The organism is Variovorax guangxiensis (genome assembly GCF_003952165.1).
In the GTDB taxonomy this organism is placed as follows: Bacteria; Pseudomonadota; Gammaproteobacteria; order Burkholderiales; family Burkholderiaceae_C; genus Variovorax; species Variovorax guangxiensis.
The window spans coordinates 221,743-333,660 of record NZ_RXFT01000002.1 but is presented as its reverse complement, the minus strand read 5'-3'; the positions used below and the strand labels follow the sequence as shown (position 1 = coordinate 333,660).

Below are 111,918 nucleotides of genomic sequence, written 5' to 3'. Positions count from 1 at the left end.
CCGTCACCGAGAGGTAACGATGCGCGAGCCGCGCCGTCTCACCCTGGGCGCCGAGCGCGTGCAGCGCCGGATGCAGGAAGAACGCGGTGCCCGTGCCGGCCACCACGGCCAGCGCCGTCATCAGCACGAGGCTCGAGGTGCCGATGCGGCGCGCATCCTCGGCGCGCCCCGCGCCCACGGTGCGCGACACCACCGCCGCGATGCCGATGGTCAGGCCGATGCACAGCGACGCATGGAAGAAGCCCACCACGCCCGCGAAGCCGATCGCCGCGGCGATCTCCTTCTCGCCCAGCAGCGAGATGTAGAACAGGTTGATGAGGTCGACCGCGAACACCGCGATCAGCCCGATGGCGCCCGTGCCGGCCATCACGCAGACATGGCGCATCAGCGAGCCAGAAACGAAGCGCGCGCGTCCGACACCACCCGCCGTTGCGGTTATTGGCATGTGAAATTCCCGATGTGGCCTAATTGCAGGTTCGAACATTCACTTTTACCCGAGCTTTTCATGCCCAAGACATTCCGTACCGAAGCCGAACGCGTTGCCACCCCGAAGCCGACGCCGCTGCCCGGCTACACCGTGCCGCGCTCCGGTGGCGGCCAGAAGGTCAGCCTCGAACGCGGCACCGCCACGCGCAGCAAGAAGAACCCCGGCAAGCGCGCCAAGAAGGGCGGCTGATCCGGCCTTCGGCCAGCCGGCTCCCCGAAGGAGCCACGACGAACGCGCCCCAGGGCGCGTTTTGTCATTGGGGCGCGCCGCCCCGAGCCTTCCCCCGAGACCCGCGATGTCCGACGACAACCAGATCCTCATCCCGCCCTCGTTCTTCGCGGTCTACACCGATGCGCGCCAGCGCCTGAGCGAGCCCATCGGCGTGGTGCGCGAGCGCTACGAGATCTGCGAGGACCTCGCCAGCCACCTCGTGGGCCATGCGCAGATCCAGCACCACACCGAGGTGCCGGTCGAAGGCGAGATCCTGCGGCGCATCCACGCCGGCCTGTTGGCACCCGAATCGGGCGTGTCGGCGGCCGAGGCCGCCTGGGTCGTGCGGCGGCTGGCGGAGTTGCTGGGCTGGGAAGACCCCGAGCTGCCCGAACCGAAATCCGACGCCAGCTGAAACCGCAGGAGCGACCACCGTGCTGCTGAAGGTCGGAGAACTCGCCCGGCACACCGGCCTCACGGTGCGCACGCTGCACCACTACGACGCCATCGGCCTGCTGGCGCCCTCCGCGCGCTCCGAGGCCGGCTACCGGCTCTACAACGCGGCCGACATCGCCCGCCTGCATGCCATCCAGGCGCTGCGGCTGCTGGGCCTGCCGCTGGCGGAAATCGGCGCGGTGCTCGGCACGGAAAGCGATGTGCTGCCATCCATACTCCAGCGCCAGATGGCTTCGCTCGACCAGCAGATCGCGCAGGCCACCGCCCTGCGCGAACGGCTCGGCCTGCTCGAGCAGCGCCTGGCCGAAGGCGCCCAGCCCGACATGAAGGACTGGCTCGCCACGCTGGAGCAGATGACCACCTACGGCCGCTACTTCAGCCCTGCCGAGATACGGTCGCTCATGGCCAACTGGAAGCTCGTGGCCGAGCGCTGGCCGCCGCTGGTGGCCGAGGTGGCTGCGCTGATGGCGCGGGGCGTGCCTGCCGACTCGCTGGAAGTGCAGCCGCTGGCCGCGCGCTGGATGACGCTGATGGGCCAGTGGATGGACGGCAACTACGACCTCGTCACGCGCTGGGGCGAGATGTACCGCCGCGAACCCGTGGCGCGCCGCGAAGACGGGCCGTCCACGGAACTGGTCGACTACATCGGCGAGGCCATCGGCATCCGCATGGCCGCGCTGCTGCGCCACATGCGCACCGACGACTTCGCGCGGCTGGGCCCGCCGCCCGAGGACGAATGGCGGCGGCTCGCGGCCGAACTCGCTGCCCTGCAGGCGCGCGACGTTCCGCCCGAGGACGAAGCCGTGCAGGCCATCGCGCGCGAATGGGCGCGCCTGTTCGACGCCTTCACCGACCACGACCCCGGCATCGGCGCCCGGCTGATGCAGGCGATGGCGGCCGAACCGGTGCTGCAGGCCACCGCCGTCACCACGCCTGCGGTGCGCGACTACCTGCTGCGCGCGATGAATCCCGCGACGGCCCCGCGCAGCGCTTGACCCTGACGTTGCGTGAGGCCCGACAGTGGCCGCATGAACAACGCACACACCACCCAGGCCCCCCAGCGGCTGCACGCGCTCGACAACCTCCGCGCCCTCATGATGTGGCTCGGCATCGTGCTGCACGTCGCGATCAACCATCTCACCATCGACTCGCCGCTGCCGTGGCGCGATCCGAAGACGTCGCCGGTGGCCGACCTGCTGCTGCTGTTCATCCACAGCTTCCGCATGCCGGTGTTCTTCGTGCTGGCCGGCTTCTTCGTGGCGCTGCTGGCCGAGCGGCGCGGCGCGAACGGCATGCTGAAGAACCGCTGCCTGCGGCTCGCGCTGCCCTTCGCGATCTTCTGGCCGCCGCTTTTCGTGGCAACCACGGTGCTGGCGATGGTCTACATCCACCTGACGGTGCGCGGCGTGCCGGGCATCGACGTCGCGCTGACACCCGCGCGGCAGGCCGGCGGCTCGCCCTTCAACACCATGCACCTGTGGTTCCTGTACCAGCTGTTCTGGCTCAGCGTGCTGGCGTGGGCCGGCATGCGGGTCCGGCGCTTCGTGCCGGCGCGGCTACGCGAAGCGCTGGCCTCCGGCTTCACCGGGCTGATGGCGCGACGCTGGGGTTTCGCGGTGCTGGCGCTGCCGCTGGCCTTTGTAGGCATGCTCTATCCGTCGGGCATAGTCACGGAAAGCGGCTCGTTCCTGCCGCCGCTGGCCGAATGGATGCAGAGCGGCCTCTTCTTCGTGGCCGGCTGGTACGTGCATGGCCAACAGGAGCGGCTGCTGGCGCTGTTCGCGGCGCGGCGCAAGGGCTGCGCGGCGGCGGGCCTCGCCTTCCTCGTTGCAACCGTGCTGCTGCTGGGCGCCTCGCGCGGCGGCAGCCTGCATCGCGTGCCGCACCCGGAGTTCTGGATCGCCTTCGCCTACAACGCCACCGCGTGGCTCTGGAGCATGGCGCTGATCGGCGGCTTCGTGCGCTACCTGCCGCGCCAGAACGCGGTGCTGGCCTACCTGTCGCAAAGCTCGTACTGGGTGTACCTGGTGCACATGCTGGGCACCGTGGGCTTCGGCGTCCTGCTGTTCCATGCGCCGCTCGGCGCGGTCGCGAAGATGGGGCTGAACATCGCGGCCACCTCGCTGGCGGCGCTCGCGAGCTACCAGCTGCTGGTGCGCCGCACGCCCATCGGCAGGCTGCTGAACGGTCAGCGCCCCGAGAGCCGCTCGACCAGGAAATCGACGAAGGCGCGCGTCTTCGCCGCGAGGTGACGCGAGGGGTATACGGCATAGATCGGCGTGCGGTCGGCCTCCCAGTCTTCGAGCACCGCCTCGAGCCGTCCCGAGGCCAGCTCGCCCTCGACATAGATGCGCGGGACGAGGCTCAGGCCGAAGCCCGCGAGCAGGGCGTCGCGCACGGCGATGCTGGAGCCGACCTTGTAGCGCCCGTCGATGTGCACCGACACGCTGCGGCCGGCGCGCGCGAAGGTCCATTTGTTGGCGTGGCCCGAGAGCGTGAACTGCACGCACTCGTGGTGCTTCAGGTCGCCGGGCTGTCCGGGCCGGCCGGCGGTGGCGAAGTAGGCGGGGGCGCCGCACAGCACGTGGTCCATGGCCATGAGCTCGCGCGCGACGAGGCTCGAATCCTCGAGCCGGTCGCTGCCCCTTATGGCGAGGTCGTAGCCCTCGCCGATGATGTCGACGCGGGCATCCTGCAGGTTCAGCTCCAGCCGCAGGTTCGGGTGGCGGGCCATGAACTCGGGAACGGCCGGCGACAGCAGGGTGAGCGCGAAGGTCAGCGGCGCGCTCACGCGCAGCACGCCGCCGGGGCTGCTGCCCATGGGCGCCAGCGCGGCGTCGGCCTCGGCAAGTTCGTCGAGGATGCGCGACAGCCGCTCGTGGTACGCCGCGCCGGCCTCCGTCAGGCTCATCTGCCGGGTGGTGCGGTTGATGAGCCGCACCTTCAGATGCGCCTCCAGCTCCGCGATGTTCTTGCTGACGGCCGCCGCCGAAAGCCCCATCTGCCGCGCGGCGCCGGCGAAGCTGCCGCTGGAGGCGGCCGTGCGGAAGACTTTGAGGGCGGTGAGGTGGTCCATGCCTTATTGACGACTGTCGGTAAAGAATCAATTCATTATTCGGACATTCACAACCGCCGGTCAACTCACTAGATTCGAGGCATGACCAGCCGCACCACCGACATCCTCCTCACCGCCACGGCGCCCGCCATCTGGGGCAGCACCTACATCGTCACTACCGAGTTGCTGCCCGCCAACTACCCGCTGACGGTGGCGCTGCTTCGCGCGCTGCCTGCCGGCCTGCTGCTGCTCGCGATCGTGCGGCAGCTGCCCGAACGCGCATGGTGGGGCCGCATCCTGCTGCTGGGCGCGCTGAATTTCTCGGTGCTGTGGGCGATGCTGTTCCTCGCGGCCTACCGGCTGCCGGGCGGGGTAGCGGCCACCATCACCTCGGTGCAGCCGCTGATGGTGGTGTTCCTGGCCAGCTTCTTCCTCGGTTCGCAGGTGCGCGCGCTGTCGGTGGTGGCGGCGGTGGTCGGCATCGGCGGGGTGGCTCTGCTGGTGCTGACGCCGAACGCGGCGCTCGACGCGCTCGGCATCGCGGCCGCGATCGCCGCGGCGGTGTCGATGGCCTTCGGCACGGTGCTGAGCCGGCGCTGGCAGCCGCCGGTGTCGGCGCTGACCTTCACGGCCTGGCAGCTCACCGCCGGCGGCCTTCTGCTCCTGCCGGTGGCGCTGCTGCTGGAGCCGCCGCTGCCCGCGCTCACGCTGCACAACTGGATCGGCTTCGGCTGGCTCGGCCTGGTGGGCGCCGCGCTGACCTACATCGTGTGGTTCCGCGGCGTGGCGCGGCTGGAGCCATCGACCGTCGCGCCGCTGGCCTTCCTGAGCCCGGTGACGGCGGTGATCCTCGGCTGGGCGCTGCTCGGCCAGGCGCTCTCGACGTGGCAGGTGCTGGGCATCTTCATCGTGATCGCGAGCATCTGGCTGAGCCAGCATGCGCAGCGCGGCGCGCAGCCGCCGACGGTGCGCACCGCGCCGGCGGGCGTGCGCTGAAAAAAGGCCAGGCTGCGGCCGTGGCCCGGGCAGCTGCCCGGGGTGCCGGGGCAGCGAACGAAGTCCTTCGGCCTGCTTTTTTCTCTTTTGCTAGTTGTCGATGATCTTGCGCGCGAAGACTTCGAGGTAGTCCATCAGCCGGTTGGCGCCAGCCGTGGCGGCCGCTTCGTCGCCCGTCGCGATGCCGCGCGCCAGCTGCAGGTGCGCGTTCGCGCCCTCGACGATCTCGCCCTCGTGCTGGTAGGCGTACCAGAAGCGCCGGCACTGCACGATGGGCGGGATCACCGCGCGCACCGCCGAGTCGTTGTGGCTCGCCTGGTGGTTGACGAGATCCAGCGCGCGGTCGGCCTGCATGTAGTCGTTGAGGTCGCCACGGCCCGCGGCCTCGACCATCGCCTCGGCGCAGCGCACGATCTCCTGGCGCTGCCGCGCGGTGGCGCGGCGCGCCGAGCAGGCGGCGATCAGCAGTTCGAGCACCCGCCGCGTCTGGATCACGTCCAGGTGGTCGGCCAGGTCGATGGCCGACACCAGCAGCCCGCGCCGGGGCTGCTGCACGATGAGGCCGATGGACACCATGCGCATCAGCGCCTCTCGCACCGGCGTGCGGCCCAGGCCGGTGCGCTCGGCGAGTTCGGCCTCGACGATCTGGCTGCCGGGCTGCAGCTGCATGGTGGACAACAGCGTCTCGATGGCGTCGTAGGCCTCGTCGGCGGCGCGGCGCTTCGGCTGGGGACGGGGTGCGACGGTGTTCTTCGGGGAGGCCATGGTCTTGTTCTGCGGATGCGGCGGCGTCATTGTCGGACGTCCGCGCCTTCGCCCGCGAGGCCAGCGAGCGTGGCGATGCGCACCGGCGACAGCGGCGGGCGCGGCGCTGGCGGTGTCCATCCGAAAAGGAACTGCGCCGCGTCACCGCATACGCGCCCCTGACAGGCGCCCATGCCGCAGCGGCGGTGCAGCTTGGCGTCGGTCCAGCCGCTGCAGTCCTGCAGCGCGGAGAAAGGCACGTCCTCGCAGCGGCACACGAGCGTGTCGGGCTGGGGCAAGGTGCGGATGTCGGCATGCAGCGCGAAGCTGCGGTGCAGCTGCGCGGCGAAGGCATCCCAGCGGACGCGTTCGCCTTCGTGGGCGGCGGCGGCACGCTCGTTGCCCACCGCCGCATGGCCGGCGATGCTGCCCTGCGCCAGCGCACGCTCGCTGCCGCCGAAGCCGGTGCACTCGCCCGCCGCGAAGATGCCGGGCACGCTGGTGGCCTGCCGCGCATCGACCTGCAAACCCCGCGCGCTGAAGCCGTCGGAAGCCAGCGCGCAGCCGAGCATGCGGCCGAGCTGCGTGTTGGGCACCAGGCCGAAGCCGCAGGCGATGCGGTCGCAGGCGATCTCCATCTCCTTGCCGTTACCTCGGCGCAGGCGCACCGACTCGACCTGCAAGGCGCCACCCGCCGAGACCACGTGCGACGAAGTGCGATAGCAAGGGTCGGCCAGCGTGACGGCCTGTGCCGCCTTGCCGGGCCAGCGCGCGAGGCTGGCGCCGAAGCGCGCGACCGAGGCGAACGAAGCCTGCTCGGCGATGCGCAGCACCCTCGCGCCCGCCGCGCGCGCGGTGGCTGCGGCGGCCAGCAGCAGAGGGCCGCTGCCCGCGATGACGATGCGCTCGCCCTCGACCGGCAGGCCGGCCTTGATGAGCGCCTGCAGGCCGCCAGCCCCGGTCACGCCGGGCAGCGTCCAGCCGGGAAAGGGCAGCAGCAGTTCGCGCGCGCCGGTGCAGAGGACGAGCTTGCCCCATCGCATGCGTACGGCGCCGTCGGCGTCTTCGAGCAGCAACTCGCCGGGCGAGGGCGCCGCGACCACGCGCGTGCCGCTGCGCAAGCGGATGTTGGCGTGGCGTTCGAGCGCATCGCGCCATTTGCGCGCAGCGGGCGGCAGCCTGGCACCGGGGCCGTCGCGCCAGATCTGTCCGCCGGGCGCGGGGTTGTCGTCGATCACGGCGATCGATGCGCCGCTCGGTGCGGCCGCAACAGCCGCCGCCATGCCGGCCGGACCGGCGCCGATGACGAGCACGTCACAGCGCTCGGGCACGACGCCGTTCATTCCGATGTCTCCACGCGCATGCCCTCGGCGCACACCGTCTGGCAGGCCAGCCTGCGCCGGCCATCGACGAGCACGCGGCACTCCTGGCACACGCCCATGCCGCAGAAGGGCGCGCGCGGCTGGCCCGTGACCGACGTGCGCGCGACGCCCATGCCGCCGGCCACGCGCAGCGCGGCGGCGACCGAGCTGCCTGCCTGCACGCGGACCGGATGGCCGTCGATGTTCAGCAGGGTGTGGCCGTTGTTCATGCGGCCTCCCGCAGGCCGCGCGGCGCATAGGGTGCGGCGTCGAAACCGGGTGCCGCGCCGGTCATCAGCGCGGCGAGCAAATGCGCACTGCCGGGCGCGGTGGTCACGCCCAGGCCTTCGTGGCCGACGGCGAGCCAGAGCTTCTCGCGCCATGGGTGCTTGCCCAGCAACGGCAGGCCATCGGGCGAGGCCGCGCGCATGCCGGTCCACGAACGCAGCGCGTTGAGGTTGGCGAGCCCCGGCAGGTAGTCCAGGGCGCGCTGGAGCATGCGCGCCAGCATCGGCGCTTCCACGGCCGCGTCGGTGGTGTCGAACTGGCGCGAGGAGCCGATCAGCAGCTGCCCCGTGGGACGCGGCTGCACGTTGAAGGCGACCGAGTCGCCCTCGCTGTGGTGCGCGCTGGTGACGTAACCGAGCTCGACGAGCTGGTGATGCACCGTGCCCGGATAGCGGTCGGTGATGAGCAGGTGGCCCTTCTTCGGACGGATCGGCAGTTCGGGGCAGAGCGTGGTCGCCTGGATGCCGTTGGCGAGCACGACCTGCGACGCGGCGCGGCGGCTGCCGTCGGCGAGGCGCAGGGTGCCGTCTTCCTCGATCGCGTCGACCTTCGCCTGCTCGATGCGGACCGATGCCGCCTGCTGCGCGAGCAGCCAGCGCGCCGCGTTGGGTGCGTAGAGGATGCCGTCGCCCGGCACTTCGAGCGCACCGGCGAGGCCCTTGCGCAGCGCGGGCTCGGCGGCCGCGAGCTGGTGCGCGTCGAGCAGGCGGCTATCGATGCCGTGCGCTCGAAGCCGATGCTGCTTGCGTTCGGCCTCGGCCATCTCCTCGTCGTTGGCGGCGATCCACAGCGTGCCGCAGGGGCTGTATGCGCAGTCTTCGCTCATGCGCGGCGCGAGCTCGCGCCATTGCGCGATCGAACGGCGGCTCAGCTCGAGCTCGGCCGGGTTGTCGTCCATCACCACGAGGTGGCCCATGCCCGCGCCGGTGGCGCCGCCGATGCCCGCGTCGAGCACCAGCACCTTCGCGCCGGCTTGAGCGAGCGCATGCGCGCACGCGGCGCCGACGATGCCGGCGCCGATGACGATGACGTCCGCGTCCATTCCGCCCGCTGCGCCCGATGTCAGAGCCGGATGCCCCAGCCGAAGGGGTCGGCGTCGTCGATCAGCAGCGTCGCCTCGGCGCTGATGTGCGCGCGGCCGCGCAGCGTGGGAATGACGCGGCCTTCGCCGTCGAGCGCATAGCTGGCCTCGAAGACGCTGCCGATCACGCTGGCCTGCTTCCACACCTCGCCCGGCGCGAGCTTGCCGTCGGCCGCGAGGCAGGCGATCTTGGCGCTGGTGCCGGTGCCGCAGGGCGAGCGGTCGTAGGCGTTGCCGGGGCACAGCACGAAGTTGCGGCTGTCGGCGCCCTCGCTGTCGTCGGCGAAGAGTTCGATGTGGTCGATCTCGGCGCCGTCGGCACCGGTGATGCCCTGCGCCGCCAGGGCCTTGCGCAGGGCGGCGGTGTAGTCGGTGAGCGCGGCGAGGTTGTCGCTCGCCACGCGCTGGCCGTGCTCGCTCACGAGGAAGAACCAGTTGCCGCCCCAGGCCACGTCGCCGCGCACGGTGCCGTGGCCCGGCAGCTCGACCGCCGCCTGCCGCAGGTGCCGGTAGGCGGGCACGTTGCGCACGCTCACCGAGCCGTCATCGTGCAGCGTGGTGGTCACGGTGCCCACGGGCGTCTCGATGCGGTGCTCGCCGACGCCGATGCGCCCCATGTGCGCGAGGCTGGCCACCAGCCCGATGGTGCCGTGGCCGCACATGCCCAGGTAGCCGGCGTTGTTGAAGAAGACGACGCCCGCAGCCGCATCGGCCGAGACGGGCTCGCACAGCAGCGCGCCCACCACCACGTCGCTGCCGCGCGGCTCCAGCACGGCGGCGGCGCGCCACTTGTCGTGCCGCTCGGCCAGCAGCGCGCGGCGCTCGGCCATGCTGCCCTTGCCCAGGTCGGGAAATCCCCCGATCACCAGGCGCGTGGGCTCGCCGCCCGTGTGTGAGTCGATGACCTGGATGCGCTGCATGTGGCGTGGTCCGTTCTTTCTGCTTCAGTAGCTGGCGATGGGCACCGGCGCCGCGTTCTTGAAGGTGAACACGGTGATCGGCGCCTGCTTCATGTTGCCCTTGTCGTCGTAGGCGTAGGTGGCGGCCACGCCCTTGTAGGTGGCCTTGTAGAGCTCCGCGCCGACCTTGTCGGGGTCGATGGAGTTGGCCTTCTTCATCGACTCGCCGATGAAGAGCACCTGGTCGTAGTACGAGGCGGCGTACGCGTCGGGATCGACGTTGAAGCGCTTCTTGAACTTCTCCTTGAAGGCCGGGCCGCTCTGCGCCTTCTCGAGGATCGAGCCGCCCTGCGCGCAGAACACCAGGTCGTTGACCGCGTCGCCGCCGAGCTTGCCGGTGGCGGGGCTGCAGACGGTGTCGCCGCCCAGGAGCTTGCCGGGCACCGCGAGCTGCTTCATCTGGCGCGCCATGGGCGCGGCCTGCGGCGCGTAGCCGCCGAAGAAGATGGCCTCGGGCGCCTTGGCCTTCATGTTGGTGAGGATGGCGGTGAAGTCCACGGCCTTGTCGGTGGTGAACTCCTGGCCGACCACGGTGAGGCCCTGCTTCTTCGCCTCCTTGGTGAATTCCTCGGCGAGGCCCTGGCCGAAGGCGGTGCGGTCGTCGATCACGCCGACCTTCTTCAGCTTCATCTCCTTGGCCGCATACACGGCCATGGCGCCGCCGATCTGGTTGTCGCTCGCGATGATGCGGTAGAGGTTCTTGTAGCCGCCCTGGGTGACCTTCGGGTTGGTGCCCACGGTCGAGACCATGGTGCCACCGTCGCTGTAGACGCGCGAAGCCGGGATGGCCACGCCCGAGCAGTACGGGCCCATGACGAACTTGACGCCGTCGTCCACGAACTTCTGCGCCACGCTCACGCCGGTCTTGGCGTCGCACTGGTCGTCTTCCGAGACCAGCTCGAACTTCAGCGTCTTGCCGCCGACCACGAGCTTTTTCGCGTTGAGCTCCTCTATGGCGAGGCGCACGCCGTTTTCATTGTCCTTGCCCGCGAAGGCGTTGGGGCCCGAGAGAGGACCGCTGTGGCCGATCTTGACCACCTGCTCCTGCGCATGCGCCTGGCCGGCGAGGGCCAGGGCTGCGAGACCGAGAAACGAAACCATGCCTGCTTTTGTCTTCATGCTTCTTCCTGCTGGGTTGGGGACGATGAAAAACACGCGGCCGGCAGCCGACCGGTAAGCCGGTGCCGGCGCGCCGTCGGTTTATTACATGACCGACTGGTATTGAACAGGCCTCGTCGCGAGCGCCTTCTTCACGATGCCTTCGATGAACTCGCGCTCGGCGCCGATGAGCGGCAGGCGCGGGCGGCGCATGTGCTCGGTGCCCACGCCCACGAGCACGTCGATGAGCTTGAGGTTCTGCACCAGCTTGGTCGACACGTCGAGGTGCAGCATGGGCGTCATCCACTGGTAGAGCTTGAGCGCTTCGGCGAACTTGCCGGCCTTCATCAGGTCGTAGAGCGCCACGGTCTCGCGCGGGAAGGCACAGCCCACGCCGGCCAGCAGGCCGTCGCAGCCCAGCGCCAGGCCCTCGTAGGCGAGGTCGTCCACGCCGAGGAAGAGCTGGTAGCGGTCGCCCACGGTGTTGCGCAGGTCGGTGATGCGGCGGATGTCGTCGGTGCTTTCCTTGATGGCGGCGATCCATTCGCAGTCGGCCAGCTCGGCCATGTGCGCAGGCTTCAGGTCGACGCGGTAGGCCACCGGGTTGTTGTAGACCATGATGGGTTTCTGCGCCGCGTTGGCGATGGTGCGCACGTTGAGCATTGCCTCGCGCGCGTCGGCCACGTAGATCACCGAGGGCATCACCATGAAGCCGGCCACGCCGAGCCTGTTGGCGCCGTCGACGTAGCGCAGCGCCTCGCGGGTGCTGGTTTCCGACACGTTGGCCAGCACGGGGATGCGGCCGTCGGCGGCCTCCAAGGCGATCTTCGCGACCTGCAGCTTCTCCTCCAGCGTCAGCGTGCTGGCCTCGCCGAGCGAGCCGCAGGTGACGAGGCCGTGGATGCCGTTGCGGATCTGGAAGTCGATGTGCCGGGCCGTGCCCTCGGCGTCGATGCTCTCGTCGGCGTTGAACTTGGTGGTGACGGCGGGAAAGACGCCCTGCCAGCGGGGATTGCTCACTTGATCGCTCCTTCGGATGTGCGGTGGAAAACGCCGCACTCTAAATATATTAAGGATATACGGTCAAGATACTTTTGGGGCAAGCGCTCTTTTGCGCCGTGTTCTTCTGTGATACGGAGGCGGCGGCGCAGGGCGCGCGGCCCTGGCCCCGCAGGAGGCCCGCCGGCCTACTTGTGGCCGTCGGCCGGGCGCAGCACGCCGCGCTGCAGCGTGACCGGCTTGCCGATCGGCGGCGCGGTCTTCGTCTCGACCGTGCGCAGCCGGCCGTCGTCCATGCGCACGCCCACCTCGTAGACGGTGACGGTGCGCACGTGCTTCTCGATGGCGTTACCCGCGAAGCCGCCGCCCACGGCGCCCAGCACCGTGGTGGCGACGCGGCCGTTGCCGTGGCCGAACTGGTTGCCGACGAGGCCGCCGACCACGCCGCCAGTGACCGCGCCCACGCCAGTGGTCTTCTGCTGGCGCTGCACCGGACGGACCGACTCGACGCGGCCGCAGACCGCGCAAGCGGGCGCGGCCGGCATGGCGGGCGCAGGCTCGGCAGCCGCAACTGTCGTCGAGTTCGCGGGAGCGGGCGCCGCCTGCGGCACGGCGGCCATCGACCGCGGGGCCGTGCCGGCTGCACCAGCGTAGCCACCGACGGCAGGCGGCGGCATGGCGGGCGCGGGCGGCATGGCTTCGGGCTTGAAGTCGTCGGGCGCCGGGGCGGTCGCCGCGGCGGCCACGGGCGTGGATGCAGGCGCGGCCGTTTCCTGCCCTTGCCTGTGCAGCAGCACCCCGCCCAGCGCCGCGACCGCGATGGCCAGCACGCCGATCACGGCCCAGAGCACCTTGGGCGATCCGCTCGCGCGCATGGCCGCAGGCTGTTCGAGGGGCGACGTCGAATTCATGGAAAGTCCTTTCCGCCCCCGCGCACGGTGCGCCGGAGGCACCGCCAGAGCATGGCTTTGGAGGACGCGGAGTTCAATCCGCCGGCGTCCTACAGGCGCATAGGGCGGGGCGCCGAAGCAGCAGCGGATCAGCCCGCCCGCGCCATGCCCGCGATCGGCTCCAGCGCGAGCAGGGTCAGTTGCCCGTAGCCCACGTGCAGCCAGCCTTCGGCCTGCATGTGCTGCAGCGCGAGGTTGCAGCGCTGGCGCGAGACGCCGGCGATGGCGGCGAGCTCGTCCTGCGCGATGGGCAGGTGGATCAGCCCGAGCGGGTTGTTCAGCGGATGGGCCAGCCCGCACAGCGCGTTCGCCACGCGCGCGGGGCCGCGCATCAGCCGCACGTCGCCCACGTGGTCCATGAAGTAGTGCAGGCGCTCGTTGATCTGGCCGTAGATGAAGTCCTTGAAGGGCGGGTGCTCCTGCAGCAGGCGGGCGAAGTCGTCCTGCGGCAGCAGCGCCACGCGGCTGTCGCGCAGCGCCACGTAGTCGGCATGGCGAGGCTTGCCGCGCAGCAGCGCGCCCTCGCCGAACCAGCAGCCCGGCAGGATGCCGCCGAGCGTGGAACTGCGGCCGTCGGCGGAGAGCACCGAGGTCTTCAGCAGCCCCTCCATCAGCCCGAACCAGGCCGACGGGATCTCGCCGCGCCGCGCCAGCAGCTGGCCGCGCGACACCCGGTGCTCGCGCATGCGCTCCATCACCCGCTTGCGCAGCGGCGCGGGAAAGGGCGCGCTCCACGACGACAGGCGAAGCAGCTCGTCGATGCCGAAGCCCGCGGGTCCATCCGCCTTCGGGCGTCGGGAAGGCGGCGGCTGCGATGCGCTCTGGCGAAGCGCGTCCGGCAGTTCGTCTGGCTTCTTTTCCAACGGGCAAACCCTTAAGTCAAATGTCTCATTTTCAACAGTATCGCTTCCGCATCGCCCGAACAATCCGGCCCGAACCGCCCGTCGGGCGGCCCTCCGGATTCCAGCCGCACGATGCACGATTCGCCCCCTTCCGACGCCCACGGCCAGCTGCTGTGGACCCCCTCGGCCGAACAGGTCCGCGCCAGCGGCCTGCATGCCTACCAGCAGTGGCTGGCCGAACGCCATGGCGTGCCGGCGGGCGGCTACGAGGAGCTCTGGCAGTGGTCCGTCGACTCGCTGGAACTCTTCTGGCAGTCGATCCGGGAGTATTTCGGCGTGGTGGGCGAGGGCGATGCGCAACCGGTGCTCGGGCAGCGCGAGATGCCCGGTGCGCAGTGGTTTCCCGGCACGCGGCTGAACTACGCCGAGAACGTGTTCCGCAGAGTGGGCAATGACCCGGCAAGCCTGGCGATCATCTCGCGCCGGGAAGACGCGCCGCTGCGCGCCATGTCGTGGGCCGAGCTGGAGCGCGACACCGCCGCGCTGGCCGGCCGGATGCGCGCATGGGGCATCGGCCCCGGCGACCGGGTTGCGGGCTACCTGCCCAACTGGGCGGAGACCGTCGTCGCCTTCCTGGCCTGCGCCAGCATCGGCGCCATCTGGTCGAGCTGCGCGCCGGACATGGGCCCCGGCGTGGTCCTCGACCGGCTGCGCCAGATCGAGCCCTGCCTGCTGCTGGCGACCGACGGCTACCGCTACAACGGCAAGCACCACGACCGCAGCGCCCAGGTGAAGGAGCTGCTGGCCGAGCTGCCCAGCGTGAAGCGCGTGGTCCACGTGCCGGGCCCGGCCGACGAGCCCCCGGCACCCGACTGGCGCGACCGCGTCGACTGGGCCGACGCGCTGCGCGAGGACGCGCCGCCGCGCTACGAGCGCCTGCCTTTCGACCACCCGCTGTGGATCGTCTATTCGTCGGGCACCACCGGCCTGCCCAAGGCGATGGTGCACGGCCACGGCGGCATCGTGCTCACGCACCTGAAGACCATGGCGCTGCAGCACGACCTGCGCGCAGGCGACCGGCTGCTGTTCCTCGGCAGCACCGGCTGGATCGTGTGGAACCTGCAGGTGGGCGCGCTTTTGACCGGCGCGAGCATCGTGCTGTTCGACGGCAATCCCGCCTGGCCCGACGCCGGCGCGCTGTGGCGCTTCATCGGCGAACAGGGCGTCACGCTGTTCGGCTGCGGCGCGGCCTACCTGGCCAACTGCATGAAAGACGGCCTGCGTCCGCGCGACACCGCGAACCTGGACCGCCTGCGCGCCATCAACGCGACCGGCTCCCCGCTGCCGGTGGAGGCCTATCTGTGGGTCTACGACGCCGTCAAGCCCGACCTCTGGCTGGCCTCGATCAGCGGCGGCACCGACATCGCCTCGGGCTTCGTGGCGTGCGCGCCCAGTCTGCCGGTGCACGCCGGCGAGATCCAGTGCCCCGAGCTCGGCGTGGCGGCGTACGCATTCGACGACGCCGGCCGGCCGGTGGTCGACGAAGTGGGCGAGCTGGTCATCACCAGGCCCATGCCATCGATGCCGCTGTACTTCTGGAATGACCCCGAGAACCGGCGCTACCGCGAGAGCTACTTCGAGATCTTTCCCGGCGTCTGGCGCCACGGCGACTGGATCCGCTTCACCCCGCGGCGCAGCGCGGTGATCTACGGGCGCTCCGACAGCACCATCAACCGCTTCGGCATCCGCATGGGCACCGCCGAGATCTACCGCGTGGTCGAGCAGCTGCCCGAGGTGCGCGACAGCGTCGTGGTCGACCTCGAATACCTGGGCCGGCCTTCGTTCATGCCGCTGTTCGTGGTGCTGCAGCCGGGCATGGCGCTCGACGCGGCCCTCATCGAGCGCATCCGCACCGCCATCCGCACCAAGGCGTCGGCGCGCCACGTGCCCGACGACGTCGTGCAGGTGGACGAGATCCCGCGCACGCTGAGCGGCAAGAAGATGGAAGTGCCCCTGCGCAAGCTGCTGCTGGGCACGCCGGCCGACAAGGTGGCGAGCCCCGACAGCATGCAGAACCCGCGCAGCCTTGCGTTCTTCATCGACTACGCCCGCCGGCGCGCGGCGGCCTGATTCCGCGGCAGCCTCCCGGGCCGCCTTCCGTTTTCCCCAGCCCTTTCGCAAACACACAAACTCAAGGAGACACAGCACATGCAACGACGCCACTTCCTCAACGCCATGGCAGGCGCCGCCGCCACCGGCGCACTGACGCCCTTCGCCGCCATCGCGCAGGCGCTGGAGCAGGTGAAGGTCATCTACGGCTTTCCCGCCGGCAGCGCCGGCGACAGCGTGGCGCGCCGCGTGGCCGAGAAGCTCGGTGGCACGGCCTACAGCAAGAACCCGGGCTTCGTGGAGAACAAGCCCGGCGCGGGCGGGCGCATCGCACTGGAGACGCTCAAGGCCGCGCCGGCCGATGGCTCGGTGCTGGCGCTGGCACCTGTCTCGGCGCTCTCGGTGTATCCGTACATCTATCCGAAGCTCTCGTACAAGCCCGAGGACGTGACGGCCGTTTCCATCGGCGCGGTGATGTTCCACGGCCTGGCCGTGGGTCCCTCGGTCCCGGCCGAGGTCAAGACGCTGAAGGACTTCCTGGCCTGGGCCAAGGCCAACCCCGAGAAGGCCAGCTACGGCTCGCCGGGCGCCGGCTCCATGCCGCACCTGCTGGGCGCGCTGCTGGGCATGCGCGCGGGCGTCGATCTCAAGCACGTGCCCTACCGCGGCACCGTGCCCAGCATCACCGACCTGGTGGGCGGCCAGATCGCGGCGGCCATGAACCCCAGCGGCGACTACCTGCAGTACGTGAAGGCCGGCCGCATCCGCGTGCTGGCCACCTCCGGCAAGAAGCGCTCGCCTTTCCTGCCCGACGTGCCGACCTTCGCGGAGCTGGGCTACCCCGACGTGACCTCCGAGGAGTGGTTCGGCTTCTACGCGCCCGCCAGGACGCCCGCCGCCACCATCGCCACCGCCAACGCGGCCATCACCCGGGCGCTGAAGGACAAGGCCGTGATCGACGCGCTGGCCCTGGTCGGCCTGGTCGCGAACGGCGGCACGCCGCAGGACATGGCCGCCGACCAGAAGGCCGAGTACGAGCGCTGGGGGCCGCTGGTGAAGCAGATCGGGTTCACTTCGGAGTCCTGAGCGCGGAGTCCTGAGCAGCCTCCCGCGAGGCGATGTCGGCGCCCGCCAGGAATCGCTTCGCCTCGCCTCGCATGCCCTGCGAGATGGCCTCCCAGGTGCGCGCGGGAAAGTCCGGCGGCAGCAGAGCCTCGACCTCGCCCAGCGCGGCGTCCACAGATGCCACCAGGTCGAGCATCGCGTTCCACACGCCGATGCCGCCGCTCTTCATCGCCAGGCCATGCCAGTGGCGAGCCTGGATGGTCTGGAACACGTAGTGCACGTTCCTCGAGCGGATCGCCATCGCCAGGCCCGCCCTGCGCGGCTGGAACTGATTGGCGCCATCGCCGAAATACGGCCACATCGAGATGACGTCGTACAGCGGCGTCATCTCGTAGGCGTCGCCGCGCTGGAGGTGGATCGAGAAGTTCTTGGCATGCCCGTCGGTGGCCGCGAGCAGGAAGAAAGCCAGCTGCGCGAGCAGGAAGCGCGCGCCGTCTTCCGCGCTCCTGCTGCCTTGCAGCAGCTGCAGGCACTTCGACATGCCGGGCCCGCCGTGCTGCTCGTACTTCCTTTCTGACGGCAGGCCCAGGGCCTGGCAGAAATCTTCCTGCGGCAGGCGTGCGATCCAGGTCCCGCCGTCCATCGACTCGCGGTCGAAGCGCTCCACGACCAGCACCGTCTGCCCGCCGAAGGTGGCCATGGAAGTCGGAGCCACCGGCAGGCCGAGGGCCAGCACGATCTGCGCGCACAGCCATTCGTTCTGCACGGAATCGGAGGCGTCGACGCGCCTGGAGCCGCCGATCAGCCCGAGCGGCAGCTTCACGATGTGCGTGGTGGGCGTGGCGCCATGCGGCCGGCACCATGCGCCATTCCAGCGGGTCAGCGCCGTCTTTTCCTGCGCGCCGGCCAGCGAGATGCGAAACAGGTCTTCGTCGCGCATGCCTTGCGGCACGTCTTCGGACGGCACGGCATGCAGCAGCTCGGCGATCTGCGCCTCGTCCAGCGGCTCGCAGTCGATGGCGTTCCAGCCTTGCGGCACGGCGCCTTCGGGCACGAGTTGAACGGCACCGACACAGTCGCGGCCGATGGCTTCGAGCAGGCCGAAGGCCGTGGCGTCCTTGAGCCGGAAGCGGTTGCGCAGCCGCGCGCGAATCCTGTCGTTGTCGGGCAGCAGGTTGTCGAAGTAGTTGCGGACCACCTCGCCGCGAACCTCGAGTGCGCTGTTGAGCGGGATCGACAGCGACAGCGACCGCCGCCGCGGCGATTCGAACCACGCCGGGTCATAGCGGAAGGAATGGGCGCCGCGCTCGACGATCCAGGTGCCTACGCGCTCTCCGTTCATCCAGGCGTCGAGGGCCTGCGTCACCACGACTCCCTCTTGGGCCGGACGACGAAGTTCCGGCGCGAGGTGGGCTTGACGTCCTTGCCGGGGTTCAGCGCCTGGAGCGCACGAAGCGATTCGCCCGGCGCACCCGGCGATTCGGCCTCCAGGCGCACCAGCACCGACTGGTCGCTCATCGGCGTGGCGGTCCATGGGCCGGGCGGAAGCTTCACGGCGTCGTACTGGGCGGGTTCTTCCGCGGCAATGGGAACGGTGTTCGGCGCAGCCTCGTCGCGAAGGCAGAAGGAGGCTCCCAGCGCCGACAGCAGCTTCATCAGCTGCTCGAAGCTGACCGCGCCGGGGTTCGCCTCGATCTCCGCGATGCGGGCCTGGCTGACGCCGACGAGGGCGCCGGCCTGCGCCTGCGTCAGGCCGCGCTGCTTGCGCAGGGCCTTGAGGTGCGGCCGCAGCTGATCGACGAAGCGCAGGGGATAGTCCATTGCGGCTGCAGAATATCGGCCCTGGCTTGTTTTGTCAAAATATCGGCTTTGCCTTATTTTTATTGAATATAGGGTCAGGCTTGTAATTTCACGCCGTCAGTCGACCTTGGCCCCCGACGCCTTCACCACCGCGCCCATCGCATCCCAGTCCGCGCGCAGCAGCTTCTGGAACTCCTCCGCGCTCTGGCTGCGCGGCTCCACGCCCAGGCGCTTGAAGCGTTCCTGGATCGCCGGGTCGGCCAGCACCTTGTTGGCTGCGGCGTTCAGGCGCTCGACCTCGGCCTTGGGCGTGCCGGCGGGGGCGAGCAGGCCGATCCACGAGTCGAAGGCGTAGCCCGGCAGCCCGCTCTCGGCCACGGTCGGCAGCTTGGGCAGGAAGGGGCTGCGCGACTGGCCGGTGGAGGCCAGCAGCTTCATGCGGGCGTCGTCCTGGAAGCCGATCACGCCGATGCTCGAGGAGATCACCGCCTGCACGCGGCCAGCGAGCACCTCGTTGACGGCCTCGCCGGTCGACTTGGTGGGGATGTGCGTCATCTGCAGGCCGGCCTTCGCGAGGAAGGAGGCCATCGCCAGGTGCGTGGCGCTGCCGTTGCCGGCGGAGGCGTAGTTGTACTTGCCGGGGTTGGCCTTGACCTCCTTGATGAAGTCGGCCGTGCTCGACACGCCCATGCCGCTGGCCACCGCCAGCACGTAGCCCGCGTTGCCGACATTGGCGACGCCGACGAAGTCCTTCAGCGGGTCGTAGCTGAGCTTGCTGTAGAGGAAGCCCGCGATGTTGTGGCTCGCGGCCGCGAGGATCAGCGTGTTGCCGTCGGCCGGCGCGCGCGCCACGATAGCCGCGCCCACGGTGCCGCCCGCGCCCGCGCGGTTCTCGACGATGGCGCTGGCGTTCAGCGCGGCGCCCAGCTCGTTGTTGAAGGCGCGCGCCACCGTGTCCTGCACCGCGCCGGTGCCGAAGGGCACGACGATGTGGATCACGCGTTGCTGCGCATGCGCCGGAACGCCGATCGCCAAAGCAGCGGCGCCGGCCGCGAAAAAGGCTGCGAGAGAACGTCGGGTGAACGGGGTCGTGCTCATCTGGGTGGCCGCTTTCATCATCAACAGGAAAAGGGAATGCCGATCAGCCGCGCGCCGGCAGCCAGCGCTGCACCAGCTTCACGAAGTAGCTCGCGCCGATCGGGATGATCTCGTCGTTGAAGTCGAACGAGGTGTTGTGGATGATGCAAGGCCCGGGCCCGTGGCCGTCGAGCCGGTGATCGCCGTCGCCATTGCCCAGGAAGGCGTAGCAGCCGGGCCGCGCGAGCAGCATGTGGGCGAAGTCCTCGGCGCCCATCACGGCGGGGAAGTCGTCGGTGACCATGTCGTCGCCCACCACCTCGCGCATCACACCGGCCGCGAAGCGCGCCTCGGCCGGGTGGTTCACGGTCGGCGGCGACGAGCGCTTGAAGAACACCTCGGCGGTGCAGCCGTGCGCCGCCGCCACGCCAGCCGCCACTTCGCGCAGGCGGGCCTCGAGCTTGTCGATGGCGTCGATGGAGAAGGTGCGGATGGTGCCGCCCACGGTGGCGACGTCGGGAATCACGTTCGGTGCATCGGAGCCCTGCAGCTGCGTGACGGCGAGCAGCGCGCGCTCGGTGCTCGGGATGGTGCGCGCCACGATGGTCTGCAGCTGCTGCGCGAGCGTGACCACCGCCGCCACCGGGTCGATGCCGGTGTGCGGCATCGAGGCGTGCGTGCCGCGTCCGCGCACGGTGATCAAGTAGGTGTTGCTCGAGGCCATCAGCGCGCCTTCGTTGAGCGCGAAGCGGCCCACGTCGCCGACCGGGAAGTTGTGCAGGCCGAAGACGGCGTCGCACGGAAAGCGCTCGAACAGGCCCTCGTCGATCATCTTCTTCGCGCCGGCCTTGCCCATCTCCTCGGCGGGCTGGAAGATGAAATTCACCGTGCCGTCGAAGTCGTCGGGCCCTTGTTGCGACAGGTGCCAGGCGGCGGCCAGCAGCATGGTGGTGTGGCCGTCGTGGCCGCAGGCGTGCATGCGGCCGGGGTTGGTCGACTTGTGGGCGAACTCGTTGGCCTCGTGCAGCGGCAGCGCGTCCATGTCGGCGCGCAGGCCGATGGTGCGGCTGCCCGTGCCCTTGCGCAGCACGCCGACGAGCCCCGTGCCCGCGATGCCGCGGTGCACCTCGATGCCCCATTCGGCGAGCAGTTTCGCGACCTTGTCGGAGGTGCGGTGCTCCTCGAAGCCGAGCTCGGGGTGCGCGTGGATGTCGCGCCGGATCTCGACGAAGCGGGCGGCGTTGGTGACGAAGGAATCGGCGATGTTCATGGCGGGGCTGAGGCTGGCTGCAAAACCAGTCGGATCGTTCGATGAAGGGATGAAGCGAACGATTCTGGCGCAGCCGCCCGCCCGGCGCATGCCGGGTTACTTACTACCCGGGGGCTAGGCGAGCCGCCCTTCCTGCCGCAGCTTCGCGCCGATGCGCCGGATCTCGGCCTCGCCCTGCTCGAGCGCGGCCTTGCTGGTGTGCACCGAGTAGTAGCCCATCACCAGTTCGTGCGGATGCTTCACTGCCGAGCCCAGCACGAAGGAGGTGTCGCCATGGGCCACGAAGTCGATGGCCGCGCCCGATTCCTCGAACACCGCGAGCTCGCCGGCGGCGATGGGGCCGCCGGTGTCGTCGCCCGCTTCGAGCCTGCCCGCGCTGAGCGCGACCCAGCCCACGGTGTGGCCGGCCGGCGGCACATAGCTCCAGCGCTCGCCGTCCTTCAGCTTCACGGCCAGGTAGTTCATCGGCGAGGGCGCCGCGACGGGGCTCTGCGCCGCGCCGTATCGGCCGAGCAGCACGCGCGCCGGGCCTTCCTGCGGCACCTGCGAGGGCGCGAGGTACATGCTCTGCGCGGGCGCGTTTTCTTCAGAAGGCGGCAGCGCCACCCACAGCTGGAAGCCGCTCACGCGCTCCACGCCGGGCGCGGGCGCGGGCGCGCCGGTGTGCCACACGCCGTTGCCGGCGCGCATCCACTCGACGCCGCCGCCATGCAGCGTGCCCTGCTCGCCGGTGGTGTCCTCGTACTGCGTGTCGCCTTCCATCAGCCAGGTCAGCGTGGCGATGCCCGAGTGCGGATGCAGGCCGAAGCCCTTGTGGCCGCCCGTGACCTCGAAGCCGAAGAGGTCCAGGAACACGAAGGGCTTGAGGAACTCGCCCAGGTCGCCTGGGCTCATCAGCCGCGTGATGCCGCCGTGGCGCGAACCGCGCGTACGGTAGACGATGGCGCGGGCCCGCGTTGCGACTGCGGCGGTCATACGGCCTCCCTTGCGGTCTTCAGTGCCTTCGTCCACCAGGCGATGTCGTCGAGCAGCGCCGTGGCCGACTGCGCGAGGTGCGGGAAGTCGCCGAAGCTCTTGCCCTGCTGCCAGATGCCGAGGAACTCGACCATGCCGATGTGCACCGCGTGGCGCACCGGCGCCATCTGCATCTCGACGGCCACCAGCCGCAGCTGCTCGACCGCGCGCGCAGCACCCACGCCGCCGTAGCCCACGAAGCCGATCGGCTTGCGGATGAATTCCTTGTAGGCCCAGTCGATGGCGTTCTTCAGCACCGCACTGGGGCCGTGGTTGTACTCGGGCGTGACGACGATCAGGCCGTCGAAGCTGGCCAGCTTCGCCTGCCAGCGTTGGGCGGCCTCGTTCTTCACCGGGCCCCAGGCCGGCGCGCCGGCTTCGTCGAAAAGGGGCAGCGGGTGGTCGCGCAGGTCGACCAGCTCGAAGGCAAGGTCGGTGCGCTGCTTCGCGATCTCGTGGATCCACTGCGCGGGCTTCTCGCCGAAGCGGCCTTCGCGGGTGGAGCCGAGGATGATGCCGATGCGGGGTTGTTGTGCGGTCATGAGGTACTCCGTGGGGTCTGGAAGAAGAAGAAGAAGAAGAAGAAGAATGAAGGGAAGCTCAGGCGGCCGTGGCCGGTTGCGGCACGGGCCACAGCCGCCAGGCGACGAAGCCCGACAGCGCAGCCAGCACCACGGCCGGCGCCGGGTTGCCGCCGATCAGCGCGAGGTGCGTGGCCACGGCACAGACCATGGTCGCGAACAGCAGCAGGCCGCCGAGGAAGCCGGTCGCGGGCACCAGCAGCAGCACGGCGCCGCCGACCTCGACCAGGCCCGTCACGTAGCGGAACCACTGGCCGAAGCCGATGGCGTCGAACACCTGGACCATCTGCGGCGCGCCGGCCAGCTTGGCGGCTCCGGCAGCGCCGAAAGCCAGGGCCAGCAGGATGCGCACGCCCCAGACGATGCGGCGTTGCGTGGGGGAAGCGAGCGATGTGGAAGTCATGGGCAGAAGGTTAGGCGCGCACCTATTGATCGACTAGACGGTAGAGTCGGATTGCACTCGTCCATGAATTGAAGGAATCAGCCGCCATGTTCGACCTCAACGACGTCGCCGTCTTCGTCCAGGTGGTGCGCCACGGCAGCTTTGCCGAGGCCGCCCGGCGGCTGGGCCTGCCGCCCAACACCGTGAGCCGGCGCATCCAGCAGCTCGAATCGCAGCTGGGCACCCGACTGATGCAGCGCTCCACCCGCAAGCTCACGCTCACCAGCGCCGGGCAGGATTTCCACGACCGGTGCGCCGGCCTGATCGACGGGCTGGCCGCCGCCGGGCAGGCGCTGGCGGCCGGCGGCCAGGAGCCCAGCGGCCTCGTGCGGGTGGCCGCGCCGGCGGACTTCTTCGATTTCTTCCCCATGGAATGGGTGGCCGACTTCCTGGCCGAGCATCCGCTGGTCAAGCTCGACTTCGTGCTCAGCGACGCGGCCGCCGACCTGATCGCCGAGCGGATCGACGTGGCCTTCCGCGGCGGCGTGCTGCGCGACTCTGGCTACGTCGGCCGGCGGCTGGCCACCCGCAGTGCAGGCCTGCTCGCGAGCCCCGCCTACATCGCGCGGCGCGGCGAACCGAAGAGCCTGCAGGATCTGGCCGGACACGACTGCGTGACACCCTCGACGCCCACCGGCCACACCACCTGGCGCCTCACCGGCCCCGACGGCGTGGAGGAAGAAGTGCAGGTCACCGGCCGCTTCACCGGCAACACCGCCCAGGCGCTGCGCAGGGCCGCGCTCGCGGGGCTGGGCATCGCGCAGCTGCCGCCCGCCATGGCCACGCGCGACGAGCAGGCCGGCCAGCTGGTGCGCGTGCTGCCTCAGTACGAGTACACCGGCCGGGGTCTCAACGTCGTGTACCCGAGCCGCAAGCACCTGCCGCTGGCGGTGTCGGCCTTCATCGGGCTGGTGATGGGCAAGCTCGTCACGGCCTCACCGACTGTCCTTTAGGCAACCAGGATGTACGTCGACTTTGCCGAACCATCTGACTCAGTTTGAAGTCGGCCTTCTTCAGGGTTGTTACCCGATACAAAGCGAGACAACCTACCGTACAAAGACTTATTGAATCGGGGTTTCAAAACCCGCTATATCCGGCACAAGCGCATATTAAATCGATAATGAATTAATTTCAGTTAAGACATAAAAGCAAAAAACAAATGCCAGATTTCACAGTACCCATTTCGCTGCTCCGCAAGCCATTTGAAAATTTATATCTGACTGCATCCGGGAAGTTGCAGGAAAAAATTGGCCAAATTAAGACAGCCTCGAAAATTCGAGAGCTCCACAAACGCCTTTGGGAAAGTCAGCGAATAAAGACAATCTGGCACACCGATCGGCCTCTGAGCTTGAGCAGTTTTTTCTATCCTGTATCGGTCAATTACACGACCAGTTCTGGCAACAATAAAACGCAGCTTGCCTCTTTAGACGATCTGCCTGACTTACACAACCTCCTTTTCGGAACTGCCGGCCAAGGAAAATCAATCCTTCTGCGCTACCTATTGGGCAAAGAAATACGATCTGGCACGCGTGTACCGTTACTCTGCGAGCTCCGGAATGTAGGAAACAATACTTTGGAGACGCATCTAATTACCAGGCTTGGCGCCCTTTTAGATATCAATGCGGACGCTGAATTATTTAAATTCTTTGCTGTTCAAGGAAAAATAACCTTCCTACTTGATGGTTTCGATGAGGTGGAGCCTCAATTTATTTCCGCACTCATGAGTCAGCTTGAGGATTTGAGCAATAAATACAGCACATGCAGAATAGTAATTACCTCTCGACCCGACTCGGAGTGCAAACATCTCACGAACTTCCACTCCCTCGACGTCGCACCACTTTCCCTTGACGATCTTCGCCCCTTTTATAAAAAAGTAACTCGAGGCGATTCGGCATTTGCAGACAAATTAGTTGCCGCAATCAATGCCTCCCCTCTACAAATCAAACAACTGGTTGTTACACCTTTGCTGGCGACATTGCTTGCAATATCTTATCGAGCGGCGCAAAAAATCCCCTTGGAATTCTCAGAATTCTATGAGGAGCTGTTTCAAATTCTCCTCATTCGGCATGATGGTTCGAAATTAGGATGGAGACGGTCAAGAAAGACAAAACTCACCGATCGAGAAATTCAACAGGCTTTCGAAGCCCTATGCTTCTCTACCCGAAAGCGCCAGCTCGCAACGATTGAAAATGAACTACTTCATACTCTCGCAGCAGCAAGTCTATCAGCCACAAAATCTTCTGCTAACGCAGATGATTTTTTATATGACATCAGAAAAATAACGTGCTTGCTTGTGGAGGAAGGGAAGAAGACTACATTTGTTCATTCAAGTGTTGCTGAATTCTTCGCCGCCCGCTACATAAAATCCAGACCTGAAGATGTCGCAAAGAGTTTTTACGAAAAACTCGTTGCTGACCGTTGGAGCTACTGGCAGCAAGAATTGCTTTTTCTGCAGCAAATAGACACTCATCGCGCAACGAAATACTTCCTAATACCCGACCTTCATTCCAGCCTCTCGAGCATACTCTCAGATATCTCGGAAGTTGGCATTTTGGATGTTCACAGGTATTTAGAAGGACTTGGAGTTAAAAAGAGCTTTGTTGAGCGGGATGGCACCAAACAGCCAGCATATTACACTCAGCGAAATCGGCCATCGTTAACCTACCATCAGCAAGCTCTTGACAGTAGAGCTTTTCGTCTTCTTTTTCAAAATGCAGCCACTCCTTGGAATATTGGCTTCCTGAATGACCCAACATCTACACAAAGAAGCTATCTGCAAATTTCTAGAGATAGAGGGGAGAAATTTGCAAATGAATTTGACCAACATCTGCTAACCGCAATCAAACTGCAAATCAACATGCTACAAGAGTGGCGACAATCCATTGCAGCAGAGGAACAACTCATAGGATTCGCTAACATTGACGACATCTAATGATTTAATCCAACACTTTGGATTCAAGAAACTGTTGCAATGAAAATCGAAAAAGACACCGTCGTCACCATCAAGTACAAAGTCTCCGACGCCCAGGGCAAGCTCATCGAGGCGAGCCCCGAGCCGATGGCCTACCTGCATGGCGGCTACCAGAACACGCTGCCCAAGATCGAGGAAGCGCTGGACGGCAAGGAAAAGGGCTACCAGACCGTTCTGAACCTCGCCCCCGAAGACGCCTTCGGCCAGCGCGACGAGTCACTGGTGCGCAGCATCCCCAAGACCGACTTCCCGCCAGGCGTGAAGGTCGGCGGCCAGCTGCAGGGCCGCCTCGACGACGGCCGCGAGCACGTCTTCACCGTGATGAAGATCAAGGGCCCGGTCGTGCTGCTCGACGGCAACCATCCCTGGGCCGGCAAGGCGCTGAAGTTCAGCCTGCAGGTGACGGACGTGCGCGCGGCGCAGCCGGTGGAGATCGAGCACCGGCATGTTCATGGGGCGCACGGGCACCATCACTGAACGGGCCGTGTCCATCCACGGCTAGCTTTTCTTCCAGAACCTCGCCGCATCCTCGATCTTCGCGAGCGCCTTGCGGCAGGCCTTCGCCCCGGCCGCGTGCCGCGCGGTGAACCATCCCACCGCGAACCATGCGCGCGCGTCGCGCGCGGTGGCCTCGCGGTACAGGGCGAGCGCGACGGCCTCGTCGTTGAATTCGCCGAGCGCGTCCTGCGCGGGGCGCAGGGCCTTCAGGTAGCGGCCGGCGGCGCCGCCTTCTTCCTTCTCGTCGAAAAGTGGCGCCACGAACTCCGCGAGGTAGCGCAGGCGCTTGAGGCGCTTGCGCACGCGGTGCTGGCTTTCGGTGTCCAGCGATTCGAAGCGCTCGCCGTCGCGCAGCACCTGCCTGTGGAGCCGCCGCAGGCGCTTTCGCAGAAGGCGGCGGGCGTCGTTGGCGCCTACCGGTGCTGATGGCGGATCGCCTTCAGCGGCAGTCTCGGGCGCCGGTTCGGCCGGCTTCGCCGCGGTGAAGCCGATCAGCGAGACGAGCACGTTCTGGAAGGCCGGGGCGCGCACGATGTCGCCGGGCGAGGGCGCATCGGCTGCGGCGGCATCGTCGGCGGCCAGCGGGTCGAAGTCGGGCGCGCCGGCTTCGCGCAGGCGCGGCTGGGCCAGCTTCACGACCTGCTCGCGGTCGCGCAGTGCACCGAGGGCGCGGAAGGCGTCGACCAGCGGAGGCTCCCATTCGGCGGCTTCGGCGAGGCCCGAGGCGGGGTCGAGCGACGCGAGTTCGCGCAGGGCGGTGCGCAGGCGGCGGATGCCGATGCGCAGCTGGTGGATCTGCTCCTCGTCGGTGCTGCCCGCGGCGATCTCGCTCGCGTTCGGCAGCATCTGCGCGAGGCACGAGGCGACCACGGCCTGACGGATGGCCAGGCCGTCGGGGTGCTGGTCGGCGAAGCGCGGCGGCTCGGCCTTCACGGCTTCCACGGTCTCCTGCGCCGCAAGCAGCCGCGCGCCGCGTTCGGCCTTCGAGACGGTGCTGAACCACAGCCCGTGCTGCTGCGACCAGCGCCGCGCGAGCGAGACCAGACCCTGCACGTCGCCGCGCTTGAGCTCCAGTTCGAGCTCGCACACCGGCGATTCGCGCTGCTCGGGCGTGCCGGCGTGGGCGACGACCTTGCCGACGTCCAGCGCCATCTCGACCACCGCGCCGCCGGGCCCGGTGACGCGCACGTCGCGCGTGAGCCGCACGATGTCGGTCGATTGCCGTTCGACCAATTGCGTGCCATCCGCCAGCAATTTCGCAAGCCGCTCGCCCACAGGCGTGCCCTGGTGGCGCTGGGGATCGATCTGCGGCGCCGGGCCCGTCGTGCCCAGATCGACGTTGTGCTCCAGCCGGTGCAGGGCGTTGTCACCGGTGGCCTTGACGGTCTGAACCCAGCGCCGCCCCTCCTTGCGCAGCCGCAGCACCATGCCGTCGGCGGCCAGCCGCTGGTCGGCGGTGTCGAAATAGCGGGCCTGCAGGCGGGTGCGCTCGACGGTGCCGCGCCTGAGGGCGGTTTCGACGGCCTTCAGGCGGCCGGAGGGGATGCAGAACTTGAACTCGATTTCCATGATGGTGGCCATGATGCCCGGTCCGTTTCTCCCCTTGCAATCGCGGTCGCATCGACCGGATCACGGGCTTCGAAAAAAGATGTGGACGCCGTCCATTTGATTTGATATCGTTTGTGGACGGCGTACACAAAACGCCGGAAAACACCTCCACAACCCACTTCTTTTCTTCATCGACAGGACGACACCATGGCCACCAAGCAGATATTCGTGAATCTCCCCGTCAAGAACCTCGACAAGACCAAGGCGTTCTTCGCCGCGCTGGGCTACACCTTCAACGAGCAGTTCACCGACGCCAATGCCGCGTGCATGGTCGTCCAGAAGGACAGCATCCACGTGATGCTGTTGGTCGAGGAGTTCTTCAAGACCTTCACCACCAAGAGCATCGCCGACACCGCCAAGAGCACCGAGGTGCTGCTGTGCCTCTCGTGCGAGAGCCGCGCCGAGGTCGACGAGCTGGTGGCCAAGGCCAAGGCGGCCGGCGGCACCACGCCGACCGAGCCGAAGGACTACGGCTTCATGTACGGCCACGGCTTCCAGGACCTCGACGGCCACCTGTGGGAGCTGGTCTACATGGACCCGAACGCCGCCGTGACTCACCAGAACCCCTGAGGCAGCGCCGCAGCCGCCGAGGACCCGGACGATGCCGATCGTTCCATACGCGCTCTTCACTGTTGCACGGAAGGCCCCTGGCGAAAGGCGCCGGCGGCCCGATATTCCACCCACCGGCACGGCATCATCGGCCGCGCGCCCCAAGGAAAGGAATATCCGCATGTCCGACAACAACAACGACAACAGGAGCCCCGTCGTCCAGGTCAAGCCGCTCGGCTTCCCGTGGCAAACGATCGACCCGTTCCTCTTCTGCGTCTACCACGACGACGCCTACCCGAAGGCCAACGGCCGCATGGGCCCCGAGGCCTCGCTGGCCGGCCGCCAGATCGGCCAGGACTTCAGCCGCAAGGACGGCTGGAGCATGTACCACGGCGAGACGGTGCCGGGCTTTCCCTCGCACCCGCACCGCGGCTTCGAGACCGTGACCATCGTTCGCAAGGGCCTGGTCGACCACTCCGACTCGCTGGGCGCCACCGCGCGCTTCGGCGGCGGCGACGTGCAGTGGCTCACGGCCGGCAAGGGCATCGTGCATTCCGAGATGTTCCCGCTGCTCGAGGCCGACGCCGCCAATCCGCTGGAGCTGTTCCAGATCTGGCTCAACCTGCCGGCGAAGAGCAAGATGGCCGAGCCGCACTTCACGATGTTCTGGTCGGAGGCCATCCCGCGCTTCGTGTCCGACGACGCGAAGGGCGGCCGCACCGAGGTCGCGGTGATCGCGGGCCGGCTCGGCGACGACCCGTCCAACGGCCGGGCCCCGATCCAGCCGCTGGCGCCCCCGCCAGATTCGTGGGCCGCGCAGGCAGATGCCGACGTGGCGATCTGGACGCTGAAGATGACGCCCGGCGCCCAATGGACGCTGCCCGCCGCCAGCGGCGAGGGCACGCGGCGCATGCTGTACTTCTTCAAGGGGTCGGCCGCGCGGGTCGGTGGCGAGCAGGTGCGGGGCCCGGTGGCCATCGAGCTGCGCGCGGACGTGGACGTCGAGATCGCCAACGGCGACGCCGAGGCCGCGGAGTTCCTGGTGCTGCAGGGCCGCCCGATCGCCGAGCCGGTGGTCCAGTACGGGCCCTTCGTGATGAACACGCAGGCCGAGATCAGCCAGACCATGGCCGACTACCGCCGCACGCAGTTCGGCGGCTGGCCCTGGGAAGACTCGGCGCCGGTGCACGGCCACGACGCGCCGCGCTTCGCCCGGCACCCCGGCGGGCGCGAGGAGCTGCCGGTGGATGCGGCCGCGGCGCGCTAGAAGTTCTTGAGGATCTCGACGCCCGGCGCCGTCATGCGCGGCAGGAACTCGATGACTTCGGTGCGCGCCACCCCGCCCTGCACGAAGGGGTCGCGCGCCAGCACCGCCTCCAGGCCCTCGCGGTCGCCCGAGCGCGCGAGGATCACGCCACCATGGCGCGGCACCTGCCGGCCCGAGGCCACGAAAAGACCGCTTTCGTAGTGCTTCTTGAGCCAGACCATGTGCGCATCCATCAGCGCGTCTACTTCCTCGAGCGGACGGATGTAGGTGAGGGTGACGATGAACATGGGCGGGTGGCGGTGATTTCGGAAGCCCTGATCCTATGGCCTCGGCGCCCATGCCGCTGAATGCAGGTGTGCGCGTGCGTAACCGGCTGCACGCCGCCGTCCGCCATCCGGCGCGGCGCTATTCGATCGCCACCCCGCCTTCCTTCACCAGCTTCGCGAACTTCGCCGTCTCCTCGCGGATCTGCCGCGCCATCTCTTCCTGCGTGCCGCCCAGCGGCTCGGCGCCGATGGCCTGCATGCGCTGCGCGAAATCGGGCGAATGGATGATCTTCACCATCTCGGCGTTCAGGCGCGCCACGATCTCCTTCGGCGTGGCCGCGGGCGCCAGCACGCCGAACCAGGTGCCGATGTCGAAGCCCTTGAGCCCGGCCTCATCCAGCGTCGGCACGTCTGGCAACACCGACGAGCGCCGCGCGGTGGTCACCGCCAGCGCACGCAGCTTGCCGCCCTTGATGTGCTGCAGCACCGGCGTGATGGTGTCGAAGGACATCGCCACCTGCCCGCCGAGCAGGTCGGTGGTCAGCGGCCCGCTTCCCTTGTAGGGCACATGCAGCAGCTTCGCGCCGGTGCTGGCCTGGAACTGCGTACCGATCAGGTGCTGCGCCGTGCCGTTGCCGTTGGAGCCGTAGGCCAGCTTCTCGGGCGCGACCTTGGCGAGCGCCACCAGTTCGGCCACGGTCTTCGCGGGCGTGTTCACGGCGTTGACGACCAGCACGTTCGGAACCATCGCCACCACGGTGATGGGCGCCAGGTCCTTCTGGAAGTCGTAGGGCAGCTTCCTGTAGACGCTGGTGGCGATGGTGTGGTGCACCGCGCCCATCAGCAGCGTGTAGCCGTCGGGCTTTGCCTTCGCCACGTAGTCGGCGCCCAGCGTGGCGCCGGCGCCGGGCTTGCTCTCGACCACCACCGGCTGGCCCAGCGACTGCGAGAGCCTGTCGGCCAGCGCGCGGGCCAGCACGTCGGTGGTGCCGCCGGCGGGAAAGGGCACGACGAGGCTGATCGGCCGCGTGGGCCAACCGGGGGTGGCCTGAGCCTGCTGCGCGAGGGCGAGGGCGGTGGTGCCCAGTCCCATTGCGATGGCTGCGGCCTGCAGCAAGGTGCGCCGATACGGACGCGCGTTCAAGGAAGCGTTCATGGTCTTGTCTCCGGCTCGTTGTTCTGCGGCGCGCGCTTCGAGGCGCGCGGATACCGTGGAATCTTGGGGGCCGATCAGGCCGCCAGCCGCAGCGGTTCTGCAGCTATGTGCGCGCACACCGCACGCGTCACCTCGTCGGTGGTCGCGTTGCCGCCCAGGTCGCGCGTGTGCAGCGCGGGGTTGGCCGTGACGTGCTCCACCGCTGCCATCACGCGGCGCGCGGCCTCCGTCTCGCCGAGGTGCTCCAGCAGCATCACCACCGACCAGAAGGTGCCCACCGGGTTGGCGAGCCCCTTGCCCATGATGTCGAAGGCCGAGCCGTGGATGGGCTCGAACATCGACGGGTAGCGCCGCTCCGGGTCGATGTTGCCGGTGGGCGCGATGCCCAGGCTGCCCGCGAGCGCGGCCGCAAGGTCGCTGAGGATGTCGGCGTGCAGGTTGGTGGCGACGATGGTGTCGAGCGTGGCGGGCCTGTTGACCATGCGCGCGGTCATCGCGTCCACGAGTTCCTTGTCCCAGCTCACGTCGGGGAACTCCTTCGAGACCTGCAGCGCGATCTCGTCCCACATCACCATCGCGTGGCGCTGCGCGTTGCTCTTGGTGACCACCGTGAGCAGCTTGCGCGGCCGCGAGCGTGCCAGCCCGAAGGCGAAGCGCATGACGCGCTCCACGCCCGCACGGGTCATCATGCTCACGTCGGTGGCGGCCTCGATCGGATGGCCCTGGTGCACGCGGCCGCCGACGCCGGCGTACTCGCCCTCGGAGTTCTCGCGCACGATCACCCAGTTCAGGTCTTCCGCCCTGCAGCGCTTCAGCGGCGCGTCGATGCCCGGCAGGATGCGCGTGGGCCGCACGTTGGCGTACTGGTCGAAGCCCTGGCAGATCTTCAGGCGCAGGCCCCACAGCGTGATGTGGTCGGGAATGTGCGGATCGCCCGCGGAGCCGAAAAGAATCGCGTCCTTGCCGCGAAGCGCGTCGAGGCCGTCGGCCGGCATCATCTCGCCGTGCGCGCGGTACCAGTCGCCGCCCCAGCCGAAGTCCTCGAAGCTGAACTTCAGCGCGCCGCCGGAGGCCTCGGCCAGCGCCTCCATCACCTGGCGGCCTGCGGGTATCACTTCCTTGCCGATGCCGTCGCCGGGAATGGTGGCGATGCTGTAGCTGCTCATCGTCGATGTCCTTCTTCGTGTGTAGGTGCTCTGTCGGGCTCCCACTGTAGGATCGGCCGCGTCGAACGATTCACGCCGGAAGTGAATCCATCGTTAACCTGAATTCAACAATCGGATCGACCATGGCAGCCCCGGTACATCCCGCCGACCTCGGTTTCTTCTCCACGCTCGCGGCCAGCGGCAGCCTGAGCGCCGGAGCGCGCGAGCTCGGCATCAGCACGCCTGCGGTGAGCAAGCGGCTCGCGCAGATGGAATCGCGCCTGGGCGTCACGCTGGTGAACCGCACCACGCGGCGCATGAGCCTCACGCCCGAAGGCGAGCTCTACGTGGCGCACGCGCGCCGCATCCTCGGCGAGATCGACGACATGGCGCAGCTGCTGGGCGGCGCCAAGGGCGAGCCGCAAGGCCTGCTGCGCGTGAACGCCACGCTGGGCTTCGGGCGCAGCCACGTGGCGCCGCTGATCTCGAAGTTCGCGAAGAAGCATCCGCAGGTCGAAGTACAGCTGCAGCTCTCGGTGAACCCGCCGCCGCTGACCGAAGACGCCTTCGACGTCTGCATCCGCTTCGGCGCGCCGCCCGAGGCCCGCGTGATCGCGCGGCGCATCGCGTCGAACCGGCGCCTGCTGTGCGCCTCGCCGGCCTACCTCGCGCGCGCCGGACAGCCCAAGGTGCCCAACGACCTCACGCGCCATCGCTGCATCGGCATCCGACAGGGCGACGAGGGCTACGGCATCTGGCGGCTGAGCACCGGGCGCGGCAGCGCGCAGCGCACCGAGGCGGTGAAGACGCGCGGCATGCTCAGCACCAACGACGGCGAGATCGCGGTCAACTGGGCGCTCGACGGCCACGGCATCCTGATGCGCGCCGAGTGGGACATCGCGCGCTACCTGCGCAGCGGCAGGCTGGTGCAGGTGCTGGCCAGCTACCGCACGCCCGATGCCGACATCTACGCCGTCTATCCGCAGCGCCACCAGCTGTCGGCGCGCGTGCGAACTTTCGTCGACTTCATGGCCGCTGCGCTGGGCAAAGACGACATGCCGCCCAGGGCTTGAGGCTCGATCCGACAGAGGTGAGCCTGTGTTTCTGCTACGGTGTTCCGGAACCGTCGACACCCGTGAAAGACACTTGGAGAAAGGCCTGCCATGCCCTCGCGCGAACCGCAGATCCTGCCCCCCGCCTTCGTGCCGCCGTACCTGCTGAGCCGGCTCGCCGAAAGCGCCAGCCCGCCGCTGAGCGACTGCGCAGCCAACACGCTGACCATCGACCGCGAACATCGCGCGCTGCGCGGCCTGGTGCCGCCGGCGGTGGTCTCGAACATCACCGGCACGCCGGTGCGCCCAGCGCGGCCCGACTCGCCCGAGCGCGCCATCCACGATGCGGGCCACACGACCGAGCTGCCCGGCAGGCTGGTGCGCACCGAAGGCAAGCCCGCCACCGGCGACATCGCGGCCGACGAGGCCTACGAGCACCTCGGCGCCACATGGCGGCTGTACCACGACGTGTACGGGCGCGACTCCATCGACGGCGCGGGCATGCCGCTGACCGGCAGCGTGCACTACGGCAGGAACTACGACAACGCCTTCTGGAACGGCGCGCAGATGGTGTTCGGCGATGGCGACGGCCAGGTCATGAACCGCTTCACCATCGCGGTGGACATCATCGGCCACGAGCTCACCCACGGCGTGATCGACCACGAGGCCGCGCTCGTCTACCAGGGGCAGCCCGGCGCGCTCAACGAATCGATCTGCGACGTGTTCGGCGTGCTGGTGAAGCAGCACACGCTGAAGCAGACCGCGCGGCAGGCCGACTGGCTGATCGGCGCCGGGCTCTTCATGTCGAGCGTGAAGGCGAAGGCCCTGCGCTCGATGGCCGAGCCCGGCACCGCCTACGACGACCCGGTGATCGGCAAGGACCCGCAGCCCGCGCACATGAAGGACTTCGTCTCCACCACGCAGGACAACGGCGGCGTGCACATCAACTCGGGCATTCCGAACCGCGCCTTCTACCTGGCTGCCGTTGCCGTGGAAGGACCGGCGTGGGAGGGCGTGGGCCGCGTCTGGTACGACACGCTGCGCGACAGGCGCCTGCGCGCGGACGCCGACTTCGCGGCCTTCGCCACGCTCAGCATCGAGATGGCGTCGCGTCGCTTCGGCGCGGGCAGCGCGGTGCACAAGGCCGTGGCCGATGCATGGCTGGCCACCGGAGTGACCGAGCCATGATCCGCCTGCCGCGGCTCGATGAAGCCACCGTCGTGCGCGTGACGCGCGAAGGCGGGCTGGCCTACCTGCCGGGCCTGTCGCGGCCGCGCAGCTTCCAGCTCGGCGACTGCACCGACGCGCTGCGCCGCCAGATCGGCGACGCGCTGCAAAGCGCCGTGCCCCATGCCGGCCAGCCCGGCGCGACGGTGAGCGGCGGCGACCAGCGCTTCTATCGGGTCGAGGTGCTGGTGCAGGGCACCGAGGAAATCTCCGTGAGCTTCGAAGTGCCGGAAGCCGAGGCGCCCGAAGCGCTGGTGCACCTGTGGAAGGACGCGGGCACGCCCTGAAGCCGGCTCAATTGCCCGTGGCCACGGAGGCGATGAGCCACACGTTGGCCGCGCCGATCACGCCGAACAGCAGCCACGCGAGCGACTTCACCACCGGCCCGTTGGCGAAGCCGCCCATCAGCGCGCGGCTGCTCGTGAAGCGGATCAGCGGCCACATCGCGAACGGCAGCTGGAAGCTCAGCACCACCTGGCTGAGCACCAGCATCTTGCCCACGCCGCCGTCGCCGAACCACCACACGCCCAGCCATGCCGGGCCCAGCGCCAGCGCACGCGTGATGAGCCTGCGCTGCCAGCACGGGATCTTCAGGTCGAGGAAGCCTTCCATGATGATCTGGCCCGCGATGGTGCCGGTGAAGGTCGAGCTCTGGCCCGAAGCCAGCAGCGCGATGCCGAACAGCGTGGCCGCGACGGCGCTGCCGACGATGGGCTCCAGCAGCCGGTAGGCGTCGTCGATCTCCGTCACCTCGCGGTGGCCGGTGGCGTGGAAGGCACTGGCCGCCAGCACCATGATCGCCGCGTTGACCAGCAGCGCGAGCGAGAGCGACACCACCGCGTCGAGCGTGCAGAAGCGCACCGCCTCGCGTCGAGCGGGCTCGGTGTCGGCGATCAGGCGCGTCTGCACGATGGAGGAATGCAGGTACAGGTTGTGGGGCATCACCGTCGCGCCGACGATGCCGATGGCCAGGTACAGCGCGCCCGGCTGGTGCAGCCGCTCCAGGCTCGGGCCGAAGCCCATCGCCACGCCGAACCAGTTGGGCGGCGACATCGCGAGCTCGACGACGAAGCAGGCCGCGATGGTGCCGACGAGCCCCAGCACGATGGCCTCCACGCGCCGGAAGCCCGCGCCCTGCAGGCCCAGCACCAGCAGCGTGTCGAAAGCCGTGATGCCGATGCCCACCGGAATCGACACGCCGAACAGCAGGTGCAGCGCGAGCGCGCTGCCCAGCACCTCGGCGAGGTCGCAGGCCACGATGGCCAGCTCGGCGCCCAGCCACAGGAAACGGTTGACGCGCGGCGAGTAATGCTCGCGGCAGGCGCGCGCCAGGTCCTTGCGCGCGACGATGCCCAGCCGCACGCACAGCGTCTGCAGCAGCATGGCAGACAGGCTCGCCAGCAGCACCACGAACAGCAGCCCGTAGCCGAAGCGCGAGCCGGCCTCGATGTCGGTGGCCCAGTTGCCCGGGTCCATGTAGCCGACCGACACCAGCAGGCCCGGGCCCGCGTAGCGCATCAGCTTCTTGAAGAAAGGCAGTTCCTGCGGGACGGCCACGCTGCCCTTGACTTCGGAAGGGCAGAAGGGCGCGGTGGCCGTGCGAGGGAGCGGGAAGAACATGCAGGCGATGATAGGGACAAGGCCGCGGCGTTGTCGCGGACCTGACCGGCAGTGCCGCGCCGAATCTCTTAGATTCGACCGTCGTCATTCACCACTCATCCAACCGGAGACTTTTCAATGATCCACGTCGTCGCCGTCATCACCGCCAAGCCGGGCCAGCGCGCCAGGCTGCTCGAAGCCTTCGCCGAGAACCGCGCGGCCGTGCTGGCCGAGGCAGGCTGCATCGAGTACGGCGCCACGGTCGATGCGCAGGGCATCCCCGCGTCGAAGGCCAGCTTCGGCCCCGACACCTTCGTCGTGATCGAGAAGTGGGAAACGCTGGCGCACCTGCAGGCGCACGCGGTCGCGCCGCACATGAAGGCGCACAGCGAGAAGACGAAGGAGCTCACCGCGGGCAAGCTGATCCACGTGCTCGAGCCGGTCTGAGGCCCGTCTTAGTCCGTTCGTCCTTTCCGCTCCCGTCGCGCACCTTCCGGTTTCGCGGCATCACGCATTCGCGCGCCGCGCGATGCGTGCTACCGTCGCGCCGGGAGCACGCGCCACCGATGCACGATGCATGCATCGCGGGCCTCGTGAAGATGCAGAGAGGGGACCGAACGGATGGCGATCTTTAGTTCGCAGCAGGGCTGGCGTTTGCGCAGCCTGCTCTTGCCCGGCGCGCTGGCAGCCGCCGTTCTGGCCACCGGCTGCGCGCCATTGCTGGCGCCGCCCTACGCGGCCGACTACGAGACCCTCGACAAGCTGGAGGCAACGCGGCCCGGCCCGGTGGCCCTCGCGAAGGCGCAGCCCACCGATGCGGACGACAAGGTCAACACCGTGCGCCTGCGCAGTGCCCGGCTGCTGTCGCCCAGCGGCAGCTTCGCGCAGTACCTGCAGGACGCGATGATGCGCGACCTCAGCGAGATCTCCGTCTACGACCCGAAGGCGCCCACGCGCATCGCGGCGCGCGTGCTGGCCAACGAGATCGACCTGGGCGTGATCAACGGCACCGGCCGCATGGACGTGGAGATCACCGTCGCGCGCGACGCCACGCAGCGCCTGCGCAAGACCTACCGCGCCGAGACCGCCTTCGATTCGAGCTACGCGAGCATCGTCGCCGTGCCTGCCGGACAGGCCGCGTATCCGCGCCTCGTGCGTGCGCTGCTGCGGCAGGTGTACGCCGACCCGCAGTTCGTGGCCGCCATCGGCCGTTGATCCCAGAGGTCAGGAGGCGCTTCGATGCAGTTCCCCTTTTCTTCTTCTCTTCCGGTGGCCATGGCGCTGTCGGCACTGCTGCTGCTCGCCGGCTGCGTGCACCCGATCACCATGATCACCGAGACCGCACCGGCTCGCTCGCAGGCGCACCTCATCCCGAAGAAGGTCGCCTACGTGATGACCGATGCGGATCGAGACCTGGAAGTGATCACCCCAGGCGGCAGCGGCGACCGCGTGAGCTACTACCCGTACCGCGACCTGGAGAAGTCGATACGCGACGCGTTGCGCGCCGTCTACCGCGACGTGGTCGTTCTGCGCACCGCTGGCGACGCGAAGGCCAACGAGGCGGCGGGCGTGTCGCTGGTGTTCTCGCCGCGCATCAAGACCGATTCGAGCTCGTCCTCATGGATCAGCTGGCCGCCGACCTCGTTCACGGCCGAGGTCTCGTGCGTGGTGACCGATGCGGCAGGCGCCGAGGTCACGCGCGTGCGCGCCGTGGGCAACGGCACGGCCGAGTTCGGGGAGTTCAAGGGCGACTTCGGGTTGGCGGCGCGACGGGCTGCGACGCGGTTGACTTCGCAGCTGAGCAGCGAGGTCCGCAGGAACGAGAAGCTGCGCTAGCGGCGAGCAGGAGCCCAAATAAAAAACGCGCCCGAGGGCGCGTTTTTCGTCGAGGCCGTGAAGTCTTACTTCGAGACGACCTTCACCATTTCGAGGCACTTGTTCGAGTAGCCCCATTCGTTGTCGTACCAGCTCACGAGCTTCACGAAGGTGCCGTCGAGCGCGATGCCGGCTTCGGCGTCGAAGATCGAGGTGCGCGGGTCGCCGCGGAAGTCGGTGGCCACCACCTTGTCTTCGGTGTAGCCCAGCACGCCCTTGAGCGCGCCTTCGCTCTGCGCCTTCATCTCGGCGCAGATTTCCTTGTACGTGGCTTCCTTCACCAGCTCGACCGTCAGGTCGACCACCGACACGTCGGAAGTCGGCACGCGGAAGCTCATGCCGGTGAGCTTCTTGTTGAGCTCGGGAATCACCACGCCCACGGCCTTGGCCGCGCCCGTCGACGACGGGATGATGTTTTCCAGGATGCCGCGGCCGCCGCGCCAGTCCTTGTTGCTCGGGCCGTCCACGGTCTTCTGCGTGGCGGTGGCGGCGTGCACGGTGGTCATCAGGCCGCGCTTGATGCCCCACTTGTCGTTCAGCACCTTGGCCAGCGGGGCCAGGCAGTTGGTGGTGCAGCTGGCGTTGCTGATGATGGCTTCGCCGGCGTACTTCTTGTCGTTCACGCCGTAGACGAACATGGGGGTGTCGTCCTTCGACGGTGCCGACAGGATCACCTTCCTGGCGCCCGCGTCGATGTGCTTCTGCGCGGTTTCCTTCGTCAGGAAGAGACCGGTCGACTCGAGCACGATGTCGGCGCCGACTTCGTTCCACTTCAGTTGCGCGGGGTCGCGCTCCTGCGTCAGGCGGATCTTCTTGCCGTTCACGATCAGCGTGCTGCCTTCGACCGTCACTTCACCCTTGAAGCGGCCATGCACCGAGTCGTACTGGAGCATGTAGGCCAGGTAGTCGGGCTCGAGCAGGTCGTTGATGGCGACGATTTCGATGTCGTTCTTGAAGTTCTGCACGGCTGCGCGCAGCACGTTGCGACCGATGCGGCCGAAGCCGTTGATACCGAGTTTGATAGCCATGGGTTCTCCTAGAGTTTAAAAACTATTCTGCTACCCGCACCTTGCGCGCGAACAGGAAGAGGGCGGCACTGGCAAGCAACACCAGGCCCGATTGAAGGAAGCGATCTTTGGCGGACTGCCAACTTTCTGCCGTGGCCTCTGCAAGCGACCAGATCATCCTGTCGCCCTGTTGCAACTGCATCACCGTGGCGAAATCGCTTTTCTCGACCCACAACTTGACGCGCGTAGGCGTTGTCGCGTCCATGGTAATCCTCTGCAGTCGCTCCAGTACCTGCGGCTCGCTGGGAAAGCCGAAGGTGATCTCTCTCTTTTGATCGTCGAGACCGGCGAGCATGTAGCGCATGTCCGTGGAGTATCCGGTTCTCTTGTTGTGTACGAACTCCCGCAACACTTTGGTGGGCTGGATCTCATGGACCGCCAGCCTTTCGAGAGAGGGGGGCATCTTTCCGATGCCTGCCATTGCGATCAAGATTGCGAAAAGCACAAGCAACCCGCTGAACCAGTAGAGCGAGTCGCGTGCGTTAAGCGAGATCTTCATCGTGACTTGCCGATCGGTCGCTGCCTCTGCCGGTGTTCAGAGATCGAGCGCCGCCTGGACCGTGGCGGCCACGTTCTCCGCCGTGAATCCGAAGTGCTTGAACAGCACCGGCGCGGGCGCCGATTCGCCGTACGTGTCGATGCCGACGACGGCCGCGCAGCCGTACTTCCACCAGCCGCCGGTGCAGCCCATTTCCACGGCGATGCGCGGCAGCTTCTTGGGCAGCACGGCCTTCTTGTAGGCCAGGTCCTGGCGGTCGAAGGTGGTGGTCGAGGGCATCGACACCACGCGCACGGCGATCTTCTTCTCGGCCAGCAGCTTCTGGGCTGCCAGCGCGAGCGGCACTTCGGAGCCGGTGGCGATGATGACGGCCGCCGTCTTCTTGTTCTTGAGGCCGACGTTCTCCGGCTCGGAGAGCACGTAGGCGCCGCGGCTGATGTCGCCGAGCTCGCTCTTGGGCGAGTAGGCGATGTTCTGGCGGCTCAGCAGCAACGCGGTCGGGCGCGACTGGTTCTGCAGCGCCACGGCCCAGGCCACGGCCGTCTCGGCGGTGTCCGAAGGGCGCCAGACGTCGAGGTTCGGGATCAGGCGCAGCGAGGCAGCGTGCTCGATCGACTGGTGCGTGGGGCCGTCTTCGCCCAGGCCGATGGAGTCGTGCGTGAACACGTGGATCACGCGGCGCTTCATCAGCGCGGCCATGCGGATGGCGTTGCGGCTGTAGTCGCTGAAGGTGAGGAAGGTGCCGCCGTAGGGGATGTAGCCACCGTGCAGCGCCACGCCGTTCATGATGGCGGCCATGCCGAACTCGCGCACGCCGTAGTTGATGTGGCGGCCGATGGTGCCATGCGGCGCTTCGGCCGGGGCTTCGGGCTTGGCTTCGTCTTCAGCGCCCTGCTTGGCAGGAAGGGCCGGCACGTTCATGACCACCGAGCCGGTCTTCGGATCGAAGCGCAGGGCGGCCGTGCTCTTGGTGTTGGTGAGGTTCGAGCCGGTCAGGTCGGCGCTGCCGCCGAGCATCTCGGGCAGCGCGGCGGTGAAGGCTTCGAGCGCGAGCTGGCTGGCCTTGCGGCTGGCGACGGTCTCGCCCTTGGTGTGGGCGGCAACCACGGTGTCGAACGCGACCTGGTGGAAGTCCTTGGGCAGCTCGCCCTTCATGCGGCGGGTGAACTCCGCGGCCAGCTCGGGGTAGGCGGCGGCGTAGGCGGCGAACCTGTCGTTCCACTCGGCTTCTGTCTTGGCGCCGGCTTCCTTGTGGTCCCAGTCGGCGTACACCTCGGCCGGGATCTCGAAGGCGGGATAGGGCCAGCCGATGGCTTCGCGGGTGAGCACGATTTCTTCCGCGCCCAGCGCCTCGCCGTGCGCCTTGGCGGTGCCGGCACGGTTCGGGCTGCCCTTGCCGATGACGGTCTTGCAGACGATCAGCGTGGGCTTCGACTCTTCCTTCCTGGCCTTGGCGATGGCCTTGGACACCGCAGCGGCGTCGTTGCCGTCGATCGGGCCGATGACGTTCCAGCCGTAGGCCTTGAAGCGCTCTTCGGTGTTGTCGATGAACCAGGGCTTGACCTGGCCGTCGATGCTGATGCCGTTGTCGTCGTACAGCGCGATCAGCTTGTTCAGGTGCCAGGCGCCGGCCAGCGCGCAGGCTTCGTGGCTGATGCCTTCCATCATGCAGCCGTCGCCCAGGAAGACGTAGGTGTGATGGTCGACCACCGTGTGGTCCTTGCGGTTGAACTCGGCCGACAGCAGCTTCTCCGCGAGCGCGAAGCCCACCGCGTTGGTGATGCCCTGGCCCAGCGGGCCGGTGGTGGTCTCGACGCCCGGGGTCACGTCGACTTCGGGGTGGCCGGCGGTCTTGCTGTGCAGCTGGCGGAAGTTCTTGAGTTCGCCGATGGGCAGGTCGTAGCCGGTCAGGTGCAGCACCGAGTACAGCAGCATCGAGGCGTGGCCGTTCGACAGCACGAAGCGGTCGCGGTCGAACCAGTGCGGGTTGGCGGGGTTGTAGCGCAGGTGATCGCCCCAGAGTGCGACGGCCATGTCGGCCATGCCCATCGGTGCGCCCGGATGTCCGGAATTTGCTTGTTGGACGGCATCCATGGCCAGTGCGCGGATTGCGTTGGCCATCAGGGCGTGGTTTGCCATGTGCGGTGGACTTTCGGAGGGAAAAGAGGGGTTGGGGTGGGGAGAACCCGCGATTTTACCGGGCGAGCCCCGGACGCTCCCGATACGGCCTGAACACCCTTCCGATGTTCTTGTGCGTCAGGCGGACTGCTAGAGTTGCCACCCATGCACGGGCTGCACCTCACCGCCGACCTCCACGACTGCCAATGCGGCCCCCAGTGGCTCACCGACCGCGACGCGCTGGGGGCCGTCTGCCTCAAGGCGGTGGCGGCCGCCGGGCTGCAGGCGGTGGGCAAGCTGATCCACGGCTTCCCGGCCACGCCGCAAGGGCCGGGCGGCGTCACGGCCACGGTGCTGCTGGCCGAATCGCACCTGTGCATCCACACCTGGCCCGAGCAGCGCGGCGTGACGCTGGATGTGTACGTCTGCAACTTCAGCGGCGACCACTCGGCCAAGGCGCATGCGCTGATGGAGTGCCTGGTGTCGCTGTTCCAGCCCCGGCACAGCGAGCGCAACGAACTGCAGCGCGGACGGGTCGCGGCGTGAGCGGCAACGCGGTGCGCGCCATGATCCTGGCCGCCGGGCGCGGCGAGCGCATGCGGCCGCTGACCGACTCCTGCCCCAAGCCCCTGCTGGAGGTGCGTGGCAGGCCCCTGATGCAATGGCCGATGGAGGCGCTGGCCGCCGGCGGCTTCGCCGAGCTGGTCGTCAATACCGACTGGCTGGGCAAGCAGATTTCGGACCGGTTCGGCGCAAAGCCTTTGCTGGACGGGCATTCCGCGCTATCGATTTCATACTCCGACGAGGGCCGTGACTTCGGCGGCGCCCTGGAGACGGCCGGCGGCATCGTGCGCGCGCTGCCCCTGCTGGGCGACGTGTTCTGGGTCGCGGCCGGCGACGTGTTCGCGCCCGGATTCGCCTTCACGCAGGCCTCGGTCGAGCGTTTCGTCGCCAGCGGCAGGCTCGCGCATCTCTGGCTGGTGCCAAACCCCGCGCACAACCCGAAGGGCGATTTCGGCCTCTCGCCGGAGGGCCTCGCGCTCAACACCGCCGCCGAGAAGTACACCTTCTCGACCATCGGCCTGTACCGCGCCGCACTCTTCGCGCCGCCCTACTGCGACATCCCGAGCGGCAACCCGGCCGGCCGCAAAGCCCCATTGGCGCCGATCCTGCGCGCCGCGATGGACAATGAACTCGTGAGCGCCGAGCTCTACACCGGCCCCTGGACCGACGTGGGAACCCCCGAACGGCTCGCCCAACTGAACACGCCAACAAGATGACCGCAGCAGACATCGCCACCACGATCTACGCCGAGCGCCGCGCGCGCCTCGCCTCGCAACTCGGCAAGGACGGCATCGCCATCATCCCGACCGCGCCCGAGCGGCCGCGCAACCGCGACACCGACTTCCTCTACCGCCACGACAGCTACTTCTATTACCTGACCGGCTTCACCGAGCCCAACGCCTGGCTGGTGCTGGCGGGCGACGGCCGCGCCACGCTCTTCTGCGCGCCCAAGGACATCGAGCGCGAGATCTGGGACGGCTACCGCCTGGGGCCCGACGCGGCGCCCGCGGTGCTCGGCGTCGACGAGGCCTTCCCCGTCACCGAGCTCGACGCGAAGCTGCCCAAGCTGCTGGAGAACCGCGCCACCGTGTGGTTTCCCTTCGCCATCCACAAGGGCCTGGAAAGCCGCGTCGACGGCTGGCTGCAGTCGGTACGCGCGCGCGTGCGTTATGGCGCGCTGTGCCCCGACGAGCAGCGCGACCTGTGCGGCCCGCTCGACGAGATGCGGCTGGTCAAGGACGCGCACGAGCAGGACATCATGCGCCGCGCTGCGCAGATCAGCGCCCGCGCGCACGTGCGTGCGATGCAGCTGTCGGCCCGCATGCTGCGCGAGGGCAAGGATGCGCGCGAGTACCACCTCGACGCCGAGCTGCTGCATGAATTCCGCCTCGGCGGCTCGCAATACCCGGCGTACTACTCCATCGTCGCGGCCGGCGCCAACGCCTGCGTGCTGCACTACCGCGCCGACGCCGCACCCGTGCGCAAGGGCGAGCTGGTGCTGATCGACGCCGGCTGCGAGCTCGACGGCTACGCCAGCGACATCACCCGCACCTTCCCGGCCGACGGCAAGTTCAGCGGCCCGCAGCGCGCGCTGTACGACCTGGTGCTGGCCAGCCAGGACGCGGCGGCTGCCGCCACCAGGGCCGGCAACCGCTTCAACGATCCGCACGACGCCGCGGTGCGGGTGCTCGCGCAGGGCATGCTCGACTTCGGCCTGCTCGATGCCAACAGGGTCGGCAGCGTCGACGACGTGATCGACAAGCGCGCCTACTTCCAGTTCTACATGCACCGCACCGGCCACTGGCTCGGCATGGACGTGCACGACTGCGGCAGTTATGTCGAGCCCACGCAGGTGGGCGAGGTGAGCGAGCGCAAGGACCCGCTGTCGAACGAAGTCATCAAGAACCGCCCCAGCCGCATCCTGCACCCCGGCATGGTGCTCACGCTGGAGCCCGGCATCTACGTGCGCCCCGCCGAGGGCGTGCCGGAGCAGTTCCACAACATCGGCATCCGCATCGAGGACGACGCGATCGTCACCGCCACCGGCTGCGAACTCATTTCGCGCGGCGTGCCGGTGAAGGCGGACGAGATCGAGGCGCTGATGCGGGCTTGACCGCCCGCTGCGACACCGGCGGCGGCGCGTGCCGCGCCTGCAGGAAGTCGATGAACACCCGCAGCTTGCGCGGCATCTGCGCGCGGCTCGGGTAGTAGAGATAGAAGCCCGGAAAGGTCGGCCACCATGGTTCGAGCAGCGGCACGAGACGGCCGCTGGCGAAGTCTTCGCGCACCGCGCCTTCGAACGATGTGGCAATGCCCGCGCCCGAGCGCGCGGCCGCGAGCAGCAGGTCTGCGTCGTTGCTGACGAGCGGGCCTGCGAGCTCCACGTCGAGCACGCGATCGTCCTGCGCGTACTCCCAGCGATAGAGGCCACCCGTGGTGAGGCGGTAGTTCAGGCAGCGGTGCTCGCGCAGGTCCTCGGGCGTGCGCGGTGGCTTGCGCCCCTTCAGGTAGCTGGGCGCCGCGTACGTCACCATGCGCAGCGGCCCGCCGACCGGCACGGCCACCACATCCTGCGCCAGGCTTTCGCCCAGGCGGATGCCGGCGTCGAAGCCGCCTTCCACCAAGTCGACCATGCGGTTGTTGCAGACGAACTCGAGCGTGATGTCCGGGTAGGCATCGGCGAAGGCGCCGAAGTGCGGAAAGAAGAGCAGCTCGGCCGCCACGCGCGAGACGTTCAGGCGCAGCAGGCCGGCAGGCCTGTCGCGCGCCTCGTCGATGCCTTCGACCGCCTGCGCGAGCGCGGCCAGGCCCTGCTGCGCACCCGCGAGGAACTGTTGGCCCAGTTCAGTCACGCCGACGCGGCGCGTGGTGCGGTCGAGCAGGCGCACGCCGAGCTTCTGTTCGAGCGTGCGCACGGTCTGCGAAAGGGCCGATGGCGACAGGCCCAGCTCCTGCGCGGCGCGTGTGAAGCTGGCGTGGTGCGCCACGCGGGCGAAGGCGGCGATAGCGGGGAGCAGGTCGGGCGACATGGCGGCCATTATGAAGACTGACTTCATAAAGCATTCGCTCCAACAGGCTTTTTCCAAAGCAATCGCGCAAATACCTTCCAGGTCATGGCGATGCGGCCCTCGCGTCGCCGCTTCAACCTCGCAACGCAAGCACGAAAGGAATCTGCATCATGAAGCTGGACGACTACATCACCCTCGGCCGCTCGGGCCTGCGCGTCAGCCCCATGTCGCTGGGCACCATGACCTTCGGCCAGGAATGGGGCTGGGGCGCCGACGCGGGCGAGTCGCGCCGCATGTTCGACCTCTACGTGGAGCGCGGCGGCAACTTCATCGACACCGCCAACTTCTATACCGACGGCAGTTCGGAGCGGCTGCTGGGGCAGTTCATCGCCGACAGGCGCGAATCGGTGGTGGTGGCCACCAAGTACTCGCTGAACATGCAGCCGGGCAACCCGAACGCGGGCGGCAACCACCGCCGCAACATGGTCCGTTCGGTGGAGGCCAGCCTGAAGCGGCTGGGCACCGACTACATCGACCTGCTGTACCTGCACATCTGGGACGGGCTCACGCCCTTCGAGGAAGTGATGCGCGCCTTCGACGACCTCGTGCGCTCGGGCAAGGTGCTGTACGCGGGCATCTCCGACACGCCGGCCTGGCAGATCGCGCGCATGCAGACGCTGGCCGAGCTGCGCGGCTGGGCGCCGCTGGTCGCGCTGCAGATCGAGTACAGCCTGATCGAGCGCACGGTTGAGCGCGAGCTGCTGCCGATGGCGCAGGAACTCGGCCTGGGCGTGCTGGCGTGGTCGCCGCTGGGCAGCGGCGTGCTCTCGGGCAAGTACACGCGCGCCGACCTCGACCATCGCAACGCCCCGGCCTCGGGCGTGAAGGGTTCGCGCAAGGACGTGGCCGTGGGCAACGGCGCGCTCAGCGCCCGCTCGCTGGAGATCGCCGAAGCGGTGGGGCAGGTCGCGAAGGAGCAGGGCCGCTCGAGCGCGCAGATCGCGCTGGCGTGGCTGCTGCAGCGCCGCGCGCCGACGGTGATGCCGATCATCGGCGCGCGCACCTTCGCGCAGTTCGAGGACAACCTCGGCGCGCTCGAGGTTCAGCTCGACGCCGATGCGCTGCAGCGCCTGGAAGCGGCCAGCGCCGTGTCGATGGGCTTCCCGCACGACTTCATGGCGCTGCCGATGACGCAGGGTGTGCTCTCGGGCGGCAGCTCGGTGCGGCGGCCCGCATGAAGCCGCGCGGCTTTATGTTTAGGCGGCGGAAGGCGCGATGAGCGGGCAGGCGCTGCCCACCGCCTCCGTCACGGCGTGAGCGGCGCGGACGACGGCGGCAAGAGGCTCGCCAGCAGGCTGCACAGCGCGACGGCCGTGGCCGCGAACGCGATCCAGTGAAAGCGGCGCGGCGCATAGCTGAGCAGCCCCACGGTCGACCACGCAGCCGCCGTGAGCGCACCCAGCCAGAGCACCCAGCCGATCGCGCTGCCCGCCGCGCGCAGGCTGGCGCCCAGCGACAGGCACAGCAGCAGCGCTCCGCCGAGCTGCAGCCAGCGTCGCCACGGGCCCGGCGTGCTGCCTCGCCCATAGACGTCCTCGCTGTGGCGGTCCATCGCGAGGCTCAGCGCGCAGAAGCCCGCGAGTGATGCGGCGAACACGAGGGAGAGGAGGGACGAATCCATCACCGTCACGAACCCTGGCCCGACGGGGCGAGCGTCGACGACTGCTGCGGCTGTTGTGGCGATGGCGGCAGTTTCTTCTCTGCCTGCTGCCTTGCAGCCATCGACTTGCGCCGCTTGCGCTCGACGATCCACACCGCGCCCGCGAGCCCCAGGCCCAGCGCGATCGCGACGAGGTCGAAGCCCGCCACCGCGCTCGGTCCGGCGCGCAGGCTGACGGTCAGCGGTGCAGGGCCGGTGAACGCATTGAGCACCGGCAGCAGCACAAAGAGCAACGCGCCAGCCGCGAGCTGTGCCTGCCACATGCGCAGCGTGGGCCGCAGCAGGCCGAGCACTGCGGCCGCGCCCCAGACGATGAAGAACCAGCGGATCTCCGCCTCGCCGCGCTCGGCCATGCCCACCGGCAACAGGCGGTTGGCCCAGAAGAAGGCGGCCATCGCGACGGGCAGGCCGGCGATGGCGCCGAGATTCAGGCCGTCGACCAGCCGCAGCCCGATGCTCACGCGCCCACCCTGCTTGAGCGTCTTCGCGAACTTCTGGCGCTCCTTCACGGCCCACAGCAGGAGCCCCGTCGCCACCATCAGGCAGCCCGCGAGCCCCGAGAGGAAGAAAAGCGCGCGCAGCAGCGGATCACCGAAGCGCGCGATGTGCAGGCCATAGAGCACGCCGCGCGTTTCGGCCGCGGGCTTGGGCACGTCGCCGTAGGCGCCGATCAGCGCGCCAGTGGTGCCGTTGAAAAGCATCGATGGCTTGTCGTAGGAGAGCTGCGGCCCCTCGGCGCGGGTGAGTGCGACGACCGCGTTGGCGTCGTTGGGCTGGTGCACGGTGACGCGACCGACGGGAGCGCCGTTCCAGTGCGCGGAGGCCTGCGCCATCATCGGCGCGATGGGCGCGAGCGGGACCCTGTTGCCCGAGGCCTTGACCTGGTCGCGGCCGCCGCCGGGAAAGACCTCGGAGAAGAAGGCCTGCTCGCCGCCGCGATCCTTGTAGGCCGCCTGCGGCGCCCAGGGCATGTACATGAACATCAGCGTGACCAGGCCCGTGTACGTGATCATCAGGTGGTAGGGCAGCGCGAGCACCGCCGTCACGTTGTGCGCGTCGAGCCAGGAGCGCTGGCCCTTCCTCGGGCGGAAGGTGAAGAAGTCCTTGAAGATGCGCTTGTGCGTGACGATGCCGCTGAAGATCGCCACCAGCATGAACATCGCGCAGAAGCCGACGATCCATCGCGCCCACAGCGCGGGCATGTAGTGCAGGTCGAAATGCAGGCGGTAGAAGAACTCGCCGCCGCGCGTGGCGCGAGCGGCGGTGAGCGCCTCGCCGGTGGCGGGGTCGAGCGAGACACGGTCGAAGCGGCGGCGCGGCTTGTCACCGGGGGCGGCAGTCGAGGCGGGCGTGGCGAGAAACAGCACGTCGGTCAACGGCTGGCGCTCGGTCGGCAGGTTGATGAACCAGCGCGGGCTGCCGACACCGTGCTTCTGCAGATAGGCCACCGCGCCCTCGGCCGCCTGCAGCGGTGGCACCGGGGACTGGGCGACCGCATGCAACTCGGGCTTCATCCAGAAGGTGATCTCGTCCTTGAAATACGAGGCCGTGCCGGCCGCGAACACCATGAACAGCACCCAGCCGACCAGCAGGCCCGACCAGGTGTGAAGCCATGCCATCGACTGACGGAAGCCCTCCTTCACGCGGCGCCTCCGGTGGCATGCATGAGCCACGCGAGCAGGCCCAGCACGGCCGCGGCAGCGGCGAGGCCCGACCACGCACGCGATGCCGTACGCGCCGCGAAGACCCACATCACCGCGAACGCGAAGACGGCAAAGGAAGCGAGCAGGCCGGTCATCGTGGCCTCGCTGCGGGCCATGCCGAAGATGGCGGGCAGGCTCAGCGCGAGCACGACGGAAGACAGCGCCGCGACGCCGTAGCCGCCGGCGATGGCAGCCACGGCGCGCGAAGCCACGCCGAGGCGATGGCGGACGCCGACAGTCACGACGCGCGCCGGACGGCGTGCGAGGTCGTTCGGAGATTCATGGAAAAAGGGAGGAGAGATCCGAGAAGATGAGAATGATACTCATCTGGAAAGAACTTTTCTCTACCACCCCGCCAGCGATCCGGGACATTGCCGCCCGGACGCGTCCGCGCCGCCTACTTCGCCTGCAGCAGCGCCCCCGCCTCCAGCAGCACCAACTCGTTGTCGTCCGCCTTGTTCGGCTCGCGGCTGCTCGAGAACGGCAGGTTGTTGTCGTTGCCGACCACGATGTGGGTGGCGTCGACCACGTCGACGTTCTCGATGGTGAAGAAGGGGAACTTCAGCACGCCGTCGTTCAGGGGCTTGCGTGCGAGCTTGTCCGGGTCGGCGATGTTCAGCAGGTCGATGTAGCCGATCTTGCGCACCGGGCCGCCCACGTTGGCATCGCTGAGCTCGACCTTGTAGACGCGCTTGAACCTGGCGATGTCGTGGAAGCAGTCGGTGCGCTTCTGGCCTTCGGGGCAGGCCTTGTCGCTGGTGCCTTCGCCGTTGTCGCGCTCGATGATGAGGCCCGTGCTGCCGTCGATCATGTTGAAGTCGCCGATGGCGTTGCCGTTGGCTTCGAGCACGTATTTCCAATGCCGGCCGGTCCACTTCTCGGTGGCGATGTCGAATTCCAGAACGCGCAAGGCCTCCTTGCCCTCGACCTTCTCGTAGTCCTTGGCCTCGGCGTTCCACACCGGGCCTTCGAGCAGCGCATACAGCTTGCTGCCGTCCTTCGACGAGGCCATGCCCTCGAAGCCCTTGGAGCGCTTGATCTGGAAGTCGACCGCGCCGCCCGGAGCGCCGGGCGTGGTCACGGCCGGATGGTCGGGCGAGCGCACGGCCTTGCCGTCGACCAGCGTGTCGTACACGGCGAGCACCTTGCCCTTGAGGTCGGCCTTGATGAGGAAGGGGCCGAACTCCTCGCCGATCCACAGTGCGCCGCCGGCGAACTGGAAGCTCTCGGGGTCGAAGTCCGAGCCCGTCAGGTAGCGCTGCTTCGTGCCTTCATGGACGATGCGGAAGGGCACCTTCTTGTCGGGGTCGTGCAGGAAGACAGTCTCGATGCGGTTGAACTTGCCGCTCCTGAAGTCCACCTTGTAGTGGTTCAGGTAGAGCATGAAGTCGGGCGAGTTGGCCTTGGCGCCGGCGCCGTTGTCGGTGAGGATCCAGAAGCTGCCGTCGTCCATCTTCTTGATGCCGGAGTGGCCCTGCAGCGGCTGGCCCTTGAAGGGCAGCGACACGCCGGTGCCGCGGCCGCCCGAGAGGCCTTCGACCGTGCCCACGGCCTCGACGCGCTTGCCGGTGGTGAACTTGCCGCTGACCTGCAGGTCGGCCGGCGCATCCTTGGGCGCCGCGACGAAGCTCTGCGCTGGCAGCACCGCGTGGCCGGCGAGCGTGGCGGGAAAGGCGGTCTGCGCCTGGACTGCGGTGCATGCGAGGGCGGCAGCAAGGGCGGCGAAGGACAGGGGAGCGAAACGCGTCATGAGCGGGAAAGGTTCCAAGTCGAAAACGCGTGACCATGCCGGCAAGGAGTGACGCGGCCATGACATGCCCCGCGCGACTTCAGGGCGCGATGTCGACCGTCACCTCGCGCGACTCGGCGCGCCCCTGGTCATCGACCGCGCGCAGCAGGTAGCGCCGCCCGGATGACGCGAGATCGGGCATCCATGTGATGCCTTCGCCCGGCGCGGCGCGGCCGATGAGCGCGTCGTCCGCGAACCAGTAGATCGCCTGCGTGCCGGCCCCGGCCTCGGCGCGCAGCACCAGCGGCTCGGGCTTCTTCGCGCGCAGCGTGTGGCGCACGCCGCGCAGCGGCGAGGTGATGAGGGGAGCACTTTCCGTTGCGTCACCGTCCGTTTTCTCGCAGCCGTCCGCGGGCGCACTCGCGCGCGGCAGCCCGGCCTGCCGGAACAGCCGGCGCATGTCGCTGCCCCATTGCTCCACCACCTGCTGCCGCGCGTTGGGCTGCGGGCCGCAGACGACCTTGCCCGTGGTCTCGTCGACCCACACCGCGCGATGCAGGTTGCTGACCTGGATCGGCGACTTGCCCGCGATGAACCAGGTCATGGTGCGCACCGGGCACAGCGCATCGGGCAGGCCGCCCGTCGCCGCGCAAACCTCCACCTGGCGCAGGTCGGGCGGCCGGCGCGATGCCATCTCGCCCGGGTCCAGCCGCTCGGCGCGCAGCGCGTCGACCATGCGAAGGAAGAGCGGCGCCGCGGCATCCACGCCCACCAGCGCCGGATTGCTGCTGCCGTCGAAATTGCCGACCCACACCACCAGCACGTGGCGGCCGAACACGCCGGCCGTCCATGCATCGCGGAAGCCCCAGGAGGTGCCCGTCTTCCATGCGATGGCCGGGCGCGCGGGCAGCGTGGTGTCGGGGCGCGGCGTGTGGCGCAGCATGTCGAGCGTGATGAACGAGGCCTCTTCGCTCAGCAGGCGCAGCGGCTGCACGGGCTTCTCGTCGGGCTGGGGCTGCGTGTAGCGGATGGGCTGCGAGATGCCGCCGTTGGCCAGCGTCGCGTACATGCCGGCCAGCTCCTCGGGCGTGACCTCGCCGCCGCCCAGCACCAGCGCGAGGCCGTAGTGCTGCTCGCTCTGCAGCTTCTGCACGCCCGCCAGCCGCATGAAGTCGTAGAGGCCGGGCTTCGAGAGCTTCGCGGCCACGGCCACCGCGGGCACGTTGCGGCTGCGGATCAGCGCCTCCTGCGCCGGCAGCGGTCCGGCGAAACGGTGGTCGAAGTTCTCGGGCGTGTAGGGGCCGAAGGAGGTGGGCGCGTCCTTCAGCATCGTCTTCTGGTGCAGCAGCCCCTGGTCGAGCGCCAGCGCGTAGATGAAGGGCTTGAGCGTGGAGCCCGGCGAGCGCTTGGCCAGCACGCCGTTGACCTGGCCCGAGATGGCGTCGTTGCGGAAGTCGGCCGAGCCGATCATCGCGCGCACCTGCATCGTCGACGCATCGAGCAGCAGCGCGCTCGCGTTGTTCATGCCCACGTCGGCGTGCGCGCGCAGGTATTGCGCCATCACGCGCTCGAGCGTGACCTGCATGCGCAGGTCGATGGTGGTGCGCACCTCCTGCACGCCGCGCTCCTGCGCGAGCAGCATGTCGGTGGCGTGAGGCGCGAGAAAGGGCAGGCTGCCGCGCGACTGGGCCGACAGCGCGAGCTGCGCGTCGGGCGCATGCTGCTTCGCCGCGGGATCGCGCTCCGCCCACAGCGCCGACAGGCGCTCGCGCGCGGCCTGCAACTCCGCGTTGCGCCCACGCTCGGCGATGCGCTTGACGGGGTTCTGCGGAATCACCGCGAGCGTCAGCGCCTCTGGAAGGCTGAGCTTCGCAGCGTCCTTGCGGAAGTAGATGAGGCTGGCGGCCTGCACGCCCTCGATGTTGCCGCCGTAGGGCGCGGTGTTGAGATACGCCTCCAGGATGTCGTGCTTGCTGAAGCGGGCCTCCAGCCACAGCGCCGCGAAGATCTGCGCGACCTTGCCGGTGGGCGTGCGGCTGTCGATGCCGTACACGCGGCGCGCGAGCTGCATCGTGAGCGTGGAGCCGCCCTGCCTGCGCTCGCCGCTGGCGATGCGCCATGCGCTGCGCACCAGCGCGGCAGGATTGACGCCGGGGTGCGCGTAGAAGCTCCGGTCTTCGTACAGCAGCACCGCGTCGACCAGCGTGGGCGAGATGCGCTCCAGCGGCACCCAGAGCCGGTATTGCTCGTCGGCGGCGAGCGTGAGGCGCATCAGCTCGCCGCCTTGCGCGTAGACGGCGCGCGAGCTGCCGACGGTTTCGCTCAGCGGAGCGTGAGGCCACAGGCGCAGCAGCGCGAGCAGGAAGACTACGGCTGCGAAAGCGATGACTGCTCTCTTCCTCCCTCTCCCCCTGGGAGAGGGCTGGGGTGAGGGCATCGGCGACGGATCGAGCGCGGGGGTCATGGGGAGCGCCGCACCCTCACCCTCACCCTAGCCCTCTCCCGCACGCGGGAGAGGGGACAAGGCGCGGGCGCGTCATGATCAATTCGCCACCACCTGGAAGCGCGCACCCGCCGAGCGCGAGAACACGCGACGGTCGTACATCGCCTCGCCGTACGCCGCCGGCACCACGTAGTCGCCCACGTTGGTGGCGCGGGCCTTGTAGGTCACCTCGAGCAGGTCCTTGCCGACGCCGCCATAGAACACGACGCGGTCTTCGCGGATATCGGCGTACTGCACCTTCCACGATCCGCCGCCGCCCAGGCGCTTCTTCCAGATCGGTGCGTCGGCATTGGCATCGTCGTCGTCGCCCACTGCCTGCAGCACAGGCTCCAGGCCGCCGGGCAGCACGTCGACCAGCGCCACGTCGTTGATCTGCGCGCGCTCCAGGCTGCGTACGCGCACCCGCACCGTGACCTCTTCGCCGAGCTTGGCCTTGGTGACGGGATTGCCCTTGGCGTCGAGCACCTCGTGGAAGATCTCCAGGCCCTTGTTCACCGGCGTTGCGGGCAGGTTGCGCTCGAAGCCCTGCTCGGCCCAGCTGTAGTAGAGGTTGAAGTCGCTGTCGTTCGACAGCTTCAGCTTCGCGGTGCCGGCCGGCACCGAGGCACGCGTGATCGGATTCACCGCACCCAGCACGAGCGCAGCGGCCTGGCCTTGCGCATTGACGGTGCTCGCCGAGAGCTTGCCTTCCACGTTCTGCCCCACGGCCTCGAAGTAGGAGTCGACCGCCAGCAGCATCGACGCCGACGACAGGCTGTTGTACCAACCCTCCCGCACCATCTGGGCCATGCCCTCCCACACCGCGGGCTTCAGCGTCTTCAGGCGCGAGGGGAAGTGGCGGCCCACCAGGTGCAGCGTCATGCTGTCGTGCACCAGCGGGTCGTAGTAGGCGCCCCAGGCGTTGCGGCGCTGCTTCTTCTCGGTGCGCGCGAGCAGATCGGACCACACCGGGTCGAGCAGCTCGTTGGCCACCTGCTCCTGCTTCACGAGCTGGTAGCTCGCGGCGAGGTACACGGCGCCGAGGTCGTCGCCCCAGCCCACGCCCTGCCGCGACATCTGGTTGCGGCGGGCCTCGCGCAGGTTGGCGAGCGCGGCCGGCGCGACGATGCCCTGGCGCGTCAGCAGGTAGGCGGCCTGCGTGCGCTGGCGCCAGCCGTCGAGCGTGTTGTCGCCGCTGCCGAGCCAGCCCTGCAGGTAGGTATCGGCCTTCTGCAACAGGTCCTGCGGCACAGGCAGCTTGTGGTCCTTGGCCTCGACGAGCAGTTGCACCGCGTAGAGCGTCGCGAAGGGGTCGGTGCCGGCGCCGGGCCACAGCGAGAAACCGCCGTCGGCCGTCTGCCGTGCGCGCAGCTGCACCAGGTAGCGCTCGAAGGTCTTGCGCGCCTCGGGCAGCGGGCCCTGTTCGGCGGTACGGCCGCGCGACATTTCCTTCACGAGCTCGGGTCGGCCCGAAAGCAGCACCGCCGGGAAGGTCTGGCTGGTGATCTGCTCGGTGCAGCCGTGCGGATAGGCCTCCAGGTACTGCATCAGACCGGTCGCGAAGGCCCAGGGCGCGGCCGAGACGGCCACGTCGCTCTGGCGGAAGTTCGGGTACAGGTCGGCCTGGCTCGAGAGTTCTCCCGCGCGCTGGAAACTGCCGGCCTGCACCAGCGTGACGAAGGGCGACGCGGGCCGCACGCTCACCTCGGTGGACAGGCGCGCGCTGTAGTTCTTGTGCGTCGATGTGAACACCAGTGCCGAGGAACCCAGCACCGCCTGCTCGCCCGGCTTGGCGCGCACGTTGAACTTGGTGCTGGCTTCGCCGCGCTCGTTGACCTTGAGCGTCTGCGTGGCGTCGCCCACCACCTCGAGCCCGCCCGAGGCGGTGAGCGTGAGCGCGATGGGCGCCTCCTTGCCCGAGCCGACGATGTTGTTGGCCAGGCCCACGCCCACCTCGACGGTGTCGCCGGGCGCCATCGCGAGCGGTGCGTTGGGCAATATCACCATGTCGCCGCGCACCACGGTGCGGGTGCTCTTGGCAGCGGTGGTCTCGTCGTTCACCGCCACGGCCATCACGCGCAGGCTGCCGTTGAAGCTCTCGGGCACGGTGTAGCTGAACTCGCGGCTGCCGCTCACGTCGACCAGGCCCGACCAGTAGGCCACCGGCTTGTCGCGCTTGCGCTTGAACGGGTTCAGGTGCTTGCCGAGCTCGCCTTCGCCGTCGCCGCCGGGCGCGGCCCCTTGCATGAGCTTCTTGAACTCCGGCAGGATCAGGTCGAGCGTCTGCAGCGTGCCCACTTCGAGCGCACGCTTCTGGAAGAAGTGCTTCAGCGGGTCGGGCGTCTTGTAGCGCGCCACCTGCAGGATGCCCTCGTCCACCGCGAACACCACGGCGCGCGTGGGCTTGTCGCTGGTGAGCTTCATCTTCACGGTCTGCCCCGGCTTCACCAGCTCGCTGCTGGTGAGCTGCAGGTTGGCGGTGCGCCTGGTCAGCGCGGTGGCGAAGGGCACCACGCCGTACGACAGCGGGCTCATGTAGACCTCGTCGGAGGCCGGGTCGCGCACGAAGTGCACGTTGATGTAGCCGGTGCCCTCGAAGTCCTTGGGCACGGTGATCTTCTGCACCGAGGCGGTCTTGTCGGTCTTGAACCACGCATGGGCGTAGACCTTGTCGCGCTCGATGGTGATGAGGCCCGCGCCCACGTACGGCGCGCGAATGCTCACCGAGATCTCCTGGCCCGGCTCGTAGTCCTTGCGGTCGAGCGTGAGCTGCAGCTCGGCGTTGCGGTCGAGCGAGCGCGACACGTTGGCGTTGCCGGCCACGCTGTATTCCACGCGGTTGAGCTCAAGCCCCTGCGCGTTGCGCACCACGTAGGCGAAGTTGCCGGGCGCGGCGGTGTCCAGCGCCACGTTGTTGCCCGCGGCCGCGATGGCGAAGGGCTTCTCGTCGAGCACGATCTCCTTGCGGCGCGACTCGTAGCGGTACAGGCCGTTGTCCTGCTTGATGAGCACCGACAGCACCTTGCGCTCCACGCGCTCGATCTTCAGTTCGGCCACGGCCGTCTTCTTCGCGCGCGGGTCGATGGCGATCACCGTGGCGTTGCGCGCGGCGCCCTTGCTCACGTAGCTGGTGTCGCCGTCGACCTTCACGCCGACGAGGTAGGGCAGGTCGCTCACCAGCGTCTGCGCCTCGGCCGACACGCTGCGTCCACCCTCTGGCTCGAAGGCCTTGGCGAGCACGTGCACCTGGTAGGTGGCGGCGTCGAAGCGCGACAGGCGCAGGTCGAACTCGGCCTTGCCGCCTGCGCTGGTCTGCACGCTGCCCAGGTCGTCCACCTGCTTCTCGGTGGCGCGCTGCGGGTCGAAGAAGGCGTAGTCGGTGAAGGCGCGGAATACCGGGAAGCCGGGGCTCAGCGTGAGCGTGCCTTCCACCTTGCGGTCGGGCGCGGGCGTGCCGAAGAGGTTCTGCACGTCGATCTGCGCCTTCAGGTCCTTGGGGCTCACCCAGCCTTCGGCAACTTCGCTGCTGAGCTTCGCCGTGACCTTGGTGCGGTCGGGCAGGAACTCCTGCACCTTCACCGTCGTGCTGCCGATCAGCAGGCTCTCCACCTCGGGCGCGCCCGGCGACGACTGCCGCGGCAGGTAGAGGTTGACGGCGTAGTTGCCGGTGGGCGAGGTGTCCTGCGTGGTGTGGGCGATCTCGGCCGCGCCGCCGGGGCCGAGCCTGAGCTTCTCGCGCCGCACGCTGAGGCCGCGTGCGTCGATGATCTCGGCCTCCAGCGGCAGGTCGCGCAGCGAGGTTCCCCAGTTGCCGGCCTTCACCATCATCGCGATGTGCATGGTGTCGCCGGGGCGGTAGATGCCGCGGTCGCTGAAGAGGTAGGCCGTCATCTGGTTCGGCACGCCGGCCGCGCGCAGGCCGCCGACGTCGAAGCGCGAGATGTCCAGCGTGCGGTCGCTGCGGTTGAAGGGCAGGAAGCTCAGGTCGCCGTCCTTGCGCACCACCAGCACCACGGGCGCCTTCTCGCGCTGGTAGCCGGCCAGGTTGGGCAGTTTGGCCGCGCCGGTGGCGTCGGTGGACTGCGACGCGACGATCATCCCGTTGCGGCCCCACACCTCGACCAGCGCGCCCGCCACCGGCTGGCCGCTGGCGATGCTCTGCACGAACACGTCGCGCGTGCCGTCGAGCGACTTCTTGGCGACGATGCCCAGGTCGGTGACCAGCACCAGGCGCTGGTCGATCTGCTGCTCGGGGCTGCCGCCTTCGCCGTTGTTGCCGCTACCTTCCTCTTCGGAAGACTGCTCTTCCTGCTGCTGTGCCTCCTCGGGTCGAGCCTCGCCTTCGGGCTTCTTCTTCGCCTTCGGGTCGTAGCCTTGCACCTTGAGCAGGAACACGCCGCGGCGGTCGGTCGCGTCGCTGCGCAGGTACTCGGCGAAGTCGACGGTCTCGTAGTGCGCCTTGCCGGCGGGGATGCTCAGCGGAATCTCCTTCTGGAAGCGGTCGACGAGGTTGTCCGACTGCAGGCCGCCGTAGAACTGCGGATGCGCGAAGTCGCCGCTGGTCTGCGTCACCAGGTGCTGCAGTTGCTGCGGCAGCAGGCGGCCGATTTCCAGGCGGATGCCGGGCAGGTCGCGCACCAGGATCGGCAGCTTGCGCTCGCCGGAGAGCGCGAGCAGCGAGCCCTGGCTCATGATGCTGAGCTCGGGCGCGAAGGTCTTGAGCAGGCGCACGTCCTGGAACGCGGCGCCCAGCTGGTAGCCGCCGGGCGTTTTCAGGCCCTTGGCCACGCGCACCAGCAGGTAGCGGCCGCCTTCGGCCTGCGGCATGCGGAAGCTGACCATCTCGGTCACCTCGCGCTCGCTGGCGATGGGCTGCAGGTTGAGCTTCTTCGCGCGTCGCAGCACGGCGTCGGTCACCTTCGCCGGATCGGCGGACCAGTCGAACTTCTCCTCGGGATCGCCCTTGGCTTCCTCCGTGGCGGGCAGCAGCCAGGCCTGCACCACGCGCGCCATCTCGCGCTCGTGCACCGGCATGGACGCGCTGACCTGCATCACGTGCTCGGGCTCGCCGTTCTCGCCGGTGACGATGGTGGGCTCGATGCCGGAGATGGAAAGGCTGTAGAGGCCGGGGATGTCGACTGCGCGAGACAGGTCGTTGCGCAGTGCCGGCCCGCCCTTCTGGGCGACCGCGCCGGCCGTGAGGCTGAGGATCGCGGGCCGGTTCTTCTCTGGAATCGGCAGCGGCTCCGACTGCAGCGTGGCGATGAGGCGCAGCTTGTCGTAGCTGACGGTGAACTTCTCGCTCGCGCACTTGCCCACGCTGAAGAAGGAGCTGCTGCAGGGCTGGTCGTAGGTCAGCACCAGGCGCTTCTCGAACTCTGCCGTGTTGACGGGGTGAGAGAAGCGCACCTGGAAGAGCGCTCGGCGCACGTTGGCCTGGACCGGGTCCTGGTAGAACTCGGCGCCGATGAACTGCGCGGTGAACTCGGGAGAAGTGAACTCGTACTTGCGCTGCGCCAGTTCGATGTGCGGCGCAAGGGCGCTGTCGGCGATCTGCACCTTGTACGGCTGGCCGATGGGCCAGTCCTGCGCGGGCAGGAATTCGAGGCGGTTCTGCTTTGTCCACGTCCAGCGCCCGGCAATGGCGGGCTCGATGCTGACGCCGATGGCTTCCTGGCCGATGCGCGCGATGGGCGCGACCGAGGCCGAGAAGTTGATGACGAAGGGATTCGGCCCCCTGTCGAGCTCGATCTGCGTGCGCTGCGGCGAGTCGGACTTCGCGGTGGCGACCACGGGCTCGACGCGGTCGGGCGTGAGGCCGTGCCACCACTTCATGACATGAGGATGGGCAACCCAGCCGGCCAGTGCAAGCAGCACGAGCAGCACCAGCCACGCAAGCCGCTGCTGCAGCCACTGCAGCCCGAGAAGAAGGAAGGCGCCCAGGATGCGCAGCCAGCCCGGTGGTCGCCAGGAACCGATGAGTCCGCGGGCCAGCGGACGCAGGAAGCCGAGCGCGCGGCCCAGCCCGGTGAAGAACACGTCGCTGATCGACGCGAGTTTTCTGTTGGCGACTTGAAGCATGGAGGCTCCCACTGTGTTTTTGTTGGCGCCCGCGAGTCTGCGAGCCATCTGTGAAGCAATCGCGCTGTGTGTGAAGTCTTGGTGAAAACCGCACAGGCCCGCGCCGGGCCGCATTCAACGATTCATAACTGGGGCTTGTTCACCATCAGGTAGAACACGACCACCATGGCCGCGAAGGCCGGGTAGCCCAGCAACTCCCACCAGCGCTGGTAGCGCGCATAGAGCGGCGGCAGCGGCGCCGCATCGCGATGCGCCTGCGCCGCGATCGCCGCCATGCGGATCTGCAGCCACACCACCGGCAGCCAGCAGGCCCCCGCGAAGACGAACAGCGCCAGCGAGACCGCGAGCCACGGCGTGGACAACGGCCAGCCCGCCATGTGCGCCAGCGCGAAGCCGGTGGCCGGCTGGAGGATGACGGTGGGCGTGGTGAACCACCAGTCGGCGCGCACCACCAGCCGGCTGACCACCGCCTGCGCGGGCACGATGCCGCTGCGGTTGGCGAAGAACATGTAGAAGGCCGAGCCCAGCCCCGTGCCGACCATCAGCACGCTGGAGACGATGTGCAGCCACTTGAGGACGAGGTAGGTGTTCATGTCATGGTGCGGCGCGCCGGTACAGGTGCCAGAGCAGGGCGGCAATGGGGATGTTCTTGAGCAGCGGGCCGAGCGGATGCAGCCACAGGCCCGGCTGCAGCACGGTCGCCACCAGGGTCATGACGAGCATCAGGCCCAGCGCCGCCGCATAGCTGGTGCGGCCGGGCCATCGCCACAGCGCGATGCCGACCGCGAGATCGGCCAGCGCGCCGCCGGCGATCAGCCCCTGCACCAGCCATTGCGGCGACGCGATACCCGCAGCGGCCAGTACCGCACGGCTCTGGCCATTCAGTTCGAAGAGGCTGGCCACGGCGGTGAGCAGCCACACGGCGACAAGGCTGTAGCGCAGCAGGCTGTCGGTCTCGTCGGCAGAACGGTTCATCTGGTGACGGGGCTTTCGCTTCTTTCTTCGTCGACCACGTCGGTCACCATGCCCCAGCGTGCGAACTCTGGCCCGAATTCGGACAGGCCGAGCAACCCCGTGCAGGCATGCGCACCCACTGGCAGCGTCGGATCGCCATTCGCGAGCCGGCGCGCCAGCAGGATGGCGGCCATGCAGGGAATCTCAGGCCCATGGTTGTCGTCGGCCGCGATGTGCCACGCGCGCCGCGCCGGCCGGCCCTGCGCATCGGTGCCTTCCACGCGCACGACCATCCCCCCCAGCGCCGTGCCCAGGGCGTCGAAAACGCCGCCGGTGGCATGCAGCAGCGGCGCGAGCTTCTGCGGCGCCGGCAGCAGGCCCGCGCGATGCATGAAGGCCAGGAAGGCGAAGGCGCGCTGCGTCAACCCGACCTCGAGCGCGGCGCGGAACATCACCGACTGCACGCCCGCGTAGCGCGCCGGAAGGAGCTCCAGGTCGGGAATGTCGCAGAGCGCACCACGGCGCGGCTTCATGCGCGCGAACTCCACCTTCACCGGATCGGCCCAGCCAGGCAGCTCGATCCAGCGGCCGCCCTGCCAGACGCGGATCGGCTCACCGCAGTACGCGAGCACGCCAGCCAGAGTGGCCTCGCCGCGCGGCGCACCCTGCGCGGGAGCGATGCAGATGTCGATGCTCCGGATGCCCTGCCAGCCGTCCGCGAGATGGTCGATCACGGCGGACGACAGTGCGGGCACGGTGCTGGCGCCGCTCACCGCGGTGCGGCCGGCGGTGCGGAAGTCCGCGTCCAAAGCGGCAGGAAAGTCGCACACGAAGCGGCGTCCGTCGGCCAGGTCGATGTAGTGCGCGCCCGCGGCAACGACGGCCTGCGGCACGCAGTAGTCCTGGTTCTGGAAGGGCCCGGCGGTGTGGATCACCAGTTCCACGCCGAGGCCGCGCAGGGTGCGGGCGAGATCGGCCGCCTGCACGTCGATGCGCACGCCGCTCGCGGTGCCGCCCAGCGAGGACGCGAAGGCCGACGCGCGCTGCGCATCGCGCCCCGCCACGATCAACTCGATGCCGGGGCTGCCGGCCAGCGCGCGGCAGATGCGCGCGCCGAAGTTGCCGTAGCCGCCGAGCACCAGCGTCTTCATGCTGCTGCCGCCGCCGCGTCCGTTCCGGCAACGTGCCCGCGCGTGAACGCCTCTTCGAAGATCGAATAGCCCGACCAGTCCGCGTGCGCGAACGACAGCCGGCCCGCCACCACGCTGCCGCGATGCCCGGCGTCGGGCGCGCTGCGCTGCGGGCCTATCTGCGCCAGCAGGCCGGGCCTGGGGATGGACATGGCGTGCCCGTAGCGGGTGATTTCGATGCGCGAAACCAGCGAAGGCAGGTCGGGGTGCGGCACCGACAGTTCGGCGAGCAAGTCGTCGCGCCAGCCCGTCCAGGGGCGCTCCAGCAGCAGCTTGCGGCCGTCGTCGGCGTCGTAGGCGCTCGGGCCCAGCGGGCGGTACCAGCTCAGCACGGTACCGCGCGGCGTGGGGTCCAGCGCCTGGTGGCGCGCGTCAACGTAGCCCAGGCCCCTGGTGCCGTAGATCACGTTGTCCCAGCTCGGCGCGGCGCCGGGCCGGTCGGCCAGCGGGCCGCGCAGGTGGATGTTGGCCACCAGCCAGGGGGCGTAGCGCACGTGCGCGGCGGCGTTCTTCAGCACCTCGGGCGGGTTCTCGACCACGCGTGCGGCGATGAACACGGGCAGCGCGACGATGCAGTGTTCGGCCTGCCAGCGCACCATGGATTTCGATGCGGCATCCCACGCATCGACCTCGACGCCGTCGCGCACTTCGGCGATGCGCGTGACGACGCTGCCAGTGCGCAGCCGCTCGCCGAGCGGCCTGGCGAGCTGCTTCGTGAGCCAGCCGTTGCCCTCGGGCCAGGTCAGGATGCCGTCGCGCTCGGGGCTCGAATCGTTGACGCTGCCCGTCGGATCGCCGGGCGCGTGGAAGCCGTGCCGGCTCGCGAAGTAATGGATGCCGGCCCAGGCCGACACCTGCCCGATGCCGGCGCCGTAGTCGTCGCGGCAGCAGTAGTCGAGGTACCAGCGCAGCTGCGCATCGCTGAAGCCTTCGCTGTCGAGCCAGCTCTGGAAGCTGATGGCATCGAGCGCCAGCAGCTCGGGCGTGATGGCGACCTTGAGCGTCGGAATCGCGAAGTGCGCGGCATGCTGCAGCGCGTCGATGCGTTGGGCGAACTTGCGGTACTGCGCGAGCGTCGCGTCGTTCACGCCGTGCATGGGCAGCAGGCCGTCCTGCCACTCGCCGTGAAGGAACAGGCGCTCCTGCGGGCTGTGGCAGAGCGTGACTTCGTCGTACTCCCAGCGACCCGCCACGCGGCGGCGCAGGCCGAGCTCCTCCAGCAGATCCTGCACCTCGCGCGCATCGTCACCCGGCACCGGCAGGTAATGCGCACCCAGCGGGCAGGCGATGCCGCTGACGATGCCGCCGCGCGCGTTGCCGCCGGCGGTGTCTTCCAGCTCGAGCAGCGCGAAGTCGTCGATGCCCGCAAGCCGCAGCGCGCGGGCCGCCGCAAGACCCGCCACGCCGCCGCCGGCGATGACCACGCGCGTGCGCTTCACCGTGGCAGGCGCGACGCGCTTCAGGGCGCCGTCGCGCATCGCATGGCCGCGCATGACATCGATGCCGGTGAAGCCCCCTTCGATGGGCGGAGGAGGCGCCTCGCAGCCTGCGAGCGCCAGAGCACCCGCCGCGCCCGCCGCCACGCCGAGGAATTCGCGCCTTTGCATGACGGGGCTAGTGAGCCATGACCTTGCCCCACTCTTGCTCGTAAGTGGTGACCAGGATCTGGTTCGACAGCCGGTTCACTTCCGCCGGCACACGCGCCATGTCGAGCGGAAAGTCGAACATCAGCGGCAGGGTGGTCGGCGAAAGAAAGCGCAGACCTGGCGGCAGCGCATCGGGCATGCGGTACGGCCTGCGGCTGGCGATGATGTAGCCCCATTCGCCGAAGCTGGGCACATGCGCGTGATACGGCGTGGCGCGCAGGCCCACCGATTCGATGGTGGTCGCCACGGTCCAGTAGCTCTTGCGCGCCACCAGCGGCGAGGTGGTCTGGATCACCGCGTAACCGCTGGCCGACAGGCGCTTCTCGAGCAGCGCGTAGAAGCTGTTGGTGTAGAGCTTGCCGATGGCGAAGTTCGTGGGATCGGGAAAGTCCACCACGATCACGTCGAACATGTCGCCCGGCTGCTGCAGCCACTGGAAGGCATCGGTGTTGACGATCTTCACCTTCGGCGAAGACAGCGAATGCCCGTTGAGCGCGGCCAGCGTCTCGTGCTCGGTGAAGAGCCTGGTCATGTTCGGATCGAGCTCGACCAGCGTGACCGACTCGACCGAGGGGTACTTGAGGATCTCGCGCACCGCCATGCCGTCGCCGCCGCCGAGCACCGCGACCTTCTTCGGCGCGCCCTGGGCGGCCATCACCGGATGCACCAGCGCCTCGTGGTAGCGGTATTCGTCGCGCTCGGCGAACTGCAGGTTGCCGTTGAGAAAGAGCCGGTGCCCCAGCAGCCCGCGCGTGACCACGATGCGCTGGTAGGGCGAGGTGGCGCTGAAGACGATGCGGTCCTGGTAGAACTTGTCCTCGGCCAGCGTGGTGATGTGGTTGGCGCCGGCGAATGCGCCCACCAGCGCGGCCAGCGCGAGAAAGCAGGCGACGGCGTGCGCGCCAACCCGGCGCAGTTCATGGCGGAACAGCCACAGCGCCCACACCGCCACCGCCGCGTTCATGAAGCCGAACAGCAGGCCGGTGCGGATCATTCCGAGCTGCGGCACCAGGATCAGCGGGAAGGCCACCGACACCGCCAGCGCACCGAGGTAGTCGAAGGTGAGAACCTGCGACACCAGGTTCTTGAGCACGATGTTGCGCTTGAGGATGCGCATCACCAGGGGGATCTCGAGCCCCACCAGCGTGCCCACCACCATCACCAGGCCGTACAGCAGCAGCCTGAAGGCGCCGGGCACGTAGGCGTTGGCCAGGAACAGGATCGCCGGCAGCGCGCCGCCGATCAGCGCCACCAGCAGTTCGATGCGCAGGAAGTGCGCCGGCAGCTGCCGCTCGAAGTAGCGCGAGAGCCACGAGCCCACGCCCATCGCGAACAGGTAGGTGCCGATAATGGTGCTGAACTGCAGCACCGAGTCGCCCAGCAGGTAGGAGCTGAGCGCGGCCGCGGTGAGCTCGTAGACCAGCCCGCAGGCGGCGACCACGAACACGCTGGCGAGCAGCGCGATCTCCACGGGCTGCGGCCCCCGCGCTTCCGGGCCGTGCGCGGGCAGGGCCGCGTCGTTCAATGTATTGCTGCTGCGACGATGATGCTGATGCCGAGGCTCATCGCGGCAACCACCAGCCCGAGCGCCACGTTCTGCTTCTCGACGATCTCGCCCCACAGGTCGTAGGGCGTGATCTTGTCGATGATCAGGAAGCACAGCCAGAAGATCACGACGCCGATCAGCGCGTACACGAGCGATCCGAGGACCACGCCCGGTTTCAGCCATTCAAATCCCATGGGGACCTCCAGTCGTAGTAATGATGAGAGACATCGCGTGCATCTTCGCCGTCATTTGTGGCCGCCGCCACTCGAATAGCCGCCGTAGGAGCCGCCCGAGCTGCGGTAGCCCGAGCCGCCGCTGCTGGAGCAGGTGCTCAGGATGATCAGCAGGATGATGATCACGACGATGATGAGGATGATGGTGCCGCAGCCCAGCCCCGAGGCGGCGCTCACGGGCAGCGCGTCGGCCCGCTTGAACATGTCCTTGCGCGCGTCGAGCTTGAAGGCAGTGGCGACCGCGCCGCTGTCGATCTTGCTGCCCGAGGACCACGTCAGCTCATTGGTCGAGCGCTCCATCGACAGCAGCGCGCCGCCGTTGGCGAAGTCGCGGTTGAAGGTCTTCTGGCCGCGCTCGACCTGCCAGTAGAACTCGCCCGCGACGTAGGTGGTCTCGGCGTTGTAGGCGTACTGCTGCTGGTAGCGCTTGCCGAGATAGGTGGCGCTGCTGCCGTTCTCGGCCATCACCGGCGCGCCGGTGGTCGGCTTGACCATGCTCCAGCCGTCCTCGGCGTCCACCAGGAAGCTGAATCCGCGCTTCTTGTTGTAGAGCAGGTACTCGTCCCAGCCGAAGTGCTCGTCGTCGCCGGGCTCGCTGCCCATGCGGTGCTGGAAGCCAACCACCTGCCACTGCGCGCCCTGCAGCTGGCCCATGCTGCCCAGCGCGATGAGCGGGCGCACGGGCTCGTCCTGCGTGGCGTGCTTGAGCTCGCCGCCGATGCCTTGCGACAGGTCGATGATGCTGTTGCACGAGCCGCAGGTGATGCTCTTGCTGTCCGCCAGGTTGACGGTGACGGGCGAGCCGCAGTTGGGGCAGTTGAAGCTGCGGCCTTTTTCGTCCTTGGCGGATTCGGCGCGCAGGCCGGTGAGCTGCAGGTCCTCGAGCTGCACCGAGCGGCCGAGGTAGGCGCTGGGCCTGGCCGTGCCGTAGTCGATGCTGAGCACCAGCCCGCGGTCGTTGCGCAACTCGACCATCGCGAACGGTCGGCCGAGCTCGGGCAGGTGCGGCAGTTCGCCCTGCGCCGAGGTCAGCGCCACCTGCTCGTTCGAGGTGACGGTGTAGCTCTGGCCCGCGAAGGCGCTGGTGGCGCCAACGCGCAGGTCGACCGGCGCAGGCGCGGTGCGCTGCAGATCGAAGGGCAGCGCGAAGACGTAGGCCCCGTTGTCCTCGCTGAGGATGCCGGTGCGGTCGCCGTCGAGCGCCGCGATCCATTCGGTCCAGCGCCCGCCGGGGTAGGTGTACTGCAGCCGGCCGATCAGCGTGAAGGGCTTGTCCTGGATGCGGCCGGCGGCGAACAGCTGCAGCGGGCTGAAGTCGTCGAACAGCTCCGCCATCTTGCCGGTGCGCGCGAGCGTGTCGCCCTGGCGCACGACGGTGCTCTGGCAGTAGGGGCAGACCGCGTGCGTCGATTGCGCCGAGCGGAATTCGACCGGCGCGCCGCACCCGGGGCAGGGCGCTCGGTAGTAGCGTTGGTTGCCGGTTTCCTCAGCCATGGCGGCTCAGGAGATCGACGGCTGTAACCACGGATGCAGTTGCGGGAAACACCACGGAACCGGCTTTGCCGGGCCGTCGGTGTTGCCCCCTGCAAGGGGGGAGGAGAAGCGACACGAAGTGCGCGAAGCCTGGGGGTTAGACCAGCTTCTTCAGCAGTTCGGCTTTCTTGGCGTCGAACTCTTCCTGGGTCAGGATGCCCTTCGTCTTCAGCTCGCCGAGTTTTTCCAGCGTCGTCATCACGTCGGCGGCGCTCACCACGGCCACCGCCGGTTGCTGCTGCTGGGCTGCCGCGGCTGCCGCCGCGTTGGGGCTCAGGCCCTGCGCGAGGTTCTGCGCCAGCACCTGACCGAGCGCCACGCCGGCGCCCAGGCCCATCGCGTCGCCGGCGACGCCACCGCCGCCGGCAGCGCCCTCGGCGAACTTGGGAATGGCCTGCGCCGTCTGGTACTGCATGAACTTGCCCATGTCGTTGCCGACCATGCCCATGCCGATCTTCTGGTCGAGGATCTTCTGGAGCTCTTCGGGCAGCGAGACGTTCTGGACGGTGATGTTCTCGAGCTTGATGCCGATCTTCTCGAACTCGGGCACCAGCTGGGCGGCGAGCGCCTGTGCGAACTGGATCTGGTTGGCCGCGAGGTCGAGGAAGGGCACGCCGCTGGAGGCGATGGCATTGCTGATGTTCTGCAGCACCAGGCCGCGCAGCTGGCCGTCGAGGTCGGCCACGGTGTAGGTGTCGCGCGTGCCGGAGATCTCGGTGTGGAAGGCCTTGGCGTCGCCGATGCGGAACGAGTAGTTGCCGAAGGCGCGCAGGCGCACGGCGCCGAAGTCCTTGTCGCGGATGGTGATCGGCTGGGGCGTGCCCCACTTCTGGTCGACCTGCTGGCGGGTGCTGAAGAAGTAGACGTCGCTCTTGAAGGGCGACTCGAAGAGCTTGTCCCAGTTCTTCAGGTACGTGAGCACGGGCAGCGTCTGCGTCGTGAGCTTGTACATGCCGGGGCCGAACACGTCGGCCACCTTGCCCTCGTTGACGAAGACGGCAACCTGCGACTCGCGAACGGTGAGCGAGGCGCCGTTCTGGATTTCCATCTCCGCCATCGGGAAGCGCCAGGCCAGCGTGCCGTCGCCGGTCTCGGTCCACTGGATGATGTCGATGAACTGCTTCTTGATGAAATCCATCAGGGCCATGGTCGCTCCTCGTCAGGTTTTTTCAGGTTTTGTCCGAACTATGCATATTGCCACAGCGATCTGAAGAAACACCCGTGCTATTGGTCATGGGAGCCCCTGGCCATGCGGCCTAGGGCGTCATGCGCGAGGTCTACAATCGGCGCCCCCAGAAGAAGCGCCACCAGGAGCTACGGCACATGTCAGATTCGACCCCCTCGACCTCATCGACTCCCACGCCCGAAGACAAACGCGCAGAACTGCGCCGTGCCGCCCTCGAGTACCACGAGTTTCCCGTTCCCGGCAAGATCGCCATCGCGGCGACGAAGCAGATGGTCAACCAGCGCGACCTGTCACTGGCTTACTCGCCCGGCGTGGCGGCTCCCTGCGAGGAGATCGTCAAGGACCCGGCCAACGCATTCAAGTACACCTCCCGGGGCAACCTCGTGGCCGTCATCAGCAACGGCACCGCCGTGCTGGGCCTGGGCGACATCGGCCCGCTGGCTTCCAAGCCGGTGATGGAAGGCAAGGGCGTCCTCTTCAAGAAATTCGCGGGCGTCGACGTGTTCGACATCGAGATCGACGAGAAGGACCCGGCCAAGCTGGTGGACATCATCGCCTCGCTGGAGCCCACCTTCGGCGCGGTCAACCTGGAAGACATCAAGGCGCCCGACTGCTTCTACGTCGAGCGCGAGCTGCGCAAGCGCATGAAGATTCCGGTCTTCCACGACGACCAGCACGGCACGGCCATCACCGTGGCGGCGGCCATGGTCAACGGCCTGAAGGTGGCGGGCAAGAAGATCGAAGAGGTCAAGCTGGTGGCCTCGGGCGCGGGCGCCGCGGCGCTGGCCTGCCTGAACCTGCTGCTCAAGGTGGGCCTGAAGCGCGAGAACGTGTTCGTCACCGACCTGGCCGGCGTGGTCTACGAGGGCCGCACCGAGCTGATGGACGACGACAAGCGCCAGTTCATGCAGAAGACCGACGCGCGCACGCTCGGCGAGGTGATCGAGGGCGCGGACGTGTTCCTGGGCCTGTCGGCCGGCGGCGTGCTCAAGCCCGCCATGGTGGCCAAGATGGCCAGGCGCCCGGTGATCTTCGCCCTGGCCAACCCCAACCCCGAGATCTCGCCCGAGGACGCCCACGCGGTGCGCGACGACGTGATCATGGCCACCGGCCGCACCGACTACCCGAACCAGGTCAACAACGTCCTGTGCTTCCCGTACATCTTCCGCGGCGCGCTGGACTGCGGCGCGACGACGATCACCGACGAGATGGAGATCGCCGCGGTGCACGCCATAGCCGACCTGGCGCAGGCCGAGCAGAGCGAGCGCGTGGCCGCCGCCTACGTCGGTGAAAAGCTGAGCTTCGGCCCCGAATACCTGATTCCGAAGCCCTTCGACCCGCGCCTGATGATGAAGATCGCGCCGGCCGTCGCCAAGGCGGCCGAGGAAAGCGGCGTGGCGCAGCGCCCCATCAAGGACATGGACGCCTACCGCGACAAGCTGCAGAGCTTCGTCTACGCCTCGGGCACCACGATGAAGCCCATCTTCGACGCCGCCCGTCGCGCGAGCAAGAAGCGCGTGGCCTACTCGGAAGGCGAGGAAGAGCGCGTGCTGCGCGCAGCCCAGATCGTGGTGGACGAAGGCGTCGCGCGCCCGACGCTGATCGGCCGGCCGGCCATCATCGCCCAGCGCATCGAGAAATTCGGCCTGCGCCTGAAGGAAGAGCTGGACTACGACGTGGTCAACGTCGAGCAGGACCACCGCTACCGCGAGTTCTGGCAGACCTACCACCGCATGACCGAGCGCAAGGGCGTGACCGTGCAGGTCGCCAAGATCGAGATGCGCCGGCGCCTGACGCTGATCGGCTCGATGCTCCTGCACAAGGGCGAGGTCGACGGCCTGATCTGCGGCACCTGGGGCACCACCGCCAACCACCTGCACTACATCGACCAGGTGATCGGCAAGCGCCCCGGCGGCTGCGAAAGCACCCCGCAGGACGTGCCGGTGTACGCCTGCATGAACGGCCTGCTGCTGCCCGACCGCCAGGTGTTCCTGGTCGACACGCACGTCAACTACGACCCCTCGCCCGAGGAACTTGCCGAGATCACCACCATGGCGGCCGAGGAAATGATGCGCTTCGGCCTGAAGCCGAAGGCTGCGCTGCTGTCGCACTCCAACTTCGGCACCAGCAACGGCCCCAGCGCCATCAAGATGCGCAAGACGCTCGACCTGCTGCGCGTGCAGGCGCCCTGGCTCGAGGTGGACGGCGAAATGCACGGCGACGTGGCGCTCGACAGCAAGCAGCGCGCGGTCGTCATGCCGCACAGCGCACTCGCGGGCGACGCCAACCTGCTGGTTTTCCCGAACATCGACGCGGCCAACATTTCCTACAACCTGCTCAAGACGGCGGCAGGCGGCAACATCGCGATCGGTCCGGTTCTGCTCGGGGCGGCCAAACCTGTGCACATTCTCACGGCGAGCGCGACTGTTCGGCGCATCGTGAACATGACAGCCTTGACAGTGGCAGACGCAAACGCCGAGAGATAAGCTCTCTGGCGAGAGTGGCCGCCAACTTGAAAAGCCATTCGATACCCTCGCGACTGCTCAAACTTTGGGCAGTCGCTTGCTATTTTCGCCAGCGTGGTGCACACTCGCGGGCTTGAATTTGCGGGTTAACCCCGACGTTGATCGCCGATTCGACCCCCCGCTCTTTTCTTGTGGTGCCCCATGGCGGCTTACGCCTCGATCACGTCCTCTGTCACAAAGTTTGCGCTCACCAGTCTGATGCTGGTGGCGTTGACGACGGGGGCCGAGGCCCGCGGATGGTTCGGCGCCGGAAAGGCCTCCGCCGAGGAAACCATCGCACTGGCCGACCTGCCGGCGCAGGGCCAGCGGACCTACCAGGCCATCCTCAATGGCGGTCCCTTCCGGTATGACAAGGACGGCACGGTGTTCGGCAATCGCGAACGTCTGTTGCCGCCCGCCCGCCGAGGCCACTACCGTGAATACACGGTCACGACGCCCGGTTCGCGCGACCGCGGAGCACGGCGGATCGTCTGCGGCGGCGAACAGCGCACCGCGCCCGAGGCCTGCTGGTACACCGCGGACCACTACGCGAGTTTCAGACGGATTGCGCCATGAGCGATGAAAACGACCTGAGCGGCGCCTCGAAGCGCCCCGACGAAATGATGATGACTATGGAAAGACCAGCGGAGATGACCTTATCCCTTCGTGCCGTACGCCCGAACATCGTGCAATCGATCCGCGCGTTCCGCGTGAACGACCTGCAGGACGCAGCCAATGCGGCCGGCCAGCACTTCCTGTACGCCAACCTGGGCAACGCCCAGACCAAGCAGGACGTGCTCGACCTGATCGCCCAGCAGTTCACCTTCCCGGCCCACTTCGGGAAGAACTTCGACGCGCTGTACGACTGCATGACCGACCCGTTGCATAAATCGGGCCCGCAGCCGGGTTTCGTCATCGTGCTGGAACAGATCCCGGCCAACGCCAAGTTCGACAAGGAAGCCCGCGAGCAGCTGCTCGACATCTTCCGCGACGCCTCGGACTACTGGGGCGACCGCAAGGTCCCGTTCCGGTGCTTCTATTCTTTTCTGTAGCCCGTTCTGCATCCACCAGCCAAGCAGAACGGGCGAACGAGGCTCAACCGAATGTTGAAACCCTCGATGGCATCGAAGTGAACACCGCGGCGGCAGCAGCAGCCGCCACCGAACCGGCCGGCGAAAAGATGCCGACCGACAAGCTGGTCGACGTGTCGCCGCTGGCGCTGCGCATGAGCAGCCCCTTCAACGCGGGTTACTGGCTCGCCGCCGCCTGATCGGAAAAAGTCGGCCGAGCATGCCGGCTGACGAAAGACGATCGAGCAAGTGAAAAGAAAGCGCGCCATCGGCGCGCTTTTTTCATTGGGGCACTGCCTGGGCCAGCGCCACGTAATCGGCCACCGGCACTTCCTCGGCCCGCCGCTGGGTGTCGAAGTCGCCGGAAAAGCCATGCTCCTGGAGCCATTTGCCCAAGGTATGGCGCAGCAGCTTGCGGCGCTGGCTGAAGGCGACCTGCACGATCTCGCCCAGGCGCCTCTCGTCGACGGCCGGCGGCGTCGCCAGCGGCACCATCCGCACCACGGCGCTGTCCACGCGCGGCGGCGGATCGAAGCTCTCGGGCGGCACGAACAGCACGTTTTCCATCTCGTAGCGCCATTGCAGCATCACGCTCAGGCGGCTGTAGTCGGAGGTGGCGGGGCTGGCCACCATGCGGTCGATCACTTCCTTCTGCAGCATGAAGTGCTGGTCGGCGACCAGATGGGCATGACCCAGCAGATGGAACAGGATGGGCGTGGAGATGTTGTAGGGCAGGTTGCCCACCACACGCAGCGGCTTGCCGGCAGGGAACCTCGCGGCGAGCTCGGCGAAGTCGACCTTGAGCACGTCCGACTCGATCACGTCCAGTTGCGGATGCTCTCGCAGCCGCTTCGCCAGGTCGCGGTCGAGCTCGATCACTGTGAGCCGGCCCAGCCGCTCCACCAGCGGCTGCGTCAGCGCGGCGAGCCCCGGACCGATCTCGACCATGGCATCGCCGGGCTGCGGCGCGATCTCGCGCACGATCGAATCGATGATCCCGCCGTCGGACAGGAAGTGCTGCCCGAACCGCTTCCTCGCGATGTGCTGCGCCATCAGCTCAGGACTGGGGCGGGTCGCGGTATTCGACGTAGGCGCGCGCGCGCACTTCCTGCACCCAGGTGGTGAAGGCTTCTTCGACGCGCTGTTCGCGCAGCGCGGCGCGCGCGGCTTCGCGCTGCTCCGACTGGCTGAGCTTGGAATCGCGGCGGGCCACCACCTGGATCAGGTGCACGCCGAAGCGCGAGACCACCGGGTCGCTGATCTGGCCGGGCGAGAGCCGGTCCATGGCTTCCTCGAATTCGGGCACGAACTGGCCGGGACGCGACCAGCCGAGGTCGCCACCCTGCTTGGCGCTGCCGTCCTGCGAGTTGTCGCGGGCCAGGCCCGCGAAGTCGGCCGAGCCGGCCTGGATGCGGCGCTTGAATTCGGCCAGCTGCGCAACCGCCTGCGCCGTGGTGCGCTTGGGATCGTTGAGCAGCAGGATGTGGCGCACCTGCGTCTGCGTGACGGTGGCGTCGCCGGAGCCGATCTGGGCCTTGGCCAGCACCTTGAGCACGTGGAAACCGGCGCTGGAGCGCACGGGGCCGGCGATACCGTTCACGGCGGTGGATTGCGTGGCCTCGACGAACAGCGACGGGTAGCGGTCGGCGCTGCGCATGCCGATGGCGCCGCCGTTGGCGCGGTCGGGCGAATCGGAGTTCTCGCGCACCAGCTTGGCAAAGTCTTCGCCGGCGCGGGCGCGCTGGGCGATGTCCTGCGCCTTCTTCTGGGCGGCGGCGATCTGCGCGTCGGTGGCGTTCTCGGGAACGGCCACCAGCACCTGCGCGAGGTTGAGGTTCTCCAGCGCCACGTTCTTCACGGACTGGTTGCGCTGGTCGCGCAGGTACTCGTCGGCCTCGGCGTCGCTGACCTTGACCTTCGACTCGACCTCGCGGTCGCGCAGGCGCGTGAGCAGCAGCTGGTCGCGCAGGTCGTTGCGGAAATCCTGCTGCGCGATGCCTTCGGCGGCCACGCGGCGGCGCAGCTCGACCAGGCTGATCTCGTTCTGGCGAGCCACGGTCTGCTCGGCCTGGTCGATGGCCACTTCGTCGACCTTGATGCCGTTTTCCTTCGCGAGCTGCAGCTGCGCACGCTCCGTGATCAGGCGCTCCAGCACGAGGCGCGTGAGCTCGCCGCGGGGCACGCGCTCGGCGTCGGGGTTCTCCTTGATGAGCCGCGTCACGCGCGACTGCACGTCGGTGTTGGTGATCGGCTCCGAGTTGACCAGCGCGACGATGAATTCGGCCGAACGCTGCACCGGCGCCGCCGGGGGCGTGGTGGACGGACGCGCCGCCGGCGGGCCCAGGCGCGGGCCGGCGCGCATGATGTCCGTGATGCCGGTACCGGGGCGATAGCCCTGCGCGCCCGCCGTGGCGGCGATTGCCGCGAGGCAGCCCAGGGTGATGATGGAACGGATGTTTTTCATGGCGTCGCTCGCTCGCTCAGTCAGAGTCAGTCGTCTCAGTCGTAGTTGGTGAAGCGGCTCGGCGCTTCGCCCGGTTGGCGCAGGGGTTCGTAGCGCTGGATGTTCTGCCGCAGGGTCTGCATGGGGCTCGAGCCGATGCTGGAGAAGCCCACGAATTCGAGCTGGAACATGATGCGGGTGTTCGCCGTCACCTGGCCGGTGGTGATGCGCTGCATCACCACGCGGCCGATCCAGCAGCAGCCGTCGTATTCGAAGCCGAGCACGCCGTCGGTGAGCTTCTTGTCCTGCAGGCTGTAGTTGAGCCGGCCGACCGCATACCAGCGTCCGCCGCCCTGGCCCTTGCCGGGGCCGAGGTTCTTGCCCTTGTCGCCCCACAGGTCGTTCAGCGGCCACTGCCAGCCCACGTCGATCGACTTGTTGCCGTCGGTCGCGGTCGGGGTGGTGGGCGCCTGGTAGCGGAAGGCCGCGCTCAGGTTGTGGTACGGCTCGGGGTTGTAGCGGGCGCTGATGGCCGAGCGCTCCGACCTGCGGGTGTCGGGGTTGTACTGGACCAGCGTGTCCAGGCTCCACTTGGGCGTCCAATTGATGGTGGCGCCCAGCAGCAGGTCGCTCGCGCGGTCGGTCACCGGCGTGCCGCCCGGCAGCGTGACCTTCTGGTCGCTGAAACGCAGGCGCTGCGCGATGCCGAAGCGCGCGGCCTCGGCGCCGGTGTCGGGGTCGATCAGGCGGGAGGTCACGCCCAGCGTGAGCGCGTTGGTGTCGGAGATGCGGTCGCCGCCCGAGAACGCGTTCTCGGTGTAGATGGTCGCGAAGCTGAAGTCGTTGGCCGCCGAGTCGTAGTTCGGCAGCATGCTCTGGTTGCGGTACGGCGTGTAGACGTAGTAGGCGCGCGGCTCCAGCGTCTGGCGGAAGGCGCGGCCGAAGTAGCTGGCGTCGCGCTCGAAGGTCAGGCCGCTGTCGAGGCTGAAGGTCGGCACCACGCGGTTGCTGGACGTCGGGAAGAAATACAGCGAGCTGGGGTTGTAGACCTGGCCGTTGACGTACTGGACGCCGTTGACCGTGAGCTTCGGGATGTCCGCCTGCGGCAGGTAGTAGTTGTACGAGGCCGCGTTCAGGATCAGCTTCGGAATGACGTACGTGCTCGGCGTGATGAACGGCCGGCTGATCGTGGCCACGGCCATGGCGCGGTCGCCGTCGGGCTGCGACTGCTGGTTGACGTCGTAGCCGAGCTGGGTCGAGGAGAGCCTGTTCACGCGGAAGCGCGTGTAGTCCAGGTTCAGCGCGACGTCGAAGCCGTGCCAGTCGTACTTGTTGTAGTTGGCCGTGATCTGCGGCATCCGGTCGTACGCGGGCACGATCGGCGACAGGTTGTACTGCAGGTTCTGGTACTTGAGCGTGCGGATCATGCCGCTCCAGTCGCCCTTGCTCCAGTTCAGCGAGGCGTCGTTCGGCAGCTGGCGCTGCGCGAGCGAGGGCGTGCGGGTGAAGTCGCGCCAGTAGTCGTCGTCGCTCACCCGGTTGATGGTGACGTTGGCCGAGAGCGAATCCAGGCCCAGCGCCTTGGCGTCGAAGTCCTGGTGGTGCGTGAGCCACAGGCCCCAGCGCCGGGTGTTCTTGGGCGGGTTGGTCAGGCTGCTGGCGGTGATCTGCCCGTTGGCCAGCTGCTGGAGCTGGCTGGCGCGCAGTTCGTTGTAGCGGTCGCCCACGAGCCGGTCGCTGCCCATCAGGTCGAAGCGGATCTCGCCCTTGTATTGCTTCTCGAGGTAGCGGAACTCGTTGCTGAAGTTGACGCCGCGCTTGCTCATGATCGTCGGCGTGAACGTGGCGTCGCGGTTGGGCGCGATGTTCCAGTAGTACGGCTGTGCGATCTCCAGGCCGTTGGTGTTGTCCAGGCCGATGGTGGGCGGCAGCAGGCCGCTCTTGCGTTCGTTCGACAGCGGGAAGCTCACGCTCGGGATGGGCGGCGTGGTGATGCCCATGAAGCTCAGGCGCGCGTTCTTGGCCACGCCCTCGTTTTCCTCGGTGTCGGTGGTGATCGAGGCCGCGGTCAGCAGCCAGGCGGGCATCCAGCCAGGGAAGTCCTCGCGGCGGCAGGTGGTGTAGGTGGCCTCGCGGGCGATCGATACGTTGGCGTCGACGAAGTCGATGCGCTTGGCCTCGCCGTGCGCCTCGTTCGCGAGGAACTTGTAGCGCACGTTGTTGAAGAAGCCCTCGAAGGTCTCGAGCTTGAGCTGCAGCTCGGGGCCTTCGTAGACGTTGCCGGCCTGGTTGACCCGCACGTTGCCGGTGGCCTTTGCGCGGTCGTCGGGCTGGTAGTACTCGAGTCGGTCGGCGGTGATGGACACCGCGCCGCGGCGCAGCGTGGCATTGCCCTCGACCACGGTCTCGAGGTCGGGCCGGCCGGAGATGCGGTCGCCGGTGACCAGGCTGGGCATCTGGCTGCGGTCGGCGGGCGTCAGGATTTCGGTGAGCTGGGGCGTGCGCTTCAGCGTGAGCGGGGCGTCGAAGCCGCCAGCCGTCTGGGCCGAGGCGCCGTGCGCATGGATCAGCGCCAGCGACAGGACGGCCAGTGGCAGCGGCGGCGGGCCCGGGCGCCGCGGACGCGGGGCGGCGGCACGACGTCGGCTCATCAGGCCTCCCGCCCGGCCGTTCCGAGGAAAGCCGGCGACTCTCCCGTGGAGAGCAGCGAGCGCACAAGGTGCCAAGCGTGAGGGCTTTGGGTCGTAGGCATCGGTTCGGAACGAAATGTCGTCGGGGAAGGCGCGGCAGGCCGGCAGGTTGCAGGGGCCTGTGGCGATCCGCATCGGCCGGAGGCCGGCCAAGGGGGATTGCCGCGCCAGGCGGATTTGTAGAATCGATTATCCATGACAGCACCCCCGCCCCCGGCCGCATTGGCCCCAAGCCGCCCCGCCGAACCCCTTGCCTGGACGGATCCGCAGCGGGCCGAAGCGTTCCGCAGCTGGCTGGCCGCCGTCGCGCCCCGGCACCGGCTGCTGCCCGAAACCGTGAGGCTCGCCTCGGCCGACGCGAGCTTCCGCCGCTACTTCCGGCTCGACACCGCCGACGCCGCCGCCCCCTCGCGCATCGTCATGGACGCCCCGCCCGACAAGGAGAACAGCGCCCCCTTCGTGCAGGTGGCCGGGCTGATGGCCGCGGCCGGCGTGCTGGCCCCCACGGTCCTCGAATGGGACGAGCCCAACGGCTTCCTGCTGCTGGACGACCTGGGCCGCCAGACCATGCTGGACGTGATCGACCCGGCGCGCCCCGAGGCCGCCCGCCCGCTCTACGACCAGGCCATCGACGCGCTGGTGCGCTGGCAGCTCTCTTCCAGGCCCGGCGTGCTGCCGCCCTACGACCGCGCGCTGCTCGAGCGAGAACTGGCCCTCTTCCCCGAGTGGTACATCGGCCGCCACCGCGGCATCGCCGTCGAGGGCAAGCTGAAGGAGCGGCTGGAGCGCAGCTTCAAGCTGATCGTCGAGAGCAACCTCGCGTCGCCCGGCGTCTACGTGCACCGCGACTTCATGCCGCGCAACCTGATGGTGGGAGAGACTCCCACGCTCGGCGTGCTCGACTTCCAGGACGCGGTGTACGGCCCCATCACCTACGACATCGCCAGCCTGATGCGCGACGCCTTCCTGAGCTGGGACGAGGAGTTCGTGCTCGACGTCACCATCCGCTACTGGCAGGCGGCGCGCAAGGCCGGGCTGCCGGTCGACGAGGACTTCGGCGCCTTCTACCGCGCGGTCGAGTGGATGGGCCTGCAGCGCCATCTCAAGGTGGCCGGCATCTTCGCGCGCCTCACGCTGCGCGACGGCAAGCCGCGCTACCTGGCCGATACGCCGCGCTTCATCGCCTACATCCGCGCCACCGCCAGCCGCTACTCCGAGCTGACGCCGCTGTCGCGCGTGATCGACGAGATCGAGGGCACTTCGGCCATCACGGGCTACGCCTACGGCCGTGTCTGAAGACAAACTGAAAAAGCACCAGCCTGCGGCGCCCGCGCAACGGCCGTTCGCAGCCATCGACTCCAGAGCATGCCGCGTTTCCACTGTTCCGTGCCGCTGAGCGCCGGCGCCAGCCTGGCGCTGCCGGCCGGTGCCGCGCGCCATGTGCAGGTGCTGCGGATGCAGCCCGGCGACGCGCTCACGCTGTTCGACGGCGCGGGCGGCGAATACGCGGCCACGGTCGAGCGCATGGGCCGCAGCGACGTTTCGGTAACGGTCGGCGCGCATCTTCCGGTGGAGCGCGAGGCGCCCCGGGCGGTGCATCTCGCGGTCGGCATGCCGGCCAACGAGCGCATGGACTGGCTGGTCGAGAAGGCCACCGAGCTCGGCGTGGCGAGCATCCAGCCGCTGGCCACGGCCCACGGCGTGCTGCGCCTGGCGGGCGAGCGCGCCGAGAAGAAGCGGGCGCACTGGGAAGCCATCGCGGTCGCGGCCTGCGAGCAGTGCGGGCGCAACCGCGTGCCGGTGATCCACCCGGTGCAGCCCTTCGCCGGCTGGCTCGAGACCCAGGACGGCCCCGCCGTGCGCCTTGTGCTGAGCCTCGCCGAGGGCACGCGCAGCCTCGCCGACATGGCAACGGGCGAGCAGCAACAGGGCGTGACCGTGCTGAGCGGCCCCGAAGGCGGGCTGAGCGCCGGCGAAGAGCAGCAGGCCATCGCCCGGGGCTTCGCGCCCGTCACCCTCGGCACGCGCGTGCTGCGCGCCGAAACGGCGGCGCTGGCCGCGCTGGTTTCGCTGGCAGGCGTCTAGATAGGCAAGGCTCCGGCCCCAGGCCCGACGCCATCAGGTGGGTGTTTTCCGCGACGCGCGCGTGGAAAGCCTGCGAAACAATCGTTACTTCTTTAAGACAAAAGAAGGACTTTTGCGCCCATGTCCAAGCTGCCCGGTCCGCTGCGCCTCGCCCCTTTGGTCCTCGCCGCACTGTTTTGCACTACCCAGGGCGCGCTTGCCCAACCCCAGGCCGTCGCCCCGACACCCGCGCAGGTCGGCCCCGAGGTTGACCGGGCATTCACCCAGCTGATGGCATCGCCCGCCGTCCAGAAGCTGCTGGACGCGCTCAGGGCCGACCACGAGCGCTCGGTCGAGGAGCTGAAGGCGCTCACGGAGATCGAGGCCCCGCCCTTCAAGGAGCACAAGCGCGCCGAGGCTTTTCTCGCCCGCATGAAGGCTTTCGGGCTGACGAACGCGAAGATCGACGCCGAAGGCAACGTGATCGGGCTGCGCAAGGGCACGGGCAATGGGCCGAAGCTGCTGATCTCGGCCCACCTCGACACGGTGTTTCCGGCCGGCACCGACGTGAAGGTGAAGGAGCGCGACGGCCGGCTGCACGCGCCGGGCATCGCGGACGACACGCGCGGCCTGGCGGTGCTGCTGTCGTGGCTCAAGGTGCTGAACGACAACAAGGTGCAGACGGTGGGCGACCTGATGTTCGTCGCCAATGTGGGCGAGGAAGAGCTCGGCAACCTGCGCGGCATGAAGGCGATCTTCCGCGACCACCTCGACATCGACGGCATGGTGGGGCTGGAGCCTTCGGCACCGGGCTCGGTGCTGGTGCTGGGCACCGCGAGCCATCGCTACGAGGTCAGCTTCCAGGGACCGGGCGGGCACAGCTTCGGCGCATTCGGCCAAGTGCCGAGCGCGATCCACGGCATGGGCCGCGCGATCGCGAAGATCGCCGACATCCGCACGCCGAGCTTTCCGAAGACGACGTTCACCGTCGGCACCGTGGGCGGCGGCACTTCGGTCAACACCATCGCGCCCGATGCGCGCATGGCCATCGACATCCGCTCGGACGACATGGCCTCGCTGCTGGAAACCGAGAAGAAGATCCTGGCGGCCATCGACGAAGCCGTGGTCGAGGAGAACAGGCGCTGGAACGTCAGCACCCTGAGCGTGAGCACCCGGCTCATCGGCGAGCGGCCCGGCGGGCGCACGCCGCCCGACTCGGTGATCGTGGAGGCCGCGATCCGCTCGAACGCCGCCTTCGGCAACCGGACGCTGCTGCGCGGCGGCAGCACCGATGCCAACGTGCCGATCTCGATGGGCATCCCGGCCATCGTCGTGGGCGGCGGCGGCAAGGCCTCCGGATTCCATTCGCTGAGCGAGTCCATCGACATGACAGATGCGTGGAAAGGCGCGCAGAATTCGCTCGTCACCGTGCTCGGGCTGGTGGGCGTTCAGGGGGTCTCTCCCGCGCTGCTCCCCAAACGGGCGGCACGTATCAAGTAATTTGTCACGTTGCCAATTCGAAAGTGGGCATGCCACTTTCGGCTTAAGGTCCGCGGCATTTAACAATGTTGGCGGTTCTGTCACACACCAAGGAAACAGTCATGGGATTGCTCGATTCGGTACTCGGTCAGGTGCTCGGAGGCGCTGCGCAACAGCAGCAACCGCAAGGCGGAGGCCTTGGCGGGCTGGGCGATCTGGGAGGCCTGGCCGGCGCGCTGGGCGGCCTGCTCGCCAACAACGGCAGCGTGGGTGGCCTGGGCGGCCTGGTCTCGAAGTTCGAGCAGGCCGGCATGGGCGACGTCATCGGCTCGTGGATCGGCAAGGGCGAAAACCAGCCCGTCTCGGGCGACCAGCTGCAGAACGCGCTGGGCAGCGACACCATCGCGAGCATCGCGTCCAAGCTCGGCATCAACGCGCAGACGCTGCTGCCCATGCTGGCCACCATGCTGCCGGCGCTCATCGACCAGCTCACGCCGCACGGCAAGATCCCCGACCAGGGGCTGGGCAACCACGACGACCTGCTGGGCTCGCTCAGCGGTCTGCTGCAAGGCAAGCAGTCCTGAACCGGACTGCCTTCTCCAGTGTTCGAGCGCCCGCGAGGGCGCTTTTTTTTGGTCCGCGCGTGTTGGCCGACAATCCCTGCGGCATCAATGGAGAGCAATGGCATGGCGGGCAATCGCAAGTCGAAGGGGGAAACAGAGAAGAACGAGGAGAAGAAGGAGGGCGGCCTCGACGCGCGCCCCGACGGCAAGGTGCGGTGGTCCAAGAACATGCGCGAGGCGCTCGCGAAGTTCAACGACCGGCCCTGCGGCCGGTGCGGCGGTTCGCTCTCGGAGGAGCGCAGCCTGGCCGACAGCCTCGACTTCTTCCGCCGCCATCGCTCCAGCTTCTATCCGCCGCGCGCAGCGCGGCTGCGCATGCTCGAGATGCACGGCTCCGCGGCGGCCGAACTGCTCTTCGAGCCCTCGCCGCACAAGGAAGCCGTCACCGACCTGCTGGCCATCCATGACGCGGAAGTGGTGCGCTTCTTCGTCGCGCAGGTCAAGCAGATCGACTGCAAGAACGCGCTGGTGAAGCAGGCGGCGCGCTGGCCGCTCTTCGTGCTGCGCGAGCTGCTCTCGGCGAACCCGGCGCGGCACCAGGCCGGCGCGGCGCTCGTCCTGGAGCTGCTCGCGGCGAATCCCGAGTGGCAGGAGCCGCTCGAAGCCTCGTGCGACGAAGCCCAGCGCAAGACGCTCGCGCGCCTGCAGGAAGACGGCTCCGCCGGCGTGGCCGACGCCCCCGCCGCCGACTGGCCCGCGCTGCTGCGCCGCCCACCGTGGAAGAACCGGCAGGCGCTGCCCGTCATCCCGGTACTGGCGCTGCAGCCGTTGCCGCCGACGGCCCGGCTCCATTGGGCCGACCTGAAGCCGCCGCAGTACCTGCAGGCCACGGGCGACCTGTCCGACTGGCTGGCGCGCGAGGTCCGGGTTTCTCGCGATCGCTCGAACCAGTGGATGACCGAGTTCACGCGCCACCAGCCCGATGCGCCGGACGCCATCCGCGAAGGCGGCAACCTGCACAAGGCGCTGTGGATGCTGGGCCTGCGCCCCGAACTCATCGACGACGTCATCGCCGGCCGCCACGAGATCACCAGCCCCGAGGACTTCGGCCAACTGCCCGGCTCGCGCTGGGGCGTCGCCGAATACATCTGGCAACTGCCCCCGCCGCTGGCCGTGGCGGCGTTCACGCACGGGCCGGCCGTCGATCACTTCATGGGCGACGTTGCGCGCGTGCGGCCCATCCTCCACGCCCTCGGCACGGATGCGCTGCCGGGACTGCCGCGCTTCCTCAAGCAGGGCTCGCGGGCGATGTTCGAGCTGGCCTCGGTCATCGAATGGGACCCGCTCGCCGGCTGGATCGCCAAGGGCTTCCACACCAACCGCTGGGTGCGGCGCGAGGCGGCCGCATGGCTGGAGCGCTACCCCGACACGGCCGCGCGCGGCCTCGTCCCCGTCGCGCTGGGCGAGCCCGGCCCCGCGCACGAATCGGCGCAGGCCACGCTGCGCTGGCTGCACGACAACGGCCATGCCGATGCGGTGCGCGCCCAGGCACAGGCCTACGGTGCCGAAGCCGCCGACGCGGTGGCGCAACTGCTGTCCATCGCTCCCGAAGACGTTCTGCCCGACAGCCTGCCCGTGGTGCCGAAGACGCTGCCCCTGCCGTCGCTGCCCCGCCTGATCCTCAAGGAAGGCGGCCTTGCGCTGCCGCAGGCCGTGGTGCCCGACGTGCTGATGGCGATGATGCTCGGCAAGCCCGACGCGCCATACCCGGGGCTCGCCCCGCTGCTGGACGCGCTCGCGCCCGACTCCCTCGCGCGCTTCGGCCGCGCGCTGCTGGCCTGGTGGATCGGCAACGGCCGGCCGGCCAGGGAGCGCTGGATGTTCGCGCTGCAGGGCCGCCTCGGCGACGGCGAAACCGCACGCCAGCTCTACAGCCTGCTGCGCCAGTGGCGCGCCGGGCTCGACCGCGTGCGCGCCTACGACGCCATGGCCATGCTCGGCGAGATCGGCAGCGACGCCGCGCTGATGCACCTGGCCGAACTCGCGCGCCAGACCCGCTACGACGACCTGCGCACCCGCGCCGACCGCATGCTCGGCGAGGTGGCCGAGCAGCGCGGCCTGAGCCTCGACCAGCTGGCCGACCGCACCGTGCCCGACCTCGGCCTGGACGCCCGCGCGCGCCTCACGCTGGACTTCGGCCCACGCAGCTTCGAGGTGCGCATGGACGACAGCTTCCAGCCCGTGGTGCACGATGCCCGCGGCAAGGCACTCAAGACACTGCCCAAGGCCGGCGCGAACGATGACGCCGGCAAGGCCGCCGCCGCGGCCACGCAGCTCAAGGAACTGCGCAAGCTCGCGAAGACAGTCGCCACCACGCAGATCCGGCGGCTGGAGGCCGCGATGTGCGCGCAGCGCCGCTGGGGCCCCGACGAGTTCATGCCCTTCTTCGCGAACCACCCGGTGCTGCGGGTGTTCAGCCGGCCGCTGGTCTGGGGCCTGTTCGATGCCGACGACAAGCTGCAGGGCACCTTCCGCGTCACCGCCGAAGGCGAGCTGGCCGACCTGCACGACGACCCGGTGAAGCTGCCGGAGAACGCGCGCATCGGCCTGCCGCATCCGCTGGACTTCGCGGCGCTCGATGCGTCGCTCGTCACCGCATGGGCGCCGGTGCTCGCCGACTACGAGATCCTGCAGCCCTTCGAGCAGCTGGCGCGCCAGTCCTTCGTGCTCGATCCGGCGCTGCGCGCGGGCCGCGAGTTGCCGCAGTGGGCCGGCCGCGCGGTGTCGAACGCCGCGCTCATGGGCCTGGAAACGCGCGGCTGGGTGCGCGAGGTGGGCGACGGCGGCATGGTCAACAGCTTCAACAAGGGCGTGCCCGGCGAGGGCCAGGTCTGCCTGCGGCTGGAAGAGGGCTGGTTCGTGCAGGACAGCCCCGACGGCAAGGTGCTGCAGACGGTGCACGGCGTGGCGCTCACCGGCACCGAGCGCACGCTGGGCGACCTGCCCGCCATCGCATTCAGCGAGATCGAGCGCGACCTGCAGCGCGCGGTAAGGGAGACAAGCGCATGAACCGCAACCTGTGGCTGCTGGCCATCTGCCAGGGCCTGCTGCTGACGAACAACGTGACCTTCATCGCCATCAACGGGCTGGTGGGCCTGGCCATCGCGCCGCGCGGCTGGATGGCGACGCTGCCGGTGATGAGCTACGTGATCGGCGGCGCGCTCTCCACCGGGCTGGTGGCGCGCACGCAGCAGCGCTTCGGCCGGCGCGGCTCGTTCCAGACCGGGCTGGCGGTGGCGCTGGTCTCGGCACTGCTGTGCTGCTTCGCGGCGGTCACGAAGAACTTCTGGCTGCTGTGCTTCGCCACCGTCATCGCGGGCTACTACAACGCCAACGCCGGCCTCTACCGCTTCGCGGCGGCCGAGCTGGCGGCGCCGCAGTGGCGCGAGAAGGCGGTGTCGATGGTGATGGCCGGCGGACTGATCGGTGCCGTGGCCGGGCCCAACCTCGCCAAGGCCACGCGCGAAGCCTTCGCCGTGCCCTTCGCCGGTGCCTACATCGCGCTGGCGGCGGTGGCGCTGCTGTCGATGGCGGTGATGCACTTCATCCAGTTCCCGCCCGCGCCCGCGCGCAAGGAAGCGGCGGGCGGACGGCCGCTTTCGGAGATCGCGCGCCAGCCGGTGTTCATCGTCGCGGCGGCAGCCGGCGCGCTGGGCTACGGCGTGATGAACCTGCTGATGGCCGCGACGCCCATCGCTATGCAGATCTGCAGCCTGCCGTTCTCCGACGCCGCGCTGGTGCTCGAGTGGCACGTGATCGGCATGTTCGCGCCGGGCTTCTTCACCGGCCACCTGATCCGCCGCTTCGGCGCGCTGCCGGTGATGGGCGCGGGGCTGCTGCTGAACCTCGGCTGCATCGCCATCGCGCTCTCGGGCGTGGAGCTGCATCACTTCATCGTGGCGCTGTTCCTGCTGGGCGTGGGCTGGAATTTCCTTTTCACCGGAAGCACCACGCTGTCGCTAACCGCCTACACGCCCGAGGAGCGCGACCGCGCGCAGGGCGCGCTCAACTTCTGCGTGTTCGCCACGCTGGCGCTGACGTCGTTCGCCTCGGGCGTGCTGGTGACCACCCAGGGCTGGCGGCTGCTGAACTTCGGCTCGCTGGTGCCGGTGGTGCTGACGGGCGCGGCGCTGCTCTGGCTGGCGCGCAAGCGCGCCGTCAGGCCCGCTGCGGAAAGCGCCGGTTGAGCCAGCGCTGAAGGGCTTCGAAGACCGGATCGGCTTCGAGCTCGTTGAAGATCTCGTGGTACAGCGTGTCGAAGCATTGCGCCTCGACCTTGCCGCTTGGCGCGGCGGCTGCGGCAAAAGCGCGGCTGGCCGCGGGCCGCACGAGACGGTCGTCGCCCGCGTAGAGCAGCAGCGTGGGCACCGGCCAGTTCGCGGCGCGCTGCTGCACGGCTTCTCCTTCGTAGGCCAGGAAGCGCGCGAGCCGGCCGCCGATGCGGTCGTGCGTGAGCGGATCGTCGCGATAGGCCTGCACCACCGCCGGGTCGTGCGAGAGGTAGTTGTCGTCGAGGCCGTTGCCCACGCGAAGGTCGGGCGCGATGCGCGGCAGCACCGCGAGCAGCAGCTTCTGGAAACCGTTCAGGCCGGGATCGAGCCCCGGCGAGGACAGCACTGCGGCGTTGACGTGCCGCACGCCGCGCGCAATCAGGCTCGCCACGACAAGCCCGCCGAGGCTGTGGCCCAGCAGCACCACCGGCAGGCCGGGGTTCTCGCGGCGCGCGTCGTCGATCACCAGCGCGAGATCGTCCACCAGCCGCAGCTCGCTCGGCAGGCCGCCGCGCGGGCCGCTGGATTCGCCGTGCCCGTAGTGGTCGTGCGCCCACACCGCGAAGCCCCATTCGTGCAGGCACTCGGCCAGCCCGTGGTAGCGGCCGGCGTGCTCGCCCAGCCCGTGGACCACGACGACTACGGCACGCGCCCGGCCCGGCGCCGGCAGCCGGCGCAGTGCGAGCGTCTCGCCGCCGGGCGTGGACAGCGAAACGCGCTGCGGCAGAGGCAGCGCCTCGCTCAAGCGGCCACCGGCTCCGATGCTGCTGCGCGATGCGCGGCCGGCAATGCGGCGATCACCTCGGCCACGGCCGCGGTGAGCTTCTTGGCGTAGGGCACGTGCAGAAACTCGTTGGGGCCGTGCGCGTTGCTCTTGGGGCCGAGCACGCCGCAGACCATCATCTGCGCCTTCGGGAAGCCGGCGCTGAGCATGTTCATCAGCGGGATGGTTCCGCCCTGGCCGATATAGCCGCAGGAAGCGCCGAAGTGCGCCTGCGAGGCCTTGTTGAGCGCGTCCTCGAACCACGGCGTGATGGCGGGCGCGTTCCATCCGGTGGCTCCGCCGTTGCTCTCGAAGGTCACGCGGGCCTGGTAGGGCGCGTTGTCCTCCAGCAGCGTCTTGAGGTTCTGCACCGCCTCGGCCGCGTCGACCAGCGGGGGCAGGCGCAGCGACAGCTTGAAGGCGGTGTAGGGGCGCAGCACGTTGCCCGCGTCCTTCAGCGCCGGGAAGCCTTCGGCACCGGTTACCGACAGCGTGGGTTTCCAGGTGCGGTTGAGCAGGGCCTCGACCGGGTCGGTGGTGGTGGGCAGAGCGAACACGGTCGAGCCGCCGCAGTCGTAGTGCGCCCACGGGAAGCGCTTGTAGACCTCGTCGCCGAGGATGGCGGCGGTGGCCTTGGCCTGCGCGAGGCGGTCGGCCGGCACTTCGCAGTGGAAGCTCGCAGGCAGCAGGCGGCCGGTGGCGCTGTCTTCGAGCCGGTCGAGCACCTGCCGCATGATGCGGAAGCTCGAGGGCACGAGGCCCGAGGCATCGCCCGAGTGGATGCCCTCGGTCAGCACCTCGACCTTGAGCGTGCCGCTGGCCATGCCGCGCAGCGAGGTGGTGAGCCACAGCTGATCGTAGTTGCCGGCGCCGGAGTCGAGGCAGATCACCAGCTCGACGTTGCCCAGGCGCGGGCGCAGTGCGTCGACATACGGCAGCAGGTCGTAGGAGCCGCTTTCCTCGCAGGTCTCGATCAGGCCCACGATGCGCGGGTGCGCCGCGCCCTGGTTCTTGAGCGCCTGCAGCGCGGCGATGCTGGCGTACACCGCATAGCCGTCGTCGGCGCCGCCGCGGCCGTAGAGCAGGCCGTTCTCGTACTTGGGCGTCCAGGGGCCGAGGTCGTTGCGCCAGCCGGTGAACTCGGGCTGCTTGTCGAGGTGTCCGTACATCAGCACGGTCTCGCCCATGTCGGTGCCGGTGGCCGGCACTTCGAAGAACAGCACCGGGGTGCGCCCTTCGAGCCGCACGATCTCCAGCTTCAGGCCCTCGACCTTCTGCGCCTCGACCCAGGCGGCGGCGTTGCGCAGCACGGTCTCGAGATAGCCGTTGGCCGACCAGTCCTTGTCGAAGCCGGGCGACTTGGCCGGGATGCCGATGTAGTCGGTGAGTTGCTTGAGGATGTCGCCGTCCCATTGGGCGGTGACGTCGGACAGGGCGCGCTCGGCGTCGAGCGTGCCGGCGGGCATTTCGCGGTGCAGGGGGGCGTTCATCGGTGGGTTCTCCGCGGGTGACGAAAGAAAGGACGCATTTTGCGCCCAGCAGCGTCCGCGCGTAGAGTGCGGGCGATCTCAACCCGGAGGGCCACGTGAGCAAGGCAAACATCAAGGTGGGCATCGGCGGCTGGACCTACGAGCCCTGGCGCGACAACTTCTATCCCAAGGGGCTCGCGCACGCGAAGGAACTCAACTACGCGAGCCGCAAGGTCAGCGCCATCGAGATCAACGGCACCTACTACAGCACCTTCAAGCCCGAGACCTTCCGCAAGTGGCACGACGACACGCCCGACGACTTCATCTTCTCGATGAAGGCCTCGCGCTTCGCGACCAACCGCAAGCTGCTGTCGGGCGCGGGAGACTCCATCAAGCGCTTCATCGACAGCGGCGTGGCCGAGCTCGGCGACAAGCTCGGGCCCATCGTGTGGCAGTTCATGCCGACCAAGCAGTTCGATGCGGAGGACTTCGAGGCCTTCCTGGCTCTGCTGCCGAAGAAGGAGGGCAGCCGCGTCCTGCGGCACGTGATGGACGTGCGGCACGAGAGCTTCATCGTGCCCGCCTACAAGGCGCTCGCGAAGAAGTACAAGGTGTCGACGGTGTTCACCGACGCCGACAAGTTCCCGTCCTTCGAGGAGCCCGAGGGCGACATCGCCTACGCGCGGCTGATGATGGCCGACGGCAAGCTGAAGGCGGGCTATGCGCCCAAGGCCCTCGACACATGGGCCGAGCGCGCGCAGGGGTGGGGCGCGTCGCCGAAGAAGCGTGACGTGTTCGTCTACTTCATCAACGGCGCCAAGGAAAAGGCACCGGCGGCTGCCGGTGCCTTGCTGGAGCGTCTTGGCTGGACCGCACCTACCGCGTGAAAGACGCCTGCAGGCGCCGCCGGGCCGCTCCCAAGGCGGCCCGCGCCCCCCTCGGGGGTGGAGTTACACGCAGCGAAGCGGAGTGAAAAGCCGGGGGGCCTGTTTCAGGCAGCGGCCTGAAGCGAGGGCTTGGCGGCGCCGAAGCTGATCTCGCCGGAGATCTGGCCGCCTTCCTCGATCACGATCTTGCCGTAGCGGATCTTGCCGGTGACCTTGCCGGTCGAGTGGATGACGAGCTTCTCGCGCACGGTGAGGCTGCCGTCGAACACGCCGCGGATCTCGGCGATGTCGATCTCGGCCGAGCCCTTGAACGCGCCCTGCTCGGCGATCTGCATCAGGCGCGAGTCCATGGTGGCTTCGACCAGGCCTTCGACCACGAGCGTGTCGCAGTCGGTGATCTCCACGCCCTTGAGCTTGATGTTGGGGCCGACGGTGAGCTTGCTGCCGCCTTCCTTGGCCACGGGCGCGGCCGCTGCGGCGTTCAGGCCGCCTTGCTGTGCGGTGAGCGAGGAGGGATTGACGGGGGTTCCGGAGAGGTTGGTGCCCGAACCGACGAGCGGCGCGGGGCGCGATGTCAACGAATCGGTGTCACGATCACGCTTGCCGAAGAAGGGGGACTGTGTAGCCAAAGGGGAGCTCCTCAAGAAAGGGGACTATCGTAAGAACGCACTCACGGCCTGCGGCACTTCATTGCGCAAGAAGCGTAACTGAATAAGTCGATCGGGCGCATGACAATGTGGCGCCATGAGCTCTCCAAACGTCGAACGGAACACCACATCGCGCGCGATGTCGTCCAGCACCGACTCGCGCTTCGACAAGCCCGCGCACGGCTGGCGGCGCACTCTCTTCACCGTGATCTTCGAGGCCGACACGCGCGCGGGCCTGATGTTCGACCTCGCGCTGATCGCGGTGATCGTGGCCAGCGTGCTAGTGGTGATCCTCGACAGCGTGCAGTCCATCCGCGAACAGTGGCGCCCGGTGTTCAACGTCCTCGAGTGGATGTTCACCATCCTCTTCACGCTGGAGTACATCGCTCGGCTGAGCTGCGTGAACAAGCCGCTGCGCTACGCGACGAGCTTCTACGGCGTGATCGACCTGCTGGCGCTGCTGCCGACCTTCCTCGTGGTCTTCGCGCCGCAGATGGGCCTGGGCTACCTGATCGACGTGCGCATCCTGCGCCTGCTGCGCGTGTTCAGGATCTTCAAACTATCGCGTTACTCCGTGGAGTACCGAGCGCTGGTCTCGGCGGTGGCGGCGAGCCGGCGCAAGATCACCGTGTTCGTGGGCTTCGTGATGCTGGTGGTGCTGGTGATGGGAACGCTGATGTACGTGGTCGAAGGGCCGCAGCACGGCTTCACCAGCATCCCGGTGGCGGTCTACTGGGCGATCTCGACGATGGCCACCGTGGGCTTCGGCGACCTCGTGCCCAAGACCGACCTCGGCCGCGCGATCGCGTCGGTGATGATGCTGGTGGGCTGGGGCGTGCTCGCGGTGCCGACCGGCATCGTGACCGCCGAGATGGCGCGCCGCGGCGGCGACGACGAATCGGTCGCGGTGCCGGTGGCGCAGCGCGGCGTTCTCGCGATGGTCGAACCGGCACCGGCGGTCCCGGCCAAGAGGCTCACTCCCGCTGCCAGACGACGCGCCCTTGCGCAGCATCGCCGAGGCGCACGATGAAGGCATCGGCCTCGGGCTCCGGCAGCGAGAAGGCGAAAGCCACGTCGTCGCCGTGCTGCACGCCTTCGAGCACCGCGCCGGCTGCAGCGAGCTCGCGCCGCACCAGCCCTTCGAGCGCATACGGCACCGAGCAGCGCAGGCTTCGCTGGCGCAGCAGCGGCACCAGCGTGGCGCCGAGCAGGGCCTGCGCGATCGCATCGGTGTAGGCCCGCACGAGGCCGCCCGCGCCCAGCTTCACGCCGCCGAAATAGCGCACCACGGTCGCGAGCGCGCCCTCGACCTGCTGGTGGCGCAGCACTTCCAGCATCGGACGTCCTGCGGTGCCGCCGGGCTCGCCGTCGTCGTTCGCGGCCGACTGCCCGCCCGCCATGAGGGCCCAGCACACGTGCGCCGCCGCGGGATGCTCGGCACGCAGCGAGGCGACCACCGCCAGTGCCGCCGCCCGATCGGCCACCGGCTGCACGCAGCCGATGAAGCGGCTCTTCTTGATGACGAGTTCGCTGTGGACCGGCTGTGCGAGCGTGAAGCTCATTGCGCCGTCAGCCGCCGCCGCGCTCGAACTTGAACACCGCCGTGCTGGCGCGCGCATTGGGCAGCCAGCGCACGTCGCGGCCGTCCTGCAGGCCGAAGGCGTCGAGGATGCGCAGGTTGTTCTTGCCGGCCAGCACCTCGAAGTCCTTGAAGGTGCCGACGCGGATGTTGGGCGTGTCGTACCACTGGTAGGGCAGGCGGCGCGTGACGGGCATGCGCCCGCGCGCCACGCTCAGGCGGTTGGGCCAGTGCGCGAAGTTGGGAAAGGCGACGATGCCGATGCGGCCCACGCGCGCGGTCTCGCGCAGCATGACTTCGGCATTGCGCAGGTGCTGCAGCGTGTCGATCTGCAGCACCACGTCGAAGGAGGCGTCGTCGAACATCGCGAGGCCTTCGTCGAGGTTGAGCTGGATCACGTCGACGCCGCGGCGGATGCACTGCAGCACGTTGCCGTCGGCGATCTCCACGCCGTAGCCGGTGCAGCCGCGCTCGCGCTGAAGCAGGTCGAGCAGGGCGCCGTCGCCGCAGCCGAGGTCGAGCACGCGCGAGCCTTGCGGCACGAGTTCGGCGATGAGTCTTTGGTGTTCGAGGTCGCTCATTGCTGGAACTCCTTGGCAACGCGCTCGAAGTAGGACCGCACCACGCTCATGTAGCGCACGTCATCGAGCAGGAAGGCGTCGTGGCCGTGGGGTGCGTCGATCTCGGCGTAGCTCACGTTGCGGCTGTTGTCGAGCAGCGCCTTCACGATCTCGCGGCTGCGCGTGGGCGAGAAGCGCCAGTCGGTCTTGAAGCTCACGAGCAGGAACTTGGCGCGCGCCTGTGCGAGCGCGGCACTGAGCTTGCCGCCGTGGTTGCGTGCGGGGTCGAAGTAGTCGAGCGCGCGGGTGATCAGCAGGTAGGTGTTGGCGTCGAAGTACTCGCTGAACTTGTCGCCCTGGTAGCGCAGGTAGCTCTCGATCTGGAACTCGACGTCCTGGGTGGAATAGCGGTAGTCGGTGCCCGCCGCCTCGCCATTGTTCTCACCCTCCACGGCGCTGCGCAGGATGCGGCCGAACTTGGCGTTCATCACGTCGTCGCTGAGATAGGTGATGTGGCCGATCATCCGCGCGATGCGCAGGCCGCGCTTGGGCACCACGCCGTGCTCGTAGAAGTGGCCGCCGTGGAAGTCGGGGTCGGTCACGATGGCGCGGCGCGCCACCTCGTTGAAGGCGATGTTCTCGGCCGTGAGGTTGGGTGCACTGGCCACCACCACCGCGTGGCGCACGCGCTCGGGGTACTGCAGCGTCCAGGAGAGGGCCTGCATGCCGCCGAGGCTGCCGCCCATCACGGCGGCGAGCGTCTCGATGCCGAGCGCGTCGAGCAGCGCGGCCTGGGCGTCGACCCAGTCTTCGACCGTCACCACCGGGAAGTCGGCGCCATAGACGCGGCCGGTGGCGGGGTTGACGTGCATCGGGCCGGTCGAGCCGAAGCAGGAGCCGAGGTTGTTGACGCCGATCACGAAGAAGCGGTCGGTGTCGAGCGGCTTGCCCGGACCGACCATGTTGTCCCACCAGCCCTCGGAACGGGCCTGGCCCTGGTAGACGCCCGCGACGTGGTGCGAGGCGTTGAGCGCATGGCAGACAAGCACGGCGTTGCTGCGCTCGGCGTTCAGGGTGCCGTAGGTTTCGTAGGCGAGCGTGTAGTCGCTTATCGATGCGCCGCTGCGCAGGGCCAGCGGGCCTGCGAACTGCATCGACTGCGGAGTGACGACCAGAGGTGGTGACGACGACATGAATGAAAAAACCCGGCCTCGCCAAAAACGAGCCGGGTCTGCCGCGCCTGTCTTTAGCTGAATTTATAAAGCGCCCGCAAGCTGAAGCAAATCGGCGCAAGGCAAAGTATATCCCCCAGGCTGCGCGCACTGCGTGTCGCTTCGCCAACCCCCTTGGGAAGGGGGCAACACCTGCGGCCCGGCAAAGCCGGTTCCGCGGTGTTCCTGGAAAGGGAGATGGGGTCTCGCTTTTTTATATGCCGACGATCATCAGGACGCCGAGCACCAGGAAGATCGCTGCCGAGATGCCGTGCACGAGCTTGATCGGCACGCGGCGTACGATCTTCTCGCCGAGCCACACCACGGGCGCGTTGGCCAGCATCATGCCCAGCGTGGTGCCCATGACCACCCAGAAGTAGTCGTGCGTGAAGCGGGCGGCGAGCATGACGGTGGCGATCTGGGTCTTGTCGCCCATCTCGGCGAGGAAGAAGGCGACGACCGTGGTGCCGAAGACGCCGAACTTCGATGTGCCGGGAGCATCGTCGTCGTCGAGCTTGTCGGGAATGAGCATCCAGACGGCCATGGCGATGAAGGAACCGCCCAGTATCCACCGCAGCACCTCGGGCCCGAGCCAGCGCGTGAGGTAGTTGCCGACCGCGCCCGCGAGCGCATGGTTGATGACGGTGGCGGCGAAGATGCCGAGGACGATGGGCCAGGGTTTCCTGAAACGCGCGGCCAGGAGAAGGGCCAGGAGCTGGGTCTTGTCGCCCATTTCCGCGAGCGCGACGACGCCCGTTGCTACGAGAAAAGCTTCCATGATGACGTGGGGTTCCTTGGGCCGAAGGACGCAATTGACCGTGCAACACCTTCGGCCATATTCCCGAAGTTGCACGGTCAAAGGTCTCGCCAGGTGTGTTCACTGCACGCGCCATATCCTGGTGGGACAGGACAAGTCTGTTGACGCGGGCCCTTCTCGCAGATCGGAAGGCGGCTACTCCCCAATGACGGGCGGAATTCTACATGCACGCACGGATGTAGGGCGAAGGACCTCGCTCAATCATGCAAGTAGGCGCTAGCTTTCGAATAGTTTTGACAGGTGCTACCTCAAGAAGCAAATTCCCGCTTGCAATTCGGATATTTCACCCATAATGCACGAGCCTCCCTCTTCACTTTGGTCGGGGGGCAGTTCGGTGATCGGTCAGTTTCGCGCGACTCGACGCTCTCGTTTGAGTGATGCTTTCGGGACTCCATCGCTTTTCTTGATGTGTTTATAGGAGTCCCTTGATGGGCAACAAACTGTACGTCGGCAACCTGCCTTACTCGGTGCGCGACGGAGATCTCGAACAGGCCTTCGGGCAGTTCGGCGCCGTGACCAGCGCCAAGGTCATGATGGAACGCGACACCGGCCGCTCGAAGGGCTTCGGCTTCGTCGAGATGGGCAGTGACGCGGAAGCACAGGCCGCAATCAACGGTATGAACGGCCAGCCCCTGGGCGGCCGCAGCGTCGTCGTCAACGAGGCACGTCCGATGGAAGCGCGTCCCCCGCGCAGCGGCGGCTATGGCGGCGGCGGTGGTGGTTATGGCGGCGGTGGTGGCGGTGGCTACGGCGGCGGCGGTGGTGGCGGCTACGGTGGTGGCGGTCGCTCTGGCGGCGGTGGTGGCGGCTACGGCGGCGGTGGCCGCAGTGGCGGCGGCGGTGGTGGTGGCGACGGCGGTTTCCGCAGCCCCTACGGCGCTGGTCCCCGTGGCGGCGGCCGCTCGGGCGGTGGCGGCGGTGGTTACGGCGGCGGCAACAGCGGCTACTGAACCCTGCGACTCTCCGAACGAATCACACTCAGACAGACAAAGGCTCCCTTGGGAGCCTTTTTCTTTGGGCGGTCGGCGAAGCTGGCCCGATCAGGCTTCGCCGCTGCGCTTCTTCCGTTCGCGCCCCTGCACCGCCCGGTCGAGCACGGCGTTCGGCAGCATGCGCATGATCTTGGCGACCACGCCCATCTGCCAGGGAATCACGCGATAGCTGGTGCCCGCCTCGATGGCGCGCAGCGCCTGGTTGGCGAAGTCTTCCGCCTTCATGAGGAAGGGCATGCCATAGCGGTTGCCCTGCGTGAGGGGCGTGTCGATGTAGCCCGGGCACAAGGTGACGACCTTCACGCCGCTGTTATGCAGCTCGCCGCGCAGGCTCTCGCAGTACGCCACCACGCCGGCCTTGCTCGCGCAGTACGCGCCGTGCCCCGGCAGCCCGCGGATGGAGGCCACGCTGCCGATGCCCACGAGCCGCCCGCTGCCGCGCCGGACCATCGCCCGCACGAAGGGATGGAAAGTGGCCATCAGGCCCACGTTGTTGGTGGCGAATGTGCGCGCCATCACGTCGATGTCCTCGCGCTCCCCTGTGTCGATGCCGACGCTGATGCCCGCGTTCGCGATCACCACGTCGGGCAGTCCCTGCTGCTCGATGCAGGCATTGCCGGCGGCGACGATGCTGTCGGTCTGCGCCACGTCGGCGCCGTAGACCCGGTAGCGGTCGGCGCCCAGCTGGCGGGCGCTCGCCCACGATTCGATTTCCCCCGTGCGCCGCGCGACCAGCGCCAGCCGGTAGCCGGCGTCGTAGAAGCTCGCGGCCAGCGCCTGGCCGATGCCGCTGGAAGCGCCGGTGATGAAGACAAGCGGGGAGGTCGTCATGCGGGAGATGCCTTCCTCAGCGCTTCCTGGCGGGAGCAGGAGCTGCCGCCGCCGACGGAATCAGCACGCCGCGCACCCGGCCGTTGAGATTGGCCACGCCGCTCAGGTTGTCGTAGTCGAGCGTGTCGCCGGTGAACTGGTCGGTGCCACGGATGAGCGTGACCGGCTTGTTCGAGGTGACGCGCTCCGTGTCGACGTAGGCATGCAGGAAGTCGCCGCGGAACTCCAGGCGCGGCGTGGGCTTGCCGTTCGGTCCCACCGACGGGTCGCGGATGACGATCGCGTTGCCGAAGAGCTGGATTTCGCTGCCGTCGGAATTCGACAGCCCCCGGTCGGCGCTGCCGCGCGTCACGAGCCCCTCGGGGGACACCGAGCGCATGCGCACCTTGTCGATCTCGATGGTGTCGGTGTCGGGGTAGTGCCGGCCTTCGACGCCGTGCAGTTCGCTGCGCAGGTCGCCATTGGGCAGGAAGTTCTTGATGACGAAGTCGCGCATGAAGTAGTCGGGCTCGTGCGTGGGCGCGACCTTGGGAGCAGGCTCCAGCAGCTTGGGCGCGTTGCGCACCAGCCAGTAGGTGCCGAGCGCGACTGCCGCCGTCAGGATGATCGGCAGGTAGATCGTCGCGCGGTCGAGGACATCGCGCGCCATGCCCCATGCGCGTTTCACGCCGCTCATGCGCCAGGCCCCCGCGCCGCGTCGAGCATGACGCGGTACTGGCCGCAGGCGGTGAGCAGCAGGTCGCACAACTCGCGCGCAGCGCCCTCGCCGCCGCGCGCCCTGGTCACGTAGCGCGCGATGCCGCGCACTTCCGCATGGGCATTGGCCGGCGCCGCCGGGAAGCCGACGCGCGAGAGCACCGGCAGGTCGGGCCAGTCGTCGCCGATGGCCGCGGCCTGTGCCCAGCCGAAGCCGAGCTGGTCGAGCATGGCCTGGGCGGCCGGCAGCTTGTCCTCGGTGCCATAGCGCACGTGCTCGATGCCCAGCGCCTCCAGGCGCACGCGCAGCGGCTTGGAGTCGCGCCCGGTGATCACGGCCGGCACGATGCCCGCCTTGCGCAGCAGCTTCAGGCCGTAGCCGTCGAGGATGCTGAAGCGCTTGAGCGTCTCGCCATGCTCGGTGAAATACACGCCGCCGTCGGTCAGGACGCCGTCGATGTCGAAGAAGACGATGCGCACGTCCTGTGCGGCGAGAAGCGTCTCGGCCTGGAACTCGAGGGGCATCAGATGACCTTCGCGCGCATCAGGTCGTTGGTGTTGATCGCGCCGACGACCACGCCTTCGCCGTCGATCACGAACAGCCGGGTGATGCCGCACTGTTCCATGAGCTCGGCGGCTTCCACCGCCAGCGCGTCGACGCGGATGGTGCGCGGGTTGCGGTGCATGACGTCGACCGCCTTGGGGCTGCGCAGGTCGGCACCGGCCTCGATCAGCCGGCGCAGGTCGCCGTCGGTGAAGATGCCCGAGGCGCGGCCGTCGGGCTCCACCACCGCGGCGGCGCCGAAGCCCTTGTTGCTCATGGCACGCATCAGCTCGCTGATGCTGGCGTCGGGCGCCACGCGAGGAACGTCGTCGCCCGAGCGCATGACGTCGCTCACGTGGGTGAGCAGCTTGCGCCCGAGCGCGCCGCCCGGGTGAGAGCGAGCGAAGTCTTCCGAGCCGAAGCCGCGCGCATCGAGCAGCGCCACGGCCAGCGCGTCGCCCATCGCCATCTGGGCGGTGGTGCTGGCGGTGGGGGCGAGGTTGAGCGGGCAGGCCTCCTTCGACACGCCCGCGTCGATCACGATGTCGGCATGGCGGGCGAGGGTGGATTCGGTGCGGCCGGTCATGGCGATCAGGGGCACGCCCTGGCGCTTGACGACCGGCAGGATGACGGTGAGCTCGTCGACCTCGCCGCTGTTGGAGATGGCGAGCACCAGGTCGACCGCCTTGATCATGCCGAGGTCGCCGTGGCTGGCCTCGGCCGGGTGCACGAACATCGCGGGCGTGCCGGTGGAGGCGAGAGTGGCGGCGATCTTGCGGCCGACGTGGCCGCTCTTGCCCATGCCCATCACGACCACGCGGCCGCGCACTTCGAGGATCTTGCGCACGGCCTCGACGAAGCTGGGGCCGACGCGGTTCTTCAGGCCGGAGACGGCTTCGGCTTCGATGTCGAAGGTCAGGCGTGCCCGGGCCAGGATGGCTTCGGGGTCGACCACGGGGGCCGGGGCGGGACGGGAACTCATCGCCGGATTTTACGGGCCAGCGGCTTGCCCCCGCGGCCGGCCCCCCCGCACCTGGGCCCATCCCGGAGCCGGCGCCGCGGCGCTGCCCGGTGTCCTCCCTGAGACGCCGCGCACGGCTCTTGCTCTAGCATCGGCGCATATGTCTTCGTTCGATCTCACGCTGTTGTACTTGCTGGCCGCGGTGATCGGCGTGGTGGCGTGCCGCTCACTCAAGCTGCCGCCGATGCTCGGCTATCTCTCGGCCGGCGTGCTGATCGGGCCGCACGCCTTCGCGCTGGCCCAGAACACCGAGGGCATCCAGCACCTCGGCGAATTCGGCGTGGTGTTCCTGATGTTCGTGATCGGGCTGGAATTCAGCCTGCCCAAGCTGCGCGCGATGCGAAAGCACGTGTTCGGCCTGGGCCTGCTGCAGGTGCTGCTGACCATGGCCCTCGCCACCATCGGCGCGCTGCTGCTGGCGCGGCTGCTGCCGGCGGCCTGGCACCTGGGCTGGCAGACCGCGCTGGCCCTGTCGGGCGCGCTCACCATGAGCAGCACCGCCATCGTGGTCAAGCTGATGGCCGAGCGGCTCGAACTCGAAAGCGAGCACGGCAAGCGCGTCATGGGCGTGCTGCTGTTCCAGGACCTGGCCGTGGTGCCGCTGCTGGTGCTGATCCCCGCGCTGGGCGCCCCGCCCGAGGCGCTGGCCAAGGCGCTGGGGCTCGCGCTGCTGAAGGCGAGCTTCCTGATCGGCGTGCTGCTGTACGGCGGCCCGCGCGTGATGCGCTGGTGGCTCACGCTGGTGGCGCGGCGGCGCAGCGAGGAGCTCTTCATCCTGAACGTGCTGTTGATCACGCTGGGGCTTGCCTGGCTGACCGAGCTGGCCGGCCTGAGCCTGGCGCTGGGCGCCTTCATCGCGGGCATGCTGGTGTCGGAGACCGAATACAAGCACCAGGTCGAGACCGACATCCGCCCCTTCCACGACGTGCTGCTGGGGCTGTTCTTCATCACCGTGGGCATGTCGCTCGACTGGCACATCGTGGTCGAGCGCTGGCTGCTGGTGGGCGTGCTGCTGCTGGTGCCGCTGGCCTTCAAGCTGGCGCTGGTGACGGTGCTGGCTCGGGTGCTGGGCGCCACCTCGGGCGTGTCGCTGCGCACCGGCCTGTACCTCGCCCAGGCCGGCGAGTTCGGCTTCGTGCTGCTGACGCTGGCCCAGGAGCGCAGCCTGCTGCCGCCGTGGCTGGCCAACCCGGTGCTGGCGTCGATGGTGCTGTCGATGCTGGCGACGCCCTTCATCATCATGTACAGCAATGCCATCGTGCGGAAGCTGGTGGCCAGCGACTGGCTGCAGCAGTCACTGCAGATGACGACCATCGCGCGCAAGACCATCAACTCCGCGCAGCACGTGATCATCTGCGGCTACGGGCGTTGCGGCCAGAACCTGGCGCGCATCCTGGAGCGCGAGGGCATCCCCTACATGGCGCTCGACCTGGACCCCGACCGCGTGCGCCAGGCCGCCGCCGCCGGCGACTCGGTGGTGTTCGGCGACGCCGCGCGGCTGCAGGCGCTGATGGCCGCCGGCCTGGCGCGCGCCAGCGCGGTGGTGGTCACCTATCTCGACGTGCCCGGCGCGATGAAGGTGCTGGCCAACACGCGCGCCCACGCGCCGCACGTGCCGGTGATCGTGCGCACGCAGGACGACCACGACCTCGAGAAGCTGCAGGCCGCCGGCGCGACCGAAGTGGTACCCGAGGCCATCGAGGGTTCGCTGATGCTCGCGAGCCACGCGCTGGCGCTGGTCGGCGTGCCGATGCGGCGCGTGATCCGCGTGGTGCAGGACCAGCGCGATGCCCGCTACAACCTGCTGCGCGGCTACTTCCACGGCGCGGACGACGACAACGCCGACGAGATCGATCACGAGCGGCTCAACAGCTTCACGCTCGATGCAGGCGCCCGCGCGATCGGCCAGACGCTGCAGGGACTGGCGCTGCAGACGCTGGGCGTGCGCATCGCGAGCCTGCGCCGGCACGACGGCCAGCCGCGCCCGCTGGCCGACGACACGGTACTGTCGGACGGCGACACGCTGGTGCTCTCGGGCAAGCCGGCCGCGCTGGCGATGGCGGTCGAGCGGTTGCAGAAGGGCTGAGCGGCGGCGAGCCGCCTTCCGCCTCCGCGCTCAGTTCATGAGCGTCGGGTTGCGCTTTTCTTCCTCGATGCGCTGCTGACGGCGCACCGCCTCGCACTGCGCATGGGCCTTGTACTCCGGCTTCAGGCACTGCGCCGCCATGCATTGCGCCCTGGCGATGAAATTGCGGTCGCCGCACATGGCCGCGGGCTCGGCCGCAGCCGCCGGTGCGGGTGGCGGAGCAGGCGCCGCGACGGGAGCCGCAGTCTCCGCAGCTGGCTGGGGCGCCGCAGCGGCGGCCGGCTGCTTGCGCGCCTGCTTGGCGGGCTTGGGCGGCGGGGGTGCTGCCGGCGCGGCTTCCGCCGCAGGCGATGGCGCAGCCTGCTCGGCAGGCTGTGCATCCGTCGCGGCGGGCTCGGCGGGCGGCGGTGATGGCGGTGATGGCGGTGGTGGTGGCTCGACGGCAGGCGCCGCAGCGGCGGGAGCCGGCGCTGAGGCGGGCGGGGCGGTCTCCTCGACGGCAGGAGCCGTCTTTCGCGTTCCGTAGCCGGACCAGCCCGCCACGATCATCGCCACCGCCACCGCCAGCAGGCCCACCCACAGCAGGATCGCGCGCTTGCGCGGCGGCCGGTCGACCGGAGCGGGCTTGCGGATCCTGACCCGAGGCTTCTTCACCCTTTCGGGCGACGGCGCCCAGCTCGATTCCAGCCCCTGCGGGGTGGCCGGCGGTGCGGGCACGCGCGGCGAGCCGTCGTCGTGCAGCATGAAAACGGTCTGCTCGTCGTCGTCATGCCGCGGCGCGGAGGCAGGCGAGCGGCTGAAGAAGGACTGGCGCGCGGGCGACGGTGCCGGCGGGAGTTCTTCGAGGGGCGCCGGGATGGTCGGCGCGCGCAGTTGGGCGGGCGCCGTGGTGGCCCATTCGCGTTCGGGGGTCGGCGGCGGCGGGATCCGGTCTCCCGCGGCGGACAGCTTGATGCCGCAGCTCCTGCAGAAATTCGCGCCGTCACGGTTCTCCGTGCTGCAGACCGGACAGATCGAGGCCATGGCTTGCTTGCTGACTACTTCTTGCTTCTCGGCGTCCTGAACTGAAATGGCTGGCCTGCATCCGTAGGATCGATCCGGTGGCGGGCGAGTGAGGAGGCCTTCCCGATCAGGTCACCGCGACGCGCTTGGAGCGGTGCGCCATGCGCTTGGCGATCACGGCGCCCAGGGCCATCGCGATCTCCAGCGCCATGTTGGGCTGGCGGTTCGACATCTCGGCGAAGCGGATCGCGGTGAGCCGCCAGACGCGGCCCGCACCGGTGACCACCACGTTGGCAGAATGCGGCTGCCGCGAGAAGAACGAGCCTTCGCCGACCACCGAACCCGCGGTAAGCACGGCCAGCTTCATCTGTTCCTTGCTGCTGACGCGGTGCACGCTGATGGCGCCGCTCTCGACGAAGAACACCGAACGGTCGGGCGTGCCCTGCTCGATCAGCACGTCGCCGACGCCGGTCTCGATGGGTTGCAGGTAACCCGCCAGCGTTTCCCACTGCTGGACGTTGAACGTCAACGCGAACGCGTCGGTGTTGATGTTCTCCGCGATGGCGCGGCTCAGGTTCTGGATTGACATGTGTTTCTCGGCCCCCGCATGTGAGCCGAAGTATCCGCGATGGCCGCGAACTTCGGCTACAAGTGTTTACGTTTTTCGAGGGCGGCTGCCGCTATCTGTGGCTATTTACCAATGCAGAAGCGCGAAAAGATGACGCCCAGCAGGTCGTCGGCGCCGAACTCGCCGGTGATCTCGTTCAGCGCGTTCTGCGCGAGGCGCAGTTCCTCGGCCAGCAGGTCGAGCAGCTGTGCCTGTGCCTCCAGGTGGCTTGCAGCCAGCGCCAGGTGCGTTTCGACCCGGGCCAGCGCCTGCACGTGGCGCGCTCGCGCAAGGTACACGCCCTCGGGCACTGCCTGCCAGCCGGCCATGGCCAGAAGCTGATCGCGCAGGGCCTCGATGCCCAGCCCGGTCTTGGCGGAGAGGGCGATGCCCTGTTCGGGATGAGCCGTGGGTGCCGCGTCCTGCTTGTTCCAGACGTCGAGCACCGGCACGCTCGCGGGCAGCTTCTGCTGGAGACCGGCCAGGATCTCGGCGTCGGCAGCGGCGTAGTCGGTCTGGCTCGCGCGCGTCAGGTCGTGCAGGAACAGCACTGCATCGGCGCTTTCGATCTGCCCCCAGGCGCGTGCCACGCCGATCTGCTCGACCTCGTCGCTGCTTTCCCGCAGGCCGGCGGTGTCGGCCACGTGCAGCGGCACGCCGTGGATCTGGATGGTCTGCGAGACCACGTCGCGCGTGGTGCCCGCCACGGCACTCACGATGGCCAGTTCCGCGCCGGCCAGCGCATTGAGCAGCGAGCTCTTGCCGGCGTTGGGCTGGCCCGCGATCACGACCTTGATGCCCTCGCGCAGCAGGGCGCCCTGGCGCGCGCGCTGCTGCACCGCAGATAGCTGCGACCGCAGCTTCGCCAGCTGCCCGGCCGCGTCGGCCTTCTGCAGGAAGTCGATCTCCTCCTCGGGAAAGTCGAGCGTGGCCTCCACCAGCATGCGCAGGTGGATCAGCGCGTCGCGCAGCGTGTGGATCTCGCGCGAGAAGGCGCCCGACAGCGAGCGCCCGGCGCTGCGCGCGGCCGCCTCGGTGCTGGCGTCGATCAGGTCGGCGATGGCCTCGGCCTGCGCCAGGTCGATCTTGCCGTTGAGGAAGGCGCGCTGGCTGAACTCGCCGGGCTCGGCCACGCGCAGCCCGGGCAGGCGCGGTCGGCCGGTGACCGGGTCGGGCTCGGCCGCCGCTTCCAGGCAGCGCGCCAGCAGGAGCTGCAGCACGACCGATCCGCCATGGGCCTGCAGTTCGAGCACGTCCTCGCCGGTGAAGGAGTTGGGCGAGGGAAAGTGGATGGCCAGGCCGTGGTCGACCGGCTCGCCGTCCGCGTCGCGGAACGGCAGGTAGGTGGCTTCGCGCGGCTTGAGCGCGCGGCCGCAGATCGCGTCGACCAGCGGCGCCAGCCTGGCGCCCGACACGCGCACGATGCCGACCGCGCCGCGCCCCGAGGCGGTGGCGATGGCGACGATGGGGTCGGAGGTGCGGGCGAGCATGGTGCGGATTCTTTCAGTCTTTCAGCAAAAAGGGCCGCTTGCGCGGCCCTTCGTGGGATGGCTTGGAGCGATCGGCCGGCTTACTTGGCGCCGAGCACGCCCAGGCGCTTGTTGATGAACCACTGCTGCGCGATCGACAGCACGTTGTTCGTGATCCAGTACAGCACCAGGCCGGCCGGGAAGAAGATGAACATCACGCTGAACGCGAGCGGCATGATCCACATCAGCTTGGCCTGCATCGGATCGGGCGGCGTCGGGTTGAGCCAGGTCTGGAAGAGCGACGTGGCCGTCATCACGATCGGCAGGATGTACCAGGGGTCGGGTGCCGAGAGGTCGGTGATCCAGCCGATCCAGGGCGCGTGGCGCATCTCGACCGACGACAGCAGCACCCAGTACAGCGCGATGAACACCGGGATCTGGATCAGGATCGGGAAGCAGCCGCCCATCGGGTTGACCTTCTCGGTCTTGTAGATCCGCATCATTTCCTGCTGCATCTCCTGCGGCTTGTCCTTCAGCCGCTCGCGCATTTCCATGATCTTCGGATTGATGGCCTTCATCTTGGCCATGCTGGCGTAGGCCTTGGCGTTGAGCCAGTAGAAGGCCGCCTTCAGCAGCACCACCAGCGCGACGATCGACCAGCCCCAGTTGCCCAGGAGGCCGTGCAGCTGGGTGAGCAGCCAGTACAGCGGCTTGGAGATGATCGCGAAGATGCCGTAGTCCTTCACCAGGTCCAGGCCCGGGGCGATGGCTTCGAGCTTCTTTTCTTCCTCGGGACCCGCGAACAACGCACTGTTCACGACCTGCGTGGCACCCGGGGCGATCTTCGGCAGCGTGGCCACCATGGCGATGGAGAACTGGTTGTCGCCCAGGTCCTTCACGCGGAACTCGCGGCGCAACTGCTCGCTGGCCGGGTCGCCCTTGAGCAGCCACGCCGAAGCAAAGTAGTGCTGCACCATCGCGATCCAGCCGTCGTTGGCCGGCGGCGGCGGTTCGATCTTGCCCTTGGCGATGTCCTTGAAGTCGAGCTTGTGGAACTTCTTCTCGTTGGTGTACGCCGCAGGGCCCGTGAAGGTGTTGGTGCCGAACATGGTGCTGGCAGCCACCGTACCGTGACGCAGCAACTGCAGGTACAGCTGCGCGTCGCGCGGCTGGTCGCTCACGTTGACCACTTCGTGGCGCACGCCGATAACGTAGTCGCCACGGTGAAACACGTAGGTCTTGATGTACTTCAGGCCGCCGGCGGGGGCGCTTTCGAAGCTCACTTCCAGCGTGTTCTGGCCGTCGGCCATCTCGCGCGGGCCGGGCCGGGGCGTCATCTGCGTCAGGTGGTTCGGGAAACGCTCGCCGGTGTCGACCTGGTTGAGCAGGCCGGTCTGCGCGACATAGCGGGTGGCGGGCGAGCCGTTTTCGAACAGCACCACGTGCTTGGTGCGGTCGGCTTCGTCGTACTTGCGCAGTTCGAGGTGGTTGACCGTGGCGCCTTCGCTGTCGATGCTGGCCTGGAACAGGTCGGTGGTCACCTTGACCTGCTCACGCGGAGCCGCGGCCACCGCTTGCGTGGGCACGGCGCCAGCATTGCCGCTGCCGGAGGCAGCCGGTACGCCGTTGCTGTTGGCCGCGGGCGCGGTGGTTGCGGGAGCGGCGGCCGTGGCGGCCGGCTTGGTCGACGGCAGGAAGGTCGGCTTGTTGCCGTTGAAGACCTGCCATTGGTCCCACAGCAGTACCAGCGAGAAACCAAAAATCACCCACAGTATCGTGCGGCGGATATCGTTCATGACGAAGACTTCTTGTCGGAAGAGAGAAGAGACGAAAACAGCGATCCTGACCTGTCAGTGCGACGCTGGGATTTCGGCGGAACCGGATCGTGGCCGCCCTGGCACCAGGGCTGGCAGCGCGCGATGCGGTGCAGGGTGAGATAGCTGCCCTTGAGTGCGCCATGCACTTCCAGCGCCTCGATCGAATACACGGAGCAGGTCGGCGTGAAACGGCACGACTGGCCGAGCCAGGGGCTCAGCAGCAGGCGGTAGGCCTTCACGATGCCGATCAGCAGGCGTTTCATGGCGAGGAGGAAGGGGCTGCGGCCGGCGCGGGGGCGCGCGCGGCCCGTGCCAGCAGCTGCTGGAGTTCGGCGCGCACGGCGGCCTTGAGCTTGTCCGAAGAGGCGCTCACGAACTCCTTGCGGTCGAAGCCCGCGCGCAGCCGCACCACGTGCGCGGCGCGAGGCAGTGCTGCACCGGATGCGGCGCCCACCGAATAGATCTGGCGCTTGATGGCGTTGCGCGTGACGGCGCGACGTGCCCAGCGCTTGGGCACCATGGCACCCAGCCAGACGTCGTCGGACGCGAACAACGGCTGTGCGCTCGATGCGAGATCGAGCGCACAGCGATGCAATGCGAAATGAGCAGTGCGCGCCACGGTGGCACCTGCGAGGACGGCCTGGAATTGCGCGCGGGACTTGAGCCGCTGCATGGAAGCCGGGCCGCTTGTGTCATGCCAGCCCGGGCCAGAAGCCCTGGCGGATGGAGCTGGCGCTGACGGGTCGGCTGCTGGCAACGGCAGGTGGACTGCCGTCAGACGGCCAGGCGCTTGCGGCCCTTGGCGCGGCGTGCGTTGATGACGGCACGGCCGCCGCGGGTCTTCATGCGGACCAGGAAGCCGTGGGTACGGGCGCGGCGGACTTTGGATGCTTGGTAGGTGCGTTTCATGGTGATTTCCTAATTCCCTGTTCGCGCTGGCCCTTCGCGCTTTCGTACTGAAAGCATGAAGTTCCTGCGGGGCGCCGGGGCGGGCGTGTTTCGGATGGCCCCCGAAAGACGCAAAGAGGTTTTCAGGGAAACCCGCAATTATCGCAAACATTGGGGCCCTGAACAATCTTCGAGCAGATTTGCGGGCCTTTCGACACACTCGCCGGCGTGTGGATAAGGTTTTGACAAGTTAGAATGCCGGGCGCCTTCCAGCAGAGAATATCCACAATACCTATACCAAGAAATGCCCGAGGGTCCCTTCACTTTTCCCCACGCCCATGTCGACTGACGGCATCGGCGAAAGCCTCTGGCAGGCCTGCGTCGACCAGCTCGCGCAGGAGCTGTCCGAGCAGCAGTTCAACACCTGGATCAAACCCCTGACGGCACAGGTCGCCGACGACCTGTCGCGCATGACGGTGTTCGTGGCCAACCGGTTCAAGCTCGACTGGATCCGTGCCCAGTACGCCGGCAAGATCGCCGCCATGGCGGAGAAGATGTACGGCCAGCCGGTTGCTATCGAGTTAGCGCTTGCTCCTCGCGAAATCCCCGTACGTGCTGCACCCGTGGCCGTCATGACCGAAACGGACGTGCCGCGCGACGTGGCGGGCCCGGGTGAGGAGCCGGCCGCCGCCGGCTTCAAGAACCGCCTGAATTCCGGCCTCACCTTCGACACCCTGGTCGAGGGCACGGCCAACCGCATGGCGCGCGCCGCGGCGATGCACGTGGCCGGCATGCCGGGTCACCTGTACAACCCTCTTTTCATCTATGGCGGCGTCGGCCTGGGCAAGACCCACCTGATGCATGCTGTGGGTAACCGGCTGCTGGCCGACAAGCCGGACTCCAAAGTTCTCTACATCCACGCCGAGCAATTTGTGTCGGATGTGGTCAAGGCCTATCAGCGCAAGACCTTCGATGAGTTCAAGGAGCGCTACCACTCGCTCGACCTGCTGCTGATCGACGATGTGCAGTTCTTCGCCAACAAGGACCGGACGCAGGAAGAGTTCTTCAACGCGTTCGAGGCCCTGCTGGCCAAGAAGTCGCACATCGTGATGACCAGCGACACCTATCCGAAGGGCCTCGCGGACATCCACGAGCGCCTGGTTTCGCGCTTCGACTCCGGCCTCACGGTCGCCATCGAGCCGCCCGAGCTCGAGATGCGCGTGGCCATCCTGATCAACAAGGCGCGCGCCGAATCGGCCGAAATGCCGGAAGAAGTCGCCTTCTTCGTCGCCAAGAACGTGCGTTCCAACGTGCGCGAGCTCGAGGGCGCGCTGCGCAAGATCCTCGCCTACTCGCGCTTCAACCAGAAGGAGATCTCGATCGCCCTGGCGCGCGAGGCGCTGCGCGACCTGCTGTCGATCCAGAACCGGCAGATCTCCGTCGAGAATATCCAGAAGACGGTGGCCGACTACTACAAGATCAAGGTCGCCGACATGTACAGCAAGAAACGCCCGGCCAGCATCGCGCGGCCGCGGCAGATCGCGATGTACCTGGCCAAGGAGCTCACGCAGAAGAGCCTGCCGGAAATCGGCGAGCTGTTCGGCGGGCGCGATCACACGACGGTGCTGCACGCGGTGCGCAAGATCTCGGGCGAGCGCCAGCAGCTCACCGAGCTCAACCAGCAGCTCCACGTGCTCGAGCAGACCCTCAAGGGCTGACCGGAAAGAAATCGGATGTCGTCCAGGAAGCCACTCGCGACAGCGGAGAATGGCGCCCTGCAAGCTGATTCAAAGAGATAGGAAGAGGAAGAAGACATGATCGTTTTGAAGGCAACCCAGGACAAGGTCCTCGCCGCGCTGCAGTCGGTGGCGGGCATCGTGGAGCGGCGTCACACCTTGCCGATCCTGGCGAACGTGCTGATCCGCAAGACCGGCGGCCAGCTGCAGCTGACCACCAGCGACCTCGAGATCCAGATCCGCACCACCGCCGAGCTCGGCGGCGATGAAGGCAACTTCACCACCACCATCGGCGCGCGCAAGCTGATCGACATCCTGCGCACCATGCCGGCCGACCAGACCGTGAGCCTCGAATCGAGCGCCAGCAAGCTCGTGCTCAAGGGCGGCAAGAGCCGCTTCACGCTGCAGTCGCTGCCGGCGGAAGACTTCCCGCTGGTGCAGGAAGCCGCCAACTTCGGCCCCGTGTTCAGCGTGCCGCAGAAGACGCTCAAGGACCTGCTCTCGCAGGTTTCGTTCGCGATGGCCGTGCACGACATCCGCTACTACCTCAACGGCATCCTCTTCGTGGCCGAGGGCAAGCAGCTGAGCCTGGTCGCCACCGACGGCCACCGCCTGGCCTTCTCGTCCGCCACGCTCGACGTGGAAGTGCCGCGCCAGGAAGTGATCCTGCCGCGCAAGACCGTGCTCGAAATGCAGCGCCTGCTGTCCGACGCCGAAGGCGCCATCGAGATGCAGTTCGCGAACAACCAGGCCAAGTTCAGCTTCGGCGGCATGGAGTTCGTCACCAAGCTGGTCGAGGGCAAGTTCCCCGACTACAACCGCGTCATCCCGAAGAACCACAAGAACACCGTCACGCTGGGCCGCGCGCCGCTGCTGGCCAGCCTGCAGCGCACCGCCATCCTGACCAGCGAGAAGTTCAAGGGCGTGCGCCTGAACATCGAGCCGGGCACGCTGCGCATCGCGTCGAACAACGCCGAGCAGGAAGAAGCCCAGGACGAGCTCGACATCGACTACGGCGGCGACACCATCGAGATCGGCTTCAACGTGACCTACCTGATCGACGCGCTGTCGAACATGGACCAGGACATGGTCAAGATCGACCTGGCCGACTCCAACAGTTCGGCGCTTTTGACCATTCCCGAGAACGCATCCTTCAAATACGTCGTGATGCCGATGCGCATCTAACAGACAGAAACCACGGCGCCTTGCGCACACGACCCGCGGCCTTCCGCGGGTTTGCGCTTTCAAGAGGCGGCGAATTGAGCTTTTGAGAGCCCGAAAAATCACGCGCGAATGCCGTGAGAGACTGAGGAATATCCGAATGAGTGCTGAAGAAAACAAGCCCGACGTGCCGCACACCGAGCCCGTCTACATCCCCGAGATCGAAACCGTGGCCGCCGACACCAGCTATGGCGAAGGCTCGATCACGATCCTCGAAGGGCTTGAGGCCGTGCGCAAGCGCCCCGGCATGTACATCGGCGACACCTCGGACGGCACCGGGCTGCACCACCTCGTCTTCGAGGTGGTCGACAACTCCATCGACGAGGCGCTGGCCGGCCACTGCGACGACATCGTCGTGACCATCCACACCGACAACTCGATCTCCGTCACCGACAACGGCCGCGGCATTCCCACCGGCGTGAAGATGGACGACAAGCACGAGCCCAAGCGCTCGGCCGCCGAGATCGCGCTGACCGAGCTGCACGCGGGCGGCAAGTTCAACCAGAACAGCTACAAGGTCTCCGGCGGCCTGCACGGCGTGGGCGTGAGCTGCGTGAACGCGCTGAGCACCATGCTGCGCCTGGTGGTGCGCCGCGAGGGCAAGATCCACGAACTCGAATTCAGCCGCGGCTTCGTGCAGAACCGCCTGCTGGAGACGGTGAACGGCGTCGAGGTCTCGCCCATGAAGATCATCGGCGACACCGACAAGCGCGGCACCGAAGTTCACTTCCTGCCCGACACCGAGATCTTCAAGGAGAACTCGGACTTCCACTACGAGATCCTCAGCAAGCGCCTGCGCGAACTGAGCTTCCTGAACAACGGCGTGCGCATCCGCCTGAAGGACGAGCGCACCGGCAAGGAAGACGACTTCTCCGGCGCCGGCGGCGTGCGCGGCTTCGTCGAGTTCATCAACAAGGGCAAGACCGTCCTGCACCCGAACTCGTTCTACGCCGAGGGCGAGCGCCCGGCCGACACCTACGGCGGCATCCCCGGCACGCACATCGGCGTCGAAGTGGCGATGCAGTGGAACAGCGGCTACAACGAGCAGGTCCTCTGCTTCACCAACAACATCCCGCAGCGCGACGGCGGCACCCACCTCACGGGCCTGCGCGCGGCGATGACGCGCGTCATCAACAAGTACATCGAGGAGAACGAGCTGGCCAAGAAGGCCAAGGTCGAGGTCTCGGGCGACGATATGCGCGAAGGCCTGTGCTGCGTGCTGAGCGTGAAGGTGCCCGAGCCCAAGTTCTCGAGCCAGACCAAGGACAAGCTGGTGTCCAGCGAAGTGCGCGCGCCGGTGGAAGACATCGTCGGCCGCTTGCTGACCGACTACCTGCAGGAGCGCCCGAACGACGCCAAGATCATCTGCGGCAAGATCATCGAGGCCGCCCGTGCCCGCGAGGCCGCGCGCAAGGCCCGCGAAATGACGCGCCGCAAGGGCGTGCTCGACGGCATGGGCCTGCCCGGCAAGCTGGCCGACTGCCAGGAAAAGGATCCGGCGCTGTGCGAGGTCTACCTGGTGGAGGGTGACTCCGCCGGCGGCTCCGCCAAGCAGGGCCGCGACCGTAAGTTCCAGGCCATCCTGCCGCTGCGCGGCAAGATCCTGAACGTCGAGAAGGCACGCTACGAGAAGCTGCTGACCAGCAACGAAATTCTCACCATGATCACCGCGCTGGGCACCGGCATCGGCCGCGCCGGTGCGAGCACGCCGGGCGGCGGCGCCGATGACTTCAACGTCGCCAAGCTGCGCTACCACCGCATCATCATCATGACCGACGCCGACGTCGACGGCGCCCACATCCGCACGCTGCTGCTGACCTTCTTCTACCGGCAGATGCCGGAGCTGGTGGAGCGCGGCCACATCTACATCGCGCAGCCGCCGCTTTACAAAGTGAAGGTCGGCAAGGAAGAGCAGTACCTGAAGGACGGCCCCGCGCTCGACGCCTTCCTGCTGAAGGTGGCCCTGAAGGACGCGCGCATCGAGACCGGCGGCGCCAGCTCGACCACGCTCAGCGGCGACACCCTGGCCGAACTGGCGCGCAAGCACCAGGTGGCCGAGGCCGTCATCGCGCGCCTGCGCAACTTCATGGACGCCGAAGCGCTGCGCGCCATCGCCGACGGCGTGGCGCTCGACCTCGACACCACGCCCGCCGCCGAGGCCTCGGCCGTCGCGCTTCAGGCCAAGCTGCGCGAGCTCAACACGACCGGCGTGCCGGCCGAGGTGAGCAGCGAGTTCGACGCCCGCACCGACAAGCCCCTGCTGCGCATCAGCCGCCGCCACCACGGCAACGTCAAGAGCAGCGTGCTCACCCAGGACTTCGTGCACGGCGCCGACTACGCCGCGCTCGCCGAAGCCGCCAACACCTTCCGCGGCCTGCTGAGCCCCGAGGGCGCGGTGGTCAAGCGCGGCGAGGGCGACCGTACCAAGGAAGAAAAGGTCGACGACTTCCGCCAGGCCATGAAGTGGCTCATCGGCGAAGCCGAACGCGCCACCTCGCGCCAGCGCTACAAGGGCCTGGGCGAGATGAACCCAGAGCAGCTGTGGGAAACCACCATGGACCCGAACGTGCGCCGCCTGCTGAAGGTGCAGATCGACGACGCGATCGAGGCCGACCGCGTGTTCACGATGCTGATGGGCGACGAAGTGGAACCGCGCCGGGAGTTCATCGAGCAGAACGCGCTGCGGGCGGCGAATATCGACGTCTGATTCTTCTTCCCGGCCCTGGGGCCGCGCTCCATCGGAGCGCCCGTCCTCAGTGCTGCAGGATCTTCGAAAGAAACTGCCGCGCCCGATCCGACCGCCCGTCAGGGTTGCCGAAGAACTCTTCCTTCGCGCAGTCTTCGACGATGCGGCCGCGGTCCATGAAGATCACGCGGTTCGCGACCTTGCGGGCGAAGCCCATCTCATGGGTGACGCACATCATGGTCATGCCTTCGCGGGCGAGTTCGACCATCACGTCGAGCACTTCGTTGACCATCTCGGGGTCGAGCGCGGAGGTGGGCTCGTCGAAGAGCATGGCGACGGGGTTCATCGCCAGCGCACGGGCGATGGCCACGCGCTGCTGCTGGCCGCCGGAGAGCTGGCTCGGAAACTTGTGCGCGTGGGCGCGCATGCCCACGCGCTGCAGCAGCGCCATCGATGCGGTGCGGGCCTCCGAGGCCGAGCGCTTGAGCACCTTGACTTGCGCGATGGAGAGGTTGTCCTCGATCGAGAGGTGCGGAAACAGTTCGAAGTGCTGGAACACCATGCCCACGCGGGCGCGCAGCTTGTTGAGATCGGTCTTCGGGTCGCCCACCGACACGCCGTCGATGGTGATGCGGCCGCGCTGGAAGGGCTCCAGCGCGTTGACGCACTTGATGAGGGTGGACTTGCCCGAGCCCGAAGGCCCGCAGACCACCACGACCTCGCCCTTGCGGACCTGGGTGGTGCAGTCAGTCAGCACCTGGAAGGCGCCGTAGCTCTTGTCGACGTGGCTGATTTCGATCATGTCGTGTCTCCGGTGAGATGAAATTCAGCGCGCGAGCAGCCGGTGCAGGGTATTGGCGACCACGCGCGTGGCCTTGCGCAGTTCGTCCAGCGGCACGCGCTCGTCGGCGCGGTGGCCGTTGGCTTCGAGCAGCGACTCGGGGCCGGCGCCGTACATCACGGTGGGAATGCCGGCCTCGCTGTAGAGGCGCGCGTCGGTGTACAGCGGCACGCCGATCGGCGTGACCGGCTTGCCCATGACTTCGCCGGCCTCGCGGCACACGAGCGCGGCGAACTCGTCGGCGCCGGGTGCGGGCGCGAAGGGGCGGGCCAGGAGGATCTGGCGGATCTCCACCGAGATGCCGGGCAGCGGCCGGCAGGCCGACTCGATCACCTCGCGCAGCTCGGCCTCGACGGCCTCGGGCGATTCCTCGGGCACGATGCGCCGGTCGATGCGCAGGCTCAGCACGTCGGACACCACGTTGGTGTTGATGCCGCCGTCGATGAGGCCCACGACCATCGTGGGATGGGTGATGCCGGGCGTGCGCGATGGGCGGCCGGCGAGGCTGTCGCGATAGCGGTAGAGCGCGGGCAGCAGGGTGGCCGCGGCTTCGATCGCGTCGTGGCCGGTGTCGGGTCGGGCGGCATGCGCCGAGGTGCCGCGCACGACGACTTCGAGGTGCAGGCAGCCGTTGTGCGCCACGACGACGTGGTGCGAGAACGCGGCGGAGAGCACGAAGTCGGGCTTGCTCAAGCCCTTGGAGAGGATCCAGCCGGGTCCAGTCATGCCGCCGGTTTCCTCGTCGTAGGTCAGGTGCAGCTCGACGCTGCCGGCCAGCGGCGTACCCGAGGCCGCCAGATGCTTGAGCGCGCGCATCGCGAAGGCGTAGGTGGTGAAGTCCGACTTCGACACGGCGGCGCCGCGCCCGTAGAGCCAGCCGTCGCGCACCTCGCCGCCGTAGGGGTCGGCGCTCCAGCCTGCGCCGGGCGGCACCACGTCGCCGTGTGCGTTCAATGCCACCACCGGGCCGTCGCCGAAGCGCTCGCGCACGATCAGGTTGGTCACGCTGCGCATGCCGTGCGTGGCCGCGAACTCGGCCGGCACCTCG

103 protein-coding genes and 1 riboswitch (2 of these 104 cut by a window edge) are annotated in these 111,918 nt (G+C 68.3%); of the genes, 39 read left to right on the top strand and 64 right to left on the bottom strand.

What is annotated here, in order from left to right; translation table 11 throughout:
* Nucleotides 1–445, bottom strand: the start of a protein-coding gene (locus tag EJP67_RS07130; protein ID WP_126021007.1) for an MATE family efflux transporter. 992 nt of this gene lie to the left of the window's left edge; only the first 445 of its 1,437 coding nucleotides appear in the window; it begins with the start codon at nt 443–445; its stop codon lies off the left edge, out of view.
* A 60-nt stretch (nt 446–505) separates the two neighbouring features.
* On the opposite strand from EJP67_RS07130, the gene EJP67_RS33555 reads away from it, so the two are divergent.
* The 4 genes from EJP67_RS33555 to EJP67_RS07115 all read left to right on the top strand — a co-directional run bounded on the left by EJP67_RS33555 (nt 506) and on the right by EJP67_RS07115 (nt 3,405).
* Nucleotides 506–676: a hypothetical protein gene (locus EJP67_RS33555; protein WP_164546861.1), complete on the top strand. Its 171-nt coding sequence runs from the start codon at nt 506–508 to the stop codon at nt 674–676.
* A 106-nt stretch (nt 677–782) separates the two neighbouring features.
* On the top strand, nt 783–1,112 hold the full coding sequence (locus EJP67_RS07125; protein WP_126021006.1) for a hypothetical protein: 330 nt from the start codon (nt 783–785) through the stop codon (nt 1,110–1,112).
* Between the two features lie 19 nt (nt 1,113–1,131).
* Nucleotides 1,132–2,148, top strand: coding sequence for a MerR family transcriptional regulator (locus EJP67_RS07120; protein WP_126021005.1), 1,017 nt, complete (start codon nt 1,132–1,134; stop codon nt 2,146–2,148).
* A gap of 33 nt (nt 2,149–2,181) precedes the next feature.
* Nucleotides 2,182–3,405, top strand: a complete 1,224-nt coding sequence (locus tag EJP67_RS07115; protein ID WP_126021004.1) for an acyltransferase family protein — start codon at nt 2,182–2,184, stop codon at nt 3,403–3,405.
* Here EJP67_RS07115 and EJP67_RS07110 read toward each other — a convergent pair.
* Complete coding sequence (locus EJP67_RS07110) at nt 3,342–4,229, bottom strand: LysR family transcriptional regulator (protein ID WP_126021003.1); 888 nt, start codon at nt 4,227–4,229, stop codon at nt 3,342–3,344. The genes EJP67_RS07115 and EJP67_RS07110 overlap by 64 nt on opposite strands.
* An 81-nt stretch (nt 4,230–4,310) precedes the next feature.
* Between EJP67_RS07110 and EJP67_RS07105 the strand changes: the two genes are divergently transcribed.
* Entirely contained in the window at nt 4,311–5,204 is an 894-nt protein-coding gene (locus EJP67_RS07105) for an EamA family transporter (protein WP_126021002.1), read from the top strand.
* Nucleotides 5,205–5,294: 90 nt separating this feature from the next.
* Here EJP67_RS07105 and EJP67_RS07100 read toward each other — a convergent pair whose 3' ends face one another.
* From EJP67_RS07100 to EJP67_RS07060, 9 genes are all read right to left on the bottom strand, one after another.
* Complete coding sequence (locus EJP67_RS07100) at nt 5,295–5,969, bottom strand: GntR family transcriptional regulator (protein WP_126021001.1); 675 nt, start codon at nt 5,967–5,969, stop codon at nt 5,295–5,297.
* Nucleotides 5,970–5,995: 26 nt separating this feature from the next.
* Nucleotides 5,996–7,291, bottom strand: a complete 1,296-nt coding sequence (locus EJP67_RS07095; RefSeq protein WP_126021000.1) for an NAD(P)/FAD-dependent oxidoreductase — start codon at nt 7,289–7,291, stop codon at nt 5,996–5,998.
* Nucleotides 7,288–7,539, bottom strand: coding sequence for a (2Fe-2S)-binding protein (locus EJP67_RS07090; RefSeq protein ID WP_126020999.1), 252 nt, complete (start codon nt 7,537–7,539; stop codon nt 7,288–7,290). The genes EJP67_RS07095 and EJP67_RS07090 overlap by 4 nt, the downstream gene beginning before the upstream one ends.
* Nucleotides 7,536–8,639, bottom strand: a complete 1,104-nt coding sequence (locus EJP67_RS07085) for an NAD(P)/FAD-dependent oxidoreductase (protein WP_126020997.1) — start codon at nt 8,637–8,639, stop codon at nt 7,536–7,538. Before EJP67_RS07085 ends, EJP67_RS07090 begins: the two co-directional genes overlap by 4 nt.
* A 20-nt stretch (nt 8,640–8,659) precedes the next feature.
* The gene (locus EJP67_RS07080; RefSeq protein WP_126020995.1) at nt 8,660–9,598 is read right to left on the bottom strand and encodes a 4-hydroxyproline epimerase; all 939 of its coding nucleotides are present in this window, start codon (nt 9,596–9,598) and stop codon (nt 8,660–8,662) included.
* A 24-nt stretch (nt 9,599–9,622) separates the two neighbouring features.
* On the bottom strand, nt 9,623–10,756 hold the full coding sequence (locus tag EJP67_RS07075; RefSeq protein ID WP_126020994.1) for a branched-chain amino acid ABC transporter substrate-binding protein: 1,134 nt from the start codon (nt 10,754–10,756) through the stop codon (nt 9,623–9,625).
* Between the two features lie 84 nt (nt 10,757–10,840).
* A complete protein-coding gene (locus tag EJP67_RS07070) occupies nt 10,841–11,755 on the bottom strand; it encodes a dihydrodipicolinate synthase family protein (RefSeq protein WP_126020992.1) in 915 nt (304 codons plus the stop codon).
* A 167-nt stretch (nt 11,756–11,922) separates the two neighbouring features.
* Nucleotides 11,923–12,645, bottom strand: a complete 723-nt coding sequence (locus EJP67_RS07065) for an outer membrane lipoprotein (protein ID WP_126020990.1) — start codon at nt 12,643–12,645, stop codon at nt 11,923–11,925.
* Nucleotides 12,646–12,773: 128 nt separating this feature from the next.
* On the bottom strand, nt 12,774–13,547 hold the full coding sequence (locus EJP67_RS07060; RefSeq protein WP_165909571.1) for a Crp/Fnr family transcriptional regulator: 774 nt from the start codon (nt 13,545–13,547) through the stop codon (nt 12,774–12,776).
* Between the two features lie 111 nt (nt 13,548–13,658).
* Between EJP67_RS07060 and EJP67_RS07055 the strand changes: the two genes are divergently transcribed.
* Nucleotides 13,659–15,656 (top strand): acetoacetate--CoA ligase, encoded by a 1,998-nt coding sequence (locus EJP67_RS07055; protein WP_126020987.1) that lies wholly within the window; start codon nt 13,659–13,661, stop codon nt 15,654–15,656.
* A gap of 78 nt (nt 15,657–15,734) precedes the next feature.
* A complete protein-coding gene (locus tag EJP67_RS07050) occupies nt 15,735–16,721 on the top strand; it encodes a Bug family tripartite tricarboxylate transporter substrate binding protein (RefSeq protein ID WP_126020985.1) in 987 nt (328 codons plus the stop codon).
* Here EJP67_RS07050 and EJP67_RS07045 read toward each other — a convergent pair.
* The 7 genes from EJP67_RS07045 to EJP67_RS07015 all read right to left on the bottom strand — a co-directional run bounded on the left by EJP67_RS07045 (nt 16,705) and on the right by EJP67_RS07015 (nt 22,845).
* A complete protein-coding gene (locus tag EJP67_RS07045; protein ID WP_420824258.1) occupies nt 16,705–18,069 on the bottom strand; it encodes a HipA domain-containing protein in 1,365 nt (454 codons plus the stop codon). The genes EJP67_RS07050 and EJP67_RS07045 overlap by 17 nt on opposite strands.
* Complete coding sequence (locus tag EJP67_RS07040; RefSeq protein ID WP_126020983.1) at nt 18,063–18,521, bottom strand: helix-turn-helix domain-containing protein; 459 nt, start codon at nt 18,519–18,521, stop codon at nt 18,063–18,065. Before EJP67_RS07040 ends, EJP67_RS07045 begins: the two co-directional genes overlap by 7 nt.
* A gap of 96 nt (nt 18,522–18,617) precedes the next feature.
* Nucleotides 18,618–19,598, bottom strand: coding sequence for a tripartite tricarboxylate transporter substrate-binding protein (locus tag EJP67_RS07035; RefSeq protein ID WP_126020981.1), 981 nt, complete (start codon nt 19,596–19,598; stop codon nt 18,618–18,620).
* Nucleotides 19,599–19,641: 43 nt separating this feature from the next.
* Nucleotides 19,642–20,847, bottom strand: coding sequence for a M20 aminoacylase family protein (locus EJP67_RS07030; RefSeq protein ID WP_126020979.1), 1,206 nt, complete (start codon nt 20,845–20,847; stop codon nt 19,642–19,644).
* A gap of 114 nt (nt 20,848–20,961) precedes the next feature.
* Nucleotides 20,962–21,822 carry a pirin family protein gene (locus tag EJP67_RS07025; protein ID WP_126020977.1) on the bottom strand — a complete coding sequence of 287 codons (861 nt, stop codon included), beginning with the start codon at nt 21,820–21,822 and terminating at the stop codon, nt 20,962–20,964.
* A complete protein-coding gene (locus EJP67_RS07020; protein WP_126020975.1) occupies nt 21,819–22,403 on the bottom strand; it encodes an NADPH-dependent FMN reductase in 585 nt (194 codons plus the stop codon). The genes EJP67_RS07025 and EJP67_RS07020 overlap by 4 nt, the downstream gene beginning before the upstream one ends.
* Nucleotides 22,404–22,461: 58 nt before the next feature.
* Nucleotides 22,462–22,845, bottom strand: a complete 384-nt coding sequence (locus tag EJP67_RS07015; RefSeq protein WP_126020973.1) for a DoxX family protein — start codon at nt 22,843–22,845, stop codon at nt 22,462–22,464.
* A gap of 86 nt (nt 22,846–22,931) precedes the next feature.
* Here EJP67_RS07015 and EJP67_RS07010 point away from each other — a divergent pair, with 86 nt between their 5' ends.
* The 3 genes from EJP67_RS07010 (at nt 22,932) to EJP67_RS07000 (ending at nt 26,332) form a co-directional block, all read left to right on the top strand.
* A complete protein-coding gene (locus EJP67_RS07010; RefSeq protein ID WP_126020971.1) occupies nt 22,932–23,837 on the top strand; it encodes a LysR family transcriptional regulator in 906 nt (301 codons plus the stop codon).
* A 206-nt stretch (nt 23,838–24,043) separates the two neighbouring features.
* Entirely contained in the window at nt 24,044–25,816 is a 1,773-nt protein-coding gene (locus tag EJP67_RS07005; protein ID WP_126020969.1) for an NACHT domain-containing protein, read from the top strand.
* A gap of 39 nt (nt 25,817–25,855) precedes the next feature.
* Complete coding sequence (locus tag EJP67_RS07000; protein WP_126020967.1) at nt 25,856–26,332, top strand: FKBP-type peptidyl-prolyl cis-trans isomerase; 477 nt, start codon at nt 25,856–25,858, stop codon at nt 26,330–26,332.
* Between the two features lie 21 nt (nt 26,333–26,353).
* Here the strand turns inward: EJP67_RS07000 and EJP67_RS06995 are convergent, their stop codons facing one another.
* Entirely contained in the window at nt 26,354–27,934 is a 1,581-nt protein-coding gene (locus tag EJP67_RS06995; RefSeq protein WP_126020965.1) for a CYTH and CHAD domain-containing protein, read from the bottom strand.
* A 174-nt stretch (nt 27,935–28,108) separates the two neighbouring features.
* On the opposite strand from EJP67_RS06995, the gene EJP67_RS06990 reads away from it, so the two are divergent.
* Nucleotides 28,109–28,531 (top strand): VOC family protein, encoded by a 423-nt coding sequence (locus EJP67_RS06990; protein WP_019653755.1) that lies wholly within the window; start codon nt 28,109–28,111, stop codon nt 28,529–28,531.
* A gap of 160 nt (nt 28,532–28,691) precedes the next feature.
* Nucleotides 28,692–29,777 (top strand): pirin family protein, encoded by a 1,086-nt coding sequence (locus EJP67_RS06985; RefSeq protein WP_126020963.1) that lies wholly within the window; start codon nt 28,692–28,694, stop codon nt 29,775–29,777.
* On the opposite strand, the gene EJP67_RS06980 is transcribed toward EJP67_RS06985, so the two are convergent.
* The 3 genes from EJP67_RS06980 to EJP67_RS06970 all read right to left on the bottom strand — a co-directional run bounded on the left by EJP67_RS06980 (nt 29,774) and on the right by EJP67_RS06970 (nt 32,365).
* Nucleotides 29,774–30,064: a YciI family protein gene (locus EJP67_RS06980; protein ID WP_126020961.1), complete on the bottom strand. Its 291-nt coding sequence runs from the start codon at nt 30,062–30,064 to the stop codon at nt 29,774–29,776. The genes EJP67_RS06985 and EJP67_RS06980 overlap by 4 nt on opposite strands.
* A 118-nt stretch (nt 30,065–30,182) precedes the next feature.
* Nucleotides 30,183–31,199, bottom strand: a complete 1,017-nt coding sequence (locus EJP67_RS06975; RefSeq protein WP_126020959.1) for a tripartite tricarboxylate transporter substrate binding protein — start codon at nt 31,197–31,199, stop codon at nt 30,183–30,185.
* Nucleotides 31,200–31,273: 74 nt separating this feature from the next.
* Nucleotides 31,274–32,365, bottom strand: a complete 1,092-nt coding sequence (locus EJP67_RS06970; RefSeq protein ID WP_126020957.1) for a tartrate dehydrogenase — start codon at nt 32,363–32,365, stop codon at nt 31,274–31,276.
* 122 nt (nt 32,366–32,487) lie between these two features.
* Between EJP67_RS06970 and EJP67_RS06965 the strand changes: the two genes are divergently transcribed.
* From EJP67_RS06965 to EJP67_RS06955, 3 genes are all read left to right on the top strand, one after another.
* Entirely contained in the window at nt 32,488–33,417 is a 930-nt protein-coding gene (locus EJP67_RS06965) for a LysR family transcriptional regulator (RefSeq protein WP_126020955.1), read from the top strand.
* Nucleotides 33,418–33,507: 90 nt separating this feature from the next.
* Nucleotides 33,508–34,584, top strand: a complete 1,077-nt coding sequence (locus tag EJP67_RS06960) for a M4 family metallopeptidase (RefSeq protein WP_126020953.1) — start codon at nt 33,508–33,510, stop codon at nt 34,582–34,584.
* A complete protein-coding gene (locus EJP67_RS06955) occupies nt 34,581–34,910 on the top strand; it encodes a protealysin inhibitor emfourin (protein WP_126020951.1) in 330 nt (109 codons plus the stop codon). Before EJP67_RS06960 ends, EJP67_RS06955 begins: the two co-directional genes overlap by 4 nt.
* A 7-nt stretch (nt 34,911–34,917) precedes the next feature.
* On the opposite strand, the gene EJP67_RS06950 is transcribed toward EJP67_RS06955, so the two are convergent.
* Nucleotides 34,918–36,243, bottom strand: a complete 1,326-nt coding sequence (locus EJP67_RS06950; protein ID WP_126020949.1) for an Nramp family divalent metal transporter — start codon at nt 36,241–36,243, stop codon at nt 34,918–34,920.
* Between the two features lie 117 nt (nt 36,244–36,360).
* On the opposite strand from EJP67_RS06950, the gene EJP67_RS06945 reads away from it, so the two are divergent.
* The 3 genes from EJP67_RS06945 to EJP67_RS06935 all read left to right on the top strand — a co-directional run bounded on the left by EJP67_RS06945 (nt 36,361) and on the right by EJP67_RS06935 (nt 38,058).
* Nucleotides 36,361–36,669 (top strand): putative quinol monooxygenase, encoded by a 309-nt coding sequence (locus tag EJP67_RS06945; protein WP_126020947.1) that lies wholly within the window; start codon nt 36,361–36,363, stop codon nt 36,667–36,669.
* A gap of 174 nt (nt 36,670–36,843) precedes the next feature.
* Complete coding sequence (locus EJP67_RS06940) at nt 36,844–37,437, top strand: hypothetical protein (protein ID WP_126020945.1); 594 nt, start codon at nt 36,844–36,846, stop codon at nt 37,435–37,437.
* A gap of 24 nt (nt 37,438–37,461) precedes the next feature.
* The gene (locus tag EJP67_RS06935; RefSeq protein ID WP_126020943.1) at nt 37,462–38,058 is read left to right on the top strand and encodes a hypothetical protein; all 597 of its coding nucleotides are present in this window, start codon (nt 37,462–37,464) and stop codon (nt 38,056–38,058) included.
* Between the two features lie 65 nt (nt 38,059–38,123).
* Here the strand turns inward: EJP67_RS06935 and gap are convergent, their stop codons facing one another.
* Genes gap through EJP67_RS06920 form a run of 3 tightly spaced genes read right to left on the bottom strand, consistent with a single transcriptional unit; the run spans nt 38,124 to nt 41,802 of the window.
* Nucleotides 38,124–39,125 (bottom strand): type I glyceraldehyde-3-phosphate dehydrogenase, encoded by a 1,002-nt coding sequence (gene gap, locus EJP67_RS06930; protein ID WP_126020941.1) that lies wholly within the window; start codon nt 39,123–39,125, stop codon nt 38,124–38,126.
* A 22-nt stretch (nt 39,126–39,147) separates the two neighbouring features.
* Nucleotides 39,148–39,663 carry a hypothetical protein gene (locus EJP67_RS06925; RefSeq protein ID WP_126020939.1) on the bottom strand — a complete coding sequence of 172 codons (516 nt, stop codon included), beginning with the start codon at nt 39,661–39,663 and terminating at the stop codon, nt 39,148–39,150.
* Between the two features lie 36 nt (nt 39,664–39,699).
* Nucleotides 39,700–41,802: a transketolase family protein gene (locus EJP67_RS06920; RefSeq protein WP_126020937.1), complete on the bottom strand. Its 2,103-nt coding sequence runs from the start codon at nt 41,800–41,802 to the stop codon at nt 39,700–39,702.
* A gap of 144 nt (nt 41,803–41,946) precedes the next feature.
* Here EJP67_RS06920 and speD point away from each other — a divergent pair, with 144 nt between their 5' ends.
* The 3 genes from speD to EJP67_RS06905 are packed head-to-tail and all read left to right on the top strand — an operon-like array spanning nt 41,947 to nt 44,458.
* Nucleotides 41,947–42,327 (top strand): adenosylmethionine decarboxylase, encoded by a 381-nt coding sequence (speD, locus tag EJP67_RS06915; protein WP_019653741.1) that lies wholly within the window; start codon nt 41,947–41,949, stop codon nt 42,325–42,327.
* 20 nt (nt 42,328–42,347) lie between these two features.
* Nucleotides 42,348–43,061 carry a nucleotidyltransferase family protein gene (locus EJP67_RS06910; protein ID WP_126021267.1) on the top strand — a complete coding sequence of 238 codons (714 nt, stop codon included), beginning with the start codon at nt 42,348–42,350 and terminating at the stop codon, nt 43,059–43,061.
* Complete coding sequence (locus EJP67_RS06905; protein WP_126020934.1) at nt 43,058–44,458, top strand: aminopeptidase P N-terminal domain-containing protein; 1,401 nt, start codon at nt 43,058–43,060, stop codon at nt 44,456–44,458. Before EJP67_RS06910 ends, EJP67_RS06905 begins: the two co-directional genes overlap by 4 nt.
* Here the strand turns inward: EJP67_RS06905 and EJP67_RS06900 are convergent.
* Nucleotides 44,400–45,374 carry a LysR family transcriptional regulator gene (locus EJP67_RS06900; protein WP_126020932.1) on the bottom strand — a complete coding sequence of 325 codons (975 nt, stop codon included), beginning with the start codon at nt 45,372–45,374 and terminating at the stop codon, nt 44,400–44,402. The genes EJP67_RS06905 and EJP67_RS06900 overlap by 59 nt on opposite strands.
* Nucleotides 45,375–45,523: 149 nt before the next feature.
* Between EJP67_RS06900 and EJP67_RS06895 the strand changes: the two genes are divergently transcribed.
* Nucleotides 45,524–46,591 carry an aldo/keto reductase gene (locus EJP67_RS06895; protein ID WP_126020930.1) on the top strand — a complete coding sequence of 356 codons (1,068 nt, stop codon included), beginning with the start codon at nt 45,524–45,526 and terminating at the stop codon, nt 46,589–46,591.
* Between the two features lie 68 nt (nt 46,592–46,659).
* Here the strand turns inward: EJP67_RS06895 and EJP67_RS06890 are convergent, their stop codons facing one another.
* The 14 genes from EJP67_RS06890 to EJP67_RS06825 all read right to left on the bottom strand — a co-directional run bounded on the left by EJP67_RS06890 (nt 46,660) and on the right by EJP67_RS06825 (nt 67,317).
* A complete protein-coding gene (locus EJP67_RS06890; protein ID WP_126020928.1) occupies nt 46,660–47,034 on the bottom strand; it encodes a DUF3325 domain-containing protein in 375 nt (124 codons plus the stop codon).
* A gap of 5 nt (nt 47,035–47,039) precedes the next feature.
* Complete coding sequence (locus EJP67_RS06885) at nt 47,040–48,716, bottom strand: PepSY-associated TM helix domain-containing protein (protein WP_126020926.1); 1,677 nt, start codon at nt 48,714–48,716, stop codon at nt 47,040–47,042.
* Complete coding sequence (locus EJP67_RS06880; protein ID WP_126020924.1) at nt 48,713–49,018, bottom strand: DUF3649 domain-containing protein; 306 nt, start codon at nt 49,016–49,018, stop codon at nt 48,713–48,715. Before EJP67_RS06880 ends, EJP67_RS06885 begins: the two co-directional genes overlap by 4 nt.
* Before the next feature lie 155 nt (nt 49,019–49,173).
* Nucleotides 49,174–50,526: an esterase-like activity of phytase family protein gene (locus tag EJP67_RS06875; protein WP_126020922.1), complete on the bottom strand. Its 1,353-nt coding sequence runs from the start codon at nt 50,524–50,526 to the stop codon at nt 49,174–49,176.
* A 79-nt stretch (nt 50,527–50,605) separates the two neighbouring features.
* Nucleotides 50,606–52,969, bottom strand: a complete 2,364-nt coding sequence (gene pbpC / locus EJP67_RS06870; RefSeq protein WP_240650546.1) for a penicillin-binding protein 1C — start codon at nt 52,967–52,969, stop codon at nt 50,606–50,608.
* Nucleotides 52,970–53,047: 78 nt separating this feature from the next.
* On the bottom strand, nt 53,048–59,068 hold the full coding sequence (locus tag EJP67_RS06865; protein ID WP_126020920.1) for an alpha-2-macroglobulin family protein: 6,021 nt from the start codon (nt 59,066–59,068) through the stop codon (nt 53,048–53,050).
* 122 nt (nt 59,069–59,190) lie between these two features.
* Nucleotides 59,191–59,661, bottom strand: coding sequence for a DUF2269 family protein (locus EJP67_RS06860; RefSeq protein WP_126020918.1), 471 nt, complete (start codon nt 59,659–59,661; stop codon nt 59,191–59,193).
* Nucleotide 59,662: 1 nt separating this feature from the next.
* On the bottom strand, nt 59,663–60,043 hold the full coding sequence (locus tag EJP67_RS06855) for a DoxX-like family protein (RefSeq protein ID WP_126020916.1): 381 nt from the start codon (nt 60,041–60,043) through the stop codon (nt 59,663–59,665).
* Nucleotides 60,040–61,173 (bottom strand): saccharopine dehydrogenase family protein, encoded by a 1,134-nt coding sequence (locus EJP67_RS06850; RefSeq protein ID WP_126020914.1) that lies wholly within the window; start codon nt 61,171–61,173, stop codon nt 60,040–60,042. Before EJP67_RS06850 ends, EJP67_RS06855 begins: the two co-directional genes overlap by 4 nt.
* Nucleotides 61,170–62,819, bottom strand: coding sequence for an FAD-dependent oxidoreductase (locus EJP67_RS06845; protein WP_126020912.1), 1,650 nt, complete (start codon nt 62,817–62,819; stop codon nt 61,170–61,172). The genes EJP67_RS06850 and EJP67_RS06845 overlap by 4 nt, the downstream gene beginning before the upstream one ends.
* A 7-nt stretch (nt 62,820–62,826) precedes the next feature.
* Nucleotides 62,827–64,383 (bottom strand): polyamine aminopropyltransferase, encoded by a 1,557-nt coding sequence (locus EJP67_RS06840; protein ID WP_240650545.1) that lies wholly within the window; start codon nt 64,381–64,383, stop codon nt 62,827–62,829.
* Nucleotides 64,380–64,598 carry a DUF350 domain-containing protein gene (locus tag EJP67_RS06835; RefSeq protein WP_019653703.1) on the bottom strand — a complete coding sequence of 73 codons (219 nt, stop codon included), beginning with the start codon at nt 64,596–64,598 and terminating at the stop codon, nt 64,380–64,382. The genes EJP67_RS06840 and EJP67_RS06835 overlap by 4 nt, the downstream gene beginning before the upstream one ends.
* A gap of 51 nt (nt 64,599–64,649) precedes the next feature.
* Entirely contained in the window at nt 64,650–66,131 is a 1,482-nt protein-coding gene (locus EJP67_RS06830; RefSeq protein WP_126020910.1) for a DUF4178 domain-containing protein, read from the bottom strand.
* Between the two features lie 136 nt (nt 66,132–66,267).
* Complete coding sequence (locus EJP67_RS06825) at nt 66,268–67,317, bottom strand: SPFH domain-containing protein (RefSeq protein WP_126020908.1); 1,050 nt, start codon at nt 67,315–67,317, stop codon at nt 66,268–66,270.
* Nucleotides 67,318–67,493: 176 nt separating this feature from the next.
* On the opposite strand from EJP67_RS06825, the gene EJP67_RS06820 reads away from it, so the two are divergent.
* From EJP67_RS06820 to EJP67_RS33875, 4 genes are all read left to right on the top strand, one after another.
* Nucleotides 67,494–69,842 (top strand): NADP-dependent malic enzyme, encoded by a 2,349-nt coding sequence (locus tag EJP67_RS06820; RefSeq protein WP_126020906.1) that lies wholly within the window; start codon nt 67,494–67,496, stop codon nt 69,840–69,842.
* A 180-nt stretch (nt 69,843–70,022) separates the two neighbouring features.
* The gene (locus tag EJP67_RS06815; protein ID WP_126020904.1) at nt 70,023–70,436 is read left to right on the top strand and encodes a guanyl-specific ribonuclease; all 414 of its coding nucleotides are present in this window, start codon (nt 70,023–70,025) and stop codon (nt 70,434–70,436) included.
* A 50-nt stretch (nt 70,437–70,486) separates the two neighbouring features.
* Nucleotides 70,487–70,912: a barstar family protein gene (locus EJP67_RS06810; protein WP_086011111.1), complete on the top strand. Its 426-nt coding sequence runs from the start codon at nt 70,487–70,489 to the stop codon at nt 70,910–70,912.
* 77 nt (nt 70,913–70,989) lie between these two features.
* Complete coding sequence (locus tag EJP67_RS33875) at nt 70,990–71,130, top strand: hypothetical protein (RefSeq protein ID WP_165909564.1); 141 nt, start codon at nt 70,990–70,992, stop codon at nt 71,128–71,130.
* Between the two features lie 82 nt (nt 71,131–71,212).
* On the opposite strand, the gene rsmA is transcribed toward EJP67_RS33875, so the two are convergent.
* The 3 genes from rsmA to EJP67_RS06795 are packed head-to-tail and all read right to left on the bottom strand — an operon-like array spanning nt 71,213 to nt 76,024.
* A complete protein-coding gene (rsmA, locus tag EJP67_RS06805) occupies nt 71,213–71,983 on the bottom strand; it encodes a 16S rRNA (adenine(1518)-N(6)/adenine(1519)-N(6))-dimethyltransferase RsmA (protein WP_126020902.1) in 771 nt (256 codons plus the stop codon).
* A 4-nt stretch (nt 71,984–71,987) separates the two neighbouring features.
* On the bottom strand, nt 71,988–73,394 hold the full coding sequence (locus EJP67_RS06800; RefSeq protein ID WP_126020901.1) for a peptidylprolyl isomerase: 1,407 nt from the start codon (nt 73,392–73,394) through the stop codon (nt 71,988–71,990).
* Nucleotides 73,395–73,429: 35 nt separating this feature from the next.
* Nucleotides 73,430–76,024: an LPS-assembly protein LptD gene (locus tag EJP67_RS06795; protein WP_126020899.1), complete on the bottom strand. Its 2,595-nt coding sequence runs from the start codon at nt 76,022–76,024 to the stop codon at nt 73,430–73,432.
* A 234-nt stretch (nt 76,025–76,258) separates the two neighbouring features.
* Between EJP67_RS06795 and EJP67_RS06790 the strand changes: the two genes are divergently transcribed.
* The 6 genes from EJP67_RS06790 to EJP67_RS06765 all read left to right on the top strand — a co-directional run bounded on the left by EJP67_RS06790 (nt 76,259) and on the right by EJP67_RS06765 (nt 84,416).
* Nucleotides 76,259–77,359: an aminoglycoside phosphotransferase family protein gene (locus tag EJP67_RS06790; RefSeq protein ID WP_126020897.1), complete on the top strand. Its 1,101-nt coding sequence runs from the start codon at nt 76,259–76,261 to the stop codon at nt 77,357–77,359.
* Between the two features lie 69 nt (nt 77,360–77,428).
* Entirely contained in the window at nt 77,429–78,148 is a 720-nt protein-coding gene (locus EJP67_RS06785; RefSeq protein WP_126020895.1) for a 16S rRNA (uracil(1498)-N(3))-methyltransferase, read from the top strand.
* Nucleotides 78,149–78,268: 120 nt separating this feature from the next.
* Nucleotides 78,269–79,627 (top strand): M20/M25/M40 family metallo-hydrolase, encoded by a 1,359-nt coding sequence (locus tag EJP67_RS06780; RefSeq protein WP_126020893.1) that lies wholly within the window; start codon nt 78,269–78,271, stop codon nt 79,625–79,627.
* A gap of 101 nt (nt 79,628–79,728) precedes the next feature.
* Nucleotides 79,729–80,190 carry a YidB family protein gene (locus EJP67_RS06775; protein ID WP_206169463.1) on the top strand — a complete coding sequence of 154 codons (462 nt, stop codon included), beginning with the start codon at nt 79,729–79,731 and terminating at the stop codon, nt 80,188–80,190.
* Nucleotides 80,191–80,292: 102 nt separating this feature from the next.
* Nucleotides 80,293–83,238, top strand: a complete 2,946-nt coding sequence (locus tag EJP67_RS06770; protein ID WP_126020889.1) for a DUF4132 domain-containing protein — start codon at nt 80,293–80,295, stop codon at nt 83,236–83,238.
* Nucleotides 83,235–84,416, top strand: a complete 1,182-nt coding sequence (locus EJP67_RS06765) for an MFS transporter (RefSeq protein ID WP_126020887.1) — start codon at nt 83,235–83,237, stop codon at nt 84,414–84,416. The genes EJP67_RS06770 and EJP67_RS06765 overlap by 4 nt, the downstream gene beginning before the upstream one ends.
* Here the strand turns inward: EJP67_RS06765 and EJP67_RS06760 are convergent.
* Complete coding sequence (locus tag EJP67_RS06760; RefSeq protein WP_126020884.1) at nt 84,388–85,245, bottom strand: alpha/beta hydrolase; 858 nt, start codon at nt 85,243–85,245, stop codon at nt 84,388–84,390. The two genes, EJP67_RS06765 and EJP67_RS06760, sit on opposite strands and share 29 nt — an antisense overlap.
* Nucleotides 85,242–86,753 carry a M20 family metallopeptidase gene (locus EJP67_RS06755; protein ID WP_126020882.1) on the bottom strand — a complete coding sequence of 504 codons (1,512 nt, stop codon included), beginning with the start codon at nt 86,751–86,753 and terminating at the stop codon, nt 85,242–85,244. Before EJP67_RS06755 ends, EJP67_RS06760 begins: the two co-directional genes overlap by 4 nt.
* A 95-nt stretch (nt 86,754–86,848) precedes the next feature.
* On the opposite strand from EJP67_RS06755, the gene EJP67_RS06750 reads away from it, so the two are divergent.
* Nucleotides 86,849–87,619 carry a DUF72 domain-containing protein gene (locus tag EJP67_RS06750; RefSeq protein WP_126020880.1) on the top strand — a complete coding sequence of 257 codons (771 nt, stop codon included), beginning with the start codon at nt 86,849–86,851 and terminating at the stop codon, nt 87,617–87,619.
* Between the two features lie 104 nt (nt 87,620–87,723).
* Here EJP67_RS06750 and EJP67_RS06745 read toward each other — a convergent pair whose 3' ends face one another.
* Nucleotides 87,724–88,248, bottom strand: coding sequence for a bactofilin family protein (locus tag EJP67_RS06745; RefSeq protein ID WP_126020878.1), 525 nt, complete (start codon nt 88,246–88,248; stop codon nt 87,724–87,726).
* Nucleotides 88,249–88,363: 115 nt separating this feature from the next.
* Here EJP67_RS06745 and EJP67_RS06740 point away from each other — a divergent pair, with 115 nt between their 5' ends.
* Nucleotides 88,364–89,296, top strand: a complete 933-nt coding sequence (locus EJP67_RS06740) for an ion transporter (RefSeq protein WP_126020876.1) — start codon at nt 88,364–88,366, stop codon at nt 89,294–89,296.
* On the opposite strand, the gene EJP67_RS06735 is transcribed toward EJP67_RS06740, so the two are convergent.
* The 4 genes from EJP67_RS06735 to EJP67_RS06720 form a co-directional block, all read right to left on the bottom strand.
* Nucleotides 89,241–89,828: an IMPACT family protein gene (locus EJP67_RS06735; protein ID WP_126020874.1), complete on the bottom strand. Its 588-nt coding sequence runs from the start codon at nt 89,826–89,828 to the stop codon at nt 89,241–89,243. The two genes, EJP67_RS06740 and EJP67_RS06735, sit on opposite strands and share 56 nt — an antisense overlap.
* A gap of 7 nt (nt 89,829–89,835) precedes the next feature.
* A complete protein-coding gene (metW, locus tag EJP67_RS06730; protein WP_126020873.1) occupies nt 89,836–90,426 on the bottom strand; it encodes a methionine biosynthesis protein MetW in 591 nt (196 codons plus the stop codon).
* Nucleotides 90,423–91,598 carry a homoserine O-succinyltransferase MetX gene (metX, locus tag EJP67_RS06725; RefSeq protein ID WP_126020871.1) on the bottom strand — a complete coding sequence of 392 codons (1,176 nt, stop codon included), beginning with the start codon at nt 91,596–91,598 and terminating at the stop codon, nt 90,423–90,425. Before metX ends, metW begins: the two co-directional genes overlap by 4 nt.
* A gap of 232 nt (nt 91,599–91,830) precedes the next feature.
* The gene (locus tag EJP67_RS06720) at nt 91,831–92,394 is read right to left on the bottom strand and encodes a TMEM165/GDT1 family protein (RefSeq protein ID WP_126020869.1); all 564 of its coding nucleotides are present in this window, start codon (nt 92,392–92,394) and stop codon (nt 91,831–91,833) included.
* 8 nt (nt 92,395–92,402) lie between these two features.
* Nucleotides 92,403–92,589, bottom strand: a riboswitch (yybP-ykoY riboswitch).
* A 272-nt stretch (nt 92,590–92,861) separates the two neighbouring features.
* On the opposite strand from EJP67_RS06720, the gene EJP67_RS06715 reads away from it, so the two are divergent.
* A complete protein-coding gene (locus tag EJP67_RS06715) occupies nt 92,862–93,383 on the top strand; it encodes an RNA recognition motif domain-containing protein (RefSeq protein ID WP_126020867.1) in 522 nt (173 codons plus the stop codon).
* A 90-nt stretch (nt 93,384–93,473) separates the two neighbouring features.
* On the opposite strand, the gene EJP67_RS06710 is transcribed toward EJP67_RS06715, so the two are convergent.
* From EJP67_RS06710 to EJP67_RS06695, 4 genes are read right to left on the bottom strand one after another with little or no spacing between them, the layout of a single operon-like run.
* Nucleotides 93,474–94,256 carry an SDR family oxidoreductase gene (locus EJP67_RS06710; RefSeq protein ID WP_126020865.1) on the bottom strand — a complete coding sequence of 261 codons (783 nt, stop codon included), beginning with the start codon at nt 94,254–94,256 and terminating at the stop codon, nt 93,474–93,476.
* A gap of 16 nt (nt 94,257–94,272) precedes the next feature.
* The gene (lptC, locus tag EJP67_RS06705) at nt 94,273–94,932 is read right to left on the bottom strand and encodes an LPS export ABC transporter periplasmic protein LptC (protein WP_184639139.1); all 660 of its coding nucleotides are present in this window, start codon (nt 94,930–94,932) and stop codon (nt 94,273–94,275) included.
* Nucleotides 94,929–95,477 (bottom strand): KdsC family phosphatase, encoded by a 549-nt coding sequence (locus EJP67_RS06700; protein ID WP_126020863.1) that lies wholly within the window; start codon nt 95,475–95,477, stop codon nt 94,929–94,931. Before EJP67_RS06700 ends, lptC begins: the two co-directional genes overlap by 4 nt.
* Nucleotides 95,477–96,478 carry a KpsF/GutQ family sugar-phosphate isomerase gene (locus EJP67_RS06695; protein WP_126020861.1) on the bottom strand — a complete coding sequence of 334 codons (1,002 nt, stop codon included), beginning with the start codon at nt 96,476–96,478 and terminating at the stop codon, nt 95,477–95,479. Before EJP67_RS06695 ends, EJP67_RS06700 begins: the two co-directional genes overlap by 1 nt.
* Nucleotides 96,479–96,617: 139 nt before the next feature.
* Between EJP67_RS06695 and EJP67_RS06690 the strand changes: the two genes are divergently transcribed.
* Nucleotides 96,618–98,603, top strand: coding sequence for a monovalent cation:proton antiporter family protein (locus EJP67_RS06690; RefSeq protein WP_126020859.1), 1,986 nt, complete (start codon nt 96,618–96,620; stop codon nt 98,601–98,603).
* Nucleotides 98,604–98,633: 30 nt separating this feature from the next.
* On the opposite strand, the gene EJP67_RS06685 is transcribed toward EJP67_RS06690, so the two are convergent.
* The 7 genes from EJP67_RS06685 to rpmH form a co-directional block, all read right to left on the bottom strand.
* Nucleotides 98,634–99,626, bottom strand: coding sequence for a zinc ribbon domain-containing protein (locus tag EJP67_RS06685; RefSeq protein WP_126020857.1), 993 nt, complete (start codon nt 99,624–99,626; stop codon nt 98,634–98,636).
* Between the two features lie 106 nt (nt 99,627–99,732).
* Entirely contained in the window at nt 99,733–100,194 is a 462-nt protein-coding gene (locus EJP67_RS06680) for a Crp/Fnr family transcriptional regulator (RefSeq protein ID WP_126020855.1), read from the bottom strand.
* 101 nt (nt 100,195–100,295) lie between these two features.
* Nucleotides 100,296–101,702, bottom strand: coding sequence for a tRNA uridine-5-carboxymethylaminomethyl(34) synthesis GTPase MnmE (gene mnmE / locus EJP67_RS06675; protein ID WP_126020853.1), 1,407 nt, complete (start codon nt 101,700–101,702; stop codon nt 100,296–100,298).
* An 80-nt stretch (nt 101,703–101,782) separates the two neighbouring features.
* Nucleotides 101,783–103,477: a membrane protein insertase YidC gene (yidC, locus tag EJP67_RS06670; protein ID WP_126020851.1), complete on the bottom strand. Its 1,695-nt coding sequence runs from the start codon at nt 103,475–103,477 to the stop codon at nt 101,783–101,785.
* Nucleotides 103,474–103,761, bottom strand: a complete 288-nt coding sequence (gene yidD, locus EJP67_RS06665; protein ID WP_126020849.1) for a membrane protein insertion efficiency factor YidD — start codon at nt 103,759–103,761, stop codon at nt 103,474–103,476. Before yidD ends, yidC begins: the two co-directional genes overlap by 4 nt.
* A complete protein-coding gene (locus EJP67_RS06660) occupies nt 103,758–104,171 on the bottom strand; it encodes a ribonuclease P protein component (RefSeq protein WP_126020847.1) in 414 nt (137 codons plus the stop codon). The genes yidD and EJP67_RS06660 overlap by 4 nt, the downstream gene beginning before the upstream one ends.
* 101 nt (nt 104,172–104,272) lie before the next feature.
* Nucleotides 104,273–104,407 (bottom strand): 50S ribosomal protein L34, encoded by a 135-nt coding sequence (rpmH, locus tag EJP67_RS06655; protein WP_007834827.1) that lies wholly within the window; start codon nt 104,405–104,407, stop codon nt 104,273–104,275.
* A 317-nt stretch (nt 104,408–104,724) separates the two neighbouring features.
* On the opposite strand from rpmH, the gene dnaA reads away from it, so the two are divergent.
* The 3 genes from dnaA (at nt 104,725) to gyrB (ending at nt 110,050) form a co-directional block, all read left to right on the top strand.
* Complete coding sequence (dnaA, locus tag EJP67_RS06650) at nt 104,725–106,104, top strand: chromosomal replication initiator protein DnaA (protein ID WP_126020845.1); 1,380 nt, start codon at nt 104,725–104,727, stop codon at nt 106,102–106,104.
* 96 nt (nt 106,105–106,200) lie between these two features.
* Complete coding sequence (gene dnaN / locus EJP67_RS06645) at nt 106,201–107,307, top strand: DNA polymerase III subunit beta (RefSeq protein WP_126020843.1); 1,107 nt, start codon at nt 106,201–106,203, stop codon at nt 107,305–107,307.
* Between the two features lie 136 nt (nt 107,308–107,443).
* Complete coding sequence (gene gyrB / locus EJP67_RS06640) at nt 107,444–110,050, top strand: DNA topoisomerase (ATP-hydrolyzing) subunit B (RefSeq protein WP_126020841.1); 2,607 nt, start codon at nt 107,444–107,446, stop codon at nt 110,048–110,050.
* Between the two features lie 46 nt (nt 110,051–110,096).
* On the opposite strand, the gene EJP67_RS06635 is transcribed toward gyrB, so the two are convergent.
* Both EJP67_RS06635 and EJP67_RS06630 read right to left on the bottom strand, forming a co-directional pair.
* Nucleotides 110,097–110,831, bottom strand: coding sequence for an amino acid ABC transporter ATP-binding protein (locus EJP67_RS06635; protein WP_126020839.1), 735 nt, complete (start codon nt 110,829–110,831; stop codon nt 110,097–110,099).
* 24 nt (nt 110,832–110,855) lie between these two features.
* Nucleotides 110,856–111,918 carry the 3' portion of a M20/M25/M40 family metallo-hydrolase gene (locus EJP67_RS06630; RefSeq protein ID WP_126020837.1) on the bottom strand. It continues 185 nt past the right edge of the window, so the window shows 1,063 of its 1,248 coding nt (coding positions 186–1,248); its start codon lies off the right edge, out of view; its stop codon occupies nt 110,856–110,858.

Bases quoted from the DNA above. Each gene is read 5' to 3' on its own strand.
- EJP67_RS33555 (WP_164546861.1), top strand. From the start codon at position 506: ATGCCCAAGACATTCCGTACCGAAGCCGAACGCGTTGCCACCCCGAAG.
- EJP67_RS07125 (WP_126021006.1), top strand. From the start codon at position 783: ATGTCCGACGACAACCAGATCCTCATCCCGCCCTCGTTCTTCGCGGTC.
- EJP67_RS07115 (WP_126021004.1), top strand. From the start codon at position 2,182: ATGAACAACGCACACACCACCCAGGCCCCCCAGCGGCTGCACGCGCTC.
- EJP67_RS07110 (WP_126021003.1), bottom strand. From the start codon at position 4,229: ATGGACCACCTCACCGCCCTCAAAGTCTTCCGCACGGCCGCCTCCAGC.
- EJP67_RS07105 (WP_126021002.1), top strand. From the start codon at position 4,311: ATGACCAGCCGCACCACCGACATCCTCCTCACCGCCACGGCGCCCGCC.
- EJP67_RS07100 (WP_126021001.1), bottom strand. From the start codon at position 5,969: ATGGCCTCCCCGAAGAACACCGTCGCACCCCGTCCCCAGCCGAAGCGC.
- EJP67_RS07095 (WP_126021000.1), bottom strand. From the start codon at position 7,291: ATGAACGGCGTCGTGCCCGAGCGCTGTGACGTGCTCGTCATCGGCGCC.
- EJP67_RS07090 (WP_126020999.1), bottom strand. From the start codon at position 7,539: ATGAACAACGGCCACACCCTGCTGAACATCGACGGCCATCCGGTCCGC.
- EJP67_RS07085 (WP_126020997.1), bottom strand. From the start codon at position 8,639: ATGGACGCGGACGTCATCGTCATCGGCGCCGGCATCGTCGGCGCCGCG.
- EJP67_RS07080 (WP_126020995.1), bottom strand. From the start codon at position 9,598: ATGCAGCGCATCCAGGTCATCGACTCACACACGGGCGGCGAGCCCACG.
- EJP67_RS07075 (WP_126020994.1), bottom strand. From the start codon at position 10,756: ATGAAGACAAAAGCAGGCATGGTTTCGTTTCTCGGTCTCGCAGCCCTG.
- EJP67_RS07065 (WP_126020990.1), bottom strand. From the start codon at position 12,645: ATGAATTCGACGTCGCCCCTCGAACAGCCTGCGGCCATGCGCGCGAGC.
- EJP67_RS07055 (WP_126020987.1), top strand. From the start codon at position 13,659: ATGCACGATTCGCCCCCTTCCGACGCCCACGGCCAGCTGCTGTGGACC.
- EJP67_RS07050 (WP_126020985.1), top strand. From the start codon at position 15,735: ATGCAACGACGCCACTTCCTCAACGCCATGGCAGGCGCCGCCGCCACC.
- EJP67_RS07040 (WP_126020983.1), bottom strand. From the start codon at position 18,521: ATGGACTATCCCCTGCGCTTCGTCGATCAGCTGCGGCCGCACCTCAAG.
- EJP67_RS07035 (WP_126020981.1), bottom strand. From the start codon at position 19,598: ATGAGCACGACCCCGTTCACCCGACGTTCTCTCGCAGCCTTTTTCGCG.
- EJP67_RS07030 (WP_126020979.1), bottom strand. From the start codon at position 20,847: ATGAACATCGCCGATTCCTTCGTCACCAACGCCGCCCGCTTCGTCGAG.
- EJP67_RS07025 (WP_126020977.1), bottom strand. From the start codon at position 21,822: ATGACCGCCGCAGTCGCAACGCGGGCCCGCGCCATCGTCTACCGTACG.
- EJP67_RS07020 (WP_126020975.1), bottom strand. From the start codon at position 22,403: ATGACCGCACAACAACCCCGCATCGGCATCATCCTCGGCTCCACCCGC.
- EJP67_RS07015 (WP_126020973.1), bottom strand. From the start codon at position 22,845: ATGACTTCCACATCGCTCGCTTCCCCCACGCAACGCCGCATCGTCTGG.
- EJP67_RS07010 (WP_126020971.1), top strand. From the start codon at position 22,932: ATGTTCGACCTCAACGACGTCGCCGTCTTCGTCCAGGTGGTGCGCCAC.
- EJP67_RS07005 (WP_126020969.1), top strand. From the start codon at position 24,044: ATGCCAGATTTCACAGTACCCATTTCGCTGCTCCGCAAGCCATTTGAA.
- EJP67_RS07000 (WP_126020967.1), top strand. From the start codon at position 25,856: ATGAAAATCGAAAAAGACACCGTCGTCACCATCAAGTACAAAGTCTCC.
- EJP67_RS06995 (WP_126020965.1), bottom strand. From the start codon at position 27,934: ATGGCCACCATCATGGAAATCGAGTTCAAGTTCTGCATCCCCTCCGGC.
- EJP67_RS06990 (WP_019653755.1), top strand. From the start codon at position 28,109: ATGGCCACCAAGCAGATATTCGTGAATCTCCCCGTCAAGAACCTCGAC.
- EJP67_RS06985 (WP_126020963.1), top strand. From the start codon at position 28,692: ATGTCCGACAACAACAACGACAACAGGAGCCCCGTCGTCCAGGTCAAG.
- EJP67_RS06980 (WP_126020961.1), bottom strand. From the start codon at position 30,064: ATGTTCATCGTCACCCTCACCTACATCCGTCCGCTCGAGGAAGTAGAC.
- EJP67_RS06975 (WP_126020959.1), bottom strand. From the start codon at position 31,199: ATGAACGCTTCCTTGAACGCGCGTCCGTATCGGCGCACCTTGCTGCAG.
- EJP67_RS06970 (WP_126020957.1), bottom strand. From the start codon at position 32,365: ATGAGCAGCTACAGCATCGCCACCATTCCCGGCGACGGCATCGGCAAG.
- EJP67_RS06965 (WP_126020955.1), top strand. From the start codon at position 32,488: ATGGCAGCCCCGGTACATCCCGCCGACCTCGGTTTCTTCTCCACGCTC.
- EJP67_RS06960 (WP_126020953.1), top strand. From the start codon at position 33,508: ATGCCCTCGCGCGAACCGCAGATCCTGCCCCCCGCCTTCGTGCCGCCG.
- EJP67_RS06955 (WP_126020951.1), top strand. From the start codon at position 34,581: ATGATCCGCCTGCCGCGGCTCGATGAAGCCACCGTCGTGCGCGTGACG.
- EJP67_RS06950 (WP_126020949.1), bottom strand. From the start codon at position 36,243: ATGTTCTTCCCGCTCCCTCGCACGGCCACCGCGCCCTTCTGCCCTTCC.
- EJP67_RS06945 (WP_126020947.1), top strand. From the start codon at position 36,361: ATGATCCACGTCGTCGCCGTCATCACCGCCAAGCCGGGCCAGCGCGCC.
- EJP67_RS06940 (WP_126020945.1), top strand. From the start codon at position 36,844: ATGGCGATCTTTAGTTCGCAGCAGGGCTGGCGTTTGCGCAGCCTGCTC.
- EJP67_RS06935 (WP_126020943.1), top strand. From the start codon at position 37,462: ATGCAGTTCCCCTTTTCTTCTTCTCTTCCGGTGGCCATGGCGCTGTCG.
- gap (WP_126020941.1), bottom strand. From the start codon at position 39,125: ATGGCTATCAAACTCGGTATCAACGGCTTCGGCCGCATCGGTCGCAAC.
- EJP67_RS06925 (WP_126020939.1), bottom strand. From the start codon at position 39,663: ATGAAGATCTCGCTTAACGCACGCGACTCGCTCTACTGGTTCAGCGGG.
- EJP67_RS06920 (WP_126020937.1), bottom strand. From the start codon at position 41,802: ATGGCAAACCACGCCCTGATGGCCAACGCAATCCGCGCACTGGCCATG.
- speD (WP_019653741.1), top strand. From the start codon at position 41,947: ATGCACGGGCTGCACCTCACCGCCGACCTCCACGACTGCCAATGCGGC.
- EJP67_RS06910 (WP_126021267.1), top strand. From the start codon at position 42,348: ATGATCCTGGCCGCCGGGCGCGGCGAGCGCATGCGGCCGCTGACCGAC.
- EJP67_RS06905 (WP_126020934.1), top strand. From the start codon at position 43,058: ATGACCGCAGCAGACATCGCCACCACGATCTACGCCGAGCGCCGCGCG.
- EJP67_RS06900 (WP_126020932.1), bottom strand. From the start codon at position 45,374: ATGTCGCCCGACCTGCTCCCCGCTATCGCCGCCTTCGCCCGCGTGGCG.
- EJP67_RS06895 (WP_126020930.1), top strand. From the start codon at position 45,524: ATGAAGCTGGACGACTACATCACCCTCGGCCGCTCGGGCCTGCGCGTC.
- EJP67_RS06890 (WP_126020928.1), bottom strand. From the start codon at position 47,034: ATGGATTCGTCCCTCCTCTCCCTCGTGTTCGCCGCATCACTCGCGGGC.
- EJP67_RS06875 (WP_126020922.1), bottom strand. From the start codon at position 50,526: ATGACGCGTTTCGCTCCCCTGTCCTTCGCCGCCCTTGCTGCCGCCCTC.
- pbpC (WP_240650546.1), bottom strand. From the start codon at position 52,969: ATGACCCCCGCGCTCGATCCGTCGCCGATGCCCTCACCCCAGCCCTCT.
- EJP67_RS06865 (WP_126020920.1), bottom strand. From the start codon at position 59,068: ATGCTTCAAGTCGCCAACAGAAAACTCGCGTCGATCAGCGACGTGTTC.
- EJP67_RS06860 (WP_126020918.1), bottom strand. From the start codon at position 59,661: ATGAACACCTACCTCGTCCTCAAGTGGCTGCACATCGTCTCCAGCGTG.
- EJP67_RS06855 (WP_126020916.1), bottom strand. From the start codon at position 60,043: ATGAACCGTTCTGCCGACGAGACCGACAGCCTGCTGCGCTACAGCCTT.
- EJP67_RS06850 (WP_126020914.1), bottom strand. From the start codon at position 61,173: ATGAAGACGCTGGTGCTCGGCGGCTACGGCAACTTCGGCGCGCGCATC.
- EJP67_RS06845 (WP_126020912.1), bottom strand. From the start codon at position 62,819: ATGCAAAGGCGCGAATTCCTCGGCGTGGCGGCGGGCGCGGCGGGTGCT.
- EJP67_RS06835 (WP_019653703.1), bottom strand. From the start codon at position 64,598: ATGGGATTTGAATGGCTGAAACCGGGCGTGGTCCTCGGATCGCTCGTG.
- EJP67_RS06830 (WP_126020910.1), bottom strand. From the start codon at position 66,131: ATGGCTGAGGAAACCGGCAACCAACGCTACTACCGAGCGCCCTGCCCC.
- EJP67_RS06825 (WP_126020908.1), bottom strand. From the start codon at position 67,317: ATGGCCCTGATGGATTTCATCAAGAAGCAGTTCATCGACATCATCCAG.
- EJP67_RS06820 (WP_126020906.1), top strand. From the start codon at position 67,494: ATGTCAGATTCGACCCCCTCGACCTCATCGACTCCCACGCCCGAAGAC.
- EJP67_RS06815 (WP_126020904.1), top strand. From the start codon at position 70,023: ATGGCGGCTTACGCCTCGATCACGTCCTCTGTCACAAAGTTTGCGCTC.
- EJP67_RS06810 (WP_086011111.1), top strand. From the start codon at position 70,487: ATGACTATGGAAAGACCAGCGGAGATGACCTTATCCCTTCGTGCCGTA.
- rsmA (WP_126020902.1), bottom strand. From the start codon at position 71,983: ATGGCGCAGCACATCGCGAGGAAGCGGTTCGGGCAGCACTTCCTGTCC.
- EJP67_RS06800 (WP_126020901.1), bottom strand. From the start codon at position 73,394: ATGAAAAACATCCGTTCCATCATCACCCTGGGCTGCCTCGCGGCAATC.
- EJP67_RS06795 (WP_126020899.1), bottom strand. From the start codon at position 76,024: ATGAGCCGACGTCGTGCCGCCGCCCCGCGTCCGCGGCGCCCGGGCCCG.
- EJP67_RS06790 (WP_126020897.1), top strand. From the start codon at position 76,259: ATGACAGCACCCCCGCCCCCGGCCGCATTGGCCCCAAGCCGCCCCGCC.
- EJP67_RS06785 (WP_126020895.1), top strand. From the start codon at position 77,429: ATGCCGCGTTTCCACTGTTCCGTGCCGCTGAGCGCCGGCGCCAGCCTG.
- EJP67_RS06780 (WP_126020893.1), top strand. From the start codon at position 78,269: ATGTCCAAGCTGCCCGGTCCGCTGCGCCTCGCCCCTTTGGTCCTCGCC.
- EJP67_RS06775 (WP_206169463.1), top strand. From the start codon at position 79,729: ATGGGATTGCTCGATTCGGTACTCGGTCAGGTGCTCGGAGGCGCTGCG.
- EJP67_RS06770 (WP_126020889.1), top strand. From the start codon at position 80,293: ATGGCGGGCAATCGCAAGTCGAAGGGGGAAACAGAGAAGAACGAGGAG.
- EJP67_RS06765 (WP_126020887.1), top strand. From the start codon at position 83,235: ATGAACCGCAACCTGTGGCTGCTGGCCATCTGCCAGGGCCTGCTGCTG.
- EJP67_RS06755 (WP_126020882.1), bottom strand. From the start codon at position 86,753: ATGAACGCCCCCCTGCACCGCGAAATGCCCGCCGGCACGCTCGACGCC.
- EJP67_RS06740 (WP_126020876.1), top strand. From the start codon at position 88,364: ATGAGCTCTCCAAACGTCGAACGGAACACCACATCGCGCGCGATGTCG.
- EJP67_RS06735 (WP_126020874.1), bottom strand. From the start codon at position 89,828: ATGAGCTTCACGCTCGCACAGCCGGTCCACAGCGAACTCGTCATCAAG.
- metW (WP_126020873.1), bottom strand. From the start codon at position 90,426: ATGAGCGACCTCGAACACCAAAGACTCATCGCCGAACTCGTGCCGCAA.
- metX (WP_126020871.1), bottom strand. From the start codon at position 91,598: ATGTCGTCGTCACCACCTCTGGTCGTCACTCCGCAGTCGATGCAGTTC.
- EJP67_RS06720 (WP_126020869.1), bottom strand. From the start codon at position 92,394: ATGGAAGCTTTTCTCGTAGCAACGGGCGTCGTCGCGCTCGCGGAAATG.
- EJP67_RS06715 (WP_126020867.1), top strand. From the start codon at position 92,862: ATGGGCAACAAACTGTACGTCGGCAACCTGCCTTACTCGGTGCGCGAC.
- EJP67_RS06710 (WP_126020865.1), bottom strand. From the start codon at position 94,256: ATGACGACCTCCCCGCTTGTCTTCATCACCGGCGCTTCCAGCGGCATC.
- lptC (WP_184639139.1), bottom strand. From the start codon at position 94,932: ATGAGCGGCGTGAAACGCGCATGGGGCATGGCGCGCGATGTCCTCGAC.
- EJP67_RS06700 (WP_126020863.1), bottom strand. From the start codon at position 95,477: ATGCCCCTCGAGTTCCAGGCCGAGACGCTTCTCGCCGCACAGGACGTG.
- EJP67_RS06695 (WP_126020861.1), bottom strand. From the start codon at position 96,478: ATGAGTTCCCGTCCCGCCCCGGCCCCCGTGGTCGACCCCGAAGCCATC.
- EJP67_RS06690 (WP_126020859.1), top strand. From the start codon at position 96,618: ATGTCTTCGTTCGATCTCACGCTGTTGTACTTGCTGGCCGCGGTGATC.
- EJP67_RS06685 (WP_126020857.1), bottom strand. From the start codon at position 99,626: ATGGCCTCGATCTGTCCGGTCTGCAGCACGGAGAACCGTGACGGCGCG.
- EJP67_RS06680 (WP_126020855.1), bottom strand. From the start codon at position 100,194: ATGTCAATCCAGAACCTGAGCCGCGCCATCGCGGAGAACATCAACACC.
- mnmE (WP_126020853.1), bottom strand. From the start codon at position 101,702: ATGCTCGCCCGCACCTCCGACCCCATCGTCGCCATCGCCACCGCCTCG.
- yidC (WP_126020851.1), bottom strand. From the start codon at position 103,477: ATGAACGATATCCGCCGCACGATACTGTGGGTGATTTTTGGTTTCTCG.
- yidD (WP_126020849.1), bottom strand. From the start codon at position 103,761: ATGAAACGCCTGCTGATCGGCATCGTGAAGGCCTACCGCCTGCTGCTG.
- EJP67_RS06660 (WP_126020847.1), bottom strand. From the start codon at position 104,171: ATGCAGCGGCTCAAGTCCCGCGCGCAATTCCAGGCCGTCCTCGCAGGT.
- rpmH (WP_007834827.1), bottom strand. From the start codon at position 104,407: ATGAAACGCACCTACCAAGCATCCAAAGTCCGCCGCGCCCGTACCCAC.
- dnaA (WP_126020845.1), top strand. From the start codon at position 104,725: ATGTCGACTGACGGCATCGGCGAAAGCCTCTGGCAGGCCTGCGTCGAC.
- dnaN (WP_126020843.1), top strand. From the start codon at position 106,201: ATGATCGTTTTGAAGGCAACCCAGGACAAGGTCCTCGCCGCGCTGCAG.
- gyrB (WP_126020841.1), top strand. From the start codon at position 107,444: ATGAGTGCTGAAGAAAACAAGCCCGACGTGCCGCACACCGAGCCCGTC.
- EJP67_RS06635 (WP_126020839.1), bottom strand. From the start codon at position 110,831: ATGATCGAAATCAGCCACGTCGACAAGAGCTACGGCGCCTTCCAGGTG.